This is a genomic window from Pseudomonas fluvialis (assembly GCF_014207935.1).
In the GTDB taxonomy this organism is placed as follows: domain Bacteria; phylum Pseudomonadota; class Gammaproteobacteria; order Pseudomonadales; family Pseudomonadaceae; genus Aquipseudomonas; species Aquipseudomonas fluvialis_A.
Genome location: NZ_JACHLL010000001.1, coordinates 55,607 through 165,506, shown reverse-complemented (window position 1 = coordinate 165,506; position 109,900 = coordinate 55,607). Strand labels below are relative to the sequence as shown.

112 protein-coding genes, 1 other RNA gene and 1 pseudogene (2 of these 114 cut by a window edge) are annotated in these 109,900 nt (G+C 62.9%); 72 read left to right on the top strand and 42 right to left on the bottom strand.

What is annotated here, in order from left to right; translation table 11 throughout:
- Positions 1-104, top strand: the end of a protein-coding gene (gene tldD / locus HNP49_RS00820; protein ID WP_184679782.1) for a metalloprotease TldD. Its footprint begins 1,354 nt before the window's first position; only the last 104 of its 1,458 coding nucleotides appear in the window; the start codon falls outside the window, past its left edge; its stop codon occupies positions 102-104.
- A gap of 29 nt (positions 105-133) precedes the next feature.
- On the opposite strand, the gene yjgA is transcribed toward tldD, so the two are convergent.
- Entirely contained in the window at positions 134-655 is a 522-nt protein-coding gene (gene yjgA / locus HNP49_RS00815) for a ribosome biogenesis factor YjgA (protein WP_184679771.1), read from the bottom strand.
- A gap of 93 nt (positions 656-748) precedes the next feature.
- On the opposite strand from yjgA, the gene pmbA reads away from it, so the two are divergent.
- Positions 749-2,095, top strand: coding sequence for a metalloprotease PmbA (gene pmbA, locus HNP49_RS00810; RefSeq protein WP_184679769.1), 1,347 nt, complete (start codon positions 749-751; stop codon positions 2,093-2,095).
- Between the two features lie 57 nt (positions 2,096-2,152).
- On the opposite strand, the gene HNP49_RS00805 is transcribed toward pmbA, so the two are convergent.
- From HNP49_RS00805 to HNP49_RS00760, 10 genes are all read right to left on the bottom strand, one after another.
- On the bottom strand, positions 2,153-2,425 hold the full coding sequence (locus HNP49_RS00805) for an HPr family phosphocarrier protein (RefSeq protein WP_184679757.1): 273 nt from the start codon (positions 2,423-2,425) through the stop codon (positions 2,153-2,155).
- A 12-nt stretch (positions 2,426-2,437) separates the two neighbouring features.
- Complete coding sequence (gene rapZ, locus HNP49_RS00800; RefSeq protein WP_184679755.1) at positions 2,438-3,298, bottom strand: RNase adapter RapZ; 861 nt, start codon at positions 3,296-3,298, stop codon at positions 2,438-2,440.
- Between the two features lie 3 nt (positions 3,299-3,301).
- Entirely contained in the window at positions 3,302-3,766 is a 465-nt protein-coding gene (gene ptsN, locus HNP49_RS00795) for a PTS IIA-like nitrogen regulatory protein PtsN (RefSeq protein ID WP_184679753.1), read from the bottom strand.
- A gap of 6 nt (positions 3,767-3,772) precedes the next feature.
- Positions 3,773-4,081, bottom strand: a complete 309-nt coding sequence (gene hpf, locus HNP49_RS00790) for a ribosome hibernation-promoting factor, HPF/YfiA family (RefSeq protein ID WP_184679751.1) — start codon at positions 4,079-4,081, stop codon at positions 3,773-3,775.
- 82 nt (positions 4,082-4,163) lie between these two features.
- The gene (locus HNP49_RS00785; RefSeq protein ID WP_184679750.1) at positions 4,164-5,654 is read right to left on the bottom strand and encodes an RNA polymerase factor sigma-54; all 1,491 of its coding nucleotides are present in this window, start codon (positions 5,652-5,654) and stop codon (positions 4,164-4,166) included.
- Between the two features lie 147 nt (positions 5,655-5,801).
- Positions 5,802-6,527 (bottom strand): LPS export ABC transporter ATP-binding protein, encoded by a 726-nt coding sequence (gene lptB, locus HNP49_RS00780; RefSeq protein ID WP_184679749.1) that lies wholly within the window; start codon positions 6,525-6,527, stop codon positions 5,802-5,804.
- Positions 6,527-7,066, bottom strand: coding sequence for a lipopolysaccharide transport periplasmic protein LptA (gene lptA / locus HNP49_RS00775; protein WP_184679748.1), 540 nt, complete (start codon positions 7,064-7,066; stop codon positions 6,527-6,529). Before lptA ends, lptB begins: the two co-directional genes overlap by 1 nt.
- On the bottom strand, positions 7,053-7,625 hold the full coding sequence (gene lptC / locus HNP49_RS00770; RefSeq protein ID WP_184679747.1) for an LPS export ABC transporter periplasmic protein LptC: 573 nt from the start codon (positions 7,623-7,625) through the stop codon (positions 7,053-7,055). The genes lptA and lptC overlap by 14 nt, the downstream gene beginning before the upstream one ends.
- An 8-nt stretch (positions 7,626-7,633) precedes the next feature.
- Positions 7,634-8,158 (bottom strand): HAD family hydrolase, encoded by a 525-nt coding sequence (locus HNP49_RS00765; RefSeq protein WP_184679746.1) that lies wholly within the window; start codon positions 8,156-8,158, stop codon positions 7,634-7,636.
- Positions 8,158-9,132: a KpsF/GutQ family sugar-phosphate isomerase gene (locus HNP49_RS00760; protein ID WP_184681105.1), complete on the bottom strand. Its 975-nt coding sequence runs from the start codon at positions 9,130-9,132 to the stop codon at positions 8,158-8,160. The genes HNP49_RS00765 and HNP49_RS00760 overlap by 1 nt, the downstream gene beginning before the upstream one ends.
- A gap of 199 nt (positions 9,133-9,331) precedes the next feature.
- Between HNP49_RS00760 and HNP49_RS00755 the strand changes: the two genes are divergently transcribed.
- The 10 genes from HNP49_RS00755 (at position 9,332) to hisC (ending at position 17,236) form a co-directional block, all read left to right on the top strand.
- The gene (locus HNP49_RS00755) at positions 9,332-10,147 is read left to right on the top strand and encodes an ATP-binding cassette domain-containing protein (protein WP_184679745.1); all 816 of its coding nucleotides are present in this window, start codon (positions 9,332-9,334) and stop codon (positions 10,145-10,147) included.
- Positions 10,140-10,937, top strand: a complete 798-nt coding sequence (gene mlaE / locus HNP49_RS00750; protein ID WP_184679743.1) for a lipid asymmetry maintenance ABC transporter permease subunit MlaE — start codon at positions 10,140-10,142, stop codon at positions 10,935-10,937. Before HNP49_RS00755 ends, mlaE begins: the two co-directional genes overlap by 8 nt.
- The gene (mlaD, locus tag HNP49_RS00745; RefSeq protein ID WP_184679741.1) at positions 10,937-11,407 is read left to right on the top strand and encodes an outer membrane lipid asymmetry maintenance protein MlaD; all 471 of its coding nucleotides are present in this window, start codon (positions 10,937-10,939) and stop codon (positions 11,405-11,407) included. The genes mlaE and mlaD overlap by 1 nt, the downstream gene beginning before the upstream one ends.
- 29 nt (positions 11,408-11,436) lie before the next feature.
- A complete protein-coding gene (locus HNP49_RS00740; RefSeq protein WP_184679739.1) occupies positions 11,437-12,075 on the top strand; it encodes a phospholipid-binding protein MlaC in 639 nt (212 codons plus the stop codon).
- The gene (locus HNP49_RS00735) at positions 12,072-12,380 is read left to right on the top strand and encodes a lipid asymmetry maintenance protein MlaB (protein ID WP_184679736.1); all 309 of its coding nucleotides are present in this window, start codon (positions 12,072-12,074) and stop codon (positions 12,378-12,380) included. Before HNP49_RS00740 ends, HNP49_RS00735 begins: the two co-directional genes overlap by 4 nt.
- Before the next feature lie 127 nt (positions 12,381-12,507).
- Positions 12,508-12,747: a BolA family protein gene (locus HNP49_RS00730; protein ID WP_184679734.1), complete on the top strand. Its 240-nt coding sequence runs from the start codon at positions 12,508-12,510 to the stop codon at positions 12,745-12,747.
- Between the two features lie 22 nt (positions 12,748-12,769).
- Complete coding sequence (murA, locus tag HNP49_RS00725) at positions 12,770-14,035, top strand: UDP-N-acetylglucosamine 1-carboxyvinyltransferase (protein WP_184679732.1); 1,266 nt, start codon at positions 12,770-12,772, stop codon at positions 14,033-14,035.
- Positions 14,036-14,107: 72 nt separating this feature from the next.
- Positions 14,108-14,743: an ATP phosphoribosyltransferase gene (gene hisG / locus HNP49_RS00720; RefSeq protein ID WP_184679730.1), complete on the top strand. Its 636-nt coding sequence runs from the start codon at positions 14,108-14,110 to the stop codon at positions 14,741-14,743.
- A 122-nt stretch (positions 14,744-14,865) separates the two neighbouring features.
- Positions 14,866-16,176 carry a histidinol dehydrogenase gene (gene hisD / locus HNP49_RS00715; protein ID WP_184679729.1) on the top strand — a complete coding sequence of 437 codons (1,311 nt, stop codon included), beginning with the start codon at positions 14,866-14,868 and terminating at the stop codon, positions 16,174-16,176.
- A 4-nt stretch (positions 16,177-16,180) separates the two neighbouring features.
- Positions 16,181-17,236 carry a histidinol-phosphate transaminase gene (hisC, locus tag HNP49_RS00710; RefSeq protein ID WP_184679726.1) on the top strand — a complete coding sequence of 352 codons (1,056 nt, stop codon included), beginning with the start codon at positions 16,181-16,183 and terminating at the stop codon, positions 17,234-17,236.
- 56 nt (positions 17,237-17,292) lie between these two features.
- Here the strand turns inward: hisC and algW are convergent, their stop codons facing one another.
- The gene (gene algW / locus HNP49_RS00705) at positions 17,293-18,444 is read right to left on the bottom strand and encodes a Do family serine endopeptidase AlgW (protein ID WP_184679724.1); all 1,152 of its coding nucleotides are present in this window, start codon (positions 18,442-18,444) and stop codon (positions 17,293-17,295) included.
- 109 nt (positions 18,445-18,553) lie between these two features.
- On the opposite strand from algW, the gene HNP49_RS00700 reads away from it, so the two are divergent.
- The 3 genes from HNP49_RS00700 (at position 18,554) to cysN (ending at position 22,259) form a co-directional block, all read left to right on the top strand.
- Positions 18,554-19,312, top strand: a complete 759-nt coding sequence (locus HNP49_RS00700; RefSeq protein ID WP_184679722.1) for a Nif3-like dinuclear metal center hexameric protein — start codon at positions 18,554-18,556, stop codon at positions 19,310-19,312.
- Positions 19,313-19,430: 118 nt separating this feature from the next.
- Positions 19,431-20,348 carry a sulfate adenylyltransferase subunit CysD gene (cysD, locus tag HNP49_RS00695; protein WP_184679713.1) on the top strand — a complete coding sequence of 306 codons (918 nt, stop codon included), beginning with the start codon at positions 19,431-19,433 and terminating at the stop codon, positions 20,346-20,348.
- A 12-nt stretch (positions 20,349-20,360) separates the two neighbouring features.
- Positions 20,361-22,259, top strand: a complete 1,899-nt coding sequence (gene cysN, locus HNP49_RS00690; protein WP_184679702.1) for a sulfate adenylyltransferase subunit CysN — start codon at positions 20,361-20,363, stop codon at positions 22,257-22,259.
- Between the two features lie 74 nt (positions 22,260-22,333).
- Here cysN and HNP49_RS00685 read toward each other — a convergent pair whose 3' ends face one another.
- Positions 22,334-22,774 carry a YhcB family protein gene (locus HNP49_RS00685; protein ID WP_184679700.1) on the bottom strand — a complete coding sequence of 147 codons (441 nt, stop codon included), beginning with the start codon at positions 22,772-22,774 and terminating at the stop codon, positions 22,334-22,336.
- A gap of 118 nt (positions 22,775-22,892) precedes the next feature.
- Between HNP49_RS00685 and HNP49_RS00680 the strand changes: the two are divergent.
- The 3 genes and pseudogenes from HNP49_RS00680 to zapE form a co-directional block, all read left to right on the top strand.
- Positions 22,893-23,531: pseudogene (locus HNP49_RS00680) on the top strand (alpha/beta hydrolase); the annotation flags it as partial.
- Positions 23,532-23,561: 30 nt separating this feature from the next.
- On the top strand, positions 23,562-24,908 hold the full coding sequence (locus tag HNP49_RS00675; RefSeq protein WP_184679687.1) for a tryptophan--tRNA ligase: 1,347 nt from the start codon (positions 23,562-23,564) through the stop codon (positions 24,906-24,908).
- Between the two features lie 86 nt (positions 24,909-24,994).
- Complete coding sequence (zapE, locus tag HNP49_RS00670; protein ID WP_184679686.1) at positions 24,995-26,089, top strand: cell division protein ZapE; 1,095 nt, start codon at positions 24,995-24,997, stop codon at positions 26,087-26,089.
- 57 nt (positions 26,090-26,146) lie between these two features.
- Here zapE and HNP49_RS00665 read toward each other — a convergent pair whose 3' ends face one another.
- Complete coding sequence (locus HNP49_RS00665) at positions 26,147-27,112, bottom strand: hypothetical protein (protein WP_184679685.1); 966 nt, start codon at positions 27,110-27,112, stop codon at positions 26,147-26,149.
- Positions 27,113-27,197: 85 nt separating this feature from the next.
- A complete protein-coding gene (locus tag HNP49_RS00660) occupies positions 27,198-28,103 on the bottom strand; it encodes a GlxA family transcriptional regulator (protein ID WP_184681103.1) in 906 nt (301 codons plus the stop codon).
- A gap of 234 nt (positions 28,104-28,337) precedes the next feature.
- Between HNP49_RS00660 and HNP49_RS00655 the strand changes: the two genes are divergently transcribed.
- The 8 genes from HNP49_RS00655 (at position 28,338) to HNP49_RS00620 (ending at position 34,555) form a co-directional block, all read left to right on the top strand.
- Positions 28,338-29,474 (top strand): acyl-CoA dehydrogenase family protein, encoded by a 1,137-nt coding sequence (locus HNP49_RS00655; RefSeq protein ID WP_184679684.1) that lies wholly within the window; start codon positions 28,338-28,340, stop codon positions 29,472-29,474.
- Positions 29,475-29,757: 283 nt separating this feature from the next.
- Positions 29,758-30,186, top strand: coding sequence for a 50S ribosomal protein L13 (gene rplM, locus HNP49_RS00650; RefSeq protein ID WP_184679683.1), 429 nt, complete (start codon positions 29,758-29,760; stop codon positions 30,184-30,186).
- A gap of 14 nt (positions 30,187-30,200) precedes the next feature.
- The gene (gene rpsI, locus HNP49_RS00645; RefSeq protein ID WP_184679682.1) at positions 30,201-30,593 is read left to right on the top strand and encodes a 30S ribosomal protein S9; all 393 of its coding nucleotides are present in this window, start codon (positions 30,201-30,203) and stop codon (positions 30,591-30,593) included.
- 252 nt (positions 30,594-30,845) lie between these two features.
- Positions 30,846-31,439, top strand: a complete 594-nt coding sequence (petA, locus tag HNP49_RS00640; RefSeq protein ID WP_184679681.1) for a ubiquinol-cytochrome c reductase iron-sulfur subunit — start codon at positions 30,846-30,848, stop codon at positions 31,437-31,439.
- Positions 31,439-32,650, top strand: a complete 1,212-nt coding sequence (locus HNP49_RS00635) for a cytochrome bc complex cytochrome b subunit (protein ID WP_184679680.1) — start codon at positions 31,439-31,441, stop codon at positions 32,648-32,650. The genes petA and HNP49_RS00635 overlap by 1 nt, the downstream gene beginning before the upstream one ends.
- A complete protein-coding gene (locus HNP49_RS00630; RefSeq protein ID WP_184679679.1) occupies positions 32,650-33,432 on the top strand; it encodes a cytochrome c1 in 783 nt (260 codons plus the stop codon). Before HNP49_RS00635 ends, HNP49_RS00630 begins: the two co-directional genes overlap by 1 nt.
- Before the next feature lie 84 nt (positions 33,433-33,516).
- Positions 33,517-34,134, top strand: a complete 618-nt coding sequence (locus HNP49_RS00625; protein ID WP_184679678.1) for a glutathione S-transferase N-terminal domain-containing protein — start codon at positions 33,517-33,519, stop codon at positions 34,132-34,134.
- Positions 34,135-34,147: 13 nt separating this feature from the next.
- A complete protein-coding gene (locus tag HNP49_RS00620; protein WP_184681102.1) occupies positions 34,148-34,555 on the top strand; it encodes a ClpXP protease specificity-enhancing factor in 408 nt (135 codons plus the stop codon).
- 47 nt (positions 34,556-34,602) lie between these two features.
- Here the strand turns inward: HNP49_RS00620 and HNP49_RS00615 are convergent, their stop codons facing one another.
- Genes HNP49_RS00615 through HNP49_RS00600 form a run of 4 tightly spaced genes read right to left on the bottom strand, consistent with a single transcriptional unit; the run spans position 34,603 to position 37,922 of the window.
- Positions 34,603-35,136, bottom strand: a complete 534-nt coding sequence (locus HNP49_RS00615) for a BON domain-containing protein (RefSeq protein ID WP_184679677.1) — start codon at positions 35,134-35,136, stop codon at positions 34,603-34,605.
- Positions 35,133-35,726, bottom strand: coding sequence for a phosphoheptose isomerase (locus tag HNP49_RS00610; protein ID WP_184679676.1), 594 nt, complete (start codon positions 35,724-35,726; stop codon positions 35,133-35,135). The genes HNP49_RS00615 and HNP49_RS00610 overlap by 4 nt, the downstream gene beginning before the upstream one ends.
- A 25-nt stretch (positions 35,727-35,751) precedes the next feature.
- Positions 35,752-36,117, bottom strand: a complete 366-nt coding sequence (locus HNP49_RS00605; protein WP_184679675.1) for a YraN family protein — start codon at positions 36,115-36,117, stop codon at positions 35,752-35,754.
- Complete coding sequence (locus HNP49_RS00600) at positions 36,114-37,922, bottom strand: penicillin-binding protein activator (protein WP_184679674.1); 1,809 nt, start codon at positions 37,920-37,922, stop codon at positions 36,114-36,116. Before HNP49_RS00600 ends, HNP49_RS00605 begins: the two co-directional genes overlap by 4 nt.
- Before the next feature lie 117 nt (positions 37,923-38,039).
- On the opposite strand from HNP49_RS00600, the gene rsmI reads away from it, so the two are divergent.
- The 18 genes from rsmI (at position 38,040) to lpxC (ending at position 57,361) form a co-directional block, all read left to right on the top strand.
- Positions 38,040-38,891 carry a 16S rRNA (cytidine(1402)-2'-O)-methyltransferase gene (rsmI, locus tag HNP49_RS00595; RefSeq protein ID WP_184679673.1) on the top strand — a complete coding sequence of 284 codons (852 nt, stop codon included), beginning with the start codon at positions 38,040-38,042 and terminating at the stop codon, positions 38,889-38,891.
- Between the two features lie 40 nt (positions 38,892-38,931).
- An RNA gene (gene rnpB / locus HNP49_RS00590) (RNase P RNA component class A) lies at positions 38,932-39,279 on the top strand.
- 311 nt (positions 39,280-39,590) lie between these two features.
- On the top strand, positions 39,591-40,046 hold the full coding sequence (gene mraZ, locus HNP49_RS00585; RefSeq protein ID WP_095940488.1) for a division/cell wall cluster transcriptional repressor MraZ: 456 nt from the start codon (positions 39,591-39,593) through the stop codon (positions 40,044-40,046).
- A 2-nt stretch (positions 40,047-40,048) separates the two neighbouring features.
- Positions 40,049-40,993, top strand: a complete 945-nt coding sequence (gene rsmH, locus HNP49_RS00580; protein ID WP_184681100.1) for a 16S rRNA (cytosine(1402)-N(4))-methyltransferase RsmH — start codon at positions 40,049-40,051, stop codon at positions 40,991-40,993.
- Positions 40,990-41,283, top strand: a complete 294-nt coding sequence (ftsL, locus tag HNP49_RS00575; protein ID WP_184679672.1) for a cell division protein FtsL — start codon at positions 40,990-40,992, stop codon at positions 41,281-41,283. The genes rsmH and ftsL overlap by 4 nt, the downstream gene beginning before the upstream one ends.
- On the top strand, positions 41,280-43,031 hold the full coding sequence (locus HNP49_RS00570) for a penicillin-binding protein 2 (protein ID WP_184679671.1): 1,752 nt from the start codon (positions 41,280-41,282) through the stop codon (positions 43,029-43,031). Before ftsL ends, HNP49_RS00570 begins: the two co-directional genes overlap by 4 nt.
- On the top strand, positions 43,031-44,494 hold the full coding sequence (murE, locus tag HNP49_RS00565; protein WP_184679670.1) for a UDP-N-acetylmuramoyl-L-alanyl-D-glutamate--2,6-diaminopimelate ligase: 1,464 nt from the start codon (positions 43,031-43,033) through the stop codon (positions 44,492-44,494). The genes HNP49_RS00570 and murE overlap by 1 nt, the downstream gene beginning before the upstream one ends.
- Positions 44,487-45,854: a UDP-N-acetylmuramoyl-tripeptide--D-alanyl-D-alanine ligase gene (gene murF / locus HNP49_RS00560; RefSeq protein ID WP_184679669.1), complete on the top strand. Its 1,368-nt coding sequence runs from the start codon at positions 44,487-44,489 to the stop codon at positions 45,852-45,854. Before murE ends, murF begins: the two co-directional genes overlap by 8 nt.
- Entirely contained in the window at positions 45,854-46,936 is a 1,083-nt protein-coding gene (mraY, locus tag HNP49_RS00555; protein WP_184679668.1) for a phospho-N-acetylmuramoyl-pentapeptide-transferase, read from the top strand. Before murF ends, mraY begins: the two co-directional genes overlap by 1 nt.
- Positions 46,937-46,946: 10 nt before the next feature.
- Complete coding sequence (murD, locus tag HNP49_RS00550; protein WP_184679667.1) at positions 46,947-48,293, top strand: UDP-N-acetylmuramoyl-L-alanine--D-glutamate ligase; 1,347 nt, start codon at positions 46,947-46,949, stop codon at positions 48,291-48,293.
- Positions 48,290-49,525 (top strand): putative lipid II flippase FtsW, encoded by a 1,236-nt coding sequence (gene ftsW, locus HNP49_RS00545; protein ID WP_184679666.1) that lies wholly within the window; start codon positions 48,290-48,292, stop codon positions 49,523-49,525. Before murD ends, ftsW begins: the two co-directional genes overlap by 4 nt.
- Entirely contained in the window at positions 49,515-50,585 is a 1,071-nt protein-coding gene (gene murG / locus HNP49_RS00540; protein ID WP_184679665.1) for an undecaprenyldiphospho-muramoylpentapeptide beta-N-acetylglucosaminyltransferase, read from the top strand. The genes ftsW and murG overlap by 11 nt, the downstream gene beginning before the upstream one ends.
- 28 nt (positions 50,586-50,613) lie before the next feature.
- On the top strand, positions 50,614-52,020 hold the full coding sequence (gene murC, locus HNP49_RS00535) for a UDP-N-acetylmuramate--L-alanine ligase (protein ID WP_184681098.1): 1,407 nt from the start codon (positions 50,614-50,616) through the stop codon (positions 52,018-52,020).
- Complete coding sequence (locus HNP49_RS00530; protein WP_184679664.1) at positions 52,017-52,958, top strand: D-alanine--D-alanine ligase; 942 nt, start codon at positions 52,017-52,019, stop codon at positions 52,956-52,958. Before murC ends, HNP49_RS00530 begins: the two co-directional genes overlap by 4 nt.
- A gap of 9 nt (positions 52,959-52,967) precedes the next feature.
- Positions 52,968-53,825, top strand: coding sequence for a cell division protein FtsQ/DivIB (locus HNP49_RS00525; RefSeq protein WP_184681097.1), 858 nt, complete (start codon positions 52,968-52,970; stop codon positions 53,823-53,825).
- A gap of 20 nt (positions 53,826-53,845) precedes the next feature.
- Positions 53,846-55,090 carry a cell division protein FtsA gene (ftsA, locus tag HNP49_RS00520; protein WP_184679663.1) on the top strand — a complete coding sequence of 415 codons (1,245 nt, stop codon included), beginning with the start codon at positions 53,846-53,848 and terminating at the stop codon, positions 55,088-55,090.
- 48 nt (positions 55,091-55,138) lie between these two features.
- Positions 55,139-56,338, top strand: a complete 1,200-nt coding sequence (gene ftsZ, locus HNP49_RS00515) for a cell division protein FtsZ (RefSeq protein ID WP_184679662.1) — start codon at positions 55,139-55,141, stop codon at positions 56,336-56,338.
- A 111-nt stretch (positions 56,339-56,449) separates the two neighbouring features.
- Positions 56,450-57,361 (top strand): UDP-3-O-acyl-N-acetylglucosamine deacetylase, encoded by a 912-nt coding sequence (lpxC, locus tag HNP49_RS00510; RefSeq protein WP_184679661.1) that lies wholly within the window; start codon positions 56,450-56,452, stop codon positions 57,359-57,361.
- 73 nt (positions 57,362-57,434) lie between these two features.
- On the opposite strand, the gene HNP49_RS00505 is transcribed toward lpxC, so the two are convergent.
- Positions 57,435-57,887 (bottom strand): DUF721 domain-containing protein, encoded by a 453-nt coding sequence (locus HNP49_RS00505; protein ID WP_184679660.1) that lies wholly within the window; start codon positions 57,885-57,887, stop codon positions 57,435-57,437.
- A gap of 186 nt (positions 57,888-58,073) precedes the next feature.
- On the opposite strand from HNP49_RS00505, the gene secA reads away from it, so the two are divergent.
- The 4 genes from secA to HNP49_RS00485 all read left to right on the top strand — a co-directional run bounded on the left by secA (position 58,074) and on the right by HNP49_RS00485 (position 63,805).
- Positions 58,074-60,812, top strand: coding sequence for a preprotein translocase subunit SecA (secA, locus tag HNP49_RS00500; protein ID WP_184679659.1), 2,739 nt, complete (start codon positions 58,074-58,076; stop codon positions 60,810-60,812).
- A gap of 114 nt (positions 60,813-60,926) precedes the next feature.
- Positions 60,927-62,144: a bifunctional glutamate N-acetyltransferase/amino-acid acetyltransferase ArgJ gene (gene argJ / locus HNP49_RS00495; RefSeq protein ID WP_184679658.1), complete on the top strand. Its 1,218-nt coding sequence runs from the start codon at positions 60,927-60,929 to the stop codon at positions 62,142-62,144.
- Between the two features lie 87 nt (positions 62,145-62,231).
- Positions 62,232-62,864, top strand: coding sequence for a glutathione S-transferase family protein (locus HNP49_RS00490; RefSeq protein ID WP_184679657.1), 633 nt, complete (start codon positions 62,232-62,234; stop codon positions 62,862-62,864).
- Positions 62,861-63,805, top strand: coding sequence for a Nudix family hydrolase (locus tag HNP49_RS00485; protein ID WP_184679656.1), 945 nt, complete (start codon positions 62,861-62,863; stop codon positions 63,803-63,805). Before HNP49_RS00490 ends, HNP49_RS00485 begins: the two co-directional genes overlap by 4 nt.
- A gap of 10 nt (positions 63,806-63,815) precedes the next feature.
- Here the strand turns inward: HNP49_RS00485 and HNP49_RS00480 are convergent, their stop codons facing one another.
- The 4 genes from HNP49_RS00480 to HNP49_RS00465 are packed head-to-tail and all read right to left on the bottom strand — an operon-like array spanning position 63,816 to position 68,319.
- Entirely contained in the window at positions 63,816-64,391 is a 576-nt protein-coding gene (locus HNP49_RS00480) for a cob(I)yrinic acid a,c-diamide adenosyltransferase (protein WP_184679655.1), read from the bottom strand.
- Positions 64,392-66,407 (bottom strand): HAMP domain-containing sensor histidine kinase, encoded by a 2,016-nt coding sequence (locus HNP49_RS00475; RefSeq protein ID WP_184679654.1) that lies wholly within the window; start codon positions 66,405-66,407, stop codon positions 64,392-64,394. It lies immediately after the preceding gene.
- A 41-nt stretch (positions 66,408-66,448) separates the two neighbouring features.
- A complete protein-coding gene (locus tag HNP49_RS00470; RefSeq protein WP_184679653.1) occupies positions 66,449-67,357 on the bottom strand; it encodes a putative 2-dehydropantoate 2-reductase in 909 nt (302 codons plus the stop codon).
- Positions 67,354-68,319, bottom strand: a complete 966-nt coding sequence (locus HNP49_RS00465) for a response regulator (RefSeq protein WP_184679652.1) — start codon at positions 68,317-68,319, stop codon at positions 67,354-67,356. The genes HNP49_RS00470 and HNP49_RS00465 overlap by 4 nt, the downstream gene beginning before the upstream one ends.
- Positions 68,320-68,467: 148 nt before the next feature.
- Between HNP49_RS00465 and HNP49_RS00460 the strand changes: the two genes are divergently transcribed.
- Positions 68,468-68,947 (top strand): YajQ family cyclic di-GMP-binding protein, encoded by a 480-nt coding sequence (locus tag HNP49_RS00460; RefSeq protein WP_184679651.1) that lies wholly within the window; start codon positions 68,468-68,470, stop codon positions 68,945-68,947.
- A 175-nt stretch (positions 68,948-69,122) separates the two neighbouring features.
- Here HNP49_RS00460 and HNP49_RS00455 read toward each other — a convergent pair whose 3' ends face one another.
- The 6 genes from HNP49_RS00455 to HNP49_RS00430 all read right to left on the bottom strand — a co-directional run bounded on the left by HNP49_RS00455 (position 69,123) and on the right by HNP49_RS00430 (position 72,266).
- Entirely contained in the window at positions 69,123-69,461 is a 339-nt protein-coding gene (locus tag HNP49_RS00455) for a HopJ type III effector protein (RefSeq protein WP_184679650.1), read from the bottom strand.
- Positions 69,454-69,750 carry a DUF1244 domain-containing protein gene (locus HNP49_RS00450; RefSeq protein WP_184679649.1) on the bottom strand — a complete coding sequence of 99 codons (297 nt, stop codon included), beginning with the start codon at positions 69,748-69,750 and terminating at the stop codon, positions 69,454-69,456. Before HNP49_RS00450 ends, HNP49_RS00455 begins: the two co-directional genes overlap by 8 nt.
- 160 nt (positions 69,751-69,910) lie before the next feature.
- Entirely contained in the window at positions 69,911-70,282 is a 372-nt protein-coding gene (gene folX, locus HNP49_RS00445; RefSeq protein WP_184679648.1) for a dihydroneopterin triphosphate 2'-epimerase, read from the bottom strand.
- Complete coding sequence (gene folE / locus HNP49_RS00440; protein WP_184679647.1) at positions 70,283-70,840, bottom strand: GTP cyclohydrolase I FolE; 558 nt, start codon at positions 70,838-70,840, stop codon at positions 70,283-70,285.
- Between the two features lie 19 nt (positions 70,841-70,859).
- Positions 70,860-71,570 (bottom strand): dihydromonapterin reductase, encoded by a 711-nt coding sequence (folM, locus tag HNP49_RS00435; RefSeq protein WP_184679646.1) that lies wholly within the window; start codon positions 71,568-71,570, stop codon positions 70,860-70,862.
- Between the two features lie 276 nt (positions 71,571-71,846).
- Complete coding sequence (locus HNP49_RS00430; RefSeq protein ID WP_184679645.1) at positions 71,847-72,266, bottom strand: thiol-disulfide oxidoreductase DCC family protein; 420 nt, start codon at positions 72,264-72,266, stop codon at positions 71,847-71,849.
- A 91-nt stretch (positions 72,267-72,357) separates the two neighbouring features.
- Between HNP49_RS00430 and HNP49_RS00425 the strand changes: the two genes are divergently transcribed.
- Positions 72,358-73,290: a MerR family transcriptional regulator gene (locus tag HNP49_RS00425; protein ID WP_184679644.1), complete on the top strand. Its 933-nt coding sequence runs from the start codon at positions 72,358-72,360 to the stop codon at positions 73,288-73,290.
- Between the two features lie 153 nt (positions 73,291-73,443).
- On the top strand, positions 73,444-75,222 hold the full coding sequence (locus HNP49_RS00420; RefSeq protein ID WP_184679643.1) for an acyl-CoA dehydrogenase C-terminal domain-containing protein: 1,779 nt from the start codon (positions 73,444-73,446) through the stop codon (positions 75,220-75,222).
- Between the two features lie 93 nt (positions 75,223-75,315).
- Here the strand turns inward: HNP49_RS00420 and HNP49_RS00415 are convergent, their stop codons facing one another.
- Both HNP49_RS00415 and HNP49_RS00410 read right to left on the bottom strand, forming a co-directional pair.
- Positions 75,316-75,924 carry a PilZ domain-containing protein gene (locus HNP49_RS00415; RefSeq protein WP_184679642.1) on the bottom strand — a complete coding sequence of 203 codons (609 nt, stop codon included), beginning with the start codon at positions 75,922-75,924 and terminating at the stop codon, positions 75,316-75,318.
- A gap of 70 nt (positions 75,925-75,994) precedes the next feature.
- The gene (locus tag HNP49_RS00410; protein WP_184679641.1) at positions 75,995-76,441 is read right to left on the bottom strand and encodes a PAS domain-containing protein; all 447 of its coding nucleotides are present in this window, start codon (positions 76,439-76,441) and stop codon (positions 75,995-75,997) included.
- Between the two features lie 93 nt (positions 76,442-76,534).
- Here HNP49_RS00410 and HNP49_RS00405 point away from each other — a divergent pair, with 93 nt between their 5' ends.
- From HNP49_RS00405 to HNP49_RS00380, 6 genes are all read left to right on the top strand, one after another.
- On the top strand, positions 76,535-76,987 hold the full coding sequence (locus HNP49_RS00405; RefSeq protein ID WP_184679640.1) for a flavodoxin: 453 nt from the start codon (positions 76,535-76,537) through the stop codon (positions 76,985-76,987).
- Between the two features lies 1 nt (position 76,988).
- Entirely contained in the window at positions 76,989-77,456 is a 468-nt protein-coding gene (locus HNP49_RS00400; RefSeq protein ID WP_184679639.1) for a cupin domain-containing protein, read from the top strand.
- A gap of 93 nt (positions 77,457-77,549) precedes the next feature.
- A complete protein-coding gene (locus tag HNP49_RS00395) occupies positions 77,550-78,326 on the top strand; it encodes a class II aldolase/adducin family protein (RefSeq protein ID WP_184679638.1) in 777 nt (258 codons plus the stop codon).
- On the top strand, positions 78,326-79,210 hold the full coding sequence (locus HNP49_RS00390) for an alpha/beta fold hydrolase (protein WP_184679637.1): 885 nt from the start codon (positions 78,326-78,328) through the stop codon (positions 79,208-79,210). The genes HNP49_RS00395 and HNP49_RS00390 overlap by 1 nt, the downstream gene beginning before the upstream one ends.
- The gene (locus tag HNP49_RS00385) at positions 79,207-79,743 is read left to right on the top strand and encodes a DUF1569 domain-containing protein (protein WP_260407022.1); all 537 of its coding nucleotides are present in this window, start codon (positions 79,207-79,209) and stop codon (positions 79,741-79,743) included. The genes HNP49_RS00390 and HNP49_RS00385 overlap by 4 nt, the downstream gene beginning before the upstream one ends.
- Positions 79,744-79,854: 111 nt before the next feature.
- Complete coding sequence (locus HNP49_RS00380; protein ID WP_184679636.1) at positions 79,855-80,766, top strand: SDR family oxidoreductase; 912 nt, start codon at positions 79,855-79,857, stop codon at positions 80,764-80,766.
- A gap of 66 nt (positions 80,767-80,832) precedes the next feature.
- On the opposite strand, the gene HNP49_RS00375 is transcribed toward HNP49_RS00380, so the two are convergent.
- Entirely contained in the window at positions 80,833-81,906 is a 1,074-nt protein-coding gene (locus HNP49_RS00375) for a hypothetical protein (RefSeq protein WP_184679635.1), read from the bottom strand.
- 332 nt (positions 81,907-82,238) lie between these two features.
- Between HNP49_RS00375 and HNP49_RS00370 the strand changes: the two genes are divergently transcribed.
- The 6 genes from HNP49_RS00370 (at position 82,239) to HNP49_RS00345 (ending at position 88,746) form a co-directional block, all read left to right on the top strand.
- Positions 82,239-83,015 carry a hypothetical protein gene (locus HNP49_RS00370; protein WP_184679634.1) on the top strand — a complete coding sequence of 259 codons (777 nt, stop codon included), beginning with the start codon at positions 82,239-82,241 and terminating at the stop codon, positions 83,013-83,015.
- Positions 83,016-83,120: 105 nt separating this feature from the next.
- The gene (locus HNP49_RS00365) at positions 83,121-84,143 is read left to right on the top strand and encodes a Glu/Leu/Phe/Val dehydrogenase (protein ID WP_184679633.1); all 1,023 of its coding nucleotides are present in this window, start codon (positions 83,121-83,123) and stop codon (positions 84,141-84,143) included.
- A gap of 89 nt (positions 84,144-84,232) precedes the next feature.
- Complete coding sequence (gene pdhA / locus HNP49_RS00360; RefSeq protein WP_184679632.1) at positions 84,233-85,327, top strand: pyruvate dehydrogenase (acetyl-transferring) E1 component subunit alpha; 1,095 nt, start codon at positions 84,233-84,235, stop codon at positions 85,325-85,327.
- Entirely contained in the window at positions 85,320-86,306 is a 987-nt protein-coding gene (locus HNP49_RS00355; RefSeq protein WP_184679631.1) for an alpha-ketoacid dehydrogenase subunit beta, read from the top strand. Before pdhA ends, HNP49_RS00355 begins: the two co-directional genes overlap by 8 nt.
- 46 nt (positions 86,307-86,352) lie before the next feature.
- Positions 86,353-87,462 (top strand): dihydrolipoamide acetyltransferase family protein, encoded by a 1,110-nt coding sequence (locus tag HNP49_RS00350; protein ID WP_184679630.1) that lies wholly within the window; start codon positions 86,353-86,355, stop codon positions 87,460-87,462.
- Positions 87,463-87,822: 360 nt separating this feature from the next.
- Complete coding sequence (locus tag HNP49_RS00345) at positions 87,823-88,746, top strand: sensor domain-containing diguanylate cyclase (RefSeq protein ID WP_184679629.1); 924 nt, start codon at positions 87,823-87,825, stop codon at positions 88,744-88,746.
- On the opposite strand, the gene HNP49_RS00340 is transcribed toward HNP49_RS00345, so the two are convergent.
- The 4 genes from HNP49_RS00340 to HNP49_RS00325 all read right to left on the bottom strand — a co-directional run bounded on the left by HNP49_RS00340 (position 88,734) and on the right by HNP49_RS00325 (position 93,673).
- Positions 88,734-89,003 carry a YebG family protein gene (locus HNP49_RS00340; protein WP_184679628.1) on the bottom strand — a complete coding sequence of 90 codons (270 nt, stop codon included), beginning with the start codon at positions 89,001-89,003 and terminating at the stop codon, positions 88,734-88,736. The genes HNP49_RS00345 and HNP49_RS00340 overlap by 13 nt on opposite strands.
- 97 nt (positions 89,004-89,100) lie before the next feature.
- Positions 89,101-89,640 carry a methyl-accepting chemotaxis protein gene (locus tag HNP49_RS18875; RefSeq protein ID WP_409372519.1) on the bottom strand — a complete coding sequence of 180 codons (540 nt, stop codon included), beginning with the start codon at positions 89,638-89,640 and terminating at the stop codon, positions 89,101-89,103.
- Between the two features lie 1,023 nt (positions 89,641-90,663).
- Positions 90,664-91,299 (bottom strand): 2'-5' RNA ligase family protein, encoded by a 636-nt coding sequence (locus HNP49_RS00330; RefSeq protein ID WP_184679626.1) that lies wholly within the window; start codon positions 91,297-91,299, stop codon positions 90,664-90,666.
- Between the two features lie 58 nt (positions 91,300-91,357).
- Positions 91,358-93,673, bottom strand: coding sequence for a bifunctional diguanylate cyclase/phosphodiesterase (locus tag HNP49_RS00325; protein ID WP_184679625.1), 2,316 nt, complete (start codon positions 93,671-93,673; stop codon positions 91,358-91,360).
- 257 nt (positions 93,674-93,930) lie between these two features.
- Between HNP49_RS00325 and HNP49_RS00320 the strand changes: the two genes are divergently transcribed.
- The 4 genes from HNP49_RS00320 (at position 93,931) to HNP49_RS00305 (ending at position 98,865) form a co-directional block, all read left to right on the top strand.
- Positions 93,931-94,668: a nitroreductase family protein gene (locus tag HNP49_RS00320; protein WP_184679624.1), complete on the top strand. Its 738-nt coding sequence runs from the start codon at positions 93,931-93,933 to the stop codon at positions 94,666-94,668.
- A gap of 111 nt (positions 94,669-94,779) precedes the next feature.
- The gene (locus HNP49_RS00315) at positions 94,780-96,729 is read left to right on the top strand and encodes an acyltransferase family protein (RefSeq protein WP_184679623.1); all 1,950 of its coding nucleotides are present in this window, start codon (positions 94,780-94,782) and stop codon (positions 96,727-96,729) included.
- A 378-nt stretch (positions 96,730-97,107) separates the two neighbouring features.
- Positions 97,108-97,701, top strand: a complete 594-nt coding sequence (locus HNP49_RS00310) for a TetR/AcrR family transcriptional regulator (protein WP_184679622.1) — start codon at positions 97,108-97,110, stop codon at positions 97,699-97,701.
- 54 nt (positions 97,702-97,755) lie between these two features.
- The gene (locus HNP49_RS00305) at positions 97,756-98,865 is read left to right on the top strand and encodes an NADH:flavin oxidoreductase (RefSeq protein ID WP_184679621.1); all 1,110 of its coding nucleotides are present in this window, start codon (positions 97,756-97,758) and stop codon (positions 98,863-98,865) included.
- A gap of 53 nt (positions 98,866-98,918) precedes the next feature.
- On the opposite strand, the gene HNP49_RS00300 is transcribed toward HNP49_RS00305, so the two are convergent.
- The 4 genes from HNP49_RS00300 to HNP49_RS00285 form a co-directional block, all read right to left on the bottom strand.
- Positions 98,919-100,130, bottom strand: coding sequence for a glycosyltransferase family 1 protein (locus HNP49_RS00300; protein WP_184679620.1), 1,212 nt, complete (start codon positions 100,128-100,130; stop codon positions 98,919-98,921).
- A 56-nt stretch (positions 100,131-100,186) separates the two neighbouring features.
- A complete protein-coding gene (cysZ, locus tag HNP49_RS00295; RefSeq protein WP_184679619.1) occupies positions 100,187-100,924 on the bottom strand; it encodes a sulfate transporter CysZ in 738 nt (245 codons plus the stop codon).
- A 33-nt stretch (positions 100,925-100,957) separates the two neighbouring features.
- A complete protein-coding gene (locus HNP49_RS00290) occupies positions 100,958-102,937 on the bottom strand; it encodes a diguanylate cyclase domain-containing protein (RefSeq protein WP_184679618.1) in 1,980 nt (659 codons plus the stop codon).
- Between the two features lie 170 nt (positions 102,938-103,107).
- Positions 103,108-103,689 carry a YajG family lipoprotein gene (locus HNP49_RS00285; protein ID WP_184679617.1) on the bottom strand — a complete coding sequence of 194 codons (582 nt, stop codon included), beginning with the start codon at positions 103,687-103,689 and terminating at the stop codon, positions 103,108-103,110.
- A 134-nt stretch (positions 103,690-103,823) separates the two neighbouring features.
- Here HNP49_RS00285 and HNP49_RS00280 point away from each other — a divergent pair, with 134 nt between their 5' ends.
- From HNP49_RS00280 to HNP49_RS00260, 5 genes are all read left to right on the top strand, one after another.
- The gene (locus HNP49_RS00280; RefSeq protein ID WP_184679616.1) at positions 103,824-104,048 is read left to right on the top strand and encodes a hypothetical protein; all 225 of its coding nucleotides are present in this window, start codon (positions 103,824-103,826) and stop codon (positions 104,046-104,048) included.
- A gap of 59 nt (positions 104,049-104,107) precedes the next feature.
- The gene (locus HNP49_RS00275; protein WP_184679615.1) at positions 104,108-104,794 is read left to right on the top strand and encodes a response regulator transcription factor; all 687 of its coding nucleotides are present in this window, start codon (positions 104,108-104,110) and stop codon (positions 104,792-104,794) included.
- A complete protein-coding gene (locus HNP49_RS00270) occupies positions 104,784-106,058 on the top strand; it encodes a HAMP domain-containing sensor histidine kinase (protein WP_184679614.1) in 1,275 nt (424 codons plus the stop codon). The genes HNP49_RS00275 and HNP49_RS00270 overlap by 11 nt, the downstream gene beginning before the upstream one ends.
- Positions 106,059-106,178: 120 nt before the next feature.
- Positions 106,179-106,397: a hypothetical protein gene (locus tag HNP49_RS00265; protein ID WP_184679613.1), complete on the top strand. Its 219-nt coding sequence runs from the start codon at positions 106,179-106,181 to the stop codon at positions 106,395-106,397.
- A 117-nt stretch (positions 106,398-106,514) separates the two neighbouring features.
- Entirely contained in the window at positions 106,515-109,241 is a 2,727-nt protein-coding gene (locus HNP49_RS00260) for a LuxR C-terminal-related transcriptional regulator (protein WP_184679612.1), read from the top strand.
- 17 nt (positions 109,242-109,258) lie between these two features.
- On the opposite strand, the gene HNP49_RS00255 is transcribed toward HNP49_RS00260, so the two are convergent.
- Positions 109,259-109,900 carry the 3' portion of a hypothetical protein gene (locus HNP49_RS00255; RefSeq protein ID WP_184679611.1) on the bottom strand. 237 nt of this gene lie beyond the right edge of the window, so only the last 642 of its 879 coding nucleotides appear in the window; the start codon falls outside the window, past its right edge — the gene reads right to left on this strand; its stop codon occupies positions 109,259-109,261.

The window sequence follows — 109,900 nt, the reverse complement described above, 5'->3', positions numbered from 1 at the left end:
GCGGCGTGGGCACCTGTGGCAAGGATGGCCAGTCGGTGCCGGTGGGTGTGGGTCAGCCGACTCTGAAGATCGATGCCATCACCGTAGGCGGGACCGGGGCCTGATGTTGCCCCGGTGCGGCGAGCCGCAAAGCCTAGCGCAGGCCGCGCTGGGTTTCGTCCAGCTCGCGGATGTACTTGAACATCTTGCGTGCGGCGGCCGGTGGCTTGCTCTGCGCCGCTTCGTGCTGCGCCTGACGCAGCAGCTGACGCAGATGCTGGGTATCGGCATCGGGGTATTGACCGACAAAGTTGTTCAGCACTTCATCGCTGCCCGTCAGCAGCAGGTCGCGCCAGCGCTCAAGGGCATGGAATCGCTCGTTGTACTGACGGGTCGAGGCGTCCAGCTGGTCGATCAGCGTGGTAATCGCCTCGACGTCGGCGGTACGCATCAGTTTGCCGATGTACTGGATATGGCGTTTGCGCGCGATGTGCGCCTTGTGTTTCGGCGCATCGTCCAGCGCCTTGCGCAGAGCATCGCTGAGCGGCAGCTTGGTCAGCAGCTCAGGCTTGAGGGTGGTCAGGCGCTCGCCCAGATCCTGCAGCGCCTGCAGCTCGCGCTTGACCTGGGTTTTGCTCTTCTCGCCAGAGAAGTCATCGTCATACATTTCAGACATGGGGCGGGTCCAGTGGGGAACGCCGCCATGATAACCAGTCAGGGCCGGCTTGTCCGGCCCGGCCGCGCAGCGGTCAGTGGAACGGAGTAGGTTATGAGTGCAGTTGCCAGTGTCGGACCCCAGGCCTTGCCGGTCCTGCAGGAGCAGGTCGAGGCGATTGTTGCCGAGGCGCGTCGGCAGGGCGCGACGGCCTGCGAGGTAGCGGTTTCTCTTGAGCAGGGGTTGTCGACCACGGTGCGCCACGGTGATGTCGAGACCGTGGAGTTCAACCGCGACCAGGGTTTTGGCGTGACCCTCTATGTCGGTCAGCGCAAGGGCTCGGCCAGTACCTCGGCCAGCGGCTCCGAGGCGATTCGCGAGACGGTGGCCGCGGCCCTGGCGATTGCCAAACACGCTTCCGAGGATGACTGCGCCGGTCTGGCAGATGCGGATTTGATGGCCCGCGAGCTGGTCGAGTTGGACCTCTATCACCCCTGGGAGCTGCCGCCCGAGCGCGCCGTAGAGCTGGCCCTGAGTTGCGAGCAGGCGGCGATGGCGGTTGATCCGCGGGTGCGCAAGGCCGATGGCACGACCCTGAATACTCACCAGGGCTGCCGTGTGTATGGCAACAGTCATGGTTTCATCGGCGGTTATGCCAGTACCCGGCACAGTCTGAGTTGCGTGATGATTGCCGAAAGCGATGGGCAGATGCAGCGCGACTACTGGTACGACGTGGCCCGTCGTGGCGACGATCTGCAGGCGGCCGAGCTTATAGGCCGGCGCGCGGCAGAGCGCGCGGCGGCCCGGCTGGGCGCGCGCAGCGTGCCGACGGGCGAGGTTCCGGTGCTGTTCGCGGCCGAGTTGGCTACCGGCCTGTTTGGCCATTTTCTCGCAGCGATTTCCGGCGGCAACCTGTACCGCAAGTCTTCCTTCCTCGAAGGGGCTCTGGGGCAACAACTGTTCCCCGACTGGCTGAGTCTTCATGAGCTGCCGCATCTGCGTGGCGCGCTGGGCAGTGCGGCGTTCGATGGTGATGGTCTGGCGACCTATGCCAAGCCTTTTGTCGAACAGGGGCAACTGGTCAGCTACATCCTTGGCACCTACTCCGGGCGCAAGCTGGGCATGCCCAGCACGGCCAATGCCGGCGGCGTGCACAACCTGCAGGTCAGTCACGGTGAAGAGTCCCAGGCCGCGCTGCTCAAGCGCATGGGGCGCGGCCTGCTGGTGACCGAGCTGATGGGGCAGGGCCTGAATCTGGTGACGGGTGACTACTCGCGGGGGGCAGCAGGCTACTGGGTGGAAAATGGCGAGATCCAGTTCCCCGTTCATGAAGTCACTATCGCCGGTAACTTGCGCGAGATGTTTGCACAGATCGTCGCCGTAGGCGGTGATGTGGAGCGACGAGGCAATATCCACACTGGTTCGGTACTGCTGGAGCGGATGATGGTGGCCGGCAGCTAGATTCTGAGCGGCCACGAAAAAGGGCGCCAATGGCGCCCTTTTTCGTGGGATGCGACGCTACTCGCCCTCGTCGAACCTGTTGTTGATCAGTTCGATCAATGCCGCCAGCGCGGCCTGTTCATCCTCGCCTTCCGTCAGCAGATGCACGGTGGTGCCCTTGCCGGCGGCTAACATCATCACGGCCATGATGCTCTTGCCGTCGACCTGGCTCTCAGCGCTGCGACCTATGCGGACTGTCGAGCTGAATTGGCTCGCTATGCCGACGAATTTGGCCGCCGCGCGGGCATGCAGGCCGAGTTTGTTGATGATGGTGATTTCGCAGGCGGGCATTACCGTCGATCCTTATTCGCTGAGATCGCGGTGGCGAATCTGCACGTTCTTCAGGGCGGGTTTGAGGGCTGCGCCGAGGCGCTCGGCAATGTACACCGAGCGGTGATGACCGCCGGTGCAGCCGATGGCGATGGTCACATAGGCGCGATTGCTGGCGGCGAAACGCGGCAGCCATTTCAGCAGATAGGCGTGGATGTCCTGGTACATCTCTTCGACATCGGCCTGTGCGGCCAGGTAGTCGCGGACCGCTTCGTCCTTGCCGGACTGCTCGCGCAGCTCCGGTTTCCAGTAGGGGTTGGGCAGGCAGCGCACGTCGAAGACCAGATCGGCATCGACTGGCATGCCTCGCTTGAAACCGAATGACTCGACCAGAAAGGCGGTGCCAGGCTCGGGGGTGTTGAGCAGACGCAGGCGCAGGGCGTCGCGCAGCTGGTACAGATTGAGACTGGTGGTGTCCAGGCGCAGGTCCGCCAGGTCGGCGATTGGGTGCAGCAGCGTCGCCTCGTCACGAATGGCTTCTGCCAGTGAGCGGTTCTCATTGGTCAGCGGATGACGCCGGCGCGTTTCCGAAAAACGCTTGAGCAGGGTGCCTTCCTCGGCGTCGAGGAACAGCACGTCAACTTGGATATGCCGGGCGCGGACTTCGGCCAGCAGCTCCGGAAAGCGCTGCAGATGGCTGGGCAGGTTGCGTGCGTCGATCGACACGGCGACCTGCGGATGCAGCAGCTCGGTATGTACCAGCGCTCGTTCCGCCAGCTCCGGCAGGAGCCCAGCAGGCAGGTTGTCGATGCAGTAGAAACCGTTGTCTTCAAGGACATCGAGAGCGGTACTTTTACCCGAGCCGGAGCGGCCGCTGACGATGATCAGGCGCATGACTCAGAGTCCGTTCTGGGCGTCGACAACAATCTGGTACAGCGCCTGGCTATCCGCGGCCTGGCGCAGGCGTTCGCGGATGTCGGCACGGTCAAGCATGCTGGCGATCTGGCGGAGCAACTCGAGATGTTCGTCGGTCGCCGCTTCCGGCACCAGCAGGACGAAAAGCAGGTCGACCGGCGCGCCATCGATGGCGTCGAAATCGACAGCCGCTTCCAGATGGAGAACCGCACACAGGGGGCTGCTGCAGCCACTCAGGCGGCAGTGGGGAATGGCGATACCGTTGCCAAAGCCGGTGGAACCGAGCTTTTCGCGGGCGATCAGACTTTCGAAGATATCGTGCGCATCCAGCTCGCCGAGGTCTCGGGCGGCCAGTGCGGCGATCTGTTCGAGTACGCGTTTCTTGCTGCCGCCCGGCACGTTCACCAGGGAACGGCCGGGGGTCAGGATGGTCTGCAATTGGATCATTGGTTTTTAACGGGCACCAGCGCCTTGTTGTCGCTCGACGAGGCGCTCTTTGTGTTTGATCAGTTGACGGTCGAGTTTGTCGGCGAGCAGGTCGATTGCCGCATACATGTCGTCGTGTTCGGCGTTGGCGACAATTTCGCCGCCAGCAATGTGCAGGGTGGCTTCGATTTTCTGCTTCAGCTTTTCGACTTCCATGATCACCTGAACATTGGTGATCTTGTCGAAATGACGCTCCAGTCGGCCAAGCTTTTCGCCGACATAGTCGCGCAGGGCGTCGGTCACATCCAGTTGGTGTCCACTGATGTTGACTTGCATACCGCTTTCTCCTTGTTTCCCGTGGAAAGTGGCAGGCTGGAAGGCCTGCCGCCGGAACACTTGTGCGTTGATTCTGCTCGCGTCACATCAGCCGTTTGCGTTCGCTTGACGGCGCTATCCCGAGGGATTCGCGGTACTTGGCTACGGTGCGACGGGCCACTTGAATGCCCTGTGCTTCCAGTAAACCAGCGATCTTGCTGTCACTCAACGGCTTTTTGGCGTTTTCCGCCGCCACTAGTTTCTTGATGATGGCGCGGATCGCGGTGGACGAACACTCACCCCCTTCGGCGGTACTGACGTGGCTGGAGAAGAAGTACTTCAGCTCGAAAATGCCGCGTGGTGTGTGCATGAATTTCTGTGTGGTCACCCGCGAGATGGTGGACTCATGCATGCCTACCGCTTCGGCGATGTCATGCAGGACCAGAGGCTTCATGGCCTCTTCACCGTACTCGAGGAAACCGCGCTGATGCTCGACGATCTGGCTGGCTACCTTCATCAGGGTTTCGTTACGGCTCTGCAGGCTCTTGATGAACCAGCGAGCTTCTTGTAGCTGATTGCGCATGAAGGTGTTGTCGGAACTGCTGTCGGCGCGCTTGACCATGCCTGCGTACTGCGGATTGACCCGCAGGCGCGGCATGGCTTCTTGATTCAGTTCGACCAGCCAGCGACCGCTGTCCTTGCGCACGATCACGTCGGGCACCACGTACTCGGGCTCGCTGCTTTCGATCTGTGAGCCCGGGCGGGGGTTGAGGCGCTGAATCAGGTCAATGGCGGGTTTGAGTTCTTCCTCGCGCAGCTTCATGCGCCGCATGATCTGACTGTAGTCGCGGCTGCCGAGCAGGTCGAGGTAGTCGCTGACCAGACGTTGGGTTTCTTTCAGCCAGGGGGTGTTGGCCGGTAGCTGGCGCAGCTGCAGCAGCAGGCATTCACGCAGGTCACGGGCGCCGATACCGGCTGGCTCGAATTGCTGGATGCGATGCAGGACGGCCTCGATCTCGTCGAGTTCGATGTCCAGCTCCGGGTCGAAGCTCTCCAGCAGTTCTTCCAGGGTTTCTTCCAGATAGCCATCGTTGCTGATCGCATCGATCAGGGTCATGGCGATCAGGCGATCCTTGTCCGACATCGGGGCCAGGTTGAGCTGCCACAGCAGGTGGCTTTGCAGGCTTTCCCCGGCCGAGGTACGGGCGGTGAAGTCCCACTCGTCATCGTCGTTGCTGGGCAGGCTGCTGGCGCTGGTCTGGTAGATGTCTTCCCAGGCGGTATCTACGGGCAGCTCGCTGGGGATCTGCTCGGACCACTGGTTTTCATCGGGGAGTTCGGCGTTGGCAGGCGCGTCCTGAAAGGTGATTTCCTGGGCGGGAGCGCTGGCCAGTTCATCACCGTCGGCCAGCGGATCGCTGTTGTCGAAGTCGTCGCCGTCTTCCTGGCGTTCCAGCATCGGGTTGGCTTCAAGCGCCTCCTGGATTTCCTGCTGGAGATCCAGAGTGGAGAGCTGGAGGAGTTTGATTGCCTGTTGCAGCTGCGGGGTCATCGTCAGCTGCTGGCCCATCTTGAGGACTAGCGAAGGTTTCATGGCAGGAAGCTTTGCACCTTATCTGCTGGCGCTGTTGCGCCACCCACTACAGGGCGCCGGGGCGCCGCCAATAAGCAAATTATATGCCTGATCTCGGCGGCTTTGCCTAGGCTTGACAACGTCCTTGTAGTGAAAAAGTGCCAGAGGCTACAGGCGGAATTCGTGGCCCAGGTAGACATCCTTGACCAGTTGGTTGGCCAGGATGGTTTCGGCATTACCTTCGGCAATCAATTGGCCGTCATTCACAATGTAGGCGATTTCGCAGATATCCAGCGTTTCACGCACGTTGTGGTCGGTAATCAGTACACCAATTCCCTTGGCCTTGAGGTGATGGATGATCTGCTTGATGTCGCCGACCGAGATCGGATCGACGCCGGCGAAGGGCTCATCGAGAAGAATGAATTTCGGGTTGGTGGCCAGGGCGCGGGCGATCTCCACGCGACGCCGCTCGCCGCCGGACAAGCTCATGCCCAGGCTGTCGCGGATGTGGCTGATGTGGAATTCCTGCAGCAGAGCCTCAAGTGCCTGCTGGCGACCGGCGCGGTCGAGGTCGCTGCGGGTCTCGAGAATGGCCATGATGTTATCGGCCACGGACAGCTTGCGGAAGATCGAGGCTTCCTGCGGCAGGTAGCCGATGCCGGCTCGGGCGCGGCCGTGCATGGGCTGATGGCTGAGGTCGTTGTCGTCGATGCGGACGCGACCCTGATCGGCCTGTACCAGGCCGACGATCATGTAGAAACAGGTGGTCTTGCCGGCACCGTTGGGGCCTAGCAGGCCGACGATCTGCCCGCTGTCGATGCTCAGGCTGACATCGCGAACCACCTGGCGGCCTTTGTAGCTCTTGGCCAAGTGCTGGGCTTTCAGGGTGGCCATCAGGGTGCTGCCTGCTCGGTTTTCTTCTTCGGCTGGATGATCATGTCGATCCGCGGCCGTGGAGTTGAGACCTGGGCGCCGGTGGCGCGACCGGCGTTGACGATCTGGCGCTGGGTGTCATAGACGATTTTCTCGCCTTCGAAGGTGTTGCCTTCCTGGATCACCTTGGCCTGATCGATCAGCACAATGCGCTCGTTGCTGGCGTAGTACTGGATGGTCAGGCCGTAGGCCTTGACGATCTGCTTGTCCGCCGAGGGTTGCTGTTCGTAATAGGCCGGCTTGCCCACGGCGGTGAAGACTTCCAGGTCGCCGGTCTGATTCTGTGTCAGGGTCACGGTGTCGCCGGTGATCTTCAGGCTGCCCTGGGTGATGACCACGGAGCCGCGGTAGACGGCTACGCCTTGCTTGTCATCCAGTTCGGCGCTGTCGGCCTGCACACGAATAGGCTGATCGCGATCGCTGGGCAGGGCCCAGCTGGTCGAGCTGGCAGCAGCCAGTCCGAGGCTGATCAGAAGGGGGAGGGGGTTAACGAACCTCATGCAGGCCTCTCACGTTGGACAGCAGGAGCATCCTGCCGTCTTGCAGATACGCTTTCATTCCCTTGGCGGTAGTGACGCCGTTGGCCGCTGCAATTCTAACGGCTTGTGCCGTCTGCGCATATTCCTGCTCGGGGAATACGGTCATGCGGCTGCTGGTGATCACAGTCGGGCGGCCCTTGGCGTCAGTGCGGGCGATACGCACCTCGTCGATCAGTTCGACTTCCTTGCCGCCGGGCGCGACCTCGCCTTTCAGGCTTTGTACATGCCAAGGGTAGGGGGTGCCGCGGAACAGTTGCAGGTCGGGTTGCTGAAGCAGGGTGACATCGCGAGCCTTCAAATGCTCAAGGCGCTTGGCGGTCATCTCGTAGCGTAGCTTGCCGTCTTCCTGATACTGAATGCTGTAGGCGTTTTCGACGAAGAAGTCGATGTCTTGCGCTGTCTGGGTATTGGTTTCCTGGGGTTGTATGAAGCTGTCCGGACGGATGTTCCAGTAACCGATGGCCATCAGCAGCAGGGCCGGGAAGCCAAAAAGCAGCAGGAGACGAAGTGGGCGAGGCATGCTGTTTCCTACAGATAGGCGGCTTGCGCAGCGTCCAGGTTGCCCTGGGCGCGCAGGATCAATTCGCAGAACTCGCGTGCAGCGCCTTCGCCGCCGCGGGCCTGGGTGACGCCGTGGGCGTGCTGGCGAACGAAGCCATCGGCACTGGCGACTGCCATGCCCAGGCCGACGCGGCGGATTACCGGGAGATCGGGGAGGTCGTCGCCGAGGTAGGCAACCTGCTCATAACTCAGGCCGAGTTCGGCGAGCAGGCCATCAAGCACCACAAGCTTGTCTTCGCGGCCCTGGAACAGGTGCTGGATGCCGAGGTTCTGGGCGCGGCGCTCTACCACCGGGGTCTTGCGCCCGCTGATGATGGCGGTCTGCACGCCTGAGGCAATCAGCATCTTGATGCCGTGGCCATCGAGGGTGTTGAACGTCTTGAATTCGCTGCCGTCGGGCAAAAAGTACAGACGACCATCGGTGAGCACACCATCGACATCGAAGATGGCCAGTTTGATGGCGCGGGCGCGTTGCAGCAGTTCGTTGCTCATCAGAGGACTCCCGCGCGCAGCAAATCGTGCATGTTCAGGGCGCCCACCGGACGGTCGTCGCGGTCGACGGCGACCAGCGCGTTGATCTTGTGGTCTTCCATGATTTTCAGAGCCTCGGCGGCCAGCATATCCGGGCGAGCGGTCTTGCCATGCACGGTCATCACGTCGTCGATCAGGCAGTTGTGGATATCTAGTCCCTTGTCCAGAGTGCGGCGCAGGTCGCCGTCGGTGAAGATGCCGGCCAGTCGGCCATCGGCTTCTTCGATGACGGTCATGCCCAGGCCCTTGCGAGTCATCTCCAGCAGTGCTTCGCGCAGGCTGGTGCCGCGTTTTATCAGTGGCAGGCGCTCGCCTGCGTGCATGATGTTTTCTACCTTGAGCAGCAGGCGTCGACCCAGGGCGCCGCCCGGGTGGGAAAAGGCGAAATCTTCGGCGGTGAAGCCTCGAGCCTCCAGCAGGGCGATCGCCAGGGCGTCGCCGAGAACCAGGCTGGCGGTGGTAGAGGAGGTCGGAGCCAGGTTCAGCGGGCAGGCTTCCTGCTCGACGCGCGCGTCGAGGTTGACTTCGGCGGCTTGGGCCAGGGGCGATGCCGGGTTGCCGGTCATACTGATCAGGGCAATGCCGAGGCGTTTGATCAGGGGTAGCAAGGTGACGATTTCTGCGGTGCTGCCGGAGTTGGACAGTGCCAGAATCACGTCGTCGCGGGTAATCATGCCCATGTCGCCGTGACTGGCCTCGGCCGGATGGACGAAAAACGCCGGGGTGCCAGTGCTGGCCAGGGTGGCGGCGATCTTGTTGCCGATATGTCCGGATTTGCCCATGCCGACCACCACCACGCGGCCGCGGCTGTTCAGAATCAGCTGGCAGGCTCTCTCGAAGTCGCCATCAATGCGCTGCAGCAGGGCCTCGATGGCCTGCAGCTCCAGGCGGATGGTGCGCTCGGCGGATTGTTTCAGGTCGGCGGGCTGGCCCATGGCATTCATGACTGATCAGGTAAAACGCGGAGTATACCGTCTTCGGGGGAAGTGCTCACCTGTCAGCCATGTTGCGCTTGCCTTGGGTGCGCCTGGCAGCGGTGGTATATTGCGCGGCTCATTACTGCCCATGCCTGAGCGGGTGCCTTGCTGCAAGGTGCTGGCGTCAACCAAGGAGGGCGGTTTGCAAGGAGAACAGATGAGTGCCGGTAACGACTGCGCGGTCGAACTGAAGGGCGTCACCTTCAAACGTGGCGAGCGCACTATTTTCGACAACGTGGATATCATCATCCCGCGGGGCAAGGTCACCGGCATCATGGGGCCCTCTGGCTGCGGAAAAACCACGCTGCTGCGACTGATTGCTGCCCAGCTCAAGCCCTCGGCGGGCGAAGTGTGGGTCAATGGCCGCAATCTGCCGCAGCTGTCGCGCAGCGAACTGTTCGACATGCGCAAGCAGTTTGGCGTGCTGTTTCAGAGCGGCGCCCTGTTTACCGATCTGGATGTATTCGAGAACGTCGCCTTCCCTTTGCGTGTGCATACCGCGCTACCGGAAGAAATGATTCGCGACATCGTGCTGATGAAACTGCAGGCCGTTGGTCTGCGTGGCGCCGTCGAGCTGATGCCGGATGAGCTGTCCGGAGGCATGAAGCGTCGTGTCGCCCTGGCGCGTGCCATTGCCCTGGATCCGCAGATTCTCATGTACGACGAACCCTTCGTCGGCCAGGATCCGATCGCCATGGGGGTTCTGGTGCGCCTGATCCGCCTGCTCAACGATGCGCTCGGGATTACCAGTATCGTGGTCTCTCACGATCTGGCGGAAACCGCCAGCATCGCCGATTACCTCTATGTAGTAGGAGACTCCCAGGTGCTGGGTCACGGCACCCCGGATGAGCTGATGAACTCTGCCAATCCTCGTATTCGTCAGTTCATGCAGGGCATTCCGGATGGTCCGGTGCCTTTCCATTTTCCGGCGCCGGACTACCGTGAGCAACTGCTGGGGGGTGACGATGCGTAAGCGCTCGTTGCTGGAGCAGATCCGCCTGCTGGGCGCCAGTGGCCTGACTCTGGTCGAGGCCCTTGGGCGGTCGACGATCTTCCTCATGCATGCCCTGGGTGGGCGCAGTGGCACGCGCAATGGTTTCCAGTTGCTGCTCAAGCAGCTGTTTGCTGTCGGTGTGCTGTCGCTGCCGATCATTGTTGTGTCCGGCCTGTTCATTGGCATGGTGCTGGCCCTGCAGGGCTACAACATTCTGGTCGACTATGGCTCCGAACAGGCCGTGGGGCAGATGGTTGCGCTGACTCTGTTACGTGAGCTGGGGCCGGTGGTGACCGGTTTGCTGTTTGCCGGTCGTGCCGGCTCGGCGCTGACGGCCGAGATCGGCAACATGAAGTCTACCGAACAGATTTCCTCGCTGGAAATGATTGGTGTCGACCCACTCAAGTACATCATTGCCCCGCGCCTGTGGGCCGGCTTTATCTCCATGCCGCTGCTGGCTGCGATTTTCAGCGTGGTCGGCATCTGGGGCGGGGCGATGGTCGCGGTGGACTGGCTGGGTGTGTATGACGGCTCGTTCTGGGCGAACATGCAGAACAGCGTCGAGTTTTCCGAGGATGTCCTCAATGGCGTGATCAAGAGCGTCGTGTTTGCCTTCGTGGTGACCTGGATTGCGGTATTCCAGGGCTTCGATTGCGAGCCCACCTCGGAAGGGATCAGCCATGCCACTACCCGGACCGTGGTCTATGCCTCGCTGGCTGTACTGGGTCTGGACTTCATTCTGACTGCCCTGATGTTTGGAGATTTCTGATGCAAATCCGCACCCTGGAAATTGGTGTCGGCCTGTTCCTGCTGGCCGGCCTGCTGGCGCTGCTGCTGCTGGCCCTGCGGGTCAGTGGTCTGTCGGTATCCAGTGCCGGTGAGACCTACAAGGTCTACGCCAACTTCGACAACATTGCCGGGCTGACCGTGCGCGCCAAGGTCACCATGGCGGGCGTGACCATCGGCAAGGTCACCGCGATTGATCTGGATCGCGACAGCTACACCGGCCGGGTCACCATGGATATCGAGAAACAGGTGAACAACCTGCCGGTCGACTCCACGGCGTCGATCCTGACTGCCGGTCTGCTGGGCGAGAAGTACATCGGCATCAGCGTGGGCGGCGAGGAGGAGGTGCTGGGCGAAGGCGGTCAGATTTCCGATACCCAGTCGGCGCTGGTACTGGAAGACCTGATCGGCAAGTTCCTGCTGAACTCGGTCAACAAAGAAGAAAGCAAGTAAGGCAATTCTCCGTAACGAGGCATTTTTCCATGTTGAAGACATTGCGTCGCAGCCTGCTGGCACTGCTGGCCGTATTCCCCCTGATGGCTGTGGCCATGCCCAGTGCGCAGCAGGTGGTGCAACAGACCACCGACAACCTGCTGGCCGATCTCAAGGCCAACAAGGCTGGTTATCAGAGCAATCCGCAGGCGTTCTACGATGCGCTGGAGCGCATTCTCGGGCCGGTGGTTGACTCCGAGGGCATTGCCAAGGGCGTGATGACTGTCAAGTTCACCCGCAAGGCCACGCCGGAGCAGATCAAGCGCTTCGAGCAGGAGTTCAAGCGCAGCCTGATGCAGTTCTACGGCAATGCCCTGCTGGAGTACGACAACCAGACCATTCGCGTGCTGCCGGCCACTGGCAAGGTTGATCCGGTCCGCACCAGCATCAACATGGAAATCGTCGATCACAAGGGTGTGGTCTATCCGATCTCCTACACCATGGTCAGCCAGGCGAGTGGCTGGAAGATGCGCAACGTGATCATCAACGGCATCAATATCGGCAAGCTGTTCCGTGACCAGTTCGCCGACAGCATGCAGCGCAATGGCAACGATCTGGAAAAGACCATTGCCAGCTGGGCCGACGTGGTCGCCAAGGCCAAGCAGACCGCCCAGGCCGATGCGCAATGAGTGAAGCGAACCTGACGCTGGCCGCCGACGGCGTTCTGAGTCTGGTCGGTGTGCTGGACTATCGCAGTGGTCCGGCCTTGCGCGAGCAGGGTCGGCAGCTGATCACGGGTTGCACGAAGGGCAGCGTGTTGCTCGATTGCGCCGGCGTGAGCAAATCGTCAAGTGTCGGGCTGGCGCTGGTGCTGGCGTTCATGCGCGATGCCCGGGGCGCAGGCAAACAGCTGGCGCTGCGCAACCTGCCCGAGGACATGCGCGAGATCGCCCAGGTCTCCGGTCTTGGCGATTTGTTGCCGCTGCAGGCCTGACGCTGGCATAGCCCTCCGTCAGCGAACACCTGTGCAGGGTTCGCAGATCGGGGGGTTTTTTGTATGATGCCCGGCTCGCGAGCTTTTGCTCGCACTTGAATTCCCGTTCGCCATTGTGAGGTTGAGCATGCAGGCGCTTGAAGTGAAGAGCTTTCTGGAAGCCAAAATGGCGGATGTACAGGTTGAGGTGGAAGGCGAAGGCTGCAATTTCCAGCTCAATCTGATCAGCGATGAACTGGTGGCGTTGAGCCCGGTGAAGCGTCAGCAACAGGTTTATGCACACCTCAATCCGTGGATCGCCGATGGCAGCATCCACGCCGTGACCATGAAATTCTTCAGCCGTGCCGCCTGGGCCGAGCGTTCCTGAGCCTGCGGGCGACGAGAGAGATATGGACAAACTGATTATTTCCGGCGGGCAGCCTCTCGAGGGCGAGATCCGCATTTCCGGGGCGAAGAACGCCGCGCTGCCGATCCTGGCTGCCACTCTGCTGGCTGATGAGCCGGTGACCGTGTGCAACCTGCCACACCTGCACGACATCACCACCATGATCGAGCTGTTCGGCCGCATGGGCGTGCAGCCTGTGATCGACGAAAAGCTCAGCGTCGAAGTTGATGCGCGTACCATCAAGACCCTGGTCGCCCCCTACGAGCTGGTCAAGACCATGCGTGCCTCAATTCTGGTGCTCGGCCCGATGGTCGCCCGTTTCGGTGAAGCCGAAGTGGCGCTGCCCGGTGGTTGCGCCATCGGTTCGCGTCCGGTCGACCTGCACATCCGCGGCCTGGAAGCCATGGGCGCGAAGATCGATGTGGAAGGCGGCTACATCAAGGCCAAGGCGCCAGAAGGCGGCTTGCGCGGCGCGCACTTCTTCTTCGATACCGTCAGCGTGACCGGTACCGAGAACATCATGATGGCCGCTGCGTTGGCCAAGGGCCGTAGCGTGCTGGAAAACGCAGCACGCGAGCCGGAAGTGGTCGACCTGGCCAACTGCCTGATCGCCATGGGCGCCAAGATCCAGGGCGCCGGTACCGACACCATCACCATCGATGGCGTTGAGCGTCTGCATGGCGCGCGCTACAAGGTGATGCCGGACCGCATTGAGACCGGTACCTACCTGGTGGCGGCAGCCGCCACCGGTGGCAAGGTCAAGCTGAAGGATACCGATCCGACCATTCTTGAGGCTGTGCTGGCCAAGCTGCAGGAAGCCGGCGCGGAAATCACCTCGGGTGACGACTGGATTGCCCTGGACATGCACGGCAAGAGGCCGAAAGCGGTCAACCTGCGTACCGCACCGTACCCGGCATTCCCGACCGACATGCAGGCGCAGTTCGTGGCGCTGAACGCGATTGCCGAAGGTACCGGCACGGTGATCGAGACCGTGTTCGAGAATCGCTTCATGCACGTCTACGAGATGAGTCGCATGGGTGCCCAGGTGCAGATCGAGGGTAATACCGCCATCGTCACCGGCGTGCCCGGCCTGAAGGCCGCTCCGGTGATGGCGACCGACCTGCGTGCGTCCGCCAGTCTGGTGATCGCGGCGCTGGTTGCCGAGGGCGATACCCTGATCGACCGCATTTACCACATCGACCGTGGTTACGAGTGCATCGAAGAGAAACTCCAGCTGCTCGGCGCCAAGATTCGCCGCGTGCCGGGTTAAGGCAAGGCCGCGTAGCTCGCTGTCTGCCTGCCAGCCCGAGAGGGCTGGCGCCTGTTCTAAGGAAATTGCGTCATGCTGACCATCGCCCTGTCCAAAGGCCGCATTCTCGACGACACCCTGCCGCTGCTCGCGGCGGCCGGTATCGTGCCGACCGAGAATCCGGACAAGAGCCGCAAGCTGATCATCCCCACCACTCAGGAGGATGTGCGCCTGCTGATCGTGCGCGCCACCGACGTGCCGACCTATGTCGAACACGGCGCCGCCGACCTGGGTGTGGCCGGCAAGGACGTCCTGATGGAGTACGGTGGCCAGGGTCTGTATGAGCCGCTGGACCTGAAGATTGCCAACTGCAAGCTGATGACCGCAGGCAAGGTCGGCGCGCCGGAGCCCAAGGGGCGTCTGCGCGTGGCCACCAAGTTCGTCAACGTGGCCAAGGCGTTCTATGCCGAGCAGGGGCGTCAGGTCGACATCATCAAGCTGTACGGCTCCATGGAGTTGGCACCGCTGGTCGGCCTGGCCGACAAGATCATCGACGTGGTGGACACCGGCAACACCTTGCGCGCCAATGGTCTGGAACCGCAGGAAATGATCGCCAGCATCAGTTCGCGACTGATCGTCAACAAGGCCTCGATGAAGATGCAGCATGCGCGCATCCAGGCCCTGATCGAGACCTTGCGCGAAGCCGTTGAGGCGCATCAGCACGCCTGATTGAGTCCGCGACAACGGGTCGCGGAAGCCTATCCGCGTCATAGCCAGAATTGTCAGGTGTCCGCGCGGGCCGGCTGTTAGTCTACGGACACCTGAGCAATCGCCAAATCAAGAGGCCCGCTATGACCGCTCCTATCGCTATCCGTCGTCTCAATGCCGCTGACCAGGATTTCGCGCGTCATCTGGATCATCTGCTGAGCTGGGAAAGCGTGTCCGACGACGCGGTCAACCAGCGCGTGCTGGACATCATCAAGGCGGTGCGTGAGCGCGGTGATGCTGCCGTGGTCGAGTTCAGCCAGCGCTTCGATGGTGTGACGGCGACCTCCATGGCCGAGCTGATCCTGCCGCGCGAGCGCCTGGAACTGGCGCTCACCCGCATTACCCCGGAGCAGCGTACGGCGCTGGAAAAGGCCGCCGAGCGCGTGCGCCTGTACCACGAGCGGCAGAAACAGGACTCCTGGACCTACACCGAGGCCGACGGCACCGTGCTGGGCCAGCAGGTCACGCCGCTGGATCGCGCCGGTCTGTATGTGCCGGGCGGCAAGGCTGCCTATCCGTCGTCGGTGCTGATGAATGCCATTCCGGCCAAGGTCGCCGGCGTCGCCGAGGTGGTGATGGTGGTACCGACTCCGCGCGGCGAACTGAACGAGATCGTTCTGGCGGCTGCCTGTGTCGCCGGTGTCGATCGCGTGTTCACCATTGGCGGTGCCCAGGCCGTGGCCGCGCTGGCCTACGGCACCGAGAGCGTGCCGCAGGTGGACAAGATCGTCGGGCCGGGCAACATCTATGTGGCCACCGCCAAGCGTCACGTGTTTGGCCAGGTCGGCATCGACATGATCGCCGGGCCATCGGAAATTCTCGTGGTCTGCGATGGCCAGACCGATCCGGACTGGATCGCCATGGACCTGTTCTCCCAGGCCGAACACGACGAGGATGCCCAGGCCATTCTGGTCAGCCCGGATGGCGAGTTCCTCGACAAGGTTGCCGCGAGCATCGAGAAACTGCTGCCGACCATGGAGCGCGCCGAGATCATCCGCACCTCGCTGCAGAATCGTGGCGCGCTGATCCAGGTGACGGACATGGCCCAGGCCATGGTAGTGGCCAACCGCATCGCTCCCGAGCACCTGGAACTGTCAGTGGCCGATCCCGAGCAATGGCTGCCGCAGATTCGTCACGCCGGCGCGATCTTCATGGGGCGCTACACCGCCGAGGCGTTGGGCGACTACTGTGCCGGGCCGAACCACGTGCTGCCGACTTCCGGCACCGCGCGTTTCTCTTCGCCGCTGGGCGTGTATGACTTCCAGAAACGTTCGTCGATCATCTTCTGCTCGGCCGATGGCGCCTCCGAGCTGGGCAAGACCGCCTCGGTGCTGGCGCGCGGCGAGTCGCTGACTGCCCACGCGCGCAGTGCCGAATACCGGATCAAGGGGTAACCGCATGAGCAAATTCTGGAGTCCCTTCGTCAAGGACCTGGTGCCCTATGTGCCGGGTGAGCAGCCCAAGCTGGCCAAGCTGGTCAAGCTCAACACCAACGAGAATCCCTATGGCCCGTCGCCCAAGGCGATTGCGGCCATGCAGGCCGAGCTGAGCGACAACCTGCGCCTGTACCCGGATCCGAACAGCGACCGCCTGAAGCAGGCTGTGGCCGACTACTACGGCGTGAGCACGGCGCAGGTATTTGTCGGCAACGGTTCCGACGAGGTGCTGGCGCATGCCTTTCATGGCCTGTTCCAGCACGGCAAACCGCTGCTGTTCCCCGATGTGACCTACAGCTTCTACCCGGTGTATTGCGGTCTGTACGGCATTCCGTTCGAGGCAATCGCCCTGGACGAGCAGTTCCAGATTCGGGTGGAAGATTATGCGCGGCCCAATGGCGGCATCATCTTCCCCAACCCCAATGCCCCGACCGGCTGTGCCCTGGGTCTGGCGGCCATCGAGCAGTTGCTTCAGGCTAACCCGGATACCGTGGTGCTGGTGGACGAAGCCTATATCGACTTCGGTGGCGAGACGGCGATCAGCCTGGCGAACCAGTATCCCAACCTGCTGGTGAGTCAGACTCTGTCCAAGTCGCGTTCGCTTGCCGGTTTGCGCGTCGGTATCGCGGTTGGCCATCCCGACCTGATCGAAGCGCTTGAGCGGATCAAGAACAGCTTCAACTCCTATCCGCTGGATCGCATGGCCATCGCCGGTGCGGCGGCTGCATTCGAGGATCGCGCCTATTTCGAACAGACCTGCCAGCAGGTGATCGCCAGTCGTGAGTCGGTGGTTGCAGGGCTGACGGCGCTGGGCTTTGAGGTGCTGCCGTCTGCGGCCAACTTCGTCTTTGCCCGCCACCCGGGCAAGGATGCGGCGGGTCTGGCTGCCGGCCTGCGCGAGCAGGGCGTGATCGTGCGCCACTTCAAGCAGGCACGCATTGCCCAGTTCCTGCGCATCACCATCGGTACGCCGGAGCAGAATCAGGCCTTGCTGGACGCACTCAAACCTCTGGTTTGAAGCCGGGCTGAATGAAAAAAGGCACCTCCGGGTGCCTTTTTTCATGCTCGCACGCTTTACTGCGGGCTGGCCGGGTTGCTCGGCGGCCTTGCGCCTACCTCGGCGTTTAGGGTGATGACTTCGCCATTGCGCAGCACCTCGAGGGCAATTTGCTGGCCGGGTTTGTTGCGCGCGACCTGGTTCATCGAGCGCCGGCCGTCGCCGGCCTCCTCTCCATCGATGGTGAGAATCACATCGCCCAGCTGCAGGCCAGCCTTCTGCGCCGGACCATCGCGGTATAGGCCGGCCACAACGATGCCGGGGCGACCTTCCAGACCGAAGGATTCGGCCAGTTCAGGGGTCAGCGGTTGTACCTCGATGCCCAGCCAGCCGCGGATGACCCGGCCGTGCTCGATGATCGCCTGCATCACATCCATTGCCAGCTGGGTGGGAATGGCGAAGCCAATGCCCTGGGAGCCGCCGGACTTGGAGAAAATCGCGGTGTTGATGCCGATCAGGCTGCCATAGGCATCCACCAGCGCGCCGCCGGAGTTGCCCGGGTTGATGGCGGCGTCGGTCTGGATGAAGTCCTCGTAGGTGTTCAGGCCCAGGCGGTTGCGGCCCTTGGCGCTGATGATGCCGAGGGTGACGGTCTGGCCGACGCCGAAGGGGTTGCCGATGGCCAGTGCGACATCGCCGATGCGGATTTTCTCCGAGCGGCCCAGGGTCATCGCCGGCAGATCCTGGAGATCGATCTTCAGCACGGCCAGATCGGTTTCCGGGTCGGTACCCACCACGCGGGCGAGGGTTTCGCGACCATCCTTGAGTGCCACGACGATCTGGTCGGCGCCGTCGATCACATGGTTGTTGGTCAGCAGGTAGCCTTCCGGGCTCATGATCACCGCCGAGCCGAGGCTGGACTCCATGCGTTGCTGGCGCGGCAGGTTGTCGCCGAAGAAGCGCCTGAACAGCGGGTCGGCAAACAGCGGATGCACCGGCTTGCTGACCAGTTTGGTGGTGTAGAGGTTGGCAACCGCCGGCGCGGCATTGTTCACCGCGTCGGCATAGGACACCGGGCCCTGCATGCCGGGCTGGTACTGCGGTGCCTGGCGCAGGTGCACCGAGTTGTTCGGCAGGCCGACCCACTGGGGGAACTGCTGGATGATCAGCAGCGCCAGCAGCAGGCCGGCAGCCAGGGGCCAGCCATAGAGTCGCAGGGCCTTGGGCATGGGAAATCCTTGGGGTTGTCGGAGCCGGCATGGCCCCTTAAGGTGGCGGCCATTATAGAGACTGCGTGGGCGCGTAACAGCGCCCGTGCCGCAAGATGAGGAGACGAAGATGGCGATTGCCCTGCGCGCCCTGGTGGAAGAGGCGGACCGTTACCTGAATGCCGCGCGCATCCAGGACTACTGCCCCAATGGCCTGCAGGTCGAAGGTCGGCCCCAGGTGCGTCGCATCGTCAGTGGCGTGACCGCCAGTCTCGCGCTGATCGAGGCGGCCATCGAGGCCGAGGCCGATGTGCTGCTGGTTCATCACGGCTATTTCTGGAAGGGCGAGGACGCCTGCATCACGGGCATGAAGCAGCGCCGCCTGAAGGCATTGCTGAACAATGACCTGAGTCTGCTGGCCTATCACCTGCCGCTGGATGTGCACCCCGAGGTGGGTAACAACGTGCAGCTGGCCGCGCAGCTGGGTATCGAGGTCGAGGGCGAGCTGGAGCCCGGTAATCCGCGCACCGTCGGGCTGGTCGGGGCGCTGGCCGAGCCGATGCTGGCCAGCGATTTTGCCCGGCACGTGCAGGAGGTGCTCGGTCGTGAGCCGCTGCTGATCGACGGGCCGCGCACGGTGCGGCGTATCGGCTGGTGCACGGGCGGCGGGCAGGGCTATATCGATCAGGCGATTGCTGCCGGGGTCGACCTGTTTCTCAGTGGCGAGGCCTCCGAGCAGACCTTCCACAGCGCCCAGGAAAATGGCGTGTCGTTCATCGCCGCCGGTCACCATGCCACCGAGCGTTACGGCGTGCAGGCGCTGGGTGATTATCTGGCCCGGCGCTTTGCCCTGGAGCACCTGTTTATCGACTGCCCGAACCCGATTTGATGGGTATATAAGCAGATCGTTTTGATCTAAGTGGCGGCCTGATTAGAAGAGGGTGCTGTGGTAGAGTGCGCGCTCGTCCACGGCCCGCCGGCCGTTATCCTGTATTTCGAGAGTAGCCATGCTCGACAAACTGACGCACCTGAAACAGCTTGAGGCGGAAAGCATCCACATCATTCGTGAAGTGGCCGCCGAATTCGACAACCCGGTGATGCTGTATTCCATCGGTAAAGATTCCGCCGTGATGCTGCATTTGGCGCGCAAGGCGTTCTTCCCTGGCAAGCTGCCGTTCCCTGTCATGCACGTGGACACGCGCTGGAAGTTCCAGGAGATGTACAGCTTCCGCGAGAAGATGGTCAAAGAGTACGGTCTTGACCTGATTACCCACGTCAACCCGGATGGCGTGGCGCAGGACATGAACCCCTTCACCTACGGCAGTGCCAAGCACACCGACGTGATGAAGACCGAGGGCCTCAAGCAAGCGCTGGACAAGTACGGCTTCGACGCCGCCTTCGGTGGCGCGCGCCGCGACGAAGAAAAATCCCGCGCCAAGGAGCGCGTGTATTCCTTCCGCGACAGCAAGCACCGCTGGGATCCGAAGAACCAGCGTCCCGAGCTGTGGAACGTGTACAACGGCAAGGTCAAGAAGGGCGAGTCGATTCGTGTGTTCCCGCTGTCCAACTGGACCGAGCTGGACATCTGGCAGTACATCTACCTAGAACAGATCCCGATCGTGCCGCTGTACTTCGCCGCCGAGCGTGAAGTGATCGAGAAGAACGGCACGCTGATCATGATCGACGACGATCGTATCCTCGAGCACCTCTCGGACGAAGAAAAAGCCCGTATCACCAAGAAGATGGTGCGTTTCCGTACCCTCGGCTGCTACCCGCTGACCGGCGCGGTGGAGTCCACGGCGACCACGCTGACCGACATTATCCAGGAAATGCTCCTGACCCGAACTTCCGAACGCCAGGGCCGCGTGATCGACCACGATCAGGCCGGATCGATGGAAGAAAAGAAACGTCAGGGCTACTTCTAAGGATTCTGCACCATGAGCCATCAATCCGATCTGATCAGCCAGGACATCGTTGCGTACCTGGCCCAGCACGAGCGCAAAGAGCTGCTGCGCTTCCTCACCTGCGGCAACGTCGACGACGGCAAGAGCACCCTGATCGGGCGCCTGCTGCATGACACCAAGATGATCTACGAAGACCATCTGGAGGCCATCACCAAGGATTCCAAGAAGGTCGGCACTACCGGCGATGAAGTGGACCTGGCTCTGTTGGTCGACGGCCTGCAGGCCGAGCGCGAGCAAGGCATCACCATCGACGTGGCGTACCGCTATTTCAGCACCGCCAAGCGCAAGTTCATCATTGCCGACACCCCCGGCCATGAGCAGTACACCCGCAACATGGCCACCGGCGCCTCCACCTGCGACCTGGCGATCATCCTGATCGACGCGCGCTACGGTGTGCAGACCCAGACCAAGCGCCACAGCTTCATCGCCAGCCTGCTGGGCATCAAGCACATCGTGGTAGCCATCAACAAGATGGACCTCAAGGGCTTCGATCAGGGCGTGTTCGAGCAGATCAAGGCTGACTACCTGAAGTTCGCCGAAGGCATCTCGCTCAAGCCGACCTCGCTGCACTTCGTGCCGATGTCCGCGCTCAAAGGCGACAACGTGGTGAACAAGAGCGAGCAGTCGCCTTGGTACACCGGTCAGTCGCTGATGGAAATCCTCGAAACCGTGGAAGTCGCCGGCGACCGCAACTTCGACGACCTGCGCTTCCCGGTGCAGTACGTCAACCGCCCGAACCTGAACTTCCGTGGCTTCGCCGGTACTCTGGCCAGCGGCATCGTGCGCAAGGGCGACGAAGTCGTCGCTCTGCCGTCGGGCAAGGGCAGCAAGGTCAAGTCCATCGTCACCTTCGAGGGTGAACTGGAGCAGGCCGGTCCTGGCCAGGCGATCACCCTGACCCTGGAAGACGAGATCGACGTGTCGCGCGGCGACATGCTGGTGCATGCCGACAACCGTCCGCTGGTCACCGACAGCTTCGACGCCATGCTGGTGTGGATGGCCGAAGAGCCGATGCTGCCGGGCAAGAAATACGACATCAAACGTGCCACCAGCTACGTGCCGGGCTCGATCCCGAGCATCGTCCATCGTGTCGACGTCAACACCCTGGAGCAGGGGCCGGCCAGCAGCCTGCAGTTGAACGAGATCGGTCGGGTCAAGGTAGCGCTGGATGCGCCCATTGCCCTCGATGGCTATGAGCACAACCGCACCACCGGTGCCTTCATCGTCATCGACCGCCTGACCAACGGCACCGTCGGTGCCGGCATGATCATCGCCGATCCGGTCGGTGCTCAGGGCGGCGGCCACCACGGCAAGCTGGCCCACGTCTCCACCGAGGAGCGTGCCACCCGCTTCGGCCAGCAGCCGGCCACCGTGCTGTTCTCGGGCCTCTCCGGCGCCGGCAAGAGCACCCTGGCCTATGCCGTGGAGCGCAAGCTGTTCGACATGGGGCGCGCTGTGTACGTGCTGGATGGCCAGAACCTGCGTCATGACCTGAACAAGGGCCTGCCGCAGGATCGTGCCGGGCGCACCGAAAACTGGCGGCGTGCGGCGCACGTGGCGCGTCAGTTCAACGAAGCCGGCCTGCTGACTCTGGCTGCCTTTGTGGCGCCGGATGCCGAAGGTCGCGAACAGGCCAAGGCGCTGATCGGCAATGATCGCCTGCTCACCGTCTACGTCCAGGCCTCGCCGGCTGTGTGCCGCGAGCGCGATCCGCAGGGTCTGTATGCCGCCGGTGGCGACAACATTCCGGGCGAATCCTTCCCTTACGACGTGCCGCTGGATGCCGATCTGGTGATCGACACCCAGAGCCTGTCGGTGGAAGAGTGCGTCAAGCAGGTGCTCGATCTGCTGCGCAGCCGCGGCGCGATCTGATCGTCGCACGCTGCCCTGTGCAGCATGAAAAAAGCCCCGCATTGGCGGGGCTTTTTTCTGTCTGGCGTTTTGATTCAGACCTTGGGTTTCAGGCCAAAGGTTTCATCCAGCATGCCGGGGCCGTCGTCGACTTTCGGCGCATAGTCTTTGGGCGGCAGTGTGCTTTTCGGCGGCGTCAGGCGCTCGCGCGGCGCGTTGGCTTCCTCGGCCTGCAGGGCGGCGAGCAGGCGCTGGCGGGTCGGTTCGTCCAGCGCCAGGCGGCCGGCGCCCTGGGCCAGATGATCCTGCACGTCGTGGTAGCTCTGGTTCATTTTCTTCAGCAGGCTGGCGCTGGTGTTGAAGTGGGTGACCACTTCGCTCTGGTAGCTGTCGAAACGTTCTTTCAGTTCGTCGAGGTCGCGCTGGGTGCGTGAGGGCGCGGCGCTGGGGACGGTGCGGGCGATGATGAAACCGATGACAATCCCGACAATCAGGGCCAGGGCTGGCATGAGCCAGGGGGTGAGCGACTGTTCCACGAATCCTTCCTCTGTAGGCGGCTTTGCTTTACGTTAACGGCTCAAAACCGCGCTGTATACCGCGATGCAAGCCTGCTTGTGCTAATCGAAGACGTGTCGGCCCGTCCCAGGGTCACGGAGTATCCCGTTGTTAGTTCGTGAAACCCCCATTTCGCTCGAAGGCCCCTGCGGGCCGCTGGAAGCCCTGTACCTGCCTGTAGAGGGTGCCAGGGGCATGGTGCTGCTGTGTCACCCCAATCCGGTACAGGGCGGCACCATGCTCAACAAGGTCATCTCGACCCTGCAGCGCACCGCCCGTGATGCCGGTTACAGCACGCTGCGCTTCAACTACCGGGGTGTCGGTGCCAGTGCCGGTGTGCATGACATGGCCCAGGGCGAGGTGGATGATGCGGCCGCGGCGGCGCAGTGGCTGCACGAGCAGCACCCTGATCTGCCGCTGACGCTGCTGGGCTTTTCCTTCGGTGGTTTTGTCGCCGCCAGCCTGGCCGGGCGGCTGGAGCAGCAGGGCGTGGCGGTCAAGCGACTGTTCATGGTGGCGCCGGCCGTGGTGCGCCTGCCTGCTGACACGCCGCTGGCACAGCGGGCCGAGCTGACCCTGATTCAGCCGGAGCAGGATGAAGTGATAGACCCGGCGCTGGTGTATGCCTGGTCGCATGCGCTGCCCCGTGCCCATGAGCTGCTGAAAGTGGCAGAATGCGGCCACTTTTTTCACGGCAAGCTGGTCGAGCTCAAAGAGCTCGTTCTGCCGCGCCTCTGATCCCGATTGCAGTCTGACAAGCGACCCGCCATGACCACCCGCATTCTTACCGGCATCACCACCACTGGTACTCCCCATCTGGGCAACTACGCCGGCGCCATTCGCCCGGCCATTGTGGCCAGCCGTGCGGCCGATGCCGACTCGTTCTATTTCCTCGCCGACTACCACGCGCTGATCAAGTGCGATGATCCGGTACGCATCCAGCGCTCGCGTCTGGAAATCGCCGCCACCTGGCTGGCCTGCGGTCTGGACGTGGACAAGGCGACCTTCTACCGCCAGTCGGACATTCCCGAGATTCCCGAGCTGACCTGGCTGCTCACCTGTGTCGCCGGCAAGGGCCTGCTCAATCGCGCCCATGCCTACAAAGCCTCGGTGGACAAGAACGTTGAGGCCGGCGAAGACCCGGATGCCGGCGTGACCATGGGCCTGTTCAGCTACCCGGTGCTGATGGCGGCGGACATCCTGATGTTCAACGCGCACAAGGTGCCGGTCGGTCGCGACCAGATTCAGCATGTGGAGATGGCGCGCGATATCGGCCAGCGCTTCAACCACCTGTTCGGCAAGGGGCGCGAGCTGTTCACCCTGCCCGAGGCGGTGATCGAGGAAAGCGTGGCGACCCTGCCTGGCCTCGATGGCCGCAAGATGAGCAAGAGCTACGACAACACCATCCCGCTGTTTGGCACGGCCAAGCAGCTCAAGGATGCCATTGCCCGCATTGTCACCGACTCGCGCCTGCCGGGTGAGCCGAAGGATGCCGATAGCTCGCACCTGTTCACTCTGTATCAGGCCTTCGCCACGGCGGAGCAGCAGGCGGCTTTCCGTGCCGAACTGGAGGGCGGCCTGGCCTGGGGTGAGGCCAAGCAGGCGCTGTTCACGCTGCTCGACAACGAACTGGGTGAAGCGCGCGAGCGTTACCACGCGCTGATCGAGCGCCCGTCCGACCTGGAGGACATTCTTCTTGCCGGCGCGGCCAAGGCGCGCAAGACGGCTACCCCGTTCCTCGGTGAGCTGCGCGAGGCAGTGGGCCTGCGCTCGTTCCGCGAGCAGGTCGGTGTGGCTGGTGGTGAGAAGAAAAAGGCGGCCAAGTCCGCGCGTTTTGTCAGCTTCCGCGACGAAGAGGGCAGCTTCCGTTTCCGTCTGCTGGACGCGGCTGGTGAGCAGTTGCTGCTGTCGGTCGCCTTCGCCGATGGCAAGACCGCCGGGCAGGTCAACAAACGCCTGCAGTCGGGCGAGGCGCTGGATGTGCGTGAGCAGGGCGCCGGGTTTGCCGTTTGGCTGGACGGTGCCTGTGTGGCCGAGAGTCCGGCCTTTGCCGATGCCGCGGCCCGTGAGGCTGCTATTGCCCGTCTGCGCGAGGCGCTGACGCCGCAGGAATAAAGCGCCGCCAGACCACTGGTGGATTGCCAAGCAACGGGGGCGTCGCTAAAGTGGCGCCCCCGTTTTTACTTGCCCGGCTAACGAATATGACTCCCCTCGAGCGCTATCAGGCCGACCTCAAGCGGCCGGACTTCTTCCACGATGCGGCGCAGGAAAATGCCGTCCGTCATCTGCAGCGTCTCTATGACGACCTGGTGGCCAGTTCCCAGGGCGGCACCGGCCTGCTTGGCAAACTGTTCGGCAAGAAGCGCCAGGGGCCGATCAAGGGCGTCTATTTCTGGGGCGGTGTGGGCCGTGGCAAGACCTATCTGGTCGATACCTTCTTCGATGCCCTGCCGTTCGAACAGAAGATGCGCACGCACTTTCACCGCTTCATGAAGCGTGTGCACGAGGAAATGAAGACCCTCAAGGGTGAGAAGAACCCGCTGACCATCATCGGCAAGCGCTTCGCCGACGAGGCGCGGGTGATCTGCTTCGATGAGTTCTTCGTCAGCGACATCACCGACGCGATGATTCTCGCCACGTTGCTCGACGAGCTGTTCAAGAACGGCGTGAGCCTGGTAGCCACCTCCAACATCGTGCCGGACGGTCTGTACAAGGACGGTCTGCAGCGCGCGCGCTTCCTGCCGGCAATTGCGCTGCTCAAGGAGCACACCGAGATCGTCAACGTCGACAGCGGTGTGGATTACCGTCTGCGGGCCCTGGAGCAGGCCGAACTGTTCCACTGGCCGCTGGATGCCGAAGCCGAGATCAGCCTGGACAAGAGCTTCCGCAGCCTGCTGCCGGAACACTGCACGGTGGAAGAGAACAAGGCGCTGATGATCGAGAACCGCGCGATCATGGCGCGCAAGGAAGGCGATGACGTCGCCTGGTTCGAGTTCCGCGAGCTGTGCGACGGCCCGCGCAGCCAGAACGACTATATCGAGCTGGGCAAGATCTATCACGCGGTGATCCTGGCCAACGTCGAGCAGATGGGCGTGGCCAAGGACGATATGGCGCGGCGCTTCATCAATCTGGTGGACGAGTTCTACGACCGCAACGTCAAGCTGATCATCTCCGCCGAGGTGGAGTTGAAGGATCTGTACACCGGCGGGCGCCTGAGCTTCGAGTTCCAGCGCACCCTCAGTCGTTTGCTGGAGATGCAGTCTCACGAGTTTCTCTCGCGTCCGCACAAGCCGTAACGCGAGCGGAAATGCAAAAGGGCAGCCCATGGGCTGCCCTTTTTGTTGCTCGCAGGTTTAGTTGCTGGCCAGTTGCGCCTGGTACTGCTTGAGCAGCTTCTGGGCGTGGGCCACTTCCAGGGCTTCCATGGCATTGATCGGCTTGATCGCCACGGCTTTCTGCAGGTGCTGCAGGGCCTTGTCTTCCTCGTCGTCGCCGTACACGTAGCCGAGGGCATTGGCGTACTCGTAGTGGCCGATTGGCAGGTCGTCCTTGGCGCGGAACGAGCGGCCGAAGTATTGCTCCATCTTGTCGGCGCTGACGCCGTAGGTCATGCGGCCGACCATCGAACCCACCTTGCGGATCACGCCGGCTTCATAGCCGCCATACAGGGCAAGGGCGAACGGCTGGTTGGGCTGCTTGGCCAGCAGGGCATCAAGCTCTTTGGGGATCTGGCTGGTGTAGCCGCGCTTGAGCACCACCGGCACCGACAGTTCTTCGCCCAGGCGGGCCTTGGCATAAACGCGGCCGAACTGGGCGGCGACGTCGGCCTGCACCAGGTCACCGGCCTTGTCGGTGTAGTCGATGACTTCTTCCAGCAGGCGGTGTTTTTCCTGCTGATTGCTTTCCATGAACAGGGCGTAGATCACCTGGGAGAACATCGCCGGAATCTGCCCGCCCACGCCGAGCTTGAGGCCGTCAGCCTTGGCTTTGGCGAAATCGCCACGGAAGGTGCTACGCCAGACATCCTGCAGTTTGGCGGCATAGATTTCGGCTTCTTCCGGCTTGCCGCTAAAGCCTGTGCCACCGGCTACGGTCAACTCCAGGGCCTTGGGGTACTTTGTGGCCATGGTGACGATGTAGTCGGCATCCGGGAACGGGTAGTTGGGGCCGAAGCCGCGGGTCAGTTGTGGCCAGGCCTGGCGCAGCTTCTCGCCCGAGTAGTCGTAGGCCTGCTGGTCGAGCGGGAAGGGCTTCCAGTTGTCGTTGGCGTGGGCAGCCAGGCTGCAGGTGGCGAGCAGGGCAAAGAGAGTGCGGCGCATGACGGTAACCTGTTCTTGTAGTTGTCGGACAATCCCCGGAGGGTTGCGCCGATCATAGGGGCGTCTGCGCCTGGTCCAACCCATCCTAGGGATGGGCGTCTTTCTGCCGGTACTGCTGGCGGTACTGGTTGGGTGACAGCTGGGTGTGCTGGCGAAACAGACGGGCGAAGAAACTGGCGTCGTCGTAGCCCACTTCGTAGCTGATGGTCTTGATGCTCTTGCGAGTGGAAGAGAGCAGGCTCTTGGCGGTTTCGATGCGCAGCCGCTGCAGGTAGTGCAGTGGCTTGTCGCCGGTGGCGCTCTGGAAACGGCGCATGAAGTTGCGGATGCTCATGCCGTGGTCGCGGGCGACATCCTCGAAACGGAACTTGTCGGCGAAGTGTTCTTCCAGCCATTGCTGGATCTGCAGGATGCTCACATCGCGGTGCAGTTTCTGGCCGCCAAAGCCGATCCGGCCCGGGGTATAGCTGCGCTGCACTTCGTAGAGGGTGTCGCGTGCCACGGCCTGGGCCACGGCGGCGCCGCAGTAGCGTTCGATCAGGTAGATATACAGGTCGCAGGCCGAGGTTACGCCCCCTGCACTGAACAGGTTGTCGGCATCGGCCAGGTGCTTGTCCTGGTTGAGCAGAACCTTGGGGAAGCGCTGCTCGAACTCCTTGAAGAAGCGCCAGTAGGTGGTCGCTTCCTTGCCATCCAGCAGGCCGGCCTGGGCCATCCAGAACACGCCGGTGGCTTCGCCGCAGATGGCGCTGCCGGCCGCGTGGCGCTGGCGCAGCCAGGGCGCGATTTGCGGGTAGCGCCTTAGCAGATCATCAAAGTCACCCCAGAAGGCCGGCAGGATGACGATGTCGGATTCATCCAGGGCGCCATCGACGGCAATGGCGACGCCGCTGAAACTGTTTACCGGTTGACCGTCGGGGCTGATCAGGCGGATTTCGAATTGTGGCGTCAGGCCCTGGCCCTGCAGCTTGCCAAAGCGCAGGCTGGCCATATGAAAGAAGTCCTTGGCCTGCATCAGGGTGGAGGCAAACACGCAATCGGTGGCCAGGATGCTGATGCGACGCAGAGCGGATGTCGGAGCCATGGTTTTATTTTTATAAGGGTAAAGTGGTCAGTTGACGGCTGGATCGTCTTATTTTTTGGCGCATGTGTCCAGTGTTGACCAAGCGATTGCTTGGTTAAAGTCATTGGCCTTACTTCATAAGTCCGCTCACTAGGTGTCACCATGATCCCCAGAACACTGTTCAGCTCCGACCACGAACTCTTCCGCGACAGCGTGCGCAAGTTCCTTGAGCAGGACGCTGTGCCTTTCCATCACCAATGGGAAAAGGATGGGCATATTGACCGGGCGCTTTGGAACAAGGCGGGGGAGGCGGGCATGCTCTGCTCGCACATTCCTGAGGAGTACGGCGGCATGGGTGCCGATTTCCTCTACAGCGCCGTAGTCATTGAGGAGATCGGCCGCCTGGGCTTGACCGGTATCGGTTTTTCCCTGCATTCGGACATCGTCGCTCCCTACATTCTTCATTACGGTTCCGAGGCGCAGAAGCTCAAGTACCTGCCCAAGCTGGTTTCCGGCGAGATGGTCACTGCTATCGCCATGACCGAGCCGGGGGCTGGCTCCGATCTGCAGGGCGTGAAAACCACAGCCGTGCTGGATGGCGACGAGTACGTGATCAATGGCTCGAAGACCTTCATCACCAACGGCTGGCTGGCTGATCTGGTGATAGTGGTGGCCAAGACCGATCCCAAGGCAGGTGCCAAGGGCACCAGCCTGTTCCTGGTCGAGGCGGGCACGCCGGGCTTTTCCAAGGGCAGGCGCCTGGAAAAGGTCGGTATGAAGGCGCAGGACACCTCCGAGCTGTTCTTCCAGGATGTGCGTGTGCCCAGGGAAAACCTGCTGGGGCAGCCCGGCATGGGCTTCGCCTACCTGATGCAGGAGCTGCCGCAGGAGCGTCTGACCGTGGGTATCGGTGCGCTGGCCAATGCCGAGGCGGCACTTAAATGGACCCTGGAGTACACCCGTGAGCGCAAGGCCTTTGGCAAGTCCGTGGCGGATTTCCAGAATACCCGCTTCAAGCTGGCCGAAATGGCCACCGAGATCCAGATCGGTCGGGTCTTCGTTGATCGTTGCCTGGAACTGCACCTGAACAAGAAACTGGATGTGCCGACGGCGGCCATGCTCAAGTACTGGGGTACTGACCTGCAGTGCAAGGTGCTCGATGAGTGCGTGCAGCTGCATGGCGGCTACGGCTACATGTGGGAGTACCCGGTGGCTCGGGCCTGGGCGGATGCGCGGGTGCAGCGCATCTATGCCGGTACCAACGAAATCATGAAGGAAATCATCGCCCGTTCGTTGTAAGGCGAGCCTGTGCGAGCGGGTTAAATGCCTGCTCGCACAGATTGCGGTTGAATAATTTCTGCCAATCGGCATAATGCCGCGTCTTTCCCGACGAGGATGCCTAGCTCGAACGGAAAGAACTCTCGATGGGAATGCCTAACCTGTCGAACCCCCGCCGTAGCGGACGCGCTGACCCGAGCCCCCGAGTAGTGTCTGTTTTCGGCTGCCTTTGTCTTGCAAGGGCAAGTACTGTCCAGTATGATTCGCCGTCTTATTTTCAGGGCGGCCCCTGAGGCTACGAAGAATGAAAACTTTCACTGCAAAACCGGAAACTGTTAAGCGCGACTGGTATGTCGTCGACGCTGCAGGTCAGACCCTGGGTCGTCTGGCAACTGAAATTGCTACCCGCCTGCGCGGCAAGCACAAGCCTGAGTACACTCCTCACGTAGATACCGGCGACTACATCGTCGTGATCAACTGCGAGCAGGTACGTGTCACTGGCGCCAAGACCTCCGACAAGATGTACTACAGCCACTCCGGCTTCCCGGGCGGCATCAAGTCCATCAGCTTCGAGAAGCTGATCCAGCGCGCGCCGGAGCGTGTCATTGAGACCGCCGTCAAAGGCATGCTGCCGAAAGGTCCGCTGGGTCGTGACATGTACCGCAAGCTGAAGGTGTACAAGGGTGCTGTTCACCCGCACACCGCTCAGCAGCCGCAAGAACTGAAGATCTAACGGGATAGTTAATTATGTCGGCGACTCAAAACTACGGCACTGGCCGTCGCAAGACCGCTACCGCCCGCGTCTTCCTGCGTCAGGGCACTGGCAAAATCTCCATCAACAACCGCACTCTGGACCAGTTCTTCGGTCGCGAAACCGCCCGCATGGTGGTTCGTCAGCCGCTGGAGCTGACCGGTAACGTCGAGAAGTTCGATGTATACGTGACCGTGGTTGGTGGTGGTGTTAGCGGCCAGGCTGGCGCTATTCGTCACGGTATCACTCGCGCTCTGATGGATTACGACGAAAGTCTGCGTCCGGCTCTGCGCAAAGCGGGCTACGTCACTCGTGACGCCCGTGAAGTGGAGCGTAAGAAGGTTGGTCTGCGTAAGGCGCGTAAGCGTCCGCAGTACTCCAAGCGTTAATACGCTACGCTACACAAAAGACGCCCAGTATCCGCAAGGATGCTGGGCGTTTTTTTATGTCTGTAGTGGTTGTGCGACAACTTGTCGCGCAGCGGAAAGTCCCGTGCTGCAAGGCTTTTGGCGAATTTGTGTCGGCTTATTGCCTTGTCAGAAATGGGGCTTTTCTTTACCATTCGGCAAATTTTGTGCGGCCCGATTTTTACTTAGTAGAGGCCTGAACAACAGGCCACAAAGCTGATGGGAGACGACTGAATGAGCAATGACGGCGTGAATGCAGGCCGGCGTCGCTTCCTGGTAGCGGCCACCTCTGTGGTGGGTGCTGCGGGAGCGGTAGGTGCTGCGGTCCCGTTCGTGGGGTCATGGTTCCCCAGTGCGAAGGCCAAAGCGGCCGGTGCACCGGTGAAAGTGAATATTGGCAAGATCGAAGCCGGTCAGCAGATTGTTGCTGAGTGGCGTGGTCAGCCGGTATTCATCGTGCGCCGCACCGAGGAGATTCTGAGCAATCTGGCGAAGCTGGAAGGTACCGTTGCGGATCCGCAGTCGGCCGCTTCCGTGCAGCCGGAGTACGTGGACAAGACCAATCGCGCGATCAAGCCGGAGATTCTGGTTCTGGTCGGTCTGTGTACTCACCTTGGCTGCTCGCCATCCTTCCGGCCGGAAGTGGCGCCTGCCGACCTGGGTGCCGATTGGGTGGGTGGTTACTTCTGCCCGTGCCATGGCTCCAAGTACGACCTCGCTGGTCGCGTCTACAAGGCTCAGCCGGCTCCGCTGAACCTGCCGGTGCCACCGCACACCTACGAGTCCGATGATGTGCTGATCATCGGCGTGGACCAGGAGAAAGCCTGATGGAAAAGTTCATGGCTTGGGTTGATGCGCGCTTCCCCGCGACAAAGATGTGGGAAGACCATCTGAGCAAGTACTACGCCCCGAAGAACTTCAACTTCTTCTACTTCTTTGGCTCGCTGGCCCTGTTGGTTCTGGTTAACCAGATCCTGACCGGTGTCTGGCTGACCATGAGCTTCACCCCGTCCGCCGAGGAAGCCTTCGCTTCCGTCGAATACATCATGCGCGACGTGGAGTACGGCTGGATCATCCGCTACATGCACTCCACCGGTGCGTCGGCGTTCTTCGTGGTGGTCTACCTGCACATGTTCCGCGGTCTGCTCTACGGCTCCTACCAGAAGCCGCGTGAGCTGGTGTGGATCTTCGGCATGCTGATCTACCTCGCCCTGATGGCCGAGGCCTTCATGGGCTACCTGCTGCCCTGGGGCCAGATGTCCTACTGGGGTGCCCAGGTAATCATCTCCCTGTTCGGTGCCATCCCGGTGATCGGTGATGACCTGACCATGTGGATCCGCGGTGACTACCTGATCTCCGGCATCACCCTGAACCGCTTCTTCGCCCTGCACGTGATCGCTCTGCCGATCGTTCTGCTCGGCCTGGTCGTGCTGCACATCCTGGCGCTGCACGAAGTCGGTTCGAACAACCCGGACGGCGTCGACATCAAGAAGAAGAAGGATGAGAACGGTATTCCGCTCGACGGCATCGCCTTCCACCCTTACTACTCGGTGAAAGACATCGTTGGCGTGGTGGTGTTCCTGTTCGTCTTCTGCGCAGTGATCTTCTTCTTCCCGGAGATGGGTGGTTACTTCTTGGAGAAGCCGAACTTTGAACAGGCCAACCCGTTCAAGACTCCGGCTCACATTGCTCCTGTCTGGTACTTCACTCCGTTCTACGCGATCCTGCGCGCCGTTCCGGACAAGCTGCTGGGCGTAATCGCTATGGGCGCTGCCATCGCCATCCTGTTCGTCCTGCCGTGGCTGGACCGTAGCCCGGTCAAGTCCATGCGCTACAAGGGTTGGATGAGCAAGATCTGGCTGCTGGTGTTCTGCGTATCCTTCGTGATTCTGGGTGTGCTGGGTGTTCTGGCACCGACGCCGGAGCGTACCCTGCTGTCGCAGATCTGCACCGCGCTGTACTTCGCCTACTTCATCCTGATGCCGTTCTACACCCGGATGGAGAAGACTAAACCGGTTCCGGAAAGGGTGACTGGCTGATGAAAAAGCAATTCCTCGCACTGATTCTCGCTGTACTGCCAGCCTTTGCTTTGGCTCAGGCCGCCCTCGAGTATCCGAATGATCACGTCGATATCGACCTGACCGACAAGGCTGCCCTGCAGGATGGCGCGCGTACCTTCGCCAACTACTGCATGGGTTGCCACAGCGCCAAGTTCCAGCGTTACGAGCGCGTGGCCAAGGATCTGGGTATCCCGGAGCAGGTCATGCTGGAGAACCTGGTGTTCACTGGCGCCAAAATCGGCGAGCACATGAAGATCGGTATGCAGCCCGAGCAGGCCAAGGTCTGGTTTGGTGCTCCGCCGCCTGATCTGACCCTGGTTGCTCGTGTTCGTGGTGCCGATTGGATCTACACCTACCTGCGCACCTTCTATGAAGATCCGGCGCGTCCTTGGGGTGTGAACAACAAGGTCTTCCCGAACGTGGGTATGCCCAACGTGCTGGTCGGCCTGCAGGGTCGCCAGGTGATAGGTTGCAAGCAGGTGCAAGTGGTTGAGAACGGCAAGAAGCAGTTCGATCCGCTGACCGGCGCGCCGATCACTCACGAAGCCTGTGATCAACTGACCGTTGTGCCGAAGACCGGTACTCAGTCGGAAGCCGAATTCGACGAAACCATCAAGAACTTGGTGACTTTCCTCGAGTACTCGGCCAACCCGGTCAAGCTCGAGAGCCAGCGCATTGGTGTCTACGTGCTGCTGTATCTGGCCTTCTTCTTCGTATTCGCCTATCTGCTCAAGCGCGAATACTGGAAAGACGTGCACTGATCCAGTCTCTGCTTTACCGTGCGCGCCCTTCGGGGCGCGCACGCGTTTCTGCTGTTTGTAAACCGCTGTAGCGAGGAGGGCTTGATGGCCTCTATTACCAAGCTCACCCTGTTTTCCGATCCTGTCAGTCACTACAGCCACCGCGTGCGTCTGGTGCTGGCCGAGAAAGGCCTGGTCGCCGATCTGCAGGAAATTCCGGCGGGTCAGTGTCCGGCGCGTCTGGCTGAACTGAATCCCTACGGCAGCCTGCCTACCCTGGCTGATCGCGATCTGGCCCTGTATGAGCCGGCTGTGATCATGGAGTACTTGGAAGAGCGCTATCCGCATCCGCCGTTGTTGCCGGTCTATCCGGTGGCGCGGGCCAACAGCCGCCTGCTGATGCATCGCATTCAGCGCGACTGGTGCAGTCTGGTGGATCAGCTTCTTGATCCCAAGGTCAAGGAAGCGGCCAAGGTGGTGGCACGCAAGGAGTTGCGGGAAAGCCTGACGGGCGTTTCGCCGCTGTTTGCCGACAAGCCTTACTTCCTCAGTGAAGATTTGAGCCTGGTTGATTGCTGCCTGCTGCCGATCCTTTGGCGCCTGCCGCTGATGGGGATCGAGCTGCCGCGGCCGGCCAAACCGCTGCTTGACTACATGGAGCGCAGCTTTGCCCGCGAGGCATTTCGTGCCAGTCTTTCGGCTGTCGAACGCGACATGCGCTAAGGAGCTGTCGATGATGAATTCCAGTCGTCCCTATCTGGTTCGTGCGCTGTACGAGTGGATCGTGGACAACAACTGCACGCCGCATATTCTGGTCAATGCCGAGTATGCCGGGGTCAAGGTTCCGGCAGGCTTCGCCAAGGACGGGCAGATCGTGCTCAATGTCTCGCCCAATGCGGTGCGTTACCTGCAGATGGAAAACGCGGCAGTGAGCTTCGAGGGGCGTTTTGGCGGGGTTCCGCAGAGTCTCTACATTCCTATTCAGGCGCTGATGGCTATCTATGCCCGGGAAAATGGCCAGGGTATGGTCTTCGAAGTCGATGGTGAGGGCGAAGATGATGCAGGGCCCGAGGATGATGGTCCGTCCGGTGGTGGCGAACCATCGCGACCAGCTGCCCGGCCCAGTCTCAAAGTGGTCAAGTAACAAAAAAGGCGATCGGAAGATCGCCTTTTTCATGTCTGAAGATCACGTTAGTCGACGTACTCGAACAGCTTGACCACCTTCTGCACCCCGGAGTGGGTGGTGGCAACATTGGCCGCGCTTTGCCCTTCCTTACGGGTGACCAGGCCGAGCAGGAATACAATGCCGTTTTCCGTGACGATCTTGATCTTGCTGCTGGGGATGGTGGTGTCGAGCAGCATGTTCGCCTTGATCTTGCTGGTGATCAGGGCGTCGTTGCTGCGTGCCAGGGCGTTGGATGGCGTCATGACCTGCAGTTCGTTGTAGACCTTCTTCACGTCCTGGGTGCGCCCGGCGGCCTGGCCGGCCAGTTGCTTGAGCTCGGCGCGTGGGGTCTGCCCGGCCAGCAGGACCACGCCGTTATAGCTGGTCACGACAATGTGCGAACTCTTGCTGCCGAGGTCGGCGTGAGCACGCTCGATGTTGCTGCTGACGTTGCTGGGAATGAACTGGTCGTCGATCTTGTTGCCGACGCTGCGGCTGCCGCAGCCGCTGATCAGCAGGGTGGCGCCAAGAAGCAGGGCCAGAGTCAGGCGTTGTTTCATTCTTCACTTCCGAACAGTTGGCTGTCGATCAGGTCGCACAGGCAGTGGATGGCCAGCAGGTGGACTTCCTGGATGCGTGCGGTGACTTTCGAGGGGACGCGAATCTCCACGTCTTCCGGCAGCAGCAGCGAGGCCATGCCGCCACCGTCGCGACCGGTGAGCGCGACGACGAGCATCTCGCGGTCATGGGCCGCCTGGATGGCCTGGATCACGTTGGCCGAGTTGCCGCTGGTGGAGATCGCCAGCAGCACGTCGCCCGGCTGGCCGAGCGCGCGGATCTGCTTGGAGAACACCTCGTTGTAGCTGTAGTCGTTGGCGATCGAGGTGATAGTCGAGCTGTCGGTGGTCAGGGCGATGGCGGGCAGGCTCGGGCGCTCGCGCTCGAAGCGATTGAGCAGCTCGGAGGAGAAGTGCTGGGCATCACCGGCCGAACCACCGTTACCGCAGGTGAGAATCTTGCCCTCGTTGAGCAGGGCGTTGACCATCACCTGGCTGCCCATCTCGATGTGAGGGGCGAGTACGTCCATGGCCTGTTGCTTGGTGTCGATGCTGGCCTGGAACAGCTGGCGGATACGGGATTGCATGTCCATGGATAAACCTTCATTGGGGCGGCTGTCAGGTCTCGAAGGCATTCTGGATCCAGTCCAGCCGCGGGTGTGAGTGGTCGTCCGGGCTGATGGCGACCACGTCGAATCGGCAGGGGTGTTTGGCCCAGCGCGACTCTTGCAGCAGAAAGTGCTGTGCGGCGGCGGCAAGGCGGGCGCGCTTGCGCGCATCCACGCTTTCCACGGCGCCGCCCCAGGCGGCATGCCGCCGGTAACGCACCTCGACGAATACTACTGTATCGCCGTCGAGCATGACCAGATCAAGCTCGCCCTGGCGGCAGTGCCAGTTCTGCGTCAGCAGACGCAGGCCCTGATGCTGCAAGTGCTGGCAGGCCAGTTGTTCGCTGGCCTGGCCTTGTTGTCGGGTGTTGCTCAAATGCCGCTGGCCGGAAGCGGTTGTACCTGGCCGTCACGGTACTCGGCCCAGGGCAACTGGCGCTGCACGCGCTGATCGGGCGCCAGGCTGAGTGCGCCGGAAGCGCCTTCGACGTGCGTATCCGGCAGGGCCTTGAGCTGACTCAGGCGTGGCGCCAGGCGGTAGGCATCGAGGCCCATGGCATACAGGCGGCCGAGGCTGCCGCCGGCCTGCGGCCACTGGCTGCTGACTTGCTGGCGCAGCGCATCGCTGCTGTTGAGCAGCCAGGGCGTTTCGCAGAAACGGATGCCGTTAAGGTCGTTGTCCTGGGTGCCATTGCTGCCACTGAACAGGTGCGACGTGGCGTAGACCGGCACGTCGCCGGCGTACTGGAAGGCCAGGGTCGGTTTGATCTGGCGGGCCTGCTGCGGGGTGGCGGCGAGGAAAATGAAGTCGACATCCTGACGGCGTGTGGGTTGTGCGCTGACAGGCACGCCGAGAGTGTTCTGCAGACGCTTGGCGCGAGCCTCGCTCTGGCGCAGTTGGAACAGGTCACCGATCTGCTGCGCCAGCTCCACGGGCTGGCTGACGCGGCTAGCGGCGATCAGTGTGCCGCCGTTGGCCTGCCAGCTTTGCTGGAAGGCCGCCAGGACACGGTCGCCCCATTCGCTTTCCGGCACCAGAGCCACGGCGCGGCGCATGCCGTCATCCCAGGCGCGGCGGGCTACTTCGCGCGCTTCGTCCTCGGCGGCCAGGCCGAACTGGAACAACTGCGCAGGGCCTTGCTGGCCGGCATCGGCGTAGTTCAGGGCAAGGGTGGTGATGGGCAGCTGCGGGCGGCTGGCCAGTTGCTTGACCAGGGGTTTTTCCAGTGGGCCGATGACCAGCTGCACGCCGGCGGACTGAGCCTGGCGGTAGAAATCATCCAAAGAGCTGAGGCGTGAGCTGTCGTAGAAGTCAATCTTCGGTGGGTTCTGCCCGGCCTGCTGGGCGGCGAAGTGGCCGGCCATGAAGCCGTCGCGCAGAGCCTGGCTCACCTGTGCGAGCTGGCCTTCAGCCGGCAGCAGCAGGGCGATGTGGGTCAGGGGCTGGCCGGCCAGCTGCAGCACCTTTTGCAGGTCGGTCGGCAATTCACGAGCAGCGGGGTGGCTGGGATTAGCGCTGCGCCAGGCTTCGATCGCGCTCAACTGTTGGTCGGGCGTGGCGCTGGTTTTGGTCAGACGCGCTAGCTCCAGCCAGCCGCTGAGGTCGGCGTCACCGGTGGGTTGCAGTTGCTCCAGCGGCAGGCTGCTGACCAGTTTCCAGATGGCCTCCTGGTTCTGCGAAGCGGCTTCGCCACTGAGCAGTGGGGCGATGAATACGCGCTCGCGGGCGGCATTCAGGATTTGACCACTGCCTTCAAGGGCGCGCGCACGGGCCAACTGGCTGCGGATCTGCAGGTCGACCGGCAGGGCACTGAGTTGCTCCAGGCTCGGGTGTTGGAGGGCCTTGAGGGCGGTTTTGGGTTTCTGCCGGGCCAGGGCCAGTTCGGCCGCCAGGGTGCTGGCGAACACCTGCTGGGCCGGCTTGAGGCTGTCCATAGGCACCTGCTGCAGGATGCTGCTGGCGCGGCCGATGTCCTGCTGGCGGTAGGCCTGGTCCGCGGCCGACAGGCGCAGCAGGCCGGCTTCTTCGCCGCTGGCTGCAGCGGCCTGTTCCAGCAGTTGCTCGATGCTGGCAGTAGGAGTGCGCGGCAGTTCGCCCAGTTGATTGCTCGGCGTGCTGGCGCAGGCGCACAGCAGGCTGGCGAGGAAAAGGGCGGAAAGCGGACGCAGGCGGGCGGTCATGGGCGATTCCATTGCTCGTCGGGAAAGTCGCGATTGTACCCAAGGGGCGGCGGTGGCGCGACGTGAGTGCGGGCAATCGCGATACACTAGGCACCTTTCGCTCGATCGAGGTGGGCTGTGAGTACTTGTGGAACGCTGTATGTCGTGGCCACGCCGATTGGCAATCTGGATGACATCAGCGCGCGTGCCCTGCGCGTGCTGCGCGAGGTGGCGCTGATCGCTGCCGAGGACACGCGTCATTCGCAGCGATTGCTGCAGCATTTCGGCATCGGCACCCCCCTGGCGGCCTGCCATGAGCACAACGAGCGTGATCAGGGTGGCCGCTTCATCGGTCGCCTGCTGGCGGGCGAGGATGTGGCGCTGATTTCCGATGCCGGCACGCCGCTGATTTCCGATCCCGGCTTTCATCTAGTGCGCTCTGCGCGGGCAGCGGGCATTGCCGTGGTGCCGGTGCCGGGAGCCTGTGCGCTGATCGCTGCCCTGTCGGCGGCCGGGTTGCCATCGGATCGCTTCATCTTCGAGGGATTCCTGCCAGCCAAGGCGCTGGGCCGTCGTCAGCGCCTCGAAGCGCTGCGAGAAGAGCCGCGGACCCTGCTGTTCTATGAGGCGCCTCATCGGCTGCTGGAGAGCGTCGAAGACATGCTGGCGGTGTTCGGTCCCGAGCGTCCGGCGCTGCTGGCGCGGGAGCTGACCAAGACCTTCGAGACCCTCAAGGGCCTGCCGTTGGCCGAGTTGCGCGAGTTCATCGCGGCCGATAGCAATCAGCAGCGCGGTGAGTGCGTGCTGCTGGTGGGTGGCTGGCAGGCGCCGGAAGGCGAAGAGGCGATCTCGGTCGAGAGCCTGCGCGTGCTCGACCTGCTGCTGGCGGAAATGCCGGTCAAGCGCGCGGCAGCGCTGGCGGCGGAGATCACCGGGGTACGCAAGAATCTGCTGTATCAGGCCGCGCTGGAGCGTCAGGGCAAGGCTTAAGCTTGTTCCGCTGCGCCGCAATGGGTAACCTTGGCGGTGGAGAGTCGGTTGGACAGTCGCTGCCTTCGCAAGAAGGGGGAGGAAAGTCCGGGCTCCATAGGGCAGAGTGCCAGGTAACGCCTGGGAGGCGCGAGCCTACGGAAAGTGCCACAGAAAACAACCGCCTAAGCGCGCAAGCGCCGGTAAGGGTGAAAAGGTGCGGTAAGAGCGCACCGCACGGCTGGTAACAGTCCGTGGCTAGGCAAACCCCACTCGGAGCAAGACCAAATAGGGTTCCATTGGCGCGGCCCGCGTTGGAACCGGGTAGGTTGCTAAAGGCATGCAGTGATGTATGTCGTAGAGGAATGGCTGTCCTCGACAGAACCCGGCTTACAGACCGACTCTCCACCTTTTTCTGCTTAATCTGCTTTTGCTGTTTTCCCGCCTGCGCAATATCTAAAAATTCTTACTCTTAAGAAGTTACTTTAAGTTCGGCGCTCAGCTCTCTGAGTGCGTGAAATATTGCCTGAAAATCCCCCGCCAAAAACCCGCTAAAACCCCCTCGAATCGTCGCTAAATCTACGTTCTGTAAGGATTTTTCCCCCAAGGCTCGCCTTGACGGTGGGGAGCTTGCGTTCCTATAGTGTGCGAAAGTGGTATGAAGTGGGTTGAAGTGGTTTTTTAAGCACGGAAAGCTAGTTAATAAGGGGAAGCGCAATCTTGTTTCGCGGAGCTAACGCCATCAGTCTCGACGCCAAAGGGCGCCTCGCGATGCCGAGTCGGTATCGTGATGAGCTGCTTTCGCGTTGTGCCGGCCAGCTCATCGTGACGGTTGATGCCGTCGACCCCTGCCTGTGTGTCTACCCGCTGACCGAGTGGGAGCTGATCGAAGCCAAATTGCGTCAGCTGCCATCCCTCGTCGAAGAAAACCGCCGCCTGCAACGTGTGCTGATCGGCAATGCCGTGGATCTGGAACTGGACAGCAATGGCCGTTTCCTGGTGCCACCGCGTCTGCGCGAGCATGCCGGCCTGGACAAGCACGCGATGCTGGTCGGCCAGCTGAACAAGTTTCAGTTGTGGAATGAAAGTGCCTGGAACGCGCTGGCAGAGGCGGATCTGGCGGCCATCAAACAACCTGGCGGTCTGCCGGATGAACTGCGTGATCTGATCCTGTGACTATGACTGCCAGCGACTACCGCCATATCACCGTGCTGCTCGACGAGGCCGTCGAGCAGTTGGCGCTGCGCGCCGATGGTTGCTACGTCGATGGCACGTTCGGTCGCGGCGGGCATAGTCGGCTGATTCTCGAGGGGCTCGGCGCGCAAGGGCGGCTGCTCGGTTTCGACAAGGACCCTCTGGCAATTGCCACCGGCAACGCTCTGGCGGCCGAAGACGGCCGCTTTGTCATTGTGCAGCGCAGCTTTGCCGACATGGGCGATGAACTGGCGGCGCGCCAGCTGACGGGTCAGGTGCAAGGTGTGTTGCTCGACCTGGGGGTGTCCTCGCCGCAGCTGGATGATCCGACCCGCGGTTTCAGCTTTCTCAATGACGGCCCGCTGGACATGCGCATGAACCCGGATGCCGGTGTCAGTGCCGCGCAGTTCATTGCCACGGCGGATGCCGAAGAGATTGCCCGCGTCTTCAAGGAGTATGGCGAGGAGCGTTTCGCCAAGCGCATGGCGCGGGCAGTCGTAGAGCGCCGTGCGCTCAAGCCGTTCGAGCGCACCGCCGATCTGGCTGCGGTGCTGACCGAAGCCAATCCGGCGTGGGAGAAGGGCAAGAACCCGGCAACCCGGGCCTTCCAGGGCTTGCGCATTCACGTCAATAACGAGCTGGGTGATCTGGAACGCGGGCTGGATGCGGCTCTGGAGAGCCTGGCAGTCGGCGGCCGCCTGGTGGTGATCAGCTTCCATTCGCTGGAAGATCGCATCGTCAAACAGTTCATGCGCAGGCATGCCAAGGGCGAGGCGGACAATCTGCCGCGTCACCTGCCGATCATTCCCAAGGCCTTCGAGCCGCGCCTCAAGCTGCTGGGCAAGCCGATCTTCGCCAGCGATGCCGAGGTAAAAGCCAATCCGCGCTCGCGCAGTGCGGTGATGCGTGTGGCGGAGAAGCTGCGTTGAGTCGCCTTTATGCCAAGCCATTGCCGCCGGGCAGTTTTCTGCTTGGTGTGCTGTTTGCTGCCATTCTGCTGTCGGCGGTGGGCGTGACTTACACCGCGCACTGGAACCGCCAGTTGCTCAATGCTCTGTTTGCCGAGCTCAGCGTGCGCGACAAGGCGCAGGCCGAGTGGGGGCGTCTGCTCCTGGAGCAGAGCACCTGGACCGCGCATAGCCGCATCGAGGCGCTGGCCACCGGACAGCTGCAGATGCGCATTCCGGAACCTGCCGAAGTACAGATGGTGGCGCCATGAGTAGTCTCGACGGCGCACTCTATCCCTGGCGCTTCCGCCTGGTGCTGGCGCTGCTCGCGGCCATGGTCGCGGCGATCTGCTGGCGGATCGTCGACCTGCACGTGTTCGATCAGAAGTTCCTGCAGGGTCAGGGTGATGCACGCAGCCTGCGGCATATTCCGATTCCGGCGCATCGTGGCCTGATCACCGATCGCAATGGCGAGCCGCTGGCCGTCTCCACTGCCGTGACCACCCTTTGGGCCAACCCCAAGGAGCTGCTGGGTGCCAAGCAGCGCTGGCCGCAGCTGGCCGCCACGCTGGGTGTAGAACCGGCCATGCTGGCCGAGCGCATCGAGCTGCACCGCAAGCGCGAGTTCATGTACCTGGTGCGCGGGCTGACGCCCGAGCAGGGGCAGTCGGTTACCGATCTGAAGATTCCCGGGGTGTATGCCATCGAGGAATTTCGTCGTTTCTACCCGGCCGGTGAAGTGACGGCTCACGTGGTCGGCTTTACCGATGTCGACGACAAGGGCCGTGAAGGCGTCGAGCTGGCCTATGAAGACTGGCTCGCCGGTGTGCCGGGCAAGCGCCAGGTGCTCAAGGACCGTCGTGGTCATCTGATTCGCGATCTGCAGGTCACCCAGAACGCCAAGGCGGGCAAGAGCTTGGCGCTGTCCATCGACCTGCGCCTGCAGTACCTGGCGCACCGCGAGCTGCGCAACGCACTGGTCGAGTTCGGTGCCAAGGCCGGCAGTCTGGTGATGATCGATGTGCAGACCGGCGAAGTGCTGGCGATGGCCAACCAGCCGACCTATAACCCGAACAATCGCCGCAACCTCAACCCGGCGATGATGCGCAACCGCGCCATGATCGACGTGTTCGAGCCGGGCTCGGCGGTCAAACCGTTTGTCGTGGCCATGGGCCTGAACTCGGGCAAGTACCAGCCGGAAACCATCATCGACACCCGTCCGGGCTACTACCAGGTGGGGCGCAAGACCGTGCGCGACGTGCACAACTACGGCGTGCTGGATATCACCGGGGTGATCAAGAAGTCCAGCAACGTCGGCGTTGCCCGCATTGCCCTCGACATCGGTGGTGAGCAGCTCTATTCGACTCTGCAGCAGGTGGGTCTGGGACAGGACACCGGGCTGGGCTTCCCAGGCGAGCGGGTTGGCAGCCTGCCGAATTTCCGCGTGTGGAAGCCGGTCGAGACGGCGGTGATGTCCTACGGCTACGGCCTGTCGGTGACCGCCGTGCAGCTCGCCCACGCCTATGGCGTACTGGGCAACCGGGGACTCAGCGTGCCGCTGTCAATGACGCGCATCGATCAGCGCCCGACCGGCGTGCAGGTGCTCGACACCAAGGTGGCCGATCAGGTTCTGCAGATGCTGCGCACCGTGGTCGACGAAAACGGCGGCACCGGTTCCAAGGCGCGGGTGCCCGGTTATCAGGTGGGCGGCAAGACCGGCACCATTCACAAGACCAAGGCCGGCGGCGGCTACGAAGAAAAACGCTACCGCTCGGTATTCGCCGGCCTGGCGCCGATTTCCAATCCGCGCCTGGCCTGCATCGTCATCATCGATGAACCGCGTCCCGTGTTCGGTCAGTACTTTGGCGGCTTCGTTGCTGCACCGGTATTCGGCAAGGTCATGGCGGGCGCCCTGCGCCTGATGAACGTGGCCCCAGACAATCTGCCAGCGCCCGTCCCGGCTGAAACCGCCGTGGGCAAGACGGCGGCGCTGGTGCAAGGCAAAGGAGGGCGCATCTGATGCCCATGCCGCTCAATCAATTCATGCTGCAGGCGGAGAGCTCGACGCTGATTCGCGAGCTGACCCTGGATAGCCGTGCGGTCAAGGCCGGTGATCTGTTTCTGGCCATTCCCGGCACCCGTAGTGATGGCCGTGACCATATCGCCGATGCCATCGGCCGTGGCGCCGCCGCGGTGGCCTATGAAAGTGAAGGCGCGCCGCAGATGAGCGATAGCGCCGCCCAGCTGCTGCCGGTCAAGGGGCTGGCCCAGCAACTGTCGGCCATCGCCGGGCGCTTCTATGGCGAACCGAGTCGCGGTCTGCATCTGGTCGGGGTGACCGGCACCAATGGCAAGACCAGCGTCAGCCAACTGATTGCTCAGGCCCTCGACCTGCTGGGCGAGCGCTGCGGCCTGATCGGCACCCTGGGTGTGGGCTTCTTCGACGCTCTGGAGAGCGGCAAGCACACCACGCCCGACCCGCTGGCTGTGCAGGCCACCCTGGCCCGCCTCAAGCAGGCCGGTGCTCGTGCCGTGGCCATGGAGGTTTCCTCCCATGGTCTGGAGCAAGGGCGCGTGGCGGCGCTGGATTTCGATGTGGCGGTGTTCACCAACCTGTCGCGTGATCACCTCGATTACCACGGCAGCATGGAGGCCTATGGCGCGGCTAAGGCCAAGCTGTTCGCCTGGCCGCAGCTCAAGTGCCGGGTGATCAATCTGGACGACGCCTTCGGTCGCCAGCTGGCTGCCGGGGTCGCTGAGTCGCGCCTGATCGGCTACAGCCTGGAAAACGCCGATGCTTATCTGTATTGCTCCGAAGCCCGCTTCAGCAATGACGGCATCGAAGCACGCATTGTCTCGCCGCAAGGTGCCGGCCTGCTGCGCAGCCCGCTGCTGGGCCGTTTCAACCTGAGCAACCTCTTGGCGGTAGTCGGGGCCTTGCTGGGTCTGAACTATCCGCTGGACGAAATTCTCGCGGTCATGCCGCAACTGCAGGGTCCGGTAGGCCGCATGCAGCGCCTGGGCGGCGGTGCGCAGCCGCTGGTTGTCGTGGATTACGCGCACACCCCGGATGCTCTGGAGCAGGTGCTGCGGGCGCTGCGTCCGCATGTGCAGGGCGAACTGTTGTGCCTGTTCGGTTGCGGTGGTGACCGTGACCGTGGCAAGCGTCCGCTGATGGCGCAGATTGCCGAGGCGCTGGCTGATCGTGTGCTGGTTACCGACGACAACCCGCGCACGGAAGAGCCGGCACAGATTTTTGCCGATATTCGCGCCGGCTTCGCTCAGGCCGAGGCTGTGCAGTTCCTGCACGGTCGCGGCGAGGCCATCGCGCAGCTGATCGCCGCCGCCAAGGTCGGTGACGTGGTGGTGCTGGCCGGCAAGGGGCATGAGGACTACCAGGAGATTCACGGTGAGCGTCTGCACTTCTCCGACCTCGAAGAAGCGGCCAAGGCTCTGGCTGGCCGTGAGGTGAAACATGCTTAAGCCGCTGCGGCTCAGTGAAGTGGCCAACGCCCTCTGTGCCCGGGTGATTGGCGCCGATGTGGCTTTTGCTGCCGTGAGCACCGACAGCCGCAAGATCGAAGCTGGCCAGCTGTTCGTCGCTCTGGTTGGCCCCAACTTCGATGGTCACGACTATCTGCCTGACGTGGCGGCCAAGGGCGCCGTTGCCGCGCTGGTGCAGCGCGAAGTGCCGGATGCGCACCTGCCGCAGCTGGTGGTGGCTGATACCCGTATTGCGCTCGGGCAACTGGGCGCGCTTAACCGTGCCGCCTTCAGCGGCCCGCTGGTCGCGGTCACCGGCTCCTCCGGCAAAACCACGGTCAAGGAAATGCTCGCCAGCATTCTTTCGACCCTGGGGCCGGTCCTGGCGACCCGCGGCAACCTGAACAATGACCTTGGTGTGCCGCTGACTCTGCTGGAGCTGGCGCCCGAGCACCGCAGTGCCGTGATTGAGCTGGGCGCCAACCATGTCGGCGAGATTGCCTACACCGTGGCGCTGACCCGGCCGCAGGTGGCCATCCTGAATAATGCCGGCAATGCCCACGTCGGCGAGTTCGGTGGTCCGGAGAAGATTGTCCAGGCCAAGGGCGAAATTCTCGAAGGGCTGGCCGCCGATGGTGTGGCTGTGCTCAATCTGGACCAGGCCGCCTTCGCGACCTGGCGGCAGCGTGTCGGCGAGCGCCCCGTGCTGACCTTTGCCCTGAACAACTCCCAGGCAGATTTTCACGCCAGCGCCATCGAGCATGATGCGCGCGGCTGCCCGGCCTTTACCCTGCACAGCCCGGCGGGCGAGGTGCGGGTGCAGCTCAATCTGCTGGGTCTGCACAACGTTGCCAATGCCCTGGCTGCGGCGGCTGCGGCGCACGCGCTGAATGTGCCGCTGGTCGGGATCCAGCAGGGGCTGGAAAGCCTGCAACCGGTCAAAGGCCGCGCCGTTGCTCGTGTGGCGACGAATGGTGCGCGTCTGATCGACGATACCTACAACGCCAACCCGGTCGCCGTGTGCGCCGCGGTTGATATACTCGCCGCCTTCCCCGGCCGCACCGTTCTGGTGCTGGGGGATATTGGCGAGTTGGGCGAATGGGCCGAGCAAGGCCATCGCGACGTCGGCACCTATGCGGCCGGCAAAGTCGACGCGCTATATGCCGTCGGCCCGCTGATGCGCCATGCGGTAGCCGCATTCGGCGCCGAAGGCCACCACTTTGCCGATCAGGCCAGCCTGATCGCCGCACTGGCCGCCGAGCAGGGACCCTCTACCACGCTATTGATCAAAGGTTCGCGCAGTGCGGCTATGGACAAGGTCGTCGCTGCACTTTGCGCATCCACCGAGGAGACTCACTAATGCTGCTGCTGCTGGCGGAGTACCTGCAACAGTTTCACACCGGCTTCGGCGTGTTCCAGTACCTGACCCTGCGCGGGATTCTCGGGGTGCTGACGGCCCTGGCCCTGTCGCTGTGGCTGGGCCCGTGGATGATCCGCACCCTGCAGATTCGCCAGATCGGCCAGGCTGTTCGCAACGATGGCCCGCAGTCGCACCTGTCGAAGAAGGGCACGCCGACCATGGGTGGCGCGCTGATTCTCACCGCGATCGCCGTGAGCACCCTGCTGTGGGCGGACCTGTCCAATCGTTATGTCTGGACCGTACTGGCCGTGACCCTGTTGTTTGGCGCCATCGGCTGGGTGGATGACTACCGCAAGGTGATCGAGAAGAACTCCCGTGGCCTGCCGAGCCGCTGGAAGTATTTCTGGCAGTCGGTATTCGGTCTCGCCGCCGCTGCGTTCCTTTATATGACCGCGCAAAGCCCAGTGGAAACCACTCTGATCGTGCCGATGCTCAAGGATGTGGCCATTCCGCTGGGTGTGGGCTTCGTGGTGCTGACCTACTTCGTCATCGTCGGCACCAGCAATGCGGTGAACCTGACTGACGGTCTCGATGGCCTGGCCATCCTGCCGACCGTGCTGGTGGGCGGCGCACTGGGCATCTTCTGCTACCTGTCGGGCAACATTAAGTTCGCCGAATACCTGTTCATCCCCTATGTGCCGGGCTCCGGCGAACTGATCGTGTTCTGCGCCGCGCTGGTCGGTGCGGGTCTGGGCTTCCTCTGGTTCAACACCTACCCGGCTCAGGTGTTCATGGGCGACGTGGGCGCGCTGGCGCTGGGCGCGGCGCTGGGCACCATCGCCGTGATCGTTCGTCAGGAGATCGTGCTGTTCATCATGGGCGGCGTGTTCGTCATGGAAACCCTGTCGGTGATGATCCAGGTCGCCAGCTTCAAGCTGACCGGCAAGCGCGTGTTCCGCATGGCGCCGATCCATCACCACTTTGAATTGAAAGGCTGGCCGGAGCCGCGCGTGATCGTGCGCTTCTGGATCATCACCGTGATTCTGGTGCTGATCGGCCTGGCCACCCTGAAGCTGCGTTGAGGACTGACCTGTGAGCCTGATCGCCTCCGACCAATTCCGCATCGTTGTCGGCCTCGGCAAGAGCGGCATGTCCCTGGTGCGCTTCCTCGCGCGCCAGGGCCTGCGCTTTGCCGTGGCCGATACCCGTGCGAATCCGCCGGAGCTGGTCACCCTGCAGCGCGACTACCCTGAGGTGGAAGTCCGCTGCGGTGAACTGGATGTGGAGTTCCTCAGTCGCGCCAGCGAGCTGTATGTCAGTCCCGGTCTGGCCGTGGCCACCCCGGCTCTGCAGGAAGCCGCCGCGCGCGGCGTCAAACTGTCGGGTGATATCGACCTGTTTGCCCGTTATGCCAAGGCTCCGATCATTGCCATCACCGGCTCCAACGCAAAGAGCACGGTGACAACCCTGGTCGGCGAAATGGCTGCCGAGGCCGGCAAAAAGGTCGCGGTGGGCGGCAATCTCGGCACCCCGGCGCTGGATCTGCTCAGCGACGAGGTGGAGCTGTACGTGCTGGAGCTGTCCAGCTTCCAGCTGGAAACCACCGAGCGCCTTAATGCCGCCGTGGCAACCTGCCTCAATCTCAGCGAAGACCACATGGACCGCTATGCGGACATGCAACAGTACCACCTGGCCAAGCACCGTATCTTCCGCGGCGCGCAGCAGGTGGTGGTCAATCGCGATGACGGCCTGTCGCGTCCGCTGGTGGCCGATCAGTTGCCGTGCTGGACCTTCGGTCTGGGCAAGCCGGACTTCAAGGGTTTTGGCCTGACCGAGCGCGATGGCGAGAAGTGGCTGACCTTCCAGTTCGAGCCGCTGCTGCCAACCCGTGAACTGAAAATGCGCGGTGCACACAACCAGAGCAACGCCCTGGCGGCCCTGGCACTGGGGCACGCCGCCGGCCTGCCGTTTGCGCCGATGCTGGCGACCCTGCAGCGTTTCGTCGGTCTCGAGCATCGCTGTCAGTGGGTGTGCGAACACTCCGGGGTCAGCTACTACAACGACTCCAAGGCAACCAACGTTGGCGCGGCACTGGCTGCCATCGAAGGGCTGGGCGCGGATATCGCCGGCAAGCTGGTGCTGATCGCCGGTGGTGATGGCAAGGGCGCGGACTTCGCTGCGCTACAGGCACCGGTGGCGAAGTTCTGTCGCGCCGTGGTGCTGCTGGGGCGTGATGCCGAGCGTCTGGCTGGGGCCTTGGGCGATGCCGTACCGCTGCTGTGTGTGCAGAGCCTGGAAGAGGCCGTGCAGCGCGCTGCCGAGCTGGCCGAGAGTGGTGATGCCGTGCTGCTGTCGCCGGCCTGCGCCAGCCTGGACATGTTCAAGAACTTCGAAGAGCGCGGCCGTCTGTTCGCCGCTGCAGCGCAGGCCCTGGCATGATCAACGGTCTCGGCTTCCTGCGCCCCTTCCCGTCACCGCTGAACAGCGGGCGTGGTGTCGATATCGATTTTCCGCTGCTGGCCGGCTGCCTGGCACTGCTCGGCCTGGGCCTGGTGATGATCACCTCGGCTTCGTCCGAAGTGGCCGCCGCGCAGTCCGGCACGCCGCTGTATTACATGGTGCGTCACTTGGTGTACCTGGCCATTGGCGCCGTGGCCTGCGTGCTCACGCTGATGGTGCCGATGAGCACCTGGCAGGCCAATGGCGGCAAGCTGCTGCTGGGTAGCGCGGCTCTGCTGGTGCTGGTGCTGATCCCCGGCATCGGCCGTGAGGTCAACGGTGCTTCGCGCTGGATCGGCTTCGGCATCTTCAACATCCAGCCTTCCGAGTTGGCCAAGGTGGCAGTGGTGATCTATCTGGCCGGCTACCTGGTGCGCCGCCAGCAGGAAGTGCGGGAAAGCTGGATGGGCTTTATCAAGCCGTTCTTCGTACTGCTGCCGCTGGCGGTGCTGTTGCTGCTGGAGCCGGACTTCGGCGCCACCGTGGTGATGCTCGGGGCGGCCGGTGCCATGCTGTTCCTCGGTGGGGTGGGGCTGTTCCGCTTCCTGCTGCTGGTGATTGCCGCCGTGGTCGCCGTGGTCATTCTGGTGCAGGCGCAACCTTACCGGATGGCGCGTCTGACCAACTTTGCCGATCCCTGGGCCGATCAGTTCGGTGCCGGTTACCAGCTGTCGCAGGCACTGATCGCCTTCGGTCGTGGCGAATGGCTGGGCGTGGGACTGGGCAACAGCATCCAGAAGCAGTTCTACCTGCCGGAAGCCCACACCGACTTCGTCTTTTCCGTGCTGGCCGAAGAGCTTGGCATGATCGGAGCGCTGCTGACCGTGGCGCTGTTTGTCTTCGTCGGCGTGCGTGCCCTGTACATCGGCCTGTGGGCGGAGAGGGCCAAGCAGTTCTACTCGGCCTACGTCGCCTACGGCCTGGCGTTCCTGTGGATCGGCCAGATTCTCATCAATATCGGTGTGAACACCGGTCTGCTGCCGACCAAGGGCCTGACCCTGCCGTTCCTCAGCTACGGCGGCAGCTCGCTGGTGGTCTGCGCCGCCTGCCTGGGCGTGCTGCTGCGCATCGAGTGGGAGCGCCGCAGCCTGCTGGGCAGCGAGGAAGTGGAGTTCTCCGAAGATGACTTCTTCGACGAGTCGGCCGTACGGGAGCTCCGCCATGGCCGCTAACGTACTGATCATGGCCGGCGGTACCGGCGGGCACGTGTTCCCGGCGCTGGCCTGTGCCCGCGAGTTCCAAGCGCGCGGTTATGCCGTGCACTGGCTGGGCACCCCGCGCGGCATCGAGAACGAGCTGGTGCCCGCCGCCGGCCTGCCGCTGCACCTGATCCAGGTGTCCGGCCTGCGTGGCAAGGGCCTGAAGTCTCTGCTCAAGGCCCCGTTCGATATCCTGCGAGCCCTGCTGCAGGCCCGCCGCATCGTCCGCGAGCTGCAGCCGGTCTGCGTGCTCGGCATGGGTGGCTACGTCACCGGCCCCGGCGGCCTCGCCGCTCGCCTGGCTGGCGTACCGCTGATCATCCATGAGCAGAATGCCGTGGCCGGCACTGCCAATCGCCTGCTGTCGCGCATTGCTGCGCGGATTTGCGAGGCCTTCCCGCAGACTTTCAAGGCCAGCGCCAAGCTGCACACCACCGGCAATCCGGTGCGCGAAGAACTGTTCCTGCCGACGCCGCGGACTTCACTGCAGGGCCGCAAGCCGCGCCTGCTGGTGCTGGGCGGCAGCCTGGGTGCCGAACCGCTGAACAAATTGCTGCCGGCGGCGTTGGCGCTGCTGCCCGAAGCTCTGCGCCCGCAGATCTGCCACCAGGCCGGCCGCCAGCACGCGGAGATCACCGCCGGGCGCTATCAGGCTCTGGCCATCGAGGCGGACGTTCGCCCGTTTATCAGCGACATGGCCGATGCCTACGGCTGGGCCGACCTGATCGTCTGCCGCGCCGGCGCGCTGACCGTCAGCGAGGTGGCCGCTGCCGGCCTGCCGGCTTTCCTGATTCCGTTGCCCCACGCGATCGACGATCACCAGACGCGCAACGCCGAATTTCTGGCCAACGCCGGCGCCGCCGTGCTGTTGCCGCAACATGCCACTGATGCGACCGCGCTGGCCGCACAGTTGACCGAGGTTCTGATGCACAACGACAAACTGCTGGCCATGGGCGAGATCGCCCGTCGTCTGGCCAAACCGGATGCCACCGACCGTGTGGTGAGTATTTGCCTGGAGGTGGCCCGTGGTTGAGAGCCAGAAAGCCTTTCCGCAGCCGGAAATGCGCCGTATCCGCAACATCCATTTCGTCGGCATCGGCGGCGTGGGTATGTGCGGTATCGCCGAGGTGTTGCTGAACCTTGGCTATCAGGTATCCGGCTCCGACCTCAAGGCCTCGGCCGTGACTGAGCGCCTGGAAAGCTTTGGCGCCACCATCCATATCGGCCACCGTGCCGAGAACGCCGCCCAAGCAGACGTACTGGTGGTATCCAGTGCGGTGAATACCAGCAACCCGGAAGTTGCCCAGGCACTGGCCCGACGCATTCCGGTGGTACCCCGTGCGGAGATGCTCGCCGAGCTGATGCGCTACCGCCACGGCATCGCCGTCGCCGGCACCCACGGCAAGACCACCACCACCAGCCTAATCGCTTCGGTCTTTGCCGCCGGTGGCCTGGACCCGACCTTTGTCATCGGCGGCCGCCTGAATGCCGCCGGTACGAATGCCCAGCTGGGCACCAGCCGCTACCTGGTGGCCGAGGCCGATGAGAGCGACGCCAGCTTCCTGCACCTGCAGCCGATGGTCGCCGTGGTTACCAATATCGACGCCGACCACATGAGCACCTACGGCGGTGACTTCAATGTACTGAAGAAGACCTTCGTTGAGTTCCTGCACAACCTGCCGTTCTACGGCCTGGCCGTGCTCTGCGTGGATGATCCGGTGGTGCGTGAGCTGCTGCCGCAGGTAGCTCGCCCGACCGTGACCTACGGCTTTGCCGAAGATGCCGACGTGCGCGCGATCAACGTCCGTCAGCAGGGCATGCAGACCTTCTTTACCGTCCTGCGCCGTGACCGCGCGCCGCTGGAAGTCTCGGTGAACATGCCGGGCAACCACAACGTACTCAATTCCCTGGCCACCATCGCCATCGCCAGCGAGGAGGGCATCGACGATGCAGCCATCGTCGCCGGCCTGTCGGGCTTCCAGGGTGTTGGCCGGCGCTTCCAGGTCTACGGCGAACTGCCGGTGGACGGCGGCAGCGTGATGCTGGTCGACGATTACGGTCATCACCCGCGTGAAGTGGCCGCGGTGATCCAGGCCGTTCGCGGTGGCTGGCCTGAGCGCCGCCTGGTGATGGTCTACCAGCCGCACCGCTACAGCCGTACCCGCGATCTGTATGACGACTTCGTGCAGGTGCTCGGCGACGCCAAGGTGCTGCTGCTGATGGAGGTCTACCCGGCCGGCGAGAGCCCGATCCCGGGCGCGGACAGCCGCCAGCTGTGCCACAGCATTCGCCAGCGCGGCAAGCTGGATCCGATCTATCTCGAGCGGGGCGTGGACATCGCTCCGCTGGTCAAGCCGCTGCTGCGTGCCGGCGACATCCTGCTCTGCCAGGGTGCCGGCGATATCGGCGGCCTGGCACCGCAACTGCTGAAACACCCGCTGTTTGCGGGTCAGGGTGAGTCGAAATGAGTCTGCGTTCGCAACATGCGCCGGCGGCCTTCGGTCGCGTGGCGGTTCTCTTCGGTGGCAAGAGCGCCGAGCGTCCGGTGTCGCTGAAATCTGGCGCCGCCGTGCTGGCCGCCCTGCAGGAAGCTGGCGTGGATGCCTTCGGCATCGATGTCGGTGATGACCTGCTGCAGCGCCTGACCAGCGAGAAGATTGATCGCGCCTTTATCGTGCTGCACGGTCGCGGCGGCGAAGACGGCACCATGCAGGGTCTCTTGGAATGCGCCGGGATTCCCTACACCGGTAGCGGCGTGCTGGCCTCGGCGCTGGCCATGGACAAGCTGCGTACCAAGCAGGTCTGGCAGAGCCTTGGCCTGCCGACTCCACGGCATGCTGTGCTGGCCTCGGTCGCCGATTGCGAAAAGGCCGCCAGCGAACTGGGCTTTCCGCTGATCGTCAAACCGGCCCATGAGGGGTCGAGCATCGGCATGGCCAAGGTCGACAGCGTGGCCGCGCTGATCGAGGCCTGGCAGTCCGCCGCGCAGTTCGACTCGCAGGTGCTGGTCGAACAGTGGATCAAGGGCCCCGAGTACACCATTGCCGTGCTGCGCGGCGAGGTGCTGCCTCCCATAGGCCTCGGCACACCGCACAGTTTCTATGACTACGACGCCAAGTACCTGGCCAATGACACCCAGTACCGCATTCCCTGCGGCCTGTCGGCCGACAAGGAAGCCGAACTCAAGGCTCTCACAGCTCGCGCTTGCGACGCAGTGGGTACCCAGGGGTGGGCGCGGGTTGACGTGATGCAGGACGCTGACGGTCAGTTCTGGCTGCTGGAAGTGAATACCGTGCCGGGCATGACCGATCACAGCCTGGTGCCGATGGCTGCCAAGGCGGTTGGGCTGGAGTTCACCGACCTGGTCCAGGCGATTCTGGCCGACAGCCTTGAGGCGCGGGGTTAAGTCATGAGCATGTCGCTCCGTCACCACCAGTACGCCGTTCCGGAACGCAGCACGCCGCCGCGTCGTCCGGAGCAGCGTGGCGCCAGCCGCCTGGTGGCCAAGGAGCCGCTCAGCCTGCGTCTGCCCAAGCCGGATTTCAGCCCGCTCAAGCGCCTGATCTGGCCGGTGCTGTTGCTGGTGCTTGGTGTGGCCGCCTATGAAGGTGCGCAGCGCGCGCTGCCCTATGTCGACCGGCCGATCAGCAAGGTCAGTGTCGACGGCGAGCTCAGCTACATCAGCCAGCAGGCGGTGCAGCAACGTATCGCGCCCTACATTCAGGCCAGCTTCCTGCAGATCAACCTGTCGGGCATGCGCCAGGAGCTGGAGCAGATGCCCTGGATCGCCCATGCCGAAGTGCGTCGGGTATGGCCGGACCAGATCATGATCCGCCTGGAAGAGCAGCTGCCGGTGGCGCGCTGGGGCGATGAGGCCCTGCTGAACAATGCCGGGCATGCCTTTGCCCCGCGCGAATCGGCCAACTACCAGCATCTGCCGCGTCTGGCCGGGCCGCAGCGTGCCCAGCGCCAGGTGATGCAGCAGTACCAGGTTCTCAGTCAGATGCTGCGGCCGCTGGGCTTTTCCATCATCGCCCTGGAAATGCGCGAGCGTGGCAGCTGGTATCTGCGTACCGCCCAGGGCATCGACCTGCTGCTGGGTCGTGACCATATCGTCGACAAGATGCGCCGCTTTGCGGCGATCTACGAAAAAGCGCTGAAGGCGCAGCAACCCAATATCGCGCGCATCGATCTGCGCTACCCCAACGGCCTGGCCGTGGCGTGGCGCGAGCCGGTGGCGCCCACGGCGGCCAAGGCCGCCGCCGTACAGTGAAGCGAGGAGAAGGCAAGGACATGGCAAGCATGCAGAGCGGCAAGATGATCGTCGGTCTGGACATCGGCACCTCCAAGGTGGTGGCGCTGGTGGGCGAAGTGACTGCCGATGGCGCACTGGAAATCGTCGGGATCGGCACCAATCCCTCGCGCGGCTTGAAAAAAGGCGTGGTGGTCAATATCGAATCCACCGTGCAGTCGATCCAGCGCGCCATCGACGAAGCGCAGCAGATGGCCGGCTGTCGGATTCATTCGGCCTTCGTGGGCGTGGCCGGCAACCACATCCGCAGCCTGAACAGCCACGGCATCGTCGCCATCCGCGACCGCGAAGTCAGCCCAGCTGATATCGAGCGGGTACTGGACGCGGCCCAGGCGGTGGCCATTCCGGCCGACCAGCGGGTGCTGCACACCCTGCCGCAGGATTACGTGATCGATAACCAGGAAGGTGTACGTGAGCCGCTGGGCATGTCGGGTGTGCGTCTGGAAGCCAAGGTGCACGTGGTCACCTGCGCCACCAACGCCTCGCAGAATATCGAGAAGTGCGTGCGCCGCTGTGCCCTGGAAGTCGACGACATCATTCTGGAGCAACTGGCCTCGGCCTATGCGGTGCTGACCGACGACGAGAAGGAACTGGGCGTGTGCCTGGTCGATATCGGCGGAGGTACCACCGACATCGCCATTTTTGCAGAAGGTGCGATACGTCACACTGCGGTGATTCCGATCGCTGGCGACCAGGTTACCAATGATATCGCAATGGCATTACGTACCCCGACCCAGTATGCCGAGGAGATCAAGATTCGGTATGCTTGTGCACTAGCCAAACTGGCCGGTGCTGGGGAAACCATCAAGGTTCCCAGTGTTGGGGACCGGCCACCGCGGGAACTGTCCCGTCAAGCTCTGGCTGAGGTTGTCGAGCCTCGTTACGACGAGCTTTTCACCCTCATTCAGGCCGAGCTGCGGCGCAGTGGCTATGAGGACATGATTCCGGCCGGGATCGTCCTTACCGGTGGCACCGCCAAGATGGAAGGTGCCGTCGAATTGGCCGAAGAGATCTTTCACATGCCGGTGCGCTTGGGCGCTCCTCATAACGTCAAGGGAATGGCTGACGTGGTGCGTAATCCGATTTATTCCACTGCCGTGGGCTTGCTGATGTACGGACTACAAAAACAGTCCGACGGTTATGCCATGGCGGGCGGTTTGTTCAATGACGAACCCAAGACACCTGTATTGGAAAAGCTGAAACGCTGGATCCAAGGCAATTTCTAAACCGCGGTAGCTGTTGGCGATATAACTAAAAAAGGAAGGAGAGGGGAAATGTTCGAGCTCGTAGACAATATCCCGCAAAGTGCTGTGATCAAAGTTGTTGGCGTGGGCGGCGGTGGCGGCAATGCCGTGAACCACATGCTGCGCAGCAACATCGAAGGCGTCGAATTCATCTGCGCCAACACCGATGCACAGGCACTGAAAAATGTTTCCGTACGCACCGTGCTGCAACTCGGCCCGGGCGTTACCAAGGGACTGGGCGCCGGTACCAACCCGGAAATCGGCCGTCAGGCTGCCCTGGAAGACCGTGAGCGCATTCAGGAAGTCCTGAATGGCGCCGACATGGTCTTCATCACCACCGGCATGGGTGGCGGTACCGGTACCGGTGCTGCACCGATCATTGCCCAGGTGGCCAAGGAAATGGGCATCCTCACAGTCGCCGTGGTGACCCGCCCGTTCCCGTTCGAAGGTCGCAAGCGTATGCAGGTAGCGGACGAAGGCATCCGCGCCCTGGGTGAGTGCGTCGATTCGCTGATCACCATCCCCAACGAAAAGCTGCTGACCATCCTCGGTAAGGACGCCAGCCTGCTGTCCGCCTTCGCCAAGGCTGACGACGTGCTGGCTGGTGCCGTGCGCGGCATCTCCGACATCATGCAGCGTCCGGGCTTGATGAACGTCGACTTTGCCGACGTGAAGACCGTGATGGGCGAGATGGGCATGGCCATGATGGGCACCGGCTGCGCCAGCGGTCCGAACCGTGCGCGCGAAGCGACCGAGGCGGCCATCCGCAACCCGCTGCTGGAAGACATCAACCTGCAGGGCGCCCGCGGTATTCTGGTCAACATCACCGCTGGTCTGGATCTGTCCCTGGGCGAATACGCCGCGGTGGGCGAGATCATCGAGGCCTTCGCTTCCGAGCACGCGACCGTCAAGGTTGGTGCCGTGATCGATCCGGAACTGCGTGACGAACTGCACGTGACCGTGGTCGCCACCGGCCTGGGTCAGCGCAGCGACAAGCCGGTCAAGGTGGTCGACAACACCGTCGCTGCTCCGGTAGCCGTGGCGTCGGCGCCTGCCGCCGCTGCTCCGTCCCGTCAGCAGGCTGAGGCCAGCGTCAACTACAAGGACTACGAGCGTCCCACCGTGCAGCGTCAGAGCTACGCAGCCGCCGCTACTGCAGCCAAGCTGAATACCCAGGATGATCTCGATTACCTGGATATCCCGGCTTTCCTGCGTCGTCAGGCTGATTGATTTTTGCTATGGGGAGCACAGTTGTGATTGGTGTGCAGCGATGGTCGGCTCTGTTATCATGCTCGACCATTGTTGAAAATTGTTCGCAACTGACGTAAAGCGACTGAGTCCATGATCAAACAACGCACCTTGAAGAACATCATCCGCGCCACCGGCGTTGGCCTGCATTCGGGAGAGAAGGTTTACCTGACCCTGAAGCCAGCTCCGGTGGACACCGGTATCGTGTTCCGACGCACCGACCTCGACCCGATGGTGGAAATTCCGGCACGGGCGGAAAATGTCGGTGAAACCACCATGTCGACCACGCTGGTCAATGGTGACGTCAAGGTGGACACCGTTGAGCACCTGCTCTCGGCTATGGCCGGTCTGGGCATCGACAACGCCTATGTCGAATTGTCCGCATCGGAAGTGCCGATCATGGACGGCAGCGCCGGTCCCTTCGTGTTTCTGTTGCAATCGGCTGGCCTGCAAGAGCAGGAAGCGCCGAAGAAGTTCATCCGCATCCTGCGTGAGGTGACGGTTGAAGATGGCGACAAGCGCGCTACCTTCGTACCTTTCGACGGTTTCAAGGTGAGCTTCGAGATCGACTTCGATCACCCGGTGTTCCATGGTCGCACCCAGACCGCCTGCGTTGACTTCTCCAGCACCTCCTTCGTCAAGGAAGTCAGTCGCGCGCGGACCTTCGGTTTCATGAGCGATATCGAGTACCTGCGTTCGCAGAACCTCGCGCTCGGCGGCAGCGTGGATAACGCCATCGTGGTCGATGAGGATCGCGTGCTTAACGAAGATGGCCTTCGCTATGAAGACGAGTTCGTCAAACACAAGATTCTCGATGCGATCGGCGACCTGTACCTGCTGGGTAACAGCCTGATTGGCGAGTTCCGTGGCTTCAAGTCCGGCCATGCCCTGAACAACCGTCTGCTGCGTCAGCTGATTGCCGAGACGGATGCCTGGGATGTGGTGATCTTTGAAGACGCCGGCTCTGCGCCGATCTCCTACATGCGCCCGGCTGCGGCGGTGTAAGCAATACCTCTTTCCTTATGCTTTCTTTCAAGGCCACCTTCGGGTGGCCTTTTTTATGCGCGCGATTCGGAAATCAGGGCTGGTCGGCGTGTTTGGCCAGACGCTCTAGTGCTTCGCGCAGGCGCGGATCACTGATGCCGTCGGCGGCAGTACGCAGGCTTTCGGCTGCTGCTGGGGTGAGTTCGACATGGCGCGTGCCGGCCGAACTGCTGCCGGTGACAGGTTGAACCTTGAACAGGATGCGTTGCAGGCCATTGAAGGCAGTCTGTTCCTGCAGCAGGCGTAGCAGGCGGCGCTGTTGATAGTGCAAACGGGTGGCCCAGTGGCCGTTGCTGACGATCAGCAGCAAAGTGCCATCGCGCCATGACGCGACCTTGCAGTGCTCGCGTGCCGCCGGCTCTAGGGCGGCTTCCAGCAGCTTCTGCAAATGATCCAGGCGTCGCGCGGCACCCAGCAGTGCCTGCAGTGGCTGACTCTGGCGCAAGATGGAATCGGCGGTCTTCGCCGGTGGCGGGCGACGGCTCATGCGGGTGGGCTCCTGTGCGGTAGATCATGGTAACAAAAGCCCCCGTCGTTCGTTGGCCTGCAGGCTGTCCATAGGCCTTTTCTCGTCAACGTTTCCGAGTAGAATGCCCCCTTTGCTCTAAGCCTCAAGGCAAGACGGGCGACGTCGAAGCGCCCCTCCACTCATACGCTCGGGAAGACACGGTTAATGTTTGCGCCTCTGTTGAGAAAACTGTTCGGAAGCAAGAATGAGCGCGAAGTAAAGCGCATGCAGAAGGCCGTATTGGCAGTCAATGCGCTCGAGGAGCGGATGATTGCTCTGAGCGATGAGCAGCTGACGGCCAAGACCGGCGAGTTCAAGGAGCGTCTGGCCAAGGGTGAGACCCTCGACCAGCTGCTGCCAGAGGCCTTTGCCGTGGCCCGTGAGGCCGGCAAGCGCGTGATGGGCATGCGTCACTTCGATGTGCAGCTGATTGGCGGCATGACCCTGCATGACGGCAAGATCGCCGAAATGCGTACCGGTGAGGGCAAGACCCTGGTTGGTACCCTGGCGGTGTACCTCAATGCGCTGTCCGGCAAAGGTGTGCATGTGGTCACGGTCAACGATTACCTGGCCCGCCGCGATGCCAACTGGATGCGCCCGCTGTACGAGTTCCTCGGTCTTTCGGTCGGCGTGGTCAGCCCGTTCCAGCCACCGCAGGAAAAGCGTGCAGCCTATGCGGCCGACATCACCTACGGCACCAACAACGAATTCGGTTTCGACTACCTGCGCGACAACATGGCCTTCAGCCTGGAAGACAAGTTCCAACGTGAGCTGAACTTCGCCGTGGTCGACGAAGTGGACTCCATCCTCATCGACGAAGCCCGCACCCCGCTGATCATCTCCGGTCAGGCGGAGGATAGCTCGCGCCTGTATCAGGAAATCAACCGCCTGATCCCGCGCCTGACCCAGCACATCGAGGAGGTTGAAGGCCAGGTGACTCAGGAAGGTCACTACAGCATCGACGAGAAGAGCCGCCAGGTTGAGCTCAACGAGTCCGGTCACCAGTTCGTCGAAGAGCTGCTGGTGCAGGCCGGTCTGCTGGCCGAAGGCGAGAGCCTGTACTCGGCGCACAATCTGAGCCTGCTCAGTCATGTGTATTCCGGCCTGCGCGCGCACAAACTGTTCCATCGCAACGTCGAGTACATCGTGCAGCAGGATCAGGTGCTGCTGATCGACGAACACACCGGACGTACCATGCCGGGGCGTCGCCTGTCCGAAGGTCTGCACCAGGCCATCGAGGCCAAGGAAAATCTGCCGATCCAGGCCGAGAGCCAGACCCTGGCGTCGACCACCTTCCAGAACTATTTCCGCCTGTACAACAAGCTGTCCGGCATGACCGGTACGGCCGATACCGAGGCCTTCGAGTTCCGTCAGATCTACGGTCTGGACGTGGTGGTGATTCCGACCCACCGCACCGTGGCGCGCAAGGACTTCAACGATCTGGTCTACCTGACCCAGGACGAGAAGTACCAGGCGATCATCGAAGACATCAAGGAATGCCAGGCCATCGGCCGCCCGGTGCTGGTGGGTACTGCCACCATCGAAAGCTCCGAGTACGTCGACAAGCTGCTGCAGCAGGCCGGCATCGAGCACAAGGTGCTCAACGCCAAGTACCACGAGAAGGAAGCCGAGATCATTGCCCAGGCCGGTCGTCCGGGCGCGGTGACCATCGCCACCAACATGGCTGGTCGTGGTACCGACATCCTGCTGGGTGGTAACTGGGAAGCCGAAGTGGCTGCCCTGGAGAACCCGACCGACGAGCAGATCGCCGCGATCAAGGCCGAGTGGCAGAAGCGCCACCAGCAGGTCATCGAAGCCGGCGGCCTGCACGTGATCGCTTCCGAGCGTCACGAGTCGCGCCGTATCGACAACCAGCTGCGTGGCCGTGCCGGCCGCCAGGGCGACCCGGGTTCCAGCCGTTTCTACCTGTCGCTGGAAGACAACCTGATGCGCATCTTCGCCTCCGACCGGGTGAAGAACTTCATGAAAGCCCTGGGCATGCAGCAGGGCGAGGCGATCGAGCACCGCATGGTGACCAACGCCATCGAGAAGGCGCAGCGCAAGGTCGAAGGCCGCAACTTCGACATCCGCAAACAGTTGCTTGAATACGACGACGTGGCCAACGAGCAGCGCAAGGTGATCTACCACATGCGCAACAGCCTGCTGGCTGCCGACAGCGTGGGCGAGACCATTGCCGAGTTCCGTGACGAAGTGCTGACTGCCGCCATCGATGCCCACCTGCCGCCGCAGTCGTTGCCCGAGCAGTGGGACATCAAGGGCCTGGAGCACAGCCTGTCCAGTGACTTCGGCATCAAGCTGCCGGTGCAGCAGTGGCTGGACGACGATCACCAGTTGTACGAAGAAACCCTGCGTGAACGCATCCGCGAGCAGGTTCAGGCCGCTTACCTGGAGAAGGAAGAACAGGCCGGCGCCGATGCCCTGCGCAGCTTCGAGAAGCAGATCCTCCTGCGTGTGCTGGATGACCTGTGGAAGGATCACCTGGCGACCATGGATCACCTGCGTCAGGGCATCCACCTGCGTGGCTATGCGCAGAAGAACCCGAAGCAGGAATACAAGCGCGAGTCCTTCACCCTGTTCCAGGAACTGATGGAGTCGATCAAGCGCGACGCCATTCGCGTGCTCAGTCATGTGCAGGTGCGTCGCGAAGATCCGGCCGAGGAAGAGGCACGTCTGCGTCACGAAGCCGAAGAGCTGGCCAAACGCATGCAGTTCCAGCACGCCGACGCATCTTCGGTGCTGGCCGCCGATGAGGCGCAAGAGCTGCCCGAAGGCGAGGTGGTCAACCTGCCGCAGCGCAGCAGCGAACCGAAGATCGGCCGCAACGAGCCGTGCCCCTGTGGTTCCGGCAAGAAGTACAAGCATTGCCACGGGCAGATCAGCTGACGCTGATCTAGCCTGAACGCGCCGCGACCAGCCTGGCTGCTCGCGGCGTTTTTACCTCACCTTTCCGTATCAGACGGCTCTCAAGAGCCGCACACTTCGACAAGGAGCGCACACATGGCTGTTGGTCTTGGCCCTTTGCCCACTCTGCACCCGGTTCCCGGTTTTGAACTCGGCATTGCTTCCGCCGGTATCAAGCGCCCAGGGCGCAAGGATGTGGTGGTGATGCGCTGTGCCGAAGGCTCGCGCGTGGCCGGTGTGACTACTACCAATGCGTTCTGTGCCGCCCCGGTGCTGGTTACCCGCGAGCGCCTGCAGGGCGAAGTGCGTTACTTCCTCACCAATACCGGCAATGCCAATGCCGGCACCGGTCCGGACGGCCTGGCCAATGCCCGTCGTACCTGTGCGGCGCTGGCCCAGCTGACCGGTGTGAGTGAAACCGCCGTACTGCCGTTTTCCACCGGTGTGATCGGTGAGCCGCTGCCGGTGGAGAAGATCGAGGGCGCGCTGCAGGCGGCGCTCGACGATCTGGCCGAAGGCAACTGGGCGCAGGCGGCCGAAGGCATCATGACCACCGACACCCTGCCCAAGGGTGCCAGCCGCCAGTTCCAGCATGACGGCGTGACCGTGACCGTGACCGGTATCAGCAAAGGCGCCGGCATGATCCGCCCGAACATGGCGACCATGCTGGGCTATATCGCCACCGATGCGAAGGTGAGTCGCGAGGTACTGCAGGCTCTGGTCAGTGACGCGGCGAACAAGTCGTTCAACCGCATCACCATCGATGGCGACACCTCGACCAACGACTGCTGCATGCTGATTGCCACCGGCCAGGCTACCCTGCCGGAAATCACCAGCACGACCGGCGAACTGTTCGCCAAGCTCAAGCAGGCCGTGTTCGAGGTGTTCATGGAAGTGGCCCAGGCCATCGTTCGTGACGGCGAAGGCGCTACCAAGTTCGTCACCGTTGAGGTCAACGGCGGTGGCAACCATCAGGAATGCCTGGATGTCGGCTACGCCGTGGCCCACTCGCCGCTGATCAAGACCGCGCTGTTCGCTTCCGATCCCAACTGGGGACGTATCCTCGCCGCCGTCGGCTATGCCGGCGTGCCGCAACTGGATGTGAGCAAGATTGACGTGTTCCTCGGCGAGGTTTGTATCGCCAGTCAGGGCGGTCGCGCCGCCAGCTATACCGAGGAGCAGGGCGCTGCGGTGATGGCCCGCGAGGAAATCACCATCCGCATCGAACTGGGCCGTGGTGACTGCAGCGAGACCATCTGGACCACCGACCTGTCCCACGAGTACGTGCGCATCAATGCCGAGTACCGCAGCTAAGCGTTTGCTGGCGGTCGGCTGATTGACACAGGGGGCGCTTCGGCGTCCCCTGTGCATTTCCCCAATGGCGTGCTGAGGAGTGCGGCAATGACTCTGCAACTGGTGATCGGCGACAAGAACCTGTCCTCCTGGTCACTGCGGGCCTGGCTGGCACTGGAGCTGACCGGCGAGCCCTACGAGGAGCTGCGGGTGCGCCTGTACCAGACCGATACCCGCGAGCAGATCCTGCGTCATTCGCCCACTGGCAAGGTGCCGCTGCTCAATACCGAGGAAGGCCCGGTCTGGGACTCTCTGGCGATCGCCGAATACCTGGCGGAAGCCTACCCGGAAGCGCATCTGTGGCCGCGCGGCGAATACGCGCGGGCAGTCGCGCGCAGTGTCTGTGCCGAAATGCACAGCGGTTTTGCAGCCCTGCGTACGCATCTGCCGATGAATCTGCAGCGTGATCAGGCGCCGGATGAGCTGCCCGAGGCTGCTCAGGCGGATATCCAGCGCATCTGTGCCCTGTGGCAGGATTGCCGGGGTCGCTTCGGTGCCGATGGTCCCTTTCTGTTTGGCCACGCCAGCATTGCCGATGCCTTTTATGCGCCGGTGGCCAGTCGCCTGCGCTGCTATCGCATCGCCCTGCCGGCGGTTGCCGAAGCTTATGTACAAACCATCTATCAATGGCCGCCGTTCCAGCGCTGGTTGCAGGCGGCCCGCGAGGAAGTTCAGGCGTGAAACGAGTGCATGTAGCGGCCGCGGTGATCCGCGGCCAGGATGGCCGCATTCTGCTGGCCAAGCGTCCGGATCATCTGCATCAGGGCGGCCTGTGGGAGTTTCCCGGCGGCAAGGTGGAAAGTGGTGAGACCGTGCGCGCCGCGCTGGCCCGTGAATTGAAAGAAGAGCTGGGGATCGAGCTGCAGAGTGCCCGGCCGTTGATCAAGGTGCGCCACGACTACCCCGACAAGCAGGTGCTGCTGGATGTCTGGGAAGTGTCCTCGTTCAGCGGTGAGCCCCATGGCGCTGAAGGCCAGCCGCTGTCCTGGGCGGCGCCCCGCGAGCTGGGCAATTACCAGTTTCCGGCGGCCAATCTGCCGATAGTTTCGGCGGCGCGCCTGCCGGAGCATTACCTGATTACCCCGGAGGCGCTGGAGCCGGCCGAGCTGCTGCAGGGCGTGCGCGAGGCGCTGGCCCGTGGCACTCGTCTGATCCAGCTGCGCGCACCGAATATGTTCGATGCACAGTACCGTGACCTGGCCGTGGATATTCAGGGTCTGTGTGCCGGCAAGGCGCAGCTGATGCTCAAGGGACCGCTGGAGTGGCTGGGGGATTTCCCGGCGGCTGGCTGGCATATCACCGCCGAGCAGCTGCGCAAGTATGCCGACAAGGGACGCCCGTTTCCGCGTGAACGCTGGCTGGCGGCGTCCTGTCACAGTGCCGAGGAACTGGCCCTGGCTGAGCAGATGGGCGTGGATTTCGTCACCCTGTCGCCGCTGCAGGCGACCCAGACCCACCCCGAGGCCCAGCCGCTGGGCTGGGAACAGGCGGCGCAGTGGCTGGAAACCTGCAATCGCCCGGTTTATCTGCTCGGCGGCGTCGGCCCCGAACACCTGGACCGCGCCTGGCAGATCGGCGCCCAGGGTGTAGCGGGGATTCGGGCGTTCTGGCCGCAGGCCTGATCGCCTGGGTTTAGGGCTTGTCGGCCTGCTGCCACAGCACCTCGCTGACTTGCGTGCGCTTGGCAATCAGGCGGCCGGCAACGAACAGCAGGTCGGACAGGCGGTTGACGTAGGCCATGCCGGCTTCGCGCACCGGCTCGACGGCATTCAGGTGCTGGCAGCGGCGCTCGGCGGTGCGGGCATGGCAGCGGCACACATGGGCCTGGGCCAGCAGGCGCGAGCCTCCGGGCAGAATGAAGTTCTCCAGCGGGCCGACTTCCTCGTTCCAGCGGTCGATAACCTGCTCCAGTCGCTCCACTTCTGCGCTGTTCAGGGCCTGGTATTCGGGCATGGCCAGTTCGCCGCCGAGGTCGAACAGGCGGTGTTGGCAGGGGCTGAGCACCTCGATGATCTCCGTCAGTGCTGGGCACTTCGGCTCTTCCAGGGCCAGTTCGGCCAGCAGCAGGCCCAGCTGGCTGTTGAGCGTATCCAGTTCTCCCATGGCTTCGACGCGCGGGTGGTCCTTGCTCACGCGGCGGCCGTCGGCCAGGCCGGTCTCGCCTTTGTCGCCGGTGCGGGTGTAAATCTTCGACAGTCGGTAACCCATTCAGGACTCCAGGTTTTGCGGGGGTTCCAGGGGCAGGCGCAGGGTGAAGGTGGTGCCCTTGCGCGGGCGTGACTGCACTTCCAGCTGCCCCTTGTGGTTGTTGGTGATGATGAAGTACGACAGCGACAGGCCAAGGCCCGTGCCTTCGCCTACTTCCTTGGTGGTGTAGAACGGTTCGAAAATGCGTTTGCGCACCGCTTCGCTCATGCCCACGCCATTGTCGGTGATCTGGATTTCCAGCCAGGGCGCCTTGAGCCGGGTGCGCAGGGTAATGCGTCCCGGGTCGTCCTGCTCGCTGCGCTGGCGGATGGCCTGGGCGGCATTCTTCAGCAGGTTGAGCAGCACCTGTTCGATCTCGTTGCCGACCACCGGGATGGGCGGCAGCGCATTGTCGAAATCGCGGATGATCAGCAGGTTGCGGAAATCGAGGTTGCCAGTCAGGTCGAAGTCGTTGCCGGCGATTTCCAGGGTCTGTTCGATCAGGCTGTTGATGTCGCACGGCAGCAGCTGACGGTTGCTGCGCCGGCTGAAATTGAGCATGTGGCTGACGATCTTCGCCGCGCGGCTGCCGGCCTGATGGATGCCGTCCAGCAGGGCGGGGATTTCCCGGGCATCGAGGTACTGGTTGATGGCCTCCAGCGACAGCTGCAGCGCTTCGGCCTGCTCTCGGTTGCGCGGCAGTTCGGTCGACAGGCGCCGGCGAATGTTCTGCACGTTGTGCAGGATGGCGCCCAGTGGATTGTTGATTTCATGGGCCATGCCGGCCGCCAGGCCACCGACCGAGAGCATCTTTTCCGACTGTACCAGCAGCTCTTCCATGGCCAGGCGCCGGTTGATGTCGTCGATGCGGATCACCACGCCCCGCCCGGCGCTGCCGGTCAGCGGGTAGAAGGTCAGGTCGTAATGCTGCTGCTCACCGTTTTGCTGCCAACTGACCCGCTCGACTTTTTCTACCCGGTGCCGTTCGATGCAGCGACGCAACTGGTTCTGGTAAGGCTTGAGAGAGGGGAAGGCCAGCAGCAGGGGCTGGTTCAGCGCCTGATCCATGCGCGTGCCGGAGAGGCGGCTGGCCTCCTGGTTCCACTGGGTGACGAACAATTGCTCGTCGAGGGCGATCAGTGCCGAGGGCATCGAGTCGATGATGCTGTTGAGGTAGTTCTGGAAGCCGGTGAGTTTCTTCTCGATCTTGCCGCGGACCTGCACCTCCAGCTCCAGCTTGCGGTTGGAGCGGCGGGTTTCCTCGGCCAGTTCGCGGGCCTGTTCGGAGGCCAGCTGCGCTTCGTCGCGGGCGCGCTTGAGCTGCTGCTCGCGGGCCTCGATACGTTCGAGCATGGTGTTGAAGGCTTCGGCCAGGCTGCCGATTTCGTCGCGGTTGCCGGGCTCGGCGCGCAGGGCGTAGTTCTCTTCCAGGGTCACCCGGCGCGACAGTTCTTCCAGGCGCCGCAGAGGGCGGGTGATGAGGCGACGTGACTGGCTGGAAATGGCGAACCAGAGCAGTGCGCTGATCAGCAGGATGAGCAGGCTGGCGCTCAGGGTGCCGGTAAAGAACGCGCTGGGTAGCTCGCCGGAGGCGATCAGCAGCAGATGGCCCGGCGCCTTGCCGGGCTGGGGCAGGCTGATCAGTTCCGTGGAGCGGTATTCGCTGGCCAGCCACGGCTTCAACTGGCTCATCTGCAGCGGGATGTCGAGGCTTTCGCCGAGCTGCAGCTGGGCCAGGGACACGCCATTGCTGTCGTACAGGGCTGCCGCCCGCAGCGGCTCGAAACCGCGCAGGCGCTCCAGCAGGGCTTGGGCGGTGGCCGGCGAGGCCAGGGCTTCGCTGGTCATGGCCGGGCTGGCGACCAGTTGGCCGATACTGCGCATGGTCTGTGGCGCAACGTTTTCCTGGAAGATCCAGTAGGCGGCGCTGATGAAGGTCAGGTTGGCCATCAGCAGCAGGGTGCCGAGCAGAACCAGCAGGGCGGTGAGCAGCTTGCGGCCGACCGGCAGGTTGTCGAGGCGCTGGCGCAGGTTCATGGCGAATCGCCGCAGTCGGGGAAGGGCAGGGTAGCCCGTGCCTAGCGGCAGGGCAATCCGCGTTGCTGCAGGTAGTGCTGCAGGCGTTGCTGCAGCTGGTTCAGGGCTGGCAGTGTCAGCCCGTGCTGCTCGGCGCTGCGACAGGCATGGCTGAGCAGGTAGTCGATTTCCGTGCGGCGTCCCTGCTGTACGTCCTGGTACATGGATGAGTAGTTGGTGGCGGTGGCGTCGATCACCTGCCAGACCGTCTCATGCAGGCCGAGGGCAGCTTCAGGGGCGCAGCAGGCCAGCAGTCGGCAAAGCTCGTCACACAGCATCTGCACCTCAGCAGCATGCGCGCGCAGCCCGACATTGCGGCAGTCGTGCAAGACCGTCAGCGGGTTGATGGCGCAGTTCAGCGCCAGCTTGCGCCACAGGCGGGCATCGATATCGTCGACCCAACTCGCCGGGATGCCGGCGCTGGCCAGTTCGCCGAACCAGTCCGGAGCAGGGCTGGTCGGTGAGGTACCAAGCCAGGTATGGCCCTGACCGGCGAACACCACCTGGAAGTCATTTTCGCGGTAAGCCCCTTCGGTGCTGCTGGCGCAGATGCACTGACACTCAGGCAGCAGCTCGGCGACCGCCTGCTGGCTGCCCAGACCGTTTTGCAGCAGGATCACCTGGCTGCCGGGTTGCAGGCGGGTGGCTACCCTGGCAATGGCGCTGGTGGCGTCATAGGCCTTGCAGGCCAGCAGCAGACGGCGGATCGGTAGCGGGTCGCTGGCCAGACCGGCGGGTAGAGCATGTCGCTGGACCTGCTCGCCCTGGCGTACCTGCAGGCCGCCGGCGCGCAGGTAGTCGGTGAGGCGCTGCTCGTTGCGCAGGATCAGCTCGACACTGTGTCCGGCGGCGCTGAGCCGGGCAGCCCAGAGGCTGCCCAGGCTGCCGGCACCCAGCAGGTGCCAGCTCATGCGCCGCCGGTGAGGCGCTCGGCCGCGACACGGCCACTGCTGTAGGCCTCGGGCAGGCGGCGGCGGGCGTGTTCGAGCAGGGTTTCCGGCTTGACCGGCAAGGCCTTGGCATCCAGGCCGACCAGGGCAATGCCGGCCTTGAGGGTGATGAAGCCTTCGCTGGTCTTGAACGCCTTGAGATTGAGGCCTTCATGCAGGCGTTTGAAGCTGCTCGGCGAGCACTCCTGCAAGTCTTCGAGCATGGCGGCCACGGCGAAGTGCTGTTCGTCCAGGCTGGCCAGTACGTCCAGTGGGCGCATCAGCTGCTGCAGGCGATGGGCCACGCTGGTGCGCAGCTCGCTCAGGTAGGCCTCGCCGTGCTGTTGGCGCAGCAGCTGGGCGTCCTGCAGGCCAATCAGCAAGAAACACAGGGCGCCGCCGCGTGAGTCGATCTGGCGCAGGCAGTCGCCGAGTTTCTGCATCAGGTAGCGCTGATTGCCCAGGCCTGTGACCGGGTCGACCAGGTTGCGCTGTTCGAGACCGGCGATGTTCTGGGTGAGCAGGGTGTTCTGCTGGATCAGCTGCTGCAGGGTGCTGCACAGGCGGTCCGCGGCATACACCCGGGGTACCAGTTGCTCGTTCATCACGGCTTTGTTGATGAAGTCGTCGACGCCACGGTCGAAGGCCTCATGCAGGACGTTTTCGCCCTCCTTGCCGGTGAGCAGAATGATGTAGGTGTAGTGACGCGCGACTTCGTCCAGCTGGCGCACGCGCGAGGTCAGCTCCAGGCCGTCCATTTCCGGCATCAGCCAGTCGGCCAGGAGCACGTTGGCCGGACGTTGCTCCAGCAGGGCCAGGGCTTCCTTGGCACTGCTGGCGGAGCGCACATCCTGGTAGCCGGCGTTGGTGAGGGCGCGGCCGATCATGGTGCTGGAGAACTTGGCGTCATCCACGACCAGGATGCTGAGGTGGGGGTTGGGCATGGCAGACTCTTGCAATAAGGGCTCGGGGCGCTGGTTCATGGCCAAGCGCTATTTAATTCTGCAGTTATAATGACCGCGCGTTTTTATCGTCAAGCTGTGCGTAGCCCTGCTGTGACAAGGGTTGCGCCGTTTATCTGGAGAATCAAGCATGCCTTCGTTCGACGTGGTGTCTGAACTGGACAAACATGAAGTCACCAACGCCGTGGATAACGCCATCAAGGACCTCGACCGCCGTTACGATCTGCGCGGCAAGGGCACCTTCGAGTTCAAGGAAAAGACCGTGACGCTGACCGCCGAGGCAGAGTTTCAGCTGGAGCAGATGATCGAAATCCTCAAGCTGGCGTTGGTCAAGCGCAAGATCGACGTGCAGTGCCTAGAGATCAAAGATCACTACGCTTCCGGCAAGGTGGTCAAGCAGGAAGTGGTGCTGCGCGAGGGCATCGACAAGGAGCTGGCAAAGAAGATCGTCTCCCTGATCAAGGATGCCAAGCTCAAGGTGCAGGCCGCTATCCAGGGCGAGCAGGTGCGTATTACCGGCAAGAAGCGTGACGATCTGCAGGAAGCCATTGCCCTGCTGCGTACCCAGGAGCTGGGGATGCCGCTGCAGTACAACAACTTCCGCGACTAAGTTCGTAAGGATCTGCTGCGCGTCGGCGAGACTGTGTTGATAACCGCCTCGGACTGCTCATTTACACTCAGTAAACTCCGCGTCCTCGGCGGTTCTCGCCTTGTCTCGCTCTAGCTCGCACGATCCTGCTCATGCTCTCAGACGCCGCCAAGTGCAGGCGTCTGCGTTTTCAGCGCTACTTGCGGCGCAGCGATGGCTGCTTGAAGCGCACACCGGCGAGGCCGGTATCCATCAGCGCACGAATATTGCCGTGGTCACTGCCTTCCGGGGTGGCCAGAACGCTGCGGTAGTGCTCGCCGAAGGCCAGCAGGGTTTCCTCCACGCTGAAGCCCTCCAGCAGGGCCAGGCCGAGCAGCTTGCACGAACCTTCGTTCTGGCCGCTGGCGTTTTCTACCGCACCGTTGCGAAAGGCGCTGGGTTGGTAGTCATAGTGTTCGGCGATAAAGGCCAGGGTGTCGGCGAAAACATGCTGGCCGCTGCGCAGGCTGGCGCGGAAATCGTTCAGATCAGTCATTGGGCTTGCTCTTGTCGAACTGGGCCAGTTGTTCGGCGCTGGCTTCTTTCTGGTGCTGGGCTTTCCACTGCGCGTAGGGCATGCCGTAGATGCCGTCACGGGCGGCGTCGGCGGACAACTCAACGCCGCGCTCATCGGCGGCGGCCTTGTACCACTTGCCTAGGCAGTTGCGGCAGAAACCGGCGAGGTTCATCAGGTCGATGTTCTGCACATCACAGCGGTTCTGCAGGTGCTCAAGCAGGCGGCGGAAGGTGGCGGCTTCCAGTTCCAGGCGTTGTTGTTCGGTCATGAAGGGCTCCTTGTGATCAGAAGCGGCTCAAAGTCTCGCGAGCTAGAGCCAGGCTAGGCGGGAAAGAGGCGAGGCCGCGGAGTTTACATGGAGTAAATGAGCGGCCGAGCCTCTTTTCCAACGACGCATGGCCGACGCGCAGCAGACTTTGAGTCGTTTCTCAGCGGTGGCCGGCCAGGGTAATGGAGACCGACTCGGCAAAGCGCAGGGCGTGCAGCTTGTCCACTTCCACCTCGGCGTAGCGTACGGCCGGGTTCTGCATGACCAGATCGAGGATTTCCTGGGTCAGGCGTTCGAGCAGGGAGAAACGGTTTTCCTCGACGTGACGAATCACTGCCTTGGTGATGGTGCGGTAGTTAAGGGCATGGTCGATATCGTTGTCACGCACTGCTTCCTGCGCGGGGTAGAGGATGGTCAGGTTGATCAGTACGTCCTGCTTATTGAGGATTTCCTCTTCCTTGATACCGATAAAGGTGCGCAGGCGCAGATCCTTGACGCGGATGCGCGCCATTCCCGGTTCCAGTCGCGGCATTTACTTGCTCCGTCCAATCAGGGTGAGGAATTCCTGGCGAGTGTTGCACGACTCGCGGAAGGCGCCGAGCATCACCGAGGTGTTCATCACCGAATTCTGCTTCTCCACGCCGCGCATCATCATGCACATGTGCTTGGCCTCGATCACCACGGCAACGCCGGCGGCATTGGTGACCTGCTGGATGGCCTCGGCGATCTGCCGCGTGAGGTTCTCCTGGATCTGCAGGCGCCGGGCAAACATGTCGACGATGCGGGCGACCTTGGAGAGGCCCAGTACCTTGCCGGTGGGAATGTAGGCCACATGGGCCTTGCCGATGAACGGCAGCAGGTGATGCTCGCACAGCGAGTACAGCTCGATGTCCTTGACGATCACCATCTCGTCGTTGTCGGAAGCAAACAGGGCGCCGTTGACGATCTCGTCGAGGGTCTTCTCATAGCCGTTGCACAGGTACTGCATGGCCTTGGCGGCGCGCTTGGGGGTGTCCAGCAGGCCCTCGCGCTCCGGGTTTTCACCGAGACCCACAAGGATTTCGCGGTAGTGATCGGAAATAAGCGGCATGGCAATTGTCCTCGCGGCCTTACTTGAGATGGCGGCCGCCGTTGACCGTCAGGGTGGTGCCCGTGACGTAGGGGTTGTCCAGCAGATAGCGCAGGCTCTGGTAGATCACCTCGGCGCCGGGCTCTATGCCCAGAGCGGATTTGGCCAGCGTCTTGCTGCGGTATTCGTCGTCATCGTCTTCGTTGAACTGGATCAGTGCCGGCGCGATGCCGTTGACCTTGATCTGCGGTGCCAGTTGGGCGGCAAAGGACAGGGTCAGGCTGTCCAGACCAGCCTTGCTGGCGCAGTAGGCAATGCGGTTGGCGCTGCCCTTGCGGGCGACATCGTCGCTGATGTGCACGATGTCGGCCGGTTGCGACCGGCGCAGCAGCTCGGCGCAGTGCAGGTTGATCAGATAGGGCGCCAGCATGTGCACACTGAACAGCTGCTGGAAGGCTTCTGCCTCATGACCGGGTGTTTCGTTCAGCCAGGCCGAGGCGTTGTGCACAATCGCACGCAGGCAGTCAGTGTGCTGCTTGAGTTGGTCGATGAAGGCCAGGATGCCGGCTTCGCTGGCGAAATCGGCCGGCAGGCAGATAGCGCCGCGCTCCCGCAGTTTTCCAACTCCTGGTCGCTCGCTGCGATAGCTGATGATCACGGGCTGGCCGCTGTCCAGCAATCGCTCGGCGCAATGCAGGCCAATACGCTGGCTGGCGCCGGTGATCAGGATGGGGGCGGATTGCGTGCTCATGCAGGCCTCGTGGGCAGAAAGAGTAGGGTTCAGCGACCGCCGGCATAACCTGACCAAAGCTGCTTTTGGCCGACTGAACTTGATGTAAACTTATACCACGATTTTATTTTGTACAACCATGCGCTGCGTGTGGATAAAGCGGGTGGGTGAGCTGAAAGCCGATTTTCCGGCATTTTCAGGGTATTAGTGGGCTTCTTGGGGAGGTGAATGCTTTCTCTTTGTTGTACATGTTTGGTTTTCTTGTAATGGAATTGAGCAGATTTATCTGGGCGAGGGTCAGTTCCGGCGTTTGCCGGGGGCGCAGCGATCCTGAGTGCAGCGACTGGCGCCATCTGGATGGGGAAGCCAGGTTAGGCCGGGGCGGAGCCAGCAGAAGAGCCAGTACAGTGGATGCAGCAGGCTGCGCAGCGGACGCCAGGCCAGTAGCCAGCTGAGTTGCCAGAGGTCTGCGGCCAGCCAGCTGGCATAGGTGGCGTCGAGTCCTTTCAGCCAGTGGCCGTTGGCGTCCTGTGCGTGCAGCACGGTCTGCAGCTGTATCAGGCTGAATGGCGTGCTGGTTGGGTCGAAATCCGGCTGGCTGATATCGATCAGTACCAGCCGCTCGGCACTGTTGCGACGGCGTAGCAGGGCAACTTCTCGCGCGCACAGCGGGCAATCACCGTCGTAGTACAGGCGTAGTGGCCAGTGTGGCAGCATGATGGGCTTCCTTTGTACAGCTTTTGTACAATTTAAGCCGTCGGGCCCCTGGGTTACAATGCCGGCAAGCCCATCAGCGCGATACCTAGCCATGACCGACCTCGTTTCCGCTTCCCTCAAGCAGGAAGAGCTGTTTCCGATTCGCGAGGTATCGCGGCTTACGGGAGTCAATCCGGTCACCCTGCGGGCTTGGGAGCGGCGCTACGGTCTGATTCAGCCGACCCGCACCGACAGTGGCCATCGCCTGTATTCGCAGGCCGATATCGATGCCGTGCGCAGCATCCTTGCCTGGCTGGAGCGCGGCGTGGCCGTGAGCAAGGTCGGCAAGATCCTTGAGCGCAGCGAGGCTCAGCGTGCGGCGGCCGCGCCGGTGTACGAGGAAGTAGCGCTGGGCGAGTGGGGTGAATGGCAGCGTCAGGTGCGCCGCGCCGTGGCAGCCTTCGATGAGGCGCGCCTGGAGCAGGTCTACGGCCAGGTGTTCTCCAGTTACCCGCTGCCGGTGGTGTTTCAGGATGTCCTGCTGCCGGTCTGGCAGGAGCTACTGCTGAGCCAGGACGGTTTCGGTCAGACCAGTGAGTGGCTGTTCCTCGATGCCTTTCTGCGCGGGCGCGTGCTGCAGCGCCTGCAACTGGCGCGGGGGCAGGGCGCGCGGGTGGTGCTCAGTGCCATTCCCGGTCAGTGCCATGAGCTGGAGCTGCTGGTGGCGGGCGTGCTGCTGGCCAGCAGCGAGATTGCCCTGACCGTACTGCCGTTGGGGCAGCCGCTGGCCGAGCTGACCCTGGTTTGCGAAAAGCTCCAGCCGCAACTGCTGGTACTGTTCTCCAATCACCCGCCGGCCGCCGATTTTTCCCGTCAATTAGGCAAGCTGGCCCTGGCTCTGGATTGCCCGCTGGCGGTAGCGGGTGAAGTGGCCGAGTTGGCCGAAGAACAGCTGGCCGGCTCGCCGGTCGCCTGCCTGGGTAGCGATGCGCGCACCCTGCAGCGCCGCTTGCAGCAGTTGCTGCGTGGTCATCTGGATACCTGATCCTTCCCTTCTTTCTGCGCTGCTTTGTGACCGGATAGCACTGTCCAGGTCACTTTCTTGCTGTGTCTGAGCGAAAAGTACTTGCACGTCCTTTGTAAAAAGCTATACAAAAGCTGTACAAGAATTTGCCTTGTATAGATTTTGGAGGCCCACATGCCCGCTTACCGTGCCCCGTTACGTGATATGCGCTTTGTCTTTGATGAAGTGCTCGACGCTTATGCCACCCTGCAGTCGCTGCCCACGCAGCGCGAGTTCGGCAACGATCTCGGTGGCGCCATTCTGGAGGAAGCCGCCAAGTTGGCGGAGAACGTGCTCGCGCCGCTCAATGGCCCCGGCGACAAGCAGGGCTGCCAGTACGACCCGCAAAGCAAGTCGGTAAAAACCCCGGATGGCTTCAAGGCTGCTTACCAGCAGTTCGCCGAGGGCGGCTGGACCGCGCTGGCCTGTACCCCAGAGTTCGGTGGTCAGGGCCTGCCGCATGTCTTGAACATGATGGTCGAGGAGATGGTCTGCTCGGCCAACCTGTCGCTGGGCATGTACCCGGGCCTGACCCATGGCGCGATCAACGCGCTGACCCAGCACGGCACGCGCGAGCAGCAGGAGCAGTACCTGCCCAAGCTGATCAGCGGTGAGTGGACTGGCACCATGTGCCTGACCGAGCCGCAGTGCGGCACCGACCTTGGCCTGATCCGCACCCGCGCCGTGCCCCAGGCTGACGGCAGCTACGCCATCAGTGGCACCAAGATCTGGATCACCGGCGGCGAGCAGGATCTGGTCGACAATATTATCCATCTGGTACTGGCCAAGCTGCCGGACGCGCCGGACAGCGTGAAGGGTATCTCCCTGTTCCTGGTGCCCAAGTTCCTCGAAGACGGCTCGCGCAACCCGGCGTTCTGCGGCGGCCTTGAGCACAAGATGGGTATCAAGGGCTCGGCTACTTGCGTGATGAACTTCGAAGGCGCCAAGGGCTGGCTGATCGGCGAGCCGAACAAGGGCCTCAAGTGCATGTTCACCATGATGAACTCGGCGCGCCTGATGGTCGGCATGCAGGGACTGGGTATCGCCGAGAGCGCGTACCAGATCAGCCTGGGCTTCGCCAAGGAGCGTCTGCAGAGTCGCTCGCTGTCCGGTCCCAAGGCTGCCGACAAGCCGGCTGATCCGATTCTGGTGCACCCGGACGTACGGCGCATGCTGCTGCGGCAGAAGGTGATGATCGAGGGCTGCCGCGCACTCGCCTACTTCACCGGCCTGCACCTGGATGTGGCGCACGAGCATGAGGATGCCCAGATTCGGGAGCGGGCCGACGATCTGGTGCAGCTGCTGACTCCTGTGGTCAAGGCGTTCCTCACTGATGAAGGCCACAACTGTTCCAACGAGGGCTTGCAGGTGCTGGGCGGCTCGGGCTTTACCGAAGACTGGGGAATCGAGCAACTGGTGCGTGACTGCCGCATCACCCGTATCTACGAAGGCACCAATGGCATTCAGGCGCTGGATCTGGTCGGGCGCAAGCTGGGCCTCGGCGGCGGTCGTGCCGTACGCAGTTTCTTTGCTCTGGTTGAAGGCTGGCTCAAGGCCAATCCCGAGGCGCCGCATGCGGCGGCGGTGGGCAAGGCGCTCAAGCAACTGCAGCAGGCCACCTTGTGGATTGCCAGCGAAGGCATGAAGGACCCCGAGCAGGCTGGCGCCGCATCGGTGCCTTACCTGCGCCTGTTTGCCCTCACCACGCTGGCCTGGCTGTGGTCGCGCATGGCCCTGGTGGCTCAGCAGAAGCTGGCGGCCGGCAGCAGCGAGACCCGGTTCTATGGCGCCAAGCTCAAGTCGGCGGATTTCTATGTGGCTCGCGTGCTCACTGAAACCGACAGCCTGCTGGCCGAGGTTCAGGCTGGCAAAGCCACCCTGATGGCCTTTGCCGAGGATGAATTTGCTGCCTGATTGATTGCTTCACACAGCCTGCGCACTCCGGTAGTCGTCCCCACTTTTGGCTACCGGATTTTTTTTGCCTGCGATTTGAGAAGGGTGTGCGTCTCAGCGCTGCTGCAGTTGCGGATGACGCAGGCGGTGCTGCTGGAAAATGAAGTGGCGCAGGCGCTCGGCATGACTGGCCGGCGGCATCTCCAGACGGAAGGCGGTTAGGTCGCTGCTGGTATGGCGCACGCGATTGCCGCGCAGCAACACCGGCTCCTGATCGGGCAGCGGCAGCCACAGGGCAAAGCTGTCGGGTGGTGGCAGCAGGTCGGTGGATTTCAGCAGTACCCCGGCCGGGGACAGCTCATGCACCTCCAGACTGCTGGCCTGGCCATTGTCATGCAGCAGTGTCAGCGGGGTATCCAGCGGCAGGCGCCAGGGGCGCTGCACCGGACCATTTTGAAAGATGCCAGGCGCCCCCAGTTCCAGATGCAGGGCATGGAATTCGTCTTCGACCAGTTGCAGTGGGAAGCGCAGGCGCTGATCGCCGAATACCGCCTCCAGATGCAGATCGGCCTGCCTGCCCAGTGCCGCGAACAGCGCATTGGCTGCGGCACCGCCATCCACCCGGAACGTCGGGGTGGGCAATGTGCTGGGGCTCAGGCTGTAGCCGAGAATCTGCTGGATGTATTCCAGTTCATCGCGGTTGAGCAGGGATTTGTCGGTCATGTCGGAATTTTGACGGAAATGGCTTGCCGAAGGAACAAGCAATTTTCAGTCCTTTCGACGGGACATGACTCTAACCGCGCAGTTTCGCCAGTTCGGCCTGGAGTTCGGCGACCTCGGCTTCCAGCTGTTTTACCCGTTCGGTGGCTTCGACCTGCTCGGTGACATCCTTCTGGATGCCGATGTAATAGGTCAGCTGGTCGCCTTCGTTGAACACCGGGGTGATCGACAGTTCATTCCAGAAGGGCGAGCCGTCCTTGCGGTAGTTACGGATGATCTGCCGGCAGGGGCGATTGTCCTTCACCGCCTGGCGGATGGCTGCCAGCCCGGCCTGCTCGCGATCACCGGCCTGCAGGAAGCGACAGTCCTGATAAAGGATGTCGTCGCTGTGGTAACCGGTCAGGCGCTCGAACGCCGGATTGACGTAGATGAGGATGTTGTCATCGCCTTCCTGCTCGGCGACCACGATGCCGTCATTGGAGGCGTTGACTACCAGTTGCAGCAGCTTGGCGTTGATCATCGGCGGACTTCCCGGTCGGATTCCCTGGCATTCTAAGGCAAAGCGCGCGGTTGCGGCATAATGTGCGCCTGGCACATATGTTTCGGAGTTTTCATGAAAGTCGCGATTCTCTCGGGTTCTGTGTACGGCACCGCCGAAGAAGTGGCCCGGCATGCCGAGCGCCTGCTTAAAGAGGCTGGTTTTGATGCCTGGCATGCGCCGCGGATGAGCCTGGAAGAGCTCAAGGCGTTCGAGCCCGAGGCATTCCTCACCGTCACCGCCACCACCGGCATGGGCGAGCTGCCGGAAAACCTGCAGCCGCTGTACTTTGCCATTCGTGATCAGTTGCCGGCCTGGTTCGGCAAACCGGCGGCGGTCATCGCCTTGGGCGATGCCAGCTACGGCGATACCTTCTGTGGCGGTGGCGAGCTGGTGCGTGAGCTGTATGGCGAACTGGGTCTTGAGGAAGTCCTGCCGATGCTGCGCCTGGATGCCAGCGAGACGGTGACCCCGGAAGCCGATGCCGAGCCCTGGCTGGCCGGTTTCATTGCCGCGCTCAAGGGCTGATATGCACCCGCGTGCCCTGCAGCTGATCGAGCAACTGGGTTTGCTGGCGCATCCGGAGGGCGGCTATTACCGCCGTGTCTTCGCCTCGGCGCAGCAACTGCCCGGCGGTCGCCTGGCCAGCAGCGCCATTCTCTTTCTGCTGCCGGGCGGGGCGATCAGTCGCTGGCACCGGGTGGATGCCGACGAGCTGTGGCACTTCCATGAAGGTGATGGCCTGGAGCTGCTGATTGCCGAGTCGCCCGAGCAGTTGCGCTGCGAGCGTCTGGGACCGGTGATGGCGGACTGCCTGCCGCAGCGCGCCGTGCCGGCCCATGCCTGGCAGGCGGCGCGAGCCCTGGGGGATTACTGCCTGGTGGGCTGCACGGTGGCGCCGGCGTTCGAGTTCGCAGGCTTTCGCCTGCTCAGTGACGATCCGCAGGCGCAGCGTGAATGGTCCCGCCTGCTCGCCGAGTATCCCGAACTGCTCTGACCGGCAAAGCCACGATGCTGGCTCGCCGGGCAACTGGTGACGCGGTGGGCAGTCGCTAGACTCCATCGGCATAACAACACGCCGAGGTGAGTCATGACTGCCCAACTGAATCTGCCCAACGTCAAGGATCAGGTCTCCGCTGCCGAATGGCAGACCCGTGTCGACCTGGCCGCCTGCTACCGCCTTATCGCCCTGCATGGCTGGGATGATCTGATCTTTACCCACATCTCGGCCAAGGTACCCGGCACCGAAGACTTCCTGATCAACCCCTACGGGATGATGTTCCATGAGATCACCGCGTCCAGCCTGATCAAGGTCGACCTGGCGGGCAAAAAACTCATGGAAAGCCAGTACGAGATCAACCCGGCCGGCTACACAGTGCACAGCGCGGTGCATGAAGTGCGCCCGGATGCCAACTGCGTGCTGCACACCCACACCGCCGCCGGAGTCGCGGTGGCGGCGCAGAAGTGCGGCCTGTTGCCGTTGTCGCAGCAGTCGCTGTTCGTGCTCTCCAGCCTGGCCTATCACGACTACGAAGGCGTGTTCCTGCGCGCGGACGAGAAACCGCGCCTGCAGGCGGATCTCGGCGACAAGCACTTCTATATTCTGCGCAACCACGGCCTGGTGACCGCTGGCGGCAGCGTCGCCGATACCTTCCTGATGATGTTCATCTTCCAGCGCGCCTGCGAAATCCAGGTCATGGCGCAGAGTGGCGGCGGTGAGCTGGTGCATATCCCGCAGGGGGTGCTCGATGGCGCCATGCAGATGATGGCGGGTGTGATGCGCACGCCGGTGGGCATGGGCGGCGCGCTGCCGTGGCCGGCACTGCTGCGCAAACTGGATGCGCAGATGCCTGGTTACGATCAGTAATGGCGCTGACGGGCATTGCTCTGGGCGACTGGCGCGCCCGGAGTCAGACATTCGACTTCAGAGGGCAGGCTATCGCCTACTGGACGGCTGGTGCGAGTGATGCCGAGCCACTGCTGCTGATTCATGGTTTTCCTACTGCCGCCTGGGACTGGCACTTGTTGTGGCAGCCTCTGGCCGAGCGCTATCGGCTGATCGCCTGCGACATGCTCGGCTTCGGCGATTCGGCCAAGCCGCGCGGGCATGCCTACAGCCTGCTGGAGCAGGCCGATCTGCAGCAGGCGTTGTTGACGCACCTGAGTGTGAGCGGGTCGGTGCATGTGCTGGCCCATGACTACGGCGACAGCGTGGCCCAGGAGCTGCTGGCACGGCATGAGGAAGGGCGCTTTGCCCTGGCCAGCTGCGTGTTCCTCAATGGCGGTTTGTTTCCGGAAACCCACCATCCGGTGCTGGTGCAGAAGCTGTTGCTCAGCCCGATCGGCGCGTTGATCGGCCGCTTTTTCAGCCGGGACAAGCTGGCGGCCAACCTTTCCCGGATCTTCGGTCCGCAGACCCAGCCGTCGGCGGCCGAGCTGGATGCCTTCTGGAGTCTGATCCAGAGTCACAACGGCCCGGCGGTGATGCACCGGCTGATTCGGTATATGCCCGAACGCCGCGTGCAGCGCGAACGCTGGGTCAGCGCCATGCAGCGCACGCGCGTGCCGCTGCGGGTGATCGATGGCGCGGCCGACCCGATTTCCGGGGCGCACATGGTCGAGCGCTACCGTGAACTGATTCCGAACGCCGACTGCGTGTTGCTGGAGACTATCGGCCACTATCCACAGGTCGAGGCACCCGAAGCGGTGCTGGCACATTACCTGGCGTTTCGTCAGGGCAGGGAGGCATGAATATGCAGAGACGGCGGTTTTTCGGGGTGCTCGCGGTCGGTGGGGCGGCGGCGCTGGGTGCCGGTTACTGGCGCCTACCGGCAGGGCCTGCGCCAGCGGCGCTGAGCATCGATGCCGCGCTGGTGTTGCTGCAACGCCTGGCGACCGAGCCGCTGGTCAGCCGTCAGGGCTGGTCGCCGACCGAAGTCTTCAACCACTGCGCGCAGAGCATCGACTTCAGTATCGACGGCTACCCCGAGCTGAAGCCGGCCTGGTTCCGCCAGACCGTCGGGCCGCTGGCGTTCAGCGTGTTTGCCGCCCGCGGCGCCATGCGTCACCCGCTGGATCAGCCGATCCCCGGCGCGCCGGCCATCGACAGCCCGGTGGCCGTGAGCGATGCACTGGCCCGGCTGCAGCAGGCTTTTGCCCGTTTTGCCGCGCACCAGGGCGCGTTGCAGCCGCACTTTGCCTATGGTGAGCTAAGCCACGCCGAGTATGCCGAGGCGCATGTGCTGCATCTGTACAACCACCTGAGCCTGATCCAGCGCGGCTGATCATGCCGCTGTCTTATCGCTCATCATTCAGCGCTGGCGGCGATTGTTGCCGGCACGCGGAGCCTGCCTGACACTCGCGCCATCCCCAAGCCTGGCGCAGGAGTTTTTTGCATGACTGAAGCAGTGCGTTTCGAAGACAAAGTAGTGATCGTCACCGGTGCCGGCGGTGGCCTGGGCCGTGCCCATGCCCTGCTGTTTGCTCAGCATGGCGCCAAGGTGGTGGTCAACGATCTGGGCGGCAGCACCCACGGCGAGGGCGCCAATGCTTCGGCAGCCGACAAGGTGGTGGCAGAGATTCGTGCCGCTGGCGGTACCGCGGTGGCCAACCATGACTCGGTAACCGATGGCGGCAAGATCGTGCAAAACGCTCTGGATGCCTTCGGCCGCATCGACGTGGTGGTGAACAACGCCGGCATCCTGCGCGACAAGTCCTTCGTCAAGATGGAAGACGCCGACTGGGATCTGGTCTACAAGGTCCACGTCGAAGGGGCCTACAAGGTCACCCACGCCGCCTGGCCGCACCTGCGCGAGCAGAATTTCGGTCGCGTGATCTTCACCGCGTCCACCTCGGGCATCTACGGCAACTTCGGCCAGTCCAACTACGGCATGGCCAAGCTGGGCCTGTACGGCCTGACCCGTACCCTGGCCATCGAAGGCCGCAAGAACAACATCCTGGTCAATGCCATTGCCCCCACCGGTGGCACGCGCATGACCGAAGGCCTGATTCCGCCGCAGGTGTTCGAGCAGCTCAAGCCCGAGCTGGTCAGCCCGCTGGTGGTGTTCCTCGGCAGCGAAGCCTGCGAGGAAACCGGCGGCCTGTTCGAAGTCGGTGGCGGCTGGATGGGCAAGGTGCGTTGGGAGCGCAGCCTGGGTGCCGGTTTCGACCCGCGTGCCGGTTTCAGCCCGGATGACGTGGCTGCCAATTTCGCCCGCATCTGTGACTTCGAAGGCGCTGCCCATCCGAAGGACAATATCGAGGCGATGAAGGAAATGATGGCCAACCTGCAGAAGTATGCCGGTTGAGGGTTATCTGCTGACTGAATGCGACAAGGCCGGCGAAATGCCGGCCTTGTCGTTTCTGCCGGAGACTCAGCGTGCCTGCAGGGTGAAATTGTCGTCCGACGGTTCCTTGGTGTAGGCACCCTGGTCGTGTACCAGTTTCTGCGTGCCGCTCATCAGGGTGCTGATGCGGCTGTCGCTGGTTTTGGCCGAGGCTGCCTGGCTGCTGGTGCCGGTGATCAGCGGCGGGTTGAAACTGAACGACCACAGGTAGTGCCAGACCGCCGCGTTGTGCTTCTCGGTCAGTTGGGTGGAGCCGAAGTACCAGGGCTTGAGTTCGGTGAAGGCGGTCATGTTCATCAGCCCGCTGTTGCTGTCGCCGATGAAACCGGTGCTGCTGGCGCCGGAGGAGCGGTAGGCCTCGAAGATCACGCCTTTGGTTTTCAGCTCGCTGACGTAGCTGCGGCAGACCTCGCCGACCCACTTGTTGCCCAGGTAGCTCTTGGCGTAGTTGGAATAGAAGGGGTCGAGCAGGGCCACGCGCTTGGGCAGCAGCTTGCTGTTCATGCTGCCGGCAGTGACGGCGTCGCTGATCTTCTTGGCGATGACGATGGCCATCTGGTTGCCCAGCGAGTGGCCGAGCAGGCGGATGTTGCTGCCGCTGTAGCCGGCCAGGTTGTCACGGTAGCTGCGAAACAGCAGCTCGCCGGCGGAAATGCTCGGGCCGGTGCTGTACACGCCGCTGCTGTTCTTCCAGCGCATGGCGCGCGGGCCGGTGGCGGTCCAGATCTTCGCTTCGGCGTCCTTTACCTCGCCTTCATCGGCGAACTGGTTCCAGTAGAGGATGCCGACGTTGTAGCCGGCGGCCAGCCAGGCGTAGGCCAGATCGAGGTCGGGGCCACCGGCGTCCTTGCGGTTGAAGGTCTCGCGGTTCTTGGCCTGGCTCGAACCGTTCTGCCAGCCGTGCACATAGATCACCGTGGGCTTGCTGGCGCTGTAGTAGGCATTGCTCTGGCCGGGCACGGCCTTCTGCCAGCTGTCGCCATAGCCGAACCAGTACAGGCCGTGGTCGAGGTTCTGGAAGGTGCTGTCGGGGAATACCCCGGTGGCGGCGTGGGCCAGGCTGGACAGGCAGAGCAGGCAGGACAGGAGTAACTGACGCATGCGGCGAACCCTCTTTTGTTGTTGTGTGGGGTAGCCTGCACAGTACGCCGCTGATCGGTAGTGACCATCGCCCAGATGGGGGAGGTCTGACTTCTGCCGGTAACACTCCGTGAGTAGGCTCGCCCGCCTGCTGCGCCGTGTTGTCGCACGGCTGGCGAGGCTCTCCCAGGCTATGGCACAGTCGCTGTTCGGCCCGGAAAAGCCGTGGAGCAGCACAAAGGCAGTTCTGGCAGGGGGCCAGCCACCGACGGCGACCTAACCTTCGTCCAGTGTCGGGTGGTTGGGGGCTGTGCCAGCTTCGACAGGGTAGTGAACGCGAAAGGGGTACTAGGATGTCATCTTTGATTCGGAACGGTTCGTTGGGTGCTTTGCTGTTGCTGGCCGGTCAGGCCGTGGCGCAGGGCGATTCGGCGGCCTTGCTGACCAGCCTGGAGCAGCAGCAGCTGGCCAGCTATCGCTTGCAGACGCTGTTCCACCTGCACAGCATTCAGGAAGGTGCGGAAAACGTCGGCGGCCAGCTCAAGGCGGAAAGCGCGAGCTTTCTCACCCAGCTCGAGCAGCTCGACGAGCAGGCCAGTGGCCTGGGGCTGGAGACAGAAATCAAGGCGGTGCAGGACGAGGGGCGCAAGTTTGCCGGCATCGTCGCCACCGACGAACTGCTCGAACAGGGCTATGTCGATCTGCACACGGTCAACGACCTCTCGGCCAGCCAGCATGCCCTGCGCGAAGGCTATCAGCGCCTGGAAGAACAGCTGGCCAGCAAGGGCGTCAAGGGCAACCCGCTGCAGGATCAGGCCATTCTCATGCAGCGCATCGCCGCCGAGTACGTGCGCGAATCTGCCAGCCTCGACGGCGGTTCGGCGATCTATGACAACGCCCAGGACCTGGAAAAGCCGGTTGACCAGTTGGCCCAGGAATTCCGTCAGCAACTGGCCAGCCTCGACCAGCAGTATGCCGGTCAGGCGCAGGTGAGCCAGAAACTGAAGAAGGTCGGCATCACCTTCGCCTACATCGAGAAGTCGCTGCAGAACTACAAGGAGCGCTCGGTGCCCTATGTGGTCAGCCGCTACAGCGACAAGATCGTCGTCAGCCTGACCGCGAGCAATTGATCGGGTAGTGCGGGTTATCAGCCGGGCATCGCTTATGCCCGGCTGATCGGGTCAGCGTCGGCAGGGCTCCTATACTGAGGCAGAACGACCCTCTCGGAGGCGCCCATGTTCAGCCTGATGCAAGCCGCCCGGCTGGAGTCCCTGCACCTGGCCCGTGATCCTGACAGCGGGCTGCAAGCCATCATCGCCATCCACAACAGCCACCTGGGACCAGCCCTGGGCGGCTGCCGTTATCTCGCCTACCCGGATGAACAGGCCGCCCTCGACGATGCCGTGCGCCTGGCCCGCGGCATGAGCTACAAGGCGGCGCTGGCCGGCCTGCCGTTCGGTGGTGGCAAGTCGGTGATTCTGCGCCCGGCGCACATTCCCAGCCGCGCCCAGCTGTTCGAGGCCTTCGGGCGGATGATCGACTCCCTCGGTGGTGCCTACATCACCGCCGTCGACAGCGGCACCTCCAGCGCCGACATGGACTGCATCGCCCAGACCACATCCTTTGTCACCAGCACCACCGCGGCTGGCGACCCGTCACCGCATACCGCGCTGGGCGTGTTTGCCGGCATTCGTGCCAGCGCCCTCGACCGTCTGGGCAGTGACGATCTGCAGGGCCTGCGTGTGGCTGTACAGGGGCTGGGGCAGGTGGGGTATGCCCTGGCCGAGCTGCTGGTGGCGGCGGGTGCCGAGCTGTATGTCAGCGATCTGGACAGCGGCCGCGTGCAGCTGGCCGTGGATGAGCTGCAGGCCCGCCCGGTGGCGGCCGAGGCGCTGCTGGCCACGCCTTGCGACATCCTCGCACCCTGCGCCCTGGGTGCCGTGCTCAATCCGGCCACCGTGGCGCAGCTGCGCTGTGCGGTGGTCGCCGGGGCAGCCAATAACCAGTTGTCGAGTCTGGAGGTGGCCGATGCCCTGGAGCGGCGCGGCATCCTGCACGCGCCGGACTATGTGATCAACAGCGGTGGCCTGATTCATGTGGCCCTGACCTACCAGGGCGCCGGTGCCGCCGCCGTGACCGCTCACCTGAGTCGTATCGGTGGGCGCCTGAGCGAAATCTATGCCCATGCCAAGGCTGACAAACGCGCCCCGGCGCGGGTCGCCGAAGCCCTGGCCGAACAGTTGCTGTACGCCCGTTAGCTGCCAATCAGTGCTGACGGGGGAGTGTCATGGCCATAAGCCGTGGCGTGAAACCGACATGCCTACCCGGCGTGATGAGGAGTGAGCAGATGCCGCATCTACCGATCGACCTCCCCTTTACCCGCTACCTGGATGCTGCCGGCCAGGTGGTCAGAGAACTGCCGGCCTGGGCCGCGGATGGCCAGTTGCTGGTGCGCCTGTACCGACAGATGGTGCTGACCCGGCTGTTCGACCAGAAGGCCGTAGCCCTGCAGCGTACCGGGCGGATCGGCACCTACGCGCCAACCCTCGGTCAGGAGGCCATCGGCGTGGCCATTGGCAGCCTGATGCAGCCCCGCGATGTGCTGGTGCCCTATTACCGCGATACCGCCGTGCAACTGCTGCGCGGGGTGAGCATGCGCGAGATCTTTCTCTACTGGGGTGGCGACGAGCGCGGCAGTGCCTACGCCAGTCCGGCCGCCGCCGAGGACTTTCCGCTGTGCGTGCCGATTGCCACCCAGGCTCTGCATGCCTGCGGCGTGGCCACGGCGTTCAAGGTGCGCGGCGAGCACCGGGTGGCGGTCACCACCTGTGGCGATGGCGCCACCAGCAAGGGTGACTTCCTCGAGGCGCTGAATGTCGCGGGTGCCTGGCAGTTGCCGGTGCTGTTCGTGGTCAACAACAACCAGTGGGCCATCTCCACCCCGCGGCGCATTCAGAGCGGTGCCCCGAGCCTGGCGCAGAAGGCCATCGGCGCCGGCTTTGCCGGTGAACAGGTGGACGGCAACGACATCATCGCCGTCTACGACCGCCTGCAGGTGGCTCTGGAGCGAGCTCGGCAGGGCAAGGGGCCGCACCTGCTGGAGTGCATCAGCTACCGCCTAGGCGACCACACCACCGCCGATGACGCCACCCGCTATCGCTCGGCCGAGGAGGTCAAGCAGGCCTGGCTGGCCGAGCCGATCCGCCGCCTGCAGCGCTACCTGGCCGATCAGGGGTTGTGGGATGAGCAGCAAGAACAGGCGCTGATCACCGAGTGCCAGGCGCAGCTGCAGGAGGCGGTGGACGGCTTCGAGCAGACACCCGCACAGGACTGGTCGTCGGTGCTGGAGCACGTCTATGCACAGTGGCCGGCGGCGCTGGCCGAGCAGCGCGAGTGGCTGGCTGAGCGTGCTGCGCGCGCCGCAGGAGGCGAACATGAGTGAGGTCAAACGCAGTCTGCTGGAGGCGGTCAACCTGGCGCTGCACCGCGCCATGGCCGAGGACGAGAACGTGCTGGTGCTGGGTGAGGATGTCGGCATCAATGGTGGGGTGTTTCGCGCCACCGCCGGCCTGCGCGACAGCTATGGCTTCAAGCGGGTAATCGACACGCCACTGGCCGAAACCATGATCGCCGGGCTGGCCGTGGGCATGGCGGCGCAGGGCCTCAAACCGGTGATGGAAATCCAGTTTCTCGGCTTCATCTATGCCGCCATGGAACACCTGGTGTCGCATGCCAGCCGCCTGCGCAATCGCACCCGCGGGCGCTTGTCCTGTCCGCTGGTGGTGCGCAGTCCGATGGGCGCTGGCATCCGCGCGCCTGAGCATCACAGTGAGAGCACCGAGGCGCTGTTCGCCCATATTCCCGGTCTGCGCGTGGTGATCCCGTCATCGCCGGCACGGGCCTATGGCCTGCTGCTGGCGGCCATCGATGATCCCGATCCGGTGGTGTTTCTCGAACCGACAAGGCTCTACCGCATGAACCCGCAGCCGCTGGCGGACAACGGCCAGCGCTTGCCGCTGGACTGCTGTTTCACCCTGCGCGAAGGCAGCGACCTGACCCTGATCAGCTGGGGTGCCAGCGTGGTGGAAACCCTGCAGGCCGCCGAGCGGCTGGCCGAACAGGGCGTCAGTGCTGAAGTGATCGATGTGGCCACCATCAAGCCGCTTGACCTGGCCACGTTGGAAGCCTCGGTGCGCAAGACCGGGCATTGCGTGATCGTGCATGAGGCACCGCGCAGTGGCGGGATTGGCGCGGAGATCGCCGCCAGCCTCTACGAGCGGGTGCTGCTGGACCTGCAGGCGCCGATCCAGCGGGTCACCGCGCCGGACATTCCGCCGCCGCTGTACCGCCTGGAACCGCTGTATATCCCCGGCGTCGAGGACATCCTCGCGGCCTGTGATCTGGTGCTGCACTACGCCTGAGCCCTCAGCCCCACTCCCGTGGAGCGGGTGGAACAAGGAGATGACGATGAAGTATTTCAAACTGCCGGATCTGGGCGAGGGACTGCAGGAAGCCGAGATCGTCGAGTGGCACGTGAAGACTGGTGAGGCGGTCAAGGCCGACCAGCTGCTGGTCTCGGTAGAAACCGCCAAGGCCATCGTCGACATACCCGCGCCCTATGACGGCGTGGTGGCGAAAATCTTCGGCGGTCCGGGCGACATCCTGCATGTCGGCGAGCCGCTGCTGGGCTACGAGGGCGAAGGGGACAGCGGCACGGTGGTCGGTGAGCTGGCCGCCGGTGGCGCCAGCGGTAGCGACAGCTTCTGCATCGGCGCGGCGCCCTCGACCCGCGAACATCTGGCGCCGCGCGCCACCCCGGCTGTGCGTCAGCTGGCGCGCCAGCTGGGCGTGGAGCTGAGCAGCCTGAACGGCAGCGGTGCCGATGGTCTGGTGACCCGCGCCGATGTCGAGGCGGCAGCGCAGACCCAGAGCAACCGCTTTGGCGGCGAAAAACTGCGCGGCGTGCGGCGCAGCATGGCCCTGAACATGGCGCGTTCCCATGCCGAGGTGGTGCCGGTGGTGCTGGTCGGGGATGCCGATCTGCATCGCTGGCGCGAGGCACGCGACCCGCTGGTGCGCATTGCCCAGGCCATTGCCGTGGCCTGTCGCGCTGAACCGATCTTCAACAGCTGGTTCGATGGTCGCAGTCTGAGCCTGAAAACCCATGAGCAGGTCGATCTGGGGATTGCCGTGGATACCCCGGACGGTCTGTTCGTGCCGGTGCTGCGCAATGTCGGCGCTCGCAGCGCTCAGGACCTGCGTGATGGCATGGCGCGCCTGCGCGCGGACGTGAAGGCACGTTCCATCCCGCCGCAGGAAATGATGGGGGCAACCCTCACCCTGTCGAACTTCGGCACGCTGTTCGGTCGTTATGCCAACCCGGTGATCGTGCCGCCACAGGTGGCCATTCTCGGCGCCGGCGGCATTCGCGACGAACCGGTGGCCTGGCAGGGGCAGGTGGTGATCCACCCGATCCTGCCGCTGTCGCTGACCTTCGATCATCGCGTGGCCACCGGCGGCGAGGCGGCGCGCTTTCTCAAGGCGCTGGTGGATGCACTGGAGCAGGCTGACGCTTAGGGGCTGTTGCCGTTTCGGCGCAGACCGCGTTGCTGCGCCAAATAGCGCCAGGCTAGGCGCAGGGCGCCGGCAATGGTCGTTCCCTTGCCAAGTCCTGCAACAACGACTGGCGCCATTTGCCGCGCAACCCGCAGGGACGGGCCGTTTTTTGCGCACAGCGGTGTTGCTCGATGGCTCATTTAGCTCGCTAAACTTCGCATCTCGCGCCTTGCCGTGCGCAAAAAAAACGGCTCCGTCGCGGCTGTGCCGAAACGGCAACAGACCCTAGTAGGCGCTGACACCTGCCGTCGGCTGCCACGGCGCTGTCGTGATGGCCGGCTATGCTGCCAGTAAGGGCAGGTGGGCCTCGGAGGCCGGGCGATGGACGAGTGGGTAGTGGACAGTGCAATCAGCAGCGACCTGATGCGCGAGCTGCTGCTGTTTCGCGCCATCGCCGACCACTCCCATGCGGTGATCGGTGCGAAGGACCTCGAAGGGCGTTACCTGTTCGTCAACAGTGAGTATTCGCGGCTGTTTCACCGTGCCTGCAGCGAGTTCATCGGGCGTGACGACCATGAGTTGTTTCCGCCGGAAATCGCCCGCGAGTTTCGCAAGGCCGACCTCAAGGTGCAGAAGCGCCGGCAGACCTTGCAGGTCGAGGAAGTCGCGCCGGTAGACGGCCAGTTGCGGCATTTTCTTTCGGTGAAGTTTCCCATCTTCGATCAGCATGGCCAGTTGTATGCCACCGGCCTGGTGGCCACCGACATCACCAGCCTGCGTCAACTGACCAACGAGCTGAAGCTGCTGGCCGATACCGACGGCCTGACCGGGCTGCACAACCGGCGCAAGTTCTTCGAGATCGGTCAGCATGAAGTGCAGCGGGCGCAGCGCTATCAGTTTGCCCTGAGCCTGGTGATGTTCGATCTCGATCACTTCAAGGCGATCAATGACCAGTATGGGCATGCCGTTGGCGACCGTGTGCTGTGCGAGTTCGCCCATCTGCTGGCGGGCAAGGTGCGCAGCAATGACAGCCTGGGCCGCCTGGGTGGCGAGGAGTTTGCCGTGCTGATGCCGCACACCACGGTCACGCAGGCGGCGCACTGGGTGGAACGCTTGCAGAAGCGTCTGCGCAACTGGGCGTTGACCCTGGACGACGGCAGCATGGTTCGTCTGAGCGTGAGTGCCGGGATCAGCCCACTGGATGTTGAGCACAGCAGCTTCGAACAGATGCTCAGCCGCGCCGATGGCCTGCTCTACGAGGCCAAGGCGGCGGGGCGTGACCGCGTCATCTATCAGCTCGGCTGATTGCCTGTGCCATCCTTGAGTTCCTGCAGGGCATCCGGCTGGTTCTTGAAGGCGCGGGCGAAGGTATCGCGGTGCTTGGCCATGAAAATGCCCAGCTCCTCGACCTGCCCTTCGCTGAGCGACGGCACCGCCTGCTGCAGGACTTCGGCCAGCGACTCGGCCAGTTCGAGCATCTTGTCGTGACGGTCGGCTTCGGCCTTATCCATGAACAGGCGCTCCGGATCTCGACTGCTGCGGTACACCACTTCGACGGCCATTCATCACCTCATTCCCATCTGCGTTAGTTAAAATGTTTTACTGTATGCGCATACAGTATAGGTGTTGCTGTGTGTGCCGTGAAGCCCTGTAGCGGCATCAACTGCGGCTGATGCGCTGGTTCAGCTGCTGGGCCAGGCTGGCCAGGCGCTGGCCGAGACTCACCAGGGAATCCTGGGCGTTGAGCAGCTCGGCACTGGCATCGCGCTGGCGGGCACTGGCGGTGTGCTGCTGGGCGCTGAGGTCACGCAGAGTGAGCAACTGTACATGGGCCTGGTCGAGGTTGTGGCTCTGTTCGAGGATGGCGCTGGACAGGTGACGGGTCTGCTCGGCGCTAGCGCGCAGGGCTTCGCCGACATCGCTGACCTGGCTGACGCCAGTGTCCACGGTGCCCTGGGATTGGCCGAGCACGCTCTGTACCGCGTCGGCGGTCTGGTTGCTGCGTTGCGACAGGTTGCGCACTTCTTCGGCCACCACGGCAAAGCCGCGTCCCTGCTCGCCGGCCCGTGCCGCCTCGATCGCCGCGTTGAGGGCCAGCAGGTTGGTCTGCGCGGCGATGGCGCTGATCATCTGCATCGATTCGGCGATGCGCCCATTGCTCTGCTGGATGTCCTGCATGCTCAGCTGGGCCTGGCTCATGCGCTGGGCGCAGTCGTCCATCTGCTGGGAACTGCGCTGGGTGTCGGCGTTCAGTTCGTGCATCTGCTGGTTGCCGTCATCCACCTGCTGCAGCACCCGGGCCAGGGCAGAGTCCAGCTGCTGACTGAGCTCGGCCTGTTCGCGGGCATCGCCGTCGATGCTCTGGCAGCGCTGGTGCATGTGGCCGAGGGTTTGCTGCAGTTGCAGGCCAACCTGCTGCAGCTCTTCGGCACTCTGCCGCACTTCTTCGAGCAGGCCGGCCAGGTTGGCGCTGCTCTGGGCTACCTGGGCAGCATTGGCTTCGGCCTGGCGCAGGCTCTGACCGGCTTCGCTGAGCGCCTGCTCGCGCAGGTGGGTGTTGTACCACTGCGCCAGCCAGAGGGTGAGCATGGGCAGGATGTAGCCGGAAAACTGGTTGACCGTGGCATCTCGTGGGCTCAGCTCGAACTGTGGCAGCGCCGCGCCGCTGCGTTCCAGGCTGATCAGCCACAACACGAAGGCGATCTGCACCAGGGTCCAGAAGCTGGCACTGAGGCCGCCGGCAAGCAGGTAGGCGAAGACGATCAGGGTCGGTGGCCAGAAGATATGCGCCGAATGCAGGCCGCCCAACTGGTACACCAGGATCGAGGCATAGCTGATCATGCAGGCCAGAGCCAGATTGGCGATGACCGTGCGCGACAGCCAGGCCTGGCGCAGGACCAGCAGCATCAGCGGCATGCCGATTATCAGCAGCAGCGAGCCTTCGACCAGGGCACCGTTGCCCAGGCGTCCCCACTTGATCGCGCTGTACAGACCTATGACCAGGCTGCACAGGCCGGAAAAGGCCAGGGTACGTCCCTGCAACAGGCTGGCCTGGTCGCTGTGCTGCTGGGGCAGGAAATGATTGAGAAAGCCTTGGGACATGCGGAGCGCTTCCTTGAGTGAGAGTGGCGCCTACTGCGCGGGACACGCCGGCGAGCCAGTCAGCCCGTGGGGCTCAGGCTCAGTCTTGAGCTTAGTCAATCGGCTGGTCAGGGGTGAGCTTTAGCGGCTGCTCAGGGAAAAACGCTCGATGCAGTGCAACGGGCCTTGCAACTCGTCAGCCTGGTAATGACACAGGCTGAGGCTGCGGCAGGTCAGCCACAGTGGCTGAGTGTGGGGAAAGGCGCGCAGCCGGGCCTGTACCTCGGTGGCTGGCAGGCATTGGTGGTACAGGCCGACAGTCAGATGCGGCAGGTAGGGACTGTCGCGAAAATCATCGCCGCGGGCCAGCTGCTGGCGCAGGTCGGGCAGTTGCCGTTGTGGGTCGCCAACCTTGAGGAAGGCGGCACTGGCAAAACTGTCCAGACCGCCAAGGGTCAGGATGATGGCGCGGGGCGGCTGTTCGCGCAGCTGTTGGCGCAGTGCCGCCAGCTGCAGCGGGCAGGCATCGTCGTCAAGCCGGGTTTGCTCGACCAGAAAACCGGCAATGGCCAGGGTGATATGGGCCTGGCGGTGGCTGTCGGTCAGCCAGGCGCCGAGGTGGTGGCGGGCCTGCTGCAGGCGCTGCAGGACTTCATCCTGCTCGATCTCCAGCAGCCACACGGCATAGTGCTGGCGGCCCCTGTGCCACTCGGGAGGGACGTGCGTGGGGCACGGCAGGGTTTCGCTGGGAGCCAGCAGAGGGTCGGAAAACAGCATGGCGTGGGCCTGGTGGAACGGTCTCGCACCTTAGCAGGCGCCCACTGCCTGCGACCAGTCAGCTGGCGCGACTGATACCAGTGGCGGGAGCCGGACTGGCCGAGTGCAGCCGCAGCCAGGTGATCAGTTCCTGTTCGGGCATGGGTTTGCCGAACAGGAAGCCCTGCATCAGCGGGCAGCCCAGCTCCTGCAGGCGGCGCCGCTCGGTTTCGGTTTCCACGCCTTCGGCAATCACCTGCATCTGCAACTGCTCGCCGAGGGAGAGGATGACCCGGGCGATGCGCTCATCGCCCTGGCCGATCTGCCGGGTGAACGACTTGTCCAGCTTCAGCGCGCTCATCGGCAGGCTTTGTAGGCGTTGCAACGAGGAATAGCCGGTACCGAAGTCATCCATATGCAGGTCGAAGCCCTCGCTGGCCAGGTTGAACAATTGCTGTTCCAGGTTCTGCTGGTGGTCGGCGAAGGCGCTTTCGGTCAGTTCGAAGTGCACCAGACGGCGCGGCACCTGGGCGCTGTCGACAAGGGTGCAGAGCTGTGTGGCCAGGTCGTCCTGCAGCATCTGCTTGACCGACAGGTTGATGTTCAGCTCAAGCCCGGGTTGCACGGCCTGCAGGCGAGGCAGGGCGCTGATGGCGTTGCGGGCGATGTACATGCCCAGTTCGTCGATCAGACCGGACTCTTCGGCCACCGGGATAAAGCGGTCCGGCGGGAACAGCGTGCCGTTGCGTGGCCAGCGCGCCAGGGCTTCGAGCATCAGCGGGCGGCCGTTCGGGTCGACGATCGGCTGGAACCAGACTTCAAGCTGGCCGTTGGCCAGCGCGGCGCGCAGGTCCTGTTCGATGCTCATGCGCTCGCGCACCTGTTCGTGCATCTGCGCGGAGAAGAAGGCAACACTGCCCTTGCCAAGGCTTTTGGCCTCGTACATGGCGATGTCGGCATTGCGCAGCAGCTGATCCTGACTCATGCCGGTCTTGCTGTCGGCGATGCCCATGGAGGCGCTCAGAGTCATGCGGATGCCGTCGATCAGCAGGGGTTGGCGGATGGCTTCAAGCAGGCGCTCGGCAAAGGTCTGCATGCCCAGCTCGTCGCAGTCGCTGATACTGAGAATGGCGAACTCGTCACCTCCCAGGCGGATGGCGCTGTCGCTGGCGCGGATCATGCTGCGGATGCGTTCGGCAATCTGCTGCAGCACGTGGTCGCCGGCTTCATGGCCAAGGCAGTCGTTGACCAGCTTGAAGTTGTCCAGATCGAACAGGTATAGCGTGGTGCGCATGTTGTCGTGGCGTTGCTGCAGGGCCTGGAACAGCACCAGGCATTCGTCGAAATGCTTGCGGTTGCCCAGGCCGGTGAGGGCATCGCGGCGCACTTCGGCATACAGGTCGCGGTGGGCGTGCTTGAGCTCGTTCAGGGTGCTGTGCAGGGAGTGTGACAGCTGATCCAGCTCGTCGCCGACCGGTTGCTCCCCGGGCGCAGGCTGGTGCAGGTGGGCCACTCGCTGCAGGCGGCTGAGTCGGCGCAGCACCAGGTGCTCAAGGAGCAGGGCGACGCTGAGGGTGGCGAGAAACAGGATCAGCAGGCTGTTGCCCAGTTGCAGGCGTTCGGCCAGGGCCAGGTGGCTTTGTGCTGCCAGGGGACGGCTGATCAGCAGGCGCACGTCACTCAGGCCAAGGCAGTCCTTGAGCAGGTCGCTGGCGACAATCTGCGCGCCGGATTCAGTGTCCGGCAGGGGCGAGCCATTGGCCTGCAGGCTGAATGCCACGCCGCTTTCGCTTTGCAGGCGCTGCAGACGAGGAGCATCCAGGTGCCGGGCAAACACCAGCCAGCCGGCGGCAGGCTGGCTCTGGTCCGAGTCGGTGATCGGTCCAATGGCGAGCTGTACCGCGGTGCCTTCGGCCCAAAGTACCAGTTTGATGCCCTCATTCAGCTCACCCTGGCTGCGTTGCGCGAGGATGGGCTTGAGCTGCTGCCACAGCGGGTTATGTGTGGTCACTGTCTGCAGGCGACCATCGTGCAGGTGCAGGCCTTCGAGCACTTGCAGGTCCGTGGAGAGAAACAGCACCAGGTCGATGCCCAGATTCTCCAGCGAATCGCGGGTGTAGTTGCTTTTCAGGTAGGCGCTGCTGCGGGTGTCGAGATAATTCAGGGTGTCATCCCAGCGACTGTAATCCAGCAGGGTATGCAGGAGGTTCTGTTGCTGGCTGTGCAGCAGCGTCTGCAGGCGTCGCAGGTCTGCCTCGGCAAAACGCTGTTCATGGTTGTGCTGGCTGTGGGCCAGCAGGCGCCCGGTGCTCCAGTAACCGATGCCACTGAAGATCAGCAGGATCAGCACCAGATAAAGCAGCATGCGGCTACGCAGGCTTTGATTGAAGGGCATGGGCTACATCCTCCCTGATGCCATGGTGTCAGATGACTGACTCTTGCGGCTGCCCGGCGATTCTGTGATCGATTTGGCAGCTGCTCCCCTCAAGCCCAGAGCATAGCCGGCGTCAGTTGTCGGACAAGTCCGGCGGTCGGCTGATCTGGCCGCTGGGTAGGCCGCACTTTGGCCAAGGGCGCGGCTGATTTGTCCGTGGTGCTTGTGGCTGGCGCCACGTCTCGCTACAAGAGCGGCATCAGCCAAGGAACCTGACCATGAACCAGCCGCTTGCCGATCTGTCCGTTGCGACCTGCTCACCTGCTCAGCTGCGTGCGCTGATCGAGAGTCGCCGTGCCGTGCGTCGTTTTACCAATGAGCCTGTGCCGGAAGCGGTGATCCGCGATTGCCTTGAGCTGGCGGTGCTGGCGCCCAATTCCTGCAACCTGCAGCCGTGGAGCTTCCAGGTGATCCGCGAGCCGGCGCTGCTGGAGCGACTGCACCCGGTGTGCATGGGCCAGCATGCGGCCAGGGCTCCGCTGATCATCGCCGTGCTGGCCCGCCCCGATACCTGGCGTCAGGCGTGTGCCAATGTCATCGACTACTGGCCCGAAGCCGAGGTACCGGAGCGTATCCGGCACTTTTACCGCAAGACCGCGCCCTTTCAGTACAACCAGGGCTGGTGTGGCTGGCGCGGCCTGTTCAAACGCCAGCTGGTGCGTCTGCTCGGGCTGCGCCGGGCGCTGATGCGCACGCCCAACAGTCAGGCGCAGATGAGTCTGTGGGCGGTCAAGTCCACGGCGCTGGCGGCGGAGAACCTGATGCTGGCGTTCCAGAGCCACGGCTACGCCACCTGCCCGATGGAGGGGTTCGACGAGGTGCGTCTGCGCCGGGTGCTGAACCTGCCGCGTCAGGCCATTCCGATCATGCTGCTGGCAGTGGGCAAACCGGGCGAGAAGGCGGTGTATAACCCGCGTCTGCGCTTTCCGCTGGAGCAGCATGTCGAGTGGCTGTAGCGGGAGAAACTAACCCTGGCGTCTCTTTTTCATCATGGTCAGTTAGCTGGAGGTCAATACTGTTTCTATGTTGGCGGGTAACCTAATTAACCAAAATTATCAGAATGTAAAATGAAAAATCCAACAAAAAGAAATGGTCGCGTTATCTATAGCCCGGAAATTGATGGGTTACGATCGGTTGCAGTGCTTGTTGTTATTCTTTATCACTTCGGCGTTCCAGGTTTTTCTGGAGGTTTTGTTGGGGTAGATATTTTCTTTGTAATTAGTGGGTTTCTTATTAGTAGGCTCCTGCTTGAGGAGTTGAAAGAGGGGCGTTTCAAATTCTCGGTGTTCTTTGTGCGAAGGGCTCGCAGATTGTTTCCTGCTCTATTTGTGATATTGCTTTCAACTTTTTGTGTTGGCTTTGTTCTATTTTCGGCAGAGGATATGGAGAGGCTTTCGGGATCGATTGTATATGCATCTATGTCGCTTTCGAATATATTTTTCTGGTTGGAGAGCGACTACTTCGATGCTGCATCTGAGCTTAAGCCTCTATTGCATACGTGGTCGCTGAGTGTCGAGGAACAATTTTATTTGTTTTGGCCGGTGCTGCTGTACTTTCTGCATAAAGTGCCAAGGTCATGGCCTTTGCCTGTTATGGTGATTTGTTTAGGGATTGTCAGTTTGCTTGGGGCAGAGGTGGTTCTCAAAGAGTTCTCGCCGGCCAGTTTTTATCTTACCCCGTTTCGTATTTTTGAATTTGCAATTGGCGCGGGGGTGATTTGGGTTGTCAATTATTTTCCTGGTAGTCAAGTGAGGAAGGTGGCCTCTTCTATTCTTGGTGTGGCTCTAATTATCTACTCTGTACACTTTTTTAATGGCGAGACTCCATTTCCTGGAGTCAATGCTTTGTTTCCCTGCGTAGGAGCTGCGCTGCTGATTTATGCAGGGGGCACAGGTCCGGTTGGTCGGGTGTTGGCCTCTGCCGGCCCTGTGGGTATTGGTAAGATTAGTTATTCTCTTTACTTGACGCATTGGCCGATTTTTGTGTTTTATAAATATCTGCAAATTGAACCGCTCGGAGTGATTGATCAGATAGCACTCCTTGGGGGTACTTTGGTATCGGCACTTGCTCTTTACAATTTCATCGAGAAACCCTTTCGCTTTGGCATGAAAGGCTCCGCGCAGAGTTCGCCTGCTGCATTTGGTCTTGCCTGTGCCATTCTGACGCTGGCTTTGGTACTTCCTGCTGCGGATTCTTGGGCAAACAAAGGGTGGGTTTGGCGATTCAAAGAGAATGAGATGTTCCTGACTCGTTATGATATTAATGATAAGAGCTATGTATGGGATTTGTGGAAGGTTGTAAGTTCAAATAGTGGGCTGCGCTCAGCAAAGGCCAAGATTTATCTGATAGGGGACTCTCAGGCGGCAGACATGCTTAATGCAATTTCTACGACGAAACTCGTAAGTGGTATTAATTCCAATGTTTCGGTTAGCCATATTCAATATTTTTGCGGAGGTGTATTTATTCCTTCTGCTAGTAAAGAAAGTTACTATGGCTTGGAGAATAAGGCTTTTCTAAAAGAAAAAGTAAAGCGAGAGATTTGTGAGGGTCAAAATTCCTCCGCATTCTCGGTCGATATGCTCAAGGGGAGTGAGATAGTTGTTCTTGGTCCGTTTTGGTACGATTACTTGGTTCAGTATCTGCCAGGGACTATAGATAGAATTCGTGAGGGTTCCAGTGCGAAAATAATTGTGGTGGGGCATAAGCATATGTTGGCCAGTAGTACTGGCATATTTAGGTATCACAAGAGTCTATATGGGATTGAAGCCGCAGCCGCTAAATTTATTGATCCTGACACGGTGGCGATAAATAACAGGCTTGAGAAGATAAGTAAGGAAAAGGGTGTTCTGTTTTTCAATCCTTTGAAGTATTTATGCGCTGGGGATTCTGGCTGTAAGGTCGTAGGGCGTCTTGGTGGGCCTATGATGTATGATACTCACCACTTGACGCCTGAAGGTGCTGAGTTTATGGGGGGTAGCTTTGCGCAATGGGTCAAGGAGAATAATGCATTCAACTGAGGTAATAACTTTAGGTTTCGAGTTTTTCGTGGCTCTGCTGAGTTTTACGAGTTAATCTGCGGCCTACTCTAGGAAGAGTACGCCGGATGTACCCAATAAGTCCGTCTGTACTTTGCTCGAGATGGATGCTTTTGTTGTATGGCAGACTCTCTTTGAACTGAACGAAGAGCACTTCATAGGCAGAGCTATCGCCATCTCCACGCTTCGATCTTCTACATACTGATCTTGGCGGTGATGAATTGATCACCTGCTTGCTGTATAGGTCGAGCGTTTCGCGTATGGGGGCGTGCTTTACTCGGTGGCTGACGGGACCATAGTTCTTAATCACCGAAATCAATAATACTGGTCGGGCGAGACGACCGGTCATATGCTCGCTCCATGAGCAAAAGCATCCGACTCGACAAGCGTGATCTGATCCTGACCAAGGGCTCGGCGGTGATGACCCGCCGCGGTTACCACGGCACCGGGGTGCTGGAGATTGTCCAGGCCGCTGGGATTCCCAAGGGCTCGTTCTATCACTACTTCGCCAGCAAGGAAGATTTTGCCCTGCAGGCACTGGAGTATGTCTACCGGCCGCGTCTGCAGCGCTACGCCGAGGCGCTGAGCAATCCGGCCTTGAGCCCGAGTGCGCGGATTCTGGCCTATTACCGCGAGCTGCTGGGGCACTTTCAGCAGCAGGAACGCGTGGAATACCACTGCTTCATCGGCAGCCTGAGTTTCGAGATGAGCGAGTTGCTGCCTGCCGTCGGCGCCCAGGTAGATGCCATCTACGCCGAGTCGCTGGCGATTCTCGAGCGTTGCCTGCTGGAGGCCAGGGCCTGTGGCGAGCTGGCCGCGGACGAAGACTGCACCAACCTGGCCAGCTTCATTACCTGTGCCTGGCAGGGCGTGCTGGGCCGACTCAAGGTCGGCCACAGCATCCGCCCGGTGGAAGAGTTTGTCGTGCGCCTGCAGCGTGTGCTGCAGGGCTGATTTTTTAACCCATTTAACGAGACGACCGGTCGCCTGGCCGGCAGAGGAGCAAGCATGACCGCCCCCGTAAAAGCCCTGTTCGAACCCTTCCGCCTGGGTAGCCTGGAGCTGCCGACCCGCGTGGTGATGGCGCCGATGACCCGTTCCTTTTCCCCGGGCGGTGTGCCCAACAGCAAGGTTATCGAGTACTACCGTCGTCGCGCCGCGGCCGGTGTCGGCCTGATCATCACCGAGGGCACCACCGTCGGCCACGCCGCGGCCAATGGTTATCCCAACGTGCCGCGCTTCTATGGCGAAGATGCCCTGGTCGGCTGGAAGAAGGTGGTCGATGCGGTGCACGCCGAAGGCGGCAAGATCGTCCCGCAGCTGTGGCACGTGGGTAACGTGCGCAAGCTGGGCACCGAGCCGGATGCCAGCGTGCCGGGCTATGGCCCGATGGAGAAACTCAAGGACGGCAACGTCGTGGTGCACGGCATGACCCAGGCCGACATCGACGCGGTGATTGCCGCCTTCGCCCAGGCCGCGCGTGACGCCCAGGCCATCGGCATGGACGGCGTGGAGATCCACGGCGCCCACGGCTACCTGATCGATCAGTTCTTCTGGGAAGGCAGCAACCAGCGCACCGACGGTTACGGTGGCAGCCTGGCCAACCGTTCGCGCTTTGCCATCGAGCTGATTCAGGCCGTACGCGCCGCCGTCGGTCCGGATTTCCCGATCATCTTCCGTTTCTCCCAGTGGAAGCAGCAGGACTACACCGCGCGTCTGGTGACCAGCGCCGAAGATCTGGGCGCCTTCCTCAAACCGCTGTCCGAGGCTGGCGTGGATATCTTCCACTGCTCGACCCGCCGCTTCTGGGAGCCAGAGTTCGACGGCTCCGACCTCAACCTGGCCGGCTGGACCCGTCAGCTCACCGGCAAGCCGACCATCACCGTGGGCAGTGTCGGCCTGGATGGCGAGTTCCTGCAGTTCATGGTCAACACCGACAAGGTGGCGCAGCCGGCCAGCCTGGAAAACCTGCTGGAGCGTCTGAACAAGCAGGAGTTCGACCTGGTGGCCGTGGGCCGTGCCCTGCTGGTGGATGCCGACTGGGCCGTGAAGGTACGCGATGGCCGTGAGCAGGACATCCTGCCGTTCAGCCGCGATGCCCTGATGAGCCTGAACTGAGTTTTCCGCAATACCCCCTGTAGCGGCCACGGGAGCGTTGCCGCTACAGCCTTTCAGCCCCGAGGCGTAAGCCCCGGGGTTTTTTTATGCGTCAGCGAGTGGGGCGGCGGGGTGCTCGGGGCGCTGCTCATGGCCTGGAACAGGCAGGACTCGAACTGCTCGATGATCGCCGTCCAGCCCTGGCGGCTGGCGTGCTGGCGGGCATTCAGACGCACCCGGCGCAGGTGTTCGCGGTCTTCCAGCAGCCAGCCGGCCGCCTCGATGAAGGCTGCCTCGTCGCCGGGCATGGCCAGTGCGCCGGTGTGGCCGTGCTGGATATGTTGGGCGGCGGCAGCCTGATCGTAGGCCACTACCGCCAGCCCGGCGGCCATGGCTTCGAGCACCACATTGCCGAAGGTCTCCGACAGGCTGGGAAAGAGGAACAGATCGCCCGAGGCGTAGTGGCGGGCCAGTTCTTCACCGCGTTGCAGGCCACAGAAGATGGCGTCCGGCAGCTGTTTCTCCAGCGCCTTGCGTTGCGGCCCGTCGCCGACCAGCACCAGACGCAGGCGCTTTGTGGGATGGGCCAGTTGCAGGGCGTGGAAGCTGTCGGCGAGCAGGCCGAGGTTCTTTTCTGCGGCCAGGCGGCCGACGTGCAGCACGGCGATGTCCTGCTCGCCCAGATCCCAGGCCTGGCGCAGTTGCGGGCAGCGCCGGCTGGGGTGGAACAGCAGGCTGTCGACCCCGCGGCTGAGCAGGGTCAGGCGCTCGAAGCCGCGCCGTTGCAGTTCCATCTGCTGGCTGCAGCTGGGCACCAGGGTAGCCTGGCAGCGATTGTGGAAGGCCCGCAGGTAGGCGCCGAGCAGACGGCTGAACAGGCCCAGGCCGTAGTGTTCGCTGTAGTGCTGGAAGTTGCTGTGAAAACCGCTGACGACCGGAATCCCCAGTCGGCGCGCGGCCCGCAGGGCGGACAGCCCCAGCGGGCCCTCGGTGCTGATGTACAGCACGTCCGGGCGTTGCCGGCGCCAGCGGCGCAGCAGCTTGTGCAGGGCCGACTGACCCCATTGCAGGCCGGGGTAGCCGGGCAGGGGCCAGCCGCGGGTTAGCAGTAGATCGTCACTGATGGGTGGGCGGGCCTCGCCAGGCTGGCGCGGGCGGATGATCTGCACACGATGGCCACGCAGGCGCAGGCCATCGACCAGGCGCGCCAGGGTATGGGCCACGCCGTTGATTTCCGGAGGGAAGGTTTCGCTGATCAGGGCGATGTGCAGAGGCTGTGCATTCATGCCAGCAGTCTTGGCTGCTGGCATGAATGCCGTATGTCAGACGTATGACCGCGCGGTTACGCTTGCGTCTGGCGCTCGCGCACCCAGAACAGGGTGGCGCCGGCCACTGCCGCCGGCATCACCAGGATATTGGCAAAGGGAACCAGCAGCGCGAGGTACACCGAGCCGCCGAAGCCCAGGCTCTGCCAGCGCTTCTCGCGCAGCCAGGCGAGCATCTCGTTCCAACCCAGCTTGTTGTTGTCCGCCGGGTAGTCGATGTACTGGATGGCCATCATCCAGACGCCGAACAGCAGCCACAGGGGAATGGCCACCAGGTTGATCACCGGAATAAAGGTGAGGATCAACAGGACCAGCGCGCGCGGCAGGAAGTAGCCGAGCTTGCGCAGTTCGCGGCCAACGGTGCGCGGCACCATGGCGGAGAGCTCGGCCAGGCTGAAGGGCGGGAAGTCGTCCGTGCCGCGCAGCACGACTTCTACCTTCTCGGCGAGAAAGCCGTTGAAGGGCGCGGCGATGATGTTGGCCAGCAGGCTGAAGGTGAAAAACACCGTAAACAGCAGGAGCACTACGAACAGCGGCCACAGCAACCAGTTCAGCCAGCTCAGCCAGTCCGGCACCGAGCCCATCAACTGTTCGAGCAGGCCGCCGAACTGCTGCACGGCGAGCACGATCAGGCCGCCGAACACCAGCAGGTTGACCAGCAATGGCAGCAGCACGAATAGGCGCAGGCCGGGGCGCAGCATCAGCTTGAGGCCTTCGGCCAGGTATTGCGGGCCGTTGAGGACGACTGGGGGCATGGCAGGCTCCAGGGCAGGAAAAGTGCGCCGACCTTAACGATTTTCCGTCAGAGGGGAAAGTGCGTCGCCCTGGTAGACACAGGCGCGATTGCGCTGCTGCTTGGCCTGGTACATGGCCGCGTCGGCAGCACTGATCAGGGTTGCCGCCTCGTCGGCATGTTCTGGGTAGAGGGCGATGCCGATGCTTGGGGTGACAAAGTCGACCATCACCTGCTTCAGGTAGATCGGTTCATGCAGGCTGGCCAGCAGCCGTGCTGCGAGGCGCTGGGAGCTGTCGAGGGTGCCGCCGGGCATCAGCAGGGTGAATTCGTCACCGCCCAGGCGGTACACCCGGTCTGGTGCGCGCAGGCTGTTGCGCAGGCGTTCTGCAATCTGTGTCAGCAGTTCGTCACCGGCGTCATGGCCGAAGCGGTCGTTGACCTCCTTGAAACGGTCCAGGTCGATGTAGAACAGGGCCAGCGGGCGTTGCAACTGGTCCGCCTCGTCCAGCGCCTGCTTGAGCTGTTCGAGAAAGGCCTTGCGATTGCCCAGGCCGGTCAGCGTGTCGCGATAGGCCATCTCCATGAGTTGGTTCTGCAGAGCCACCTGGCCGCTGACATCGCGCACGATGCCGCGGTAGCCCAGCAGTGTGCCGTGGCTGTCACGGATGGGTGAGAATCGCCCCTCGAAATGGCCATAGCTGCCATTGCGCCGTTGTAAGGGCACGCTGATCACCGTATTGCCATCGCTGTGGATGGCTTCACGGAACAGCTCGCGGGCACGCACGGCGTCCTCGGCGCTCAATGCCTGCAGCATGTCCATGTTCTCCAGTGCGCCGCCCGGGTAGCCGAGCATCTTTTCCAGGGCCGGATTGGCGGTCAGGACCCGGCCGTTGGTGTCCAGTTCGAAGAAGCCATCCTGGATGTTGTTGAGAATCGCCAGGTCACGGCTTTCGCTCTGCTCGACCCGTTCGAGCATGTGGTTGATCTCACCGGCCAGTTGCCCCAGCTCATCGCGACCTTCCATCGTCAGGCGTTCACGCTGGTTGTCCTGGCCGATCTGTCCGACTTGCTGGTGCATGCGCAGCAGGCGCCGCAGGACCCAGACCTCCAGACCCAGGTAGCCGATGCCGGCGCTGATCAGCATGATCAGCAGCACGCCGGTAAAGAACAGGTTGATCACCTGCTGGCCCTGGCGGTAGATCGGCCGGTCGCGACTCAGTAACAGGCTCAGGGCTGGCTGCCCCTCCTGGGTAACCATGCTCAGGCGGGTTTCCTGAAGATTGCCGACCAGCAGACGCGGTGTCAGCCAGGCCTGACTGCGCATCTGCTTGCTGTGGATATCGAGTGCGAAGGCTTTGCCCGGAGCGCTGGGGTTGTCTTCCAGCACCAGCTTCTGCAGCAGCCGATTCTCCAGGCCTTTTTGCCATTCGCTGGTGATGAAGAACCCCATCACCAGAATGCCATTGGGGCGCTTGTCGGCATCGGAGTTGCTGATCGGCGAGCTGGTGGCCAGCAAGGGGTGGCGGTCGAGGTCGAACCACTCGGTGAGGCTGTCGGCAGGGTTTTCGCGATACTGGTTGAAGCCGCTGCGAGCCAACTGGTTCAGGGTGCGCAGCTTGACCAGTGTCGGGTCGTGCTGGCGATCCAGTTGCAGTCCGGGCAACTGCTCGGCTTCGGGTACATGCCAGATCTCTTCGATCAGGCGGCCCTGATGGTCGTACAGCAGGATGAAGTGCAGGCCGAGGTTGTCCAGAGTATCCAGGGTCAGGTTGCTGCTGCGGTATTCCGGATTGCGCTGCTCGACGAAGCGATAGCTGTCATCCCACCAGGCCCAGTCGCGACTCAGGGTCTGCAGGTGTTCCATCTGCTGGTGCAGCTCGCGGTGCAGCTGGTTGGCCGATTCGGCCAGATGATCGGCGTCCAGCTGATCGAAACGCTGCAGCAACAGGTGCTGGCTAAGCAGCCACACGGCGCACAGGCTGATCAGCATCAGCGGCAGAAACAACAGGAGCAGGCGGCGGCGCAGGGGCATGAAAAACTCTCGCGGCGGAGGCGACTTCTCCTTGAGTATAGGCCGCTATCTCATCGCTTCATGATTGATGGCTACCAGCGTTGATCTGCGTGCCGTTATGGGGCGGTGGTGATAGTCAACGGTACAAAAAAAGCCCGCTTTTGCGGGCTCTTTCTTCCGGGCGAAAGCCTTCAGCGCAAGGCCTGGCCAATGCTCTGGTCCTTGAAGACGCGGGTCAGCGCATCGCTGAGTACATCGCTGACCAGCTTGCTGTTGGTTTCCTCGTTGGGCGCCATACCGAAACGCTGGTTCAGGGCCGCCGAGTAGCGGCCGGAGTAGCGGCGCCCGTTGTTCTGTACGTCGGCGCGGAAGACGGCCTTGATGTTGGCTTCGGTGACGTAGGAGCCGTCCTTGGGCGACTGGTAGGTCAGTTCGGCCAGGGTCAGGGTGATCTGCGGTGCGTTGTAGGCATTGGGCGTCGGGGTAAAGCCGAGCAGACGTACGCCGGCGTCGGCCTGGGCCTGCAGGCGCGGCAGCAGGGTCTGGCCATTGACCGTGATATTGCTGGTTTCGGCGTACAGGCCGCCGCGGCTGCCCAGCACTGGCGAGGGGCGGCCATCGACCACCTTGACCGAGACCGGCTGGCCCTGGCCGACGGCCATCAACGGACCATTGAGCAGCGGTTGCGGCTCCAGTTGTTGCGGGCTGAGGGCGCAGCCGGCGAGGCTCAGGCTGGCAACAGTGAACACTCCGAGCAACAGACGGTGCAGCATGCGTGACTCTCCACGATGGATGGGAAATGGCCGGCAGTATACCGAGCGCCTGGCCGCAGTGGCAGTGCGCGGCGCTGTCATGCGCGTGTCACTTGGATTGGCGATAACTGCTGCAGTTCCCGGAGGTGTTGCCCATGCTGGCCTTACTCATGCTGTTTCGCCCGGCGCCGTGGCGCCAGTTCGTTCTTCTGGATGCCGAGCAGCGCTGCCTGGTCATGCGCTGTGCCCGACAGCGTCCGGAGGTCGGGAACTGGGTCGAGGTTAGCGAATTTTCCCTGTCCTGGCTGGGGCAGCCTTTGCCTCAGGAGGCCGTTCTGCCGTCTCTGCCAACACCCCGGCAATGGTTGTTGGCGAGCTGAAGTTAAGCCAGGGCTAAGCCTCTCGCGGTATGCTGCGTCCCTCTGTGGGGGAGGTAAGCATGCGTATCCTGCTGGTCGAAGACAATCGCGACATCCTGGCCAATCTGGCCGATTACCTGACGCTCAAGGGCTATACCGTCGACTGCGCGCAGGATGGCCTCAGTGGTCTGAAACTGGCCAGCAGCCAGCACTTCGATTTGCTGGTGCTGGACGTCATGCTGCCCGGCATCGACGGTTTTACCCTGTGTCAGCGTCTGCGCGAGGAAGCGCGCAGCAGCACGCCGGTGATCATGCTCACCGCCCGCGATACACTGGATGACCGTCTGCAGGGCTTTCGCAGTGGCGCAGATGACTACCTGCTGAAACCCTTTGCCCTTTCCGAGTTGGCCGCGCGGATTGAGGCGGTGCTGCGCCGCAGTCAGGGCATGGGCAAGCGCCAGCTGCAGGTCGGCGATCTCGCGTATGACCTCGATACCCTCGAGGTCAGTCGCAGCGGGCGGCATCTCAAACTCAATCCGCTGGGGCTGAAAATCCTCGAAATCCTCATGCAGCGCAGTCCCAACGTGGTACGTCGCGATGCGCTGGAGGAAGCCATCTGGGGCGACGACTGCCCGGACAGCGACAGCCTGCGCAGCCACATTCATCAGCTGCGCCAGGTGATCGACAAGCCCTTTGCTCAGCCGCTGCTGCACACCGTGCATGGCGTCGGCTATCGACTGCTGGCGGAGCCTGCCGATGTGGTTTAAGCCCGGTCTGGCACAGCGCATCGTCATTGCCTTCGTGGTGATGACCACGCTGGTGGCCGGGGCCTTTGCCCTGGGTATTGTCGGTACGGTGTACATGATCGAGGAACGCCTGATCTCCCAGACGCTGGGGGGCGATCTCGACCGTCTGTTACGCATGGACAGTATGGAGAACTGGCGGCACCGTCCGGAGCGCGACCAGCTGTTCTATATCTCCCGCGGGCCGGGTGACTTTGCCATGCCCGCCGACCTGCAGGACCTCAGCCAGGGCTTTCATGAGGTATTTCGTCCGCCCAAGGCCTATCACGCGGTGATTCGCGAGGTGGCCGGGCGCCGTTATGCCTTGCTGCAGGACCAGAGCGATTTCGAGGAGCGCGAGCATGTGCTGTTCGGAGTCGTACTGGTCGGTTTCCTGATCAGCGTGGCCATGGCCAGCGGTCTGGGTGTGTTCATGGCGCGTCGGGTCATGGCGCCGCTGATCAACCTGGCGGCCAAGGTGCGCCGGCGCGAGCAGCAGCTCAGCGAGGCGCCGGCCCTGGCACCTCAGTTTCCGTCTGACGAGGTGGGACAACTGGCGGCGGCCTTCGATGACACGCTGGGGCAACTACGCCAGGCTTTGACCCGCGAGCGGCTGTTCACCAGCGATGTCAGTCATGAACTGCGTACGCCACTGATGGTCATTGCCACCTCCTGCGAACTGCTCCAGGCCAACCCGGCTCTGGGCGCCCGCGAGCAAGGTCACCTCGGCAAGATTGCCCGTTCCTGCGAGGAGATGCGTGATCTGGCACAGACCTTCCTGTTACTGGCGCGTGCCGAGCACCAGCAGGTGGCGCATGCCGCCCAGCAGAGCCTTCGTGAGGTAGCCGACGAGCTGGCCGGGCAGTGGCGCGGGGAGATCGAGAGCAAGGGGCTGCGCTTTGACTACGCCCCGTCGGAGACCTCGGCTGGCCTGTACCACGGACCGTTCCTGCGCACCGTGCTGAGCAACCTGCTGCGCAATGCCCTGCACTACACGCAGAGCGGCCATGTCGCGCTAACCCTCAGTGCCGAGGGTTTTGTTGTCGAGGACAGTGGGATCGGCATCCCCGCGGAGTTTCAGGATGCGGTGTTCCAGGCCTTCCAGCGTGGTGCCCAGGCCGGTGGCGAGGGCAAGGGCGTCGGCCTGTCGCTGGTGCAGCGCATCTGTCACCTGCAGGGCTGGCAGGTGCTGCTTACTGAAGCGCAGCCGCATGGCTGCCGTTTCTACGTTCGATTACTCCCGGCTTGACACTTTTTTCATGGCGAGCCGGGCACAGTGGCCACCGTTGGTCAGTTGGTGCTGGCCGTGGAGACCTTCTGAACTAGTGTTCTGACAGGTGTGTTGCTTCTTTTTCAAGAGGTTGCGGATATGAAGCTAGAAACTACTCGAGCTTTGTTTCTCGTCCTGTCGCTGGGCACGCTGGGTGCTGCGGTAGCGGCCTGGCAGGAGCCGGGTCTCAAGGTGGTCGGCAGCACCGCGCGTTGTGCGGTACCGGTCAGTACGCCAGACCTGGCCGCACAGCCGGCGCAGAATGACCTCCTGCTGCTGATGTTTGGCTTGTCCCAGGGCATTCGCGCGGCTAGTTGAGCGCGTCTGGCGCTCTGCCGCATGGGCAAGATGGCGTCTTTGGGGCTTTTCTGCGCCTCGCCAACTGGTTAGTCTGCCCGCAGCAATTTCTGCCAGAACCAGAGACCCGCGCGGCGGATGAATGACCTGTCCCGTACCTCGCTCAGTCCCATCAGCCTGACCACGGCTGCCCCGACTTTTCGTCCACCGCTGCCGGCCGGTTATGTGCCACGCCCACGGTTGTGCCAGCGCCTGCTGCAAGGGCTCGATGGACGGCTGTTGCTGATCTGCGCACCGGCCGGCTTCGGCAAGAGTTCCCTGGCCAGCGAGTTCTGCGAACACCTGCCGTCGCCTTGGCGCAGCCTGTGGCTGCCGCTCAGCAGTCGCGATGGCGACCCCGGCCGCTTCCTCGAACGCCTGCTGGAAACCCTTCGTCAGTGCTTCCCGCAACTGGGCGAGCAGGCGCTGGGCATGCTCAAGCTGCGTCAGCGGCACCAGCCCTTTGCCTATGAGGAATGCCTGGACAGTCTGCTCGATGAGCTGGCTGCGCAGTTGCACGGCGATCAGCCGGTGCTGCTGGTGCTGGATGACTATCATCTGGCCCAGGGCGCGGTGCTCGACCGCTGTCTGCAGTTTCTGCTCAACCACCTGCCGGCGGGGCTGGTGCTGCTGGTCACCAGTCGCCAGCGCCCCGACTGGCATCTGGCGCGCCTGCGTCTGTCACGGCAGTTGCTCAAACTCACCGAACAGGACCTGCGCCTGACCGCCGAGGAAAGTGCCGCGGTACTCGCCGAACAGGGCACCAGCCTGCCGCGCGGCGAGCTGGAAGGGCTGCTGGCGCGCAGTGAGGGCTGGGTCGCCGGCTTGCGTCTGTGGTTGCTCACTCAGCAGGGTGATACGGCATCCGGCGGTGCCTTGCCCCATGGCGGCGAAGGCCTGATCCGCGACTACCTGCTGGAGGAAGTGATCGAGCGGCTGCCCGTCGAGTTGCAGAGCTTTCTCTACGAAACCGCCTGCCAGGAGCGCTTCTGCGCCGAGCTGTGTGATGCCGTGCGCGATGCCCATGACAGCGCCGCGCTGCTCGAGCACCTGCGCGAGCATCAGGTGTTTCTGGTGCCGCTGGATGAGCAGGGCAAGTGGTTCCGTTATCACCACCTGTTTTCCGACCTGTTGCGCTCGCGTCCGGCCCATCGCCTGAGCGTGCCGCCTGCCAGCCTGTATCTGCGTGCCTGTCGCTGGTTCAGCAGCCAGGGTCTGCTGGACGATGCTATCGAGCAGGCCCTACGCGCCGGCCAGCCGGATGTGGCGGCCAGCCTGGTGCAGAACCTCTCCGAGGAGCAACTGCTCGCCGAACAGAACGTAGCCATGCTGCTGCGCTGGAAGATGGACCTGCCGGATAGTCTGCTGGCCAGCTCGCCGCGCTTGATCGTGCTGTACAGTTGGGTGCTGGCGTTGGCTTGCCAGCTGGACGCCGCGCAGGATCTGATCGGCCAGCTCGGTCGTTTCCTGCCGGCGCCTTCGGCTCAGGAGCAGGGCGAGCTGCTGGGCCAGTGGCTGGCCCTGAGCGGCGTGATCGCCCGCGCCCGCGGCGACATGGGCACGGCCGAGCAGTATTGCGCCGCCGCGCTGGCGGCATTGTCCGAAGGCCGCTACGGCCAGCGCCTGATGTGCCTGTCGACCCTGGCCAACCTGGCGGTGGCGCGTGGCGATCTGTGGCGCGCACGCGGCCTCAACCGCGATGCGCTGGAGCTGACCCAGCGCATCGGCAATCCGCTGTTCGAGGCGCTGGCGCACTATGACCGTGCCCGCGTGTTGCAGGCTCGCGGCGAAGTGCTGCGTGCCCAGGACGAGGTCGAGCAGGGGCTTGCCTGCCTGCAGCACCTGTCTGCTGGGCGCCTGTATGCGGTACGTGCGCGCTTGAACATCTACCGGGGTTATTTGCTGACTCTGCGCCTGCAGCCAGAGGCGGCCACCTTGGCGCTGCAGGCCGGCATCGCCGAGGCGCGTGCCTGTCGCGACATCAGCCTGCTGCTGGGCTACTGCGTGCTGGCCAGTCTCAAGGCCCGTCAGGGCCAGCTGGCCGAAGGCTTTGCCCAACTGGCCGAGGCTGAACGGTTGATGCACATCTGGGACATTCCGCCGGTCTTCTATCTGGCCATGATCACCCTGGTGAAATGCGAGCTGTGGCTGCAACAGGGCCAGCTGGAACTGGCCGAGGCCTGGCTGCAGCGCATGGCCCACACCTACGGTGGCGACCTGGCCGCAGTGGCGCCGGAGTTCCATCCGCAGTTGCCGCTGCATGTGGCGCTGGAGCAGGCGGCCCTGGCGCGGCTGCAGGGCAATTTGGGCGAGGCGGAGCGGCGCCTGCGGGGGCTGATCCTGCATGCGCAGAATGCCGGGGCGCTGCTGTTGGCCGTGATGGCGCAGGTGCAGCTGAGCCTGCTGCTGCACGCCGATGGGCGTGAACGCGAGGCCCAGCAAAGTCTCTCGGTCGCCTTGCAGGGGGCAGCCGGTGGTGCCCTGCTGCCATTCCAGGAGTTACTCGGTCATCAGCCGCAGTGGTTGGCCGAGCAGTTGGCCCTGCGGGCGCCCAGCGCCTTGCGCAGCGATTTGCAGGCCTTGTTGCCGCTGAATGCCAGTGAGGCGCCCGTTATCCAGACAGCCGGCGGCGAGGCTCTCAGTGCTCGTGAGCTGGCCGTCCTGCGGCTGATTGCGCAGGGCTGTTCCAACCAGGAAATCAGCGAGCGCCTGTTCATCTCCCTGCACACAGTCAAAACCCATGCCCGTCATATCAACGGCAAGCTCGGCGTGGAGCGCCGCACCCAGGCCGTGGCGCATGCCAAGGCTTTGGGACTTCTGGATTGATCCGTTTGAACAGGTTCTTAGGGTTTGCCCGCTGGTAGGGCCGGTGTTGCCTCGCTGGCCGGTAGCGACAGGTCGAGACGTTTGACCGGCGCCGTACCGGGCGCCGGCTTGGCCAGCTGGCGACTGACATCGTCCTGAATCGCGCTGAGTACCGGTAGCAGGTCGGCCATATTGCTACGCACCTCGGTGTAGGCGTGCTGGCGGCTCAGGGTCTCGATGCGAGTGAGCAGGTCGACGCGTACCGGCTGCTGCAGGTGGACGAATAGGTCGGGCAACTGTTTAGCCAGCTCGGCGCTATACAACACCAGTTCCTCGCGGTCGAACTGCTTGGTCAGGTCGAGGTAGTCGATGGCGCTGGAGGTCAGCATAGCCGCCGCCGCCTTGGTTTCGCCCAGGCCTTTCAAACGCACCGGGCTGCCTTGTTCGCTGGCCGCCAGGGTCATCCAGAACTCGGTGGTGAGGGTGAACAGGATGGCCTGCTGACGCAGTGAGTAGGTCATCAGACCGAGCGCTTCGGCGCCGTACGGCTGCTGCACGGCCTTGAAGTCGAAGTACAGACGCATCAGCTCCTTGAGCTGGAACAGCACCTCGCGGGCCTCGTTCTGGCGCAGCTCCAGCGGTGCATAGATGTTCAGCTGTGGCTTGAAGTTGTCCGGGCT

What these genes read in the sequence shown, in the direction of transcription:
- yjgA (WP_184679771.1), bottom strand. Translation starts at nt 655, where the DNA reads ATGTCTGAAATGTATGACGATGACTTCTCTGGCGAGAAGAGCAAAACC.
- pmbA (WP_184679769.1), top strand. Translation starts at nt 749, where the DNA reads ATGAGTGCAGTTGCCAGTGTCGGACCCCAGGCCTTGCCGGTCCTGCAG.
- HNP49_RS00805 (WP_184679757.1), bottom strand. Translation starts at nt 2,425, where the DNA reads ATGCCCGCCTGCGAAATCACCATCATCAACAAACTCGGCCTGCATGCC.
- rapZ (WP_184679755.1), bottom strand. Translation starts at nt 3,298, where the DNA reads ATGCGCCTGATCATCGTCAGCGGCCGCTCCGGCTCGGGTAAAAGTACC.
- ptsN (WP_184679753.1), bottom strand. Translation starts at nt 3,766, where the DNA reads ATGATCCAATTGCAGACCATCCTGACCCCCGGCCGTTCCCTGGTGAAC.
- hpf (WP_184679751.1), bottom strand. Translation starts at nt 4,081, where the DNA reads ATGCAAGTCAACATCAGTGGACACCAACTGGATGTGACCGACGCCCTG.
- HNP49_RS00785 (WP_184679750.1), bottom strand. Translation starts at nt 5,654, where the DNA reads ATGAAACCTTCGCTAGTCCTCAAGATGGGCCAGCAGCTGACGATGACC.
- lptB (WP_184679749.1), bottom strand. Translation starts at nt 6,527, where the DNA reads ATGGCCACCCTGAAAGCCCAGCACTTGGCCAAGAGCTACAAAGGCCGC.
- lptA (WP_184679748.1), bottom strand. Translation starts at nt 7,066, where the DNA reads ATGAGGTTCGTTAACCCCCTCCCCCTTCTGATCAGCCTCGGACTGGCT.
- lptC (WP_184679747.1), bottom strand. Translation starts at nt 7,625, where the DNA reads ATGCCTCGCCCACTTCGTCTCCTGCTGCTTTTTGGCTTCCCGGCCCTG.
- HNP49_RS00765 (WP_184679746.1), bottom strand. Translation starts at nt 8,158, where the DNA reads ATGAGCAACGAACTGCTGCAACGCGCCCGCGCCATCAAACTGGCCATC.
- HNP49_RS00760 (WP_184681105.1), bottom strand. Translation starts at nt 9,132, where the DNA reads ATGGGCCAGCCCGCCGACCTGAAACAATCCGCCGAGCGCACCATCCGC.
- HNP49_RS00755 (WP_184679745.1), top strand. Translation starts at nt 9,332, where the DNA reads ATGAGTGCCGGTAACGACTGCGCGGTCGAACTGAAGGGCGTCACCTTC.
- mlaE (WP_184679743.1), top strand. Translation starts at nt 10,140, where the DNA reads ATGCGTAAGCGCTCGTTGCTGGAGCAGATCCGCCTGCTGGGCGCCAGT.
- mlaD (WP_184679741.1), top strand. Translation starts at nt 10,937, where the DNA reads ATGCAAATCCGCACCCTGGAAATTGGTGTCGGCCTGTTCCTGCTGGCC.
- HNP49_RS00740 (WP_184679739.1), top strand. Translation starts at nt 11,437, where the DNA reads ATGTTGAAGACATTGCGTCGCAGCCTGCTGGCACTGCTGGCCGTATTC.
- HNP49_RS00735 (WP_184679736.1), top strand. Translation starts at nt 12,072, where the DNA reads ATGAGTGAAGCGAACCTGACGCTGGCCGCCGACGGCGTTCTGAGTCTG.
- HNP49_RS00730 (WP_184679734.1), top strand. Translation starts at nt 12,508, where the DNA reads ATGCAGGCGCTTGAAGTGAAGAGCTTTCTGGAAGCCAAAATGGCGGAT.
- murA (WP_184679732.1), top strand. Translation starts at nt 12,770, where the DNA reads ATGGACAAACTGATTATTTCCGGCGGGCAGCCTCTCGAGGGCGAGATC.
- hisG (WP_184679730.1), top strand. Translation starts at nt 14,108, where the DNA reads ATGCTGACCATCGCCCTGTCCAAAGGCCGCATTCTCGACGACACCCTG.
- hisD (WP_184679729.1), top strand. Translation starts at nt 14,866, where the DNA reads ATGACCGCTCCTATCGCTATCCGTCGTCTCAATGCCGCTGACCAGGAT.
- hisC (WP_184679726.1), top strand. Translation starts at nt 16,181, where the DNA reads ATGAGCAAATTCTGGAGTCCCTTCGTCAAGGACCTGGTGCCCTATGTG.
- algW (WP_184679724.1), bottom strand. Translation starts at nt 18,444, where the DNA reads ATGCCCAAGGCCCTGCGACTCTATGGCTGGCCCCTGGCTGCCGGCCTG.
- HNP49_RS00700 (WP_184679722.1), top strand. Translation starts at nt 18,554, where the DNA reads ATGGCGATTGCCCTGCGCGCCCTGGTGGAAGAGGCGGACCGTTACCTG.
- cysD (WP_184679713.1), top strand. Translation starts at nt 19,431, where the DNA reads ATGCTCGACAAACTGACGCACCTGAAACAGCTTGAGGCGGAAAGCATC.
- cysN (WP_184679702.1), top strand. Translation starts at nt 20,361, where the DNA reads ATGAGCCATCAATCCGATCTGATCAGCCAGGACATCGTTGCGTACCTG.
- HNP49_RS00675 (WP_184679687.1), top strand. Translation starts at nt 23,562, where the DNA reads ATGACCACCCGCATTCTTACCGGCATCACCACCACTGGTACTCCCCAT.
- zapE (WP_184679686.1), top strand. Translation starts at nt 24,995, where the DNA reads ATGACTCCCCTCGAGCGCTATCAGGCCGACCTCAAGCGGCCGGACTTC.
- HNP49_RS00665 (WP_184679685.1), bottom strand. Translation starts at nt 27,112, where the DNA reads ATGCGCCGCACTCTCTTTGCCCTGCTCGCCACCTGCAGCCTGGCTGCC.
- HNP49_RS00660 (WP_184681103.1), bottom strand. Translation starts at nt 28,103, where the DNA reads ATGGCCAGCCTGCGCTTTGGCAAGCTGCAGGGCCAGGGCCTGACGCCA.
- HNP49_RS00655 (WP_184679684.1), top strand. Translation starts at nt 28,338, where the DNA reads ATGATCCCCAGAACACTGTTCAGCTCCGACCACGAACTCTTCCGCGAC.
- rplM (WP_184679683.1), top strand. Translation starts at nt 29,758, where the DNA reads ATGAAAACTTTCACTGCAAAACCGGAAACTGTTAAGCGCGACTGGTAT.
- rpsI (WP_184679682.1), top strand. Translation starts at nt 30,201, where the DNA reads ATGTCGGCGACTCAAAACTACGGCACTGGCCGTCGCAAGACCGCTACC.
- petA (WP_184679681.1), top strand. Translation starts at nt 30,846, where the DNA reads ATGAGCAATGACGGCGTGAATGCAGGCCGGCGTCGCTTCCTGGTAGCG.
- HNP49_RS00635 (WP_184679680.1), top strand. Translation starts at nt 31,439, where the DNA reads ATGGAAAAGTTCATGGCTTGGGTTGATGCGCGCTTCCCCGCGACAAAG.
- HNP49_RS00630 (WP_184679679.1), top strand. Translation starts at nt 32,650, where the DNA reads ATGAAAAAGCAATTCCTCGCACTGATTCTCGCTGTACTGCCAGCCTTT.
- HNP49_RS00625 (WP_184679678.1), top strand. Translation starts at nt 33,517, where the DNA reads ATGGCCTCTATTACCAAGCTCACCCTGTTTTCCGATCCTGTCAGTCAC.
- HNP49_RS00620 (WP_184681102.1), top strand. Translation starts at nt 34,148, where the DNA reads ATGAATTCCAGTCGTCCCTATCTGGTTCGTGCGCTGTACGAGTGGATC.
- HNP49_RS00615 (WP_184679677.1), bottom strand. Translation starts at nt 35,136, where the DNA reads ATGAAACAACGCCTGACTCTGGCCCTGCTTCTTGGCGCCACCCTGCTG.
- HNP49_RS00610 (WP_184679676.1), bottom strand. Translation starts at nt 35,726, where the DNA reads ATGGACATGCAATCCCGTATCCGCCAGCTGTTCCAGGCCAGCATCGAC.
- HNP49_RS00600 (WP_184679674.1), bottom strand. Translation starts at nt 37,922, where the DNA reads ATGACCGCCCGCCTGCGTCCGCTTTCCGCCCTTTTCCTCGCCAGCCTG.
- rsmH (WP_184681100.1), top strand. Translation starts at nt 40,049, where the DNA reads ATGACTGCCAGCGACTACCGCCATATCACCGTGCTGCTCGACGAGGCC.
- HNP49_RS00570 (WP_184679671.1), top strand. Translation starts at nt 41,280, where the DNA reads ATGAGTAGTCTCGACGGCGCACTCTATCCCTGGCGCTTCCGCCTGGTG.
- murE (WP_184679670.1), top strand. Translation starts at nt 43,031, where the DNA reads ATGCCCATGCCGCTCAATCAATTCATGCTGCAGGCGGAGAGCTCGACG.
- murF (WP_184679669.1), top strand. Translation starts at nt 44,487, where the DNA reads ATGCTTAAGCCGCTGCGGCTCAGTGAAGTGGCCAACGCCCTCTGTGCC.
- mraY (WP_184679668.1), top strand. Translation starts at nt 45,854, where the DNA reads ATGCTGCTGCTGCTGGCGGAGTACCTGCAACAGTTTCACACCGGCTTC.
- ftsW (WP_184679666.1), top strand. Translation starts at nt 48,290, where the DNA reads ATGATCAACGGTCTCGGCTTCCTGCGCCCCTTCCCGTCACCGCTGAAC.
- murG (WP_184679665.1), top strand. Translation starts at nt 49,515, where the DNA reads ATGGCCGCTAACGTACTGATCATGGCCGGCGGTACCGGCGGGCACGTG.
- murC (WP_184681098.1), top strand. Translation starts at nt 50,614, where the DNA reads ATGCGCCGTATCCGCAACATCCATTTCGTCGGCATCGGCGGCGTGGGT.
- HNP49_RS00530 (WP_184679664.1), top strand. Translation starts at nt 52,017, where the DNA reads ATGAGTCTGCGTTCGCAACATGCGCCGGCGGCCTTCGGTCGCGTGGCG.
- HNP49_RS00525 (WP_184681097.1), top strand. Translation starts at nt 52,968, where the DNA reads ATGTCGCTCCGTCACCACCAGTACGCCGTTCCGGAACGCAGCACGCCG.
- ftsA (WP_184679663.1), top strand. Translation starts at nt 53,846, where the DNA reads ATGGCAAGCATGCAGAGCGGCAAGATGATCGTCGGTCTGGACATCGGC.
- ftsZ (WP_184679662.1), top strand. Translation starts at nt 55,139, where the DNA reads ATGTTCGAGCTCGTAGACAATATCCCGCAAAGTGCTGTGATCAAAGTT.
- lpxC (WP_184679661.1), top strand. Translation starts at nt 56,450, where the DNA reads ATGATCAAACAACGCACCTTGAAGAACATCATCCGCGCCACCGGCGTT.
- HNP49_RS00505 (WP_184679660.1), bottom strand. Translation starts at nt 57,887, where the DNA reads ATGAGCCGTCGCCCGCCACCGGCGAAGACCGCCGATTCCATCTTGCGC.
- secA (WP_184679659.1), top strand. Translation starts at nt 58,074, where the DNA reads ATGTTTGCGCCTCTGTTGAGAAAACTGTTCGGAAGCAAGAATGAGCGC.
- argJ (WP_184679658.1), top strand. Translation starts at nt 60,927, where the DNA reads ATGGCTGTTGGTCTTGGCCCTTTGCCCACTCTGCACCCGGTTCCCGGT.
- HNP49_RS00490 (WP_184679657.1), top strand. Translation starts at nt 62,232, where the DNA reads ATGACTCTGCAACTGGTGATCGGCGACAAGAACCTGTCCTCCTGGTCA.
- HNP49_RS00480 (WP_184679655.1), bottom strand. Translation starts at nt 64,391, where the DNA reads ATGGGTTACCGACTGTCGAAGATTTACACCCGCACCGGCGACAAAGGC.
- HNP49_RS00475 (WP_184679654.1), bottom strand. Translation starts at nt 66,407, where the DNA reads ATGAACCTGCGCCAGCGCCTCGACAACCTGCCGGTCGGCCGCAAGCTG.
- HNP49_RS00470 (WP_184679653.1), bottom strand. Translation starts at nt 67,357, where the DNA reads ATGAGCTGGCACCTGCTGGGTGCCGGCAGCCTGGGCAGCCTCTGGGCT.
- HNP49_RS00465 (WP_184679652.1), bottom strand. Translation starts at nt 68,319, where the DNA reads ATGCCCAACCCCCACCTCAGCATCCTGGTCGTGGATGACGCCAAGTTC.
- HNP49_RS00460 (WP_184679651.1), top strand. Translation starts at nt 68,468, where the DNA reads ATGCCTTCGTTCGACGTGGTGTCTGAACTGGACAAACATGAAGTCACC.
- HNP49_RS00455 (WP_184679650.1), bottom strand. Translation starts at nt 69,461, where the DNA reads ATGACTGATCTGAACGATTTCCGCGCCAGCCTGCGCAGCGGCCAGCAT.
- HNP49_RS00450 (WP_184679649.1), bottom strand. Translation starts at nt 69,750, where the DNA reads ATGACCGAACAACAACGCCTGGAACTGGAAGCCGCCACCTTCCGCCGC.
- folX (WP_184679648.1), bottom strand. Translation starts at nt 70,282, where the DNA reads ATGCCGCGACTGGAACCGGGAATGGCGCGCATCCGCGTCAAGGATCTG.
- folE (WP_184679647.1), bottom strand. Translation starts at nt 70,840, where the DNA reads ATGCCGCTTATTTCCGATCACTACCGCGAAATCCTTGTGGGTCTCGGT.
- folM (WP_184679646.1), bottom strand. Translation starts at nt 71,570, where the DNA reads ATGAGCACGCAATCCGCCCCCATCCTGATCACCGGCGCCAGCCAGCGT.
- HNP49_RS00430 (WP_184679645.1), bottom strand. Translation starts at nt 72,266, where the DNA reads ATGCTGCCACACTGGCCACTACGCCTGTACTACGACGGTGATTGCCCG.
- HNP49_RS00425 (WP_184679644.1), top strand. Translation starts at nt 72,358, where the DNA reads ATGACCGACCTCGTTTCCGCTTCCCTCAAGCAGGAAGAGCTGTTTCCG.
- HNP49_RS00420 (WP_184679643.1), top strand. Translation starts at nt 73,444, where the DNA reads ATGCCCGCTTACCGTGCCCCGTTACGTGATATGCGCTTTGTCTTTGAT.
- HNP49_RS00415 (WP_184679642.1), bottom strand. Translation starts at nt 75,924, where the DNA reads ATGACCGACAAATCCCTGCTCAACCGCGATGAACTGGAATACATCCAG.
- HNP49_RS00410 (WP_184679641.1), bottom strand. Translation starts at nt 76,441, where the DNA reads ATGATCAACGCCAAGCTGCTGCAACTGGTAGTCAACGCCTCCAATGAC.
- HNP49_RS00405 (WP_184679640.1), top strand. Translation starts at nt 76,535, where the DNA reads ATGAAAGTCGCGATTCTCTCGGGTTCTGTGTACGGCACCGCCGAAGAA.
- HNP49_RS00400 (WP_184679639.1), top strand. Translation starts at nt 76,989, where the DNA reads ATGCACCCGCGTGCCCTGCAGCTGATCGAGCAACTGGGTTTGCTGGCG.
- HNP49_RS00395 (WP_184679638.1), top strand. Translation starts at nt 77,550, where the DNA reads ATGACTGCCCAACTGAATCTGCCCAACGTCAAGGATCAGGTCTCCGCT.
- HNP49_RS00390 (WP_184679637.1), top strand. Translation starts at nt 78,326, where the DNA reads ATGGCGCTGACGGGCATTGCTCTGGGCGACTGGCGCGCCCGGAGTCAG.
- HNP49_RS00385 (WP_260407022.1), top strand. Translation starts at nt 79,207, where the DNA reads ATGAATATGCAGAGACGGCGGTTTTTCGGGGTGCTCGCGGTCGGTGGG.
- HNP49_RS00380 (WP_184679636.1), top strand. Translation starts at nt 79,855, where the DNA reads ATGACTGAAGCAGTGCGTTTCGAAGACAAAGTAGTGATCGTCACCGGT.
- HNP49_RS00375 (WP_184679635.1), bottom strand. Translation starts at nt 81,906, where the DNA reads ATGCGTCAGTTACTCCTGTCCTGCCTGCTCTGCCTGTCCAGCCTGGCC.
- HNP49_RS00370 (WP_184679634.1), top strand. Translation starts at nt 82,239, where the DNA reads ATGTCATCTTTGATTCGGAACGGTTCGTTGGGTGCTTTGCTGTTGCTG.
- HNP49_RS00365 (WP_184679633.1), top strand. Translation starts at nt 83,121, where the DNA reads ATGTTCAGCCTGATGCAAGCCGCCCGGCTGGAGTCCCTGCACCTGGCC.
- pdhA (WP_184679632.1), top strand. Translation starts at nt 84,233, where the DNA reads ATGCCGCATCTACCGATCGACCTCCCCTTTACCCGCTACCTGGATGCT.
- HNP49_RS00355 (WP_184679631.1), top strand. Translation starts at nt 85,320, where the DNA reads ATGAGTGAGGTCAAACGCAGTCTGCTGGAGGCGGTCAACCTGGCGCTG.
- HNP49_RS00350 (WP_184679630.1), top strand. Translation starts at nt 86,353, where the DNA reads ATGAAGTATTTCAAACTGCCGGATCTGGGCGAGGGACTGCAGGAAGCC.
- HNP49_RS00345 (WP_184679629.1), top strand. Translation starts at nt 87,823, where the DNA reads ATGGACGAGTGGGTAGTGGACAGTGCAATCAGCAGCGACCTGATGCGC.
- HNP49_RS00340 (WP_184679628.1), bottom strand. Translation starts at nt 89,003, where the DNA reads ATGGCCGTCGAAGTGGTGTACCGCAGCAGTCGAGATCCGGAGCGCCTG.
- HNP49_RS18875 (WP_409372519.1), bottom strand. Translation starts at nt 89,640, where the DNA reads ATGAGCCAGGCCCAGCTGAGCATGCAGGACATCCAGCAGAGCAATGGG.
- HNP49_RS00330 (WP_184679626.1), bottom strand. Translation starts at nt 91,299, where the DNA reads ATGCTGTTTTCCGACCCTCTGCTGGCTCCCAGCGAAACCCTGCCGTGC.
- HNP49_RS00325 (WP_184679625.1), bottom strand. Translation starts at nt 93,673, where the DNA reads ATGCCCTTCAATCAAAGCCTGCGTAGCCGCATGCTGCTTTATCTGGTG.
- HNP49_RS00320 (WP_184679624.1), top strand. Translation starts at nt 93,931, where the DNA reads ATGAACCAGCCGCTTGCCGATCTGTCCGTTGCGACCTGCTCACCTGCT.
- HNP49_RS00315 (WP_184679623.1), top strand. Translation starts at nt 94,780, where the DNA reads ATGAAAAATCCAACAAAAAGAAATGGTCGCGTTATCTATAGCCCGGAA.
- HNP49_RS00310 (WP_184679622.1), top strand. Translation starts at nt 97,108, where the DNA reads ATGAGCAAAAGCATCCGACTCGACAAGCGTGATCTGATCCTGACCAAG.
- HNP49_RS00305 (WP_184679621.1), top strand. Translation starts at nt 97,756, where the DNA reads ATGACCGCCCCCGTAAAAGCCCTGTTCGAACCCTTCCGCCTGGGTAGC.
- HNP49_RS00300 (WP_184679620.1), bottom strand. Translation starts at nt 100,130, where the DNA reads ATGAATGCACAGCCTCTGCACATCGCCCTGATCAGCGAAACCTTCCCT.
- cysZ (WP_184679619.1), bottom strand. Translation starts at nt 100,924, where the DNA reads ATGCCCCCAGTCGTCCTCAACGGCCCGCAATACCTGGCCGAAGGCCTC.
- HNP49_RS00290 (WP_184679618.1), bottom strand. Translation starts at nt 102,937, where the DNA reads ATGCCCCTGCGCCGCCGCCTGCTCCTGTTGTTTCTGCCGCTGATGCTG.
- HNP49_RS00285 (WP_184679617.1), bottom strand. Translation starts at nt 103,689, where the DNA reads ATGCTGCACCGTCTGTTGCTCGGAGTGTTCACTGTTGCCAGCCTGAGC.
- HNP49_RS00280 (WP_184679616.1), top strand. Translation starts at nt 103,824, where the DNA reads ATGCTGGCCTTACTCATGCTGTTTCGCCCGGCGCCGTGGCGCCAGTTC.
- HNP49_RS00275 (WP_184679615.1), top strand. Translation starts at nt 104,108, where the DNA reads ATGCGTATCCTGCTGGTCGAAGACAATCGCGACATCCTGGCCAATCTG.
- HNP49_RS00270 (WP_184679614.1), top strand. Translation starts at nt 104,784, where the DNA reads ATGTGGTTTAAGCCCGGTCTGGCACAGCGCATCGTCATTGCCTTCGTG.
- HNP49_RS00265 (WP_184679613.1), top strand. Translation starts at nt 106,179, where the DNA reads ATGAAGCTAGAAACTACTCGAGCTTTGTTTCTCGTCCTGTCGCTGGGC.
- HNP49_RS00260 (WP_184679612.1), top strand. Translation starts at nt 106,515, where the DNA reads ATGAATGACCTGTCCCGTACCTCGCTCAGTCCCATCAGCCTGACCACG.